Annotated in this window: 102 protein-coding genes (2 of these 102 only partly in view); 44 read left to right on the plus strand and 58 right to left on the minus strand. The window is 70.8% G+C overall.

From position 1 onward, the window contains the following. The 4 genes from AB0H88_RS17780 to AB0H88_RS17795 form a co-directional block, all read right to left on the minus strand. Positions 1-2,701, minus strand: partial view of a glycoside hydrolase family 2 TIM barrel-domain containing protein gene (locus AB0H88_RS17780; protein ID WP_357645584.1) — the 5' portion only. 209 nt of this gene lie to the left of the window's left edge; only the first 2,701 of its 2,910 coding nucleotides appear in the window; its start codon is at positions 2,699-2,701; its stop codon lies off the left edge, out of view. Positions 2,702-2,800: 99 nt separating this feature from the next. Further along, on the minus strand, positions 2,801-4,030 hold the full coding sequence (locus AB0H88_RS17785) for a M20 family metallopeptidase (protein WP_357645585.1): 1,230 nt from the start codon (positions 4,028-4,030) through the stop codon (positions 2,801-2,803). Between the two features lie 53 nt (positions 4,031-4,083). Next, positions 4,084-5,205, minus strand: coding sequence for an amidohydrolase family protein (locus tag AB0H88_RS17790; protein ID WP_357645587.1), 1,122 nt, complete (start codon positions 5,203-5,205; stop codon positions 4,084-4,086). Positions 5,206-5,301: 96 nt separating this feature from the next. Beyond that, positions 5,302-8,688, minus strand: a complete 3,387-nt coding sequence (locus AB0H88_RS17795; protein WP_357645589.1) for a phosphodiester glycosidase family protein — start codon at positions 8,686-8,688, stop codon at positions 5,302-5,304. 273 nt (positions 8,689-8,961) lie between these two features. Here AB0H88_RS17795 and AB0H88_RS17800 point away from each other — a divergent pair, with 273 nt between their 5' ends. Further along, positions 8,962-9,639 carry a hypothetical protein gene (locus tag AB0H88_RS17800; protein ID WP_357645591.1) on the plus strand — a complete coding sequence of 226 codons (678 nt, stop codon included), beginning with the start codon at positions 8,962-8,964 and terminating at the stop codon, positions 9,637-9,639. A gap of 100 nt (positions 9,640-9,739) precedes the next feature. Here AB0H88_RS17800 and AB0H88_RS17805 read toward each other — a convergent pair whose 3' ends face one another. Then, positions 9,740-9,961 carry a hypothetical protein gene (locus tag AB0H88_RS17805; RefSeq protein ID WP_357645593.1) on the minus strand — a complete coding sequence of 74 codons (222 nt, stop codon included), beginning with the start codon at positions 9,959-9,961 and terminating at the stop codon, positions 9,740-9,742. Positions 9,962-10,122: 161 nt separating this feature from the next. On the opposite strand from AB0H88_RS17805, the gene AB0H88_RS17810 reads away from it, so the two are divergent. Next, the gene (locus AB0H88_RS17810; RefSeq protein WP_357645596.1) at positions 10,123-10,845 is read left to right on the plus strand and encodes a VIT1/CCC1 transporter family protein; all 723 of its coding nucleotides are present in this window, start codon (positions 10,123-10,125) and stop codon (positions 10,843-10,845) included. A 22-nt stretch (positions 10,846-10,867) separates the two neighbouring features. On the opposite strand, the gene AB0H88_RS17815 is transcribed toward AB0H88_RS17810, so the two are convergent. The 6 genes from AB0H88_RS17815 to AB0H88_RS17840 form a co-directional block, all read right to left on the minus strand. Beyond that, positions 10,868-11,503, minus strand: coding sequence for a LysE family translocator (locus tag AB0H88_RS17815; RefSeq protein WP_357645598.1), 636 nt, complete (start codon positions 11,501-11,503; stop codon positions 10,868-10,870). Between the two features lie 30 nt (positions 11,504-11,533). Continuing rightward, positions 11,534-11,887 carry a spore germination protein GerW family protein gene (locus AB0H88_RS17820; protein ID WP_357645600.1) on the minus strand — a complete coding sequence of 118 codons (354 nt, stop codon included), beginning with the start codon at positions 11,885-11,887 and terminating at the stop codon, positions 11,534-11,536. 82 nt (positions 11,888-11,969) lie between these two features. Continuing rightward, entirely contained in the window at positions 11,970-13,343 is a 1,374-nt protein-coding gene (zwf, locus tag AB0H88_RS17825; protein WP_357645602.1) for a glucose-6-phosphate dehydrogenase, read from the minus strand. Position 13,344: 1 nt separating this feature from the next. Then, complete coding sequence (gene pgi, locus AB0H88_RS17830; protein ID WP_357645604.1) at positions 13,345-14,976, minus strand: glucose-6-phosphate isomerase; 1,632 nt, start codon at positions 14,974-14,976, stop codon at positions 13,345-13,347. A 70-nt stretch (positions 14,977-15,046) separates the two neighbouring features. After that, a complete protein-coding gene (locus AB0H88_RS17835) occupies positions 15,047-16,753 on the minus strand; it encodes an IlvD/Edd family dehydratase (protein WP_357645606.1) in 1,707 nt (568 codons plus the stop codon). Between the two features lie 162 nt (positions 16,754-16,915). Next, complete coding sequence (locus AB0H88_RS17840) at positions 16,916-18,799, minus strand: hypothetical protein (protein WP_357645608.1); 1,884 nt, start codon at positions 18,797-18,799, stop codon at positions 16,916-16,918. Positions 18,800-18,985: 186 nt separating this feature from the next. Between AB0H88_RS17840 and AB0H88_RS17845 the strand changes: the two genes are divergently transcribed. The 4 genes from AB0H88_RS17845 to AB0H88_RS17860 all read left to right on the plus strand — a co-directional run bounded on the left by AB0H88_RS17845 (position 18,986) and on the right by AB0H88_RS17860 (position 24,791). Then, on the plus strand, positions 18,986-21,286 hold the full coding sequence (locus tag AB0H88_RS17845; protein ID WP_357645609.1) for a phosphoketolase family protein: 2,301 nt from the start codon (positions 18,986-18,988) through the stop codon (positions 21,284-21,286). Continuing rightward, complete coding sequence (locus AB0H88_RS17850) at positions 21,262-22,449, plus strand: acetate kinase (protein ID WP_357645611.1); 1,188 nt, start codon at positions 21,262-21,264, stop codon at positions 22,447-22,449. Before AB0H88_RS17845 ends, AB0H88_RS17850 begins: the two co-directional genes overlap by 25 nt. 341 nt (positions 22,450-22,790) lie before the next feature. Further along, positions 22,791-23,735 carry an acyl-CoA desaturase gene (locus AB0H88_RS17855; protein ID WP_357645613.1) on the plus strand — a complete coding sequence of 315 codons (945 nt, stop codon included), beginning with the start codon at positions 22,791-22,793 and terminating at the stop codon, positions 23,733-23,735. 33 nt (positions 23,736-23,768) lie between these two features. Beyond that, on the plus strand, positions 23,769-24,791 hold the full coding sequence (locus tag AB0H88_RS17860) for a hypothetical protein (protein ID WP_357645615.1): 1,023 nt from the start codon (positions 23,769-23,771) through the stop codon (positions 24,789-24,791). A 47-nt stretch (positions 24,792-24,838) separates the two neighbouring features. Here AB0H88_RS17860 and AB0H88_RS17865 read toward each other — a convergent pair whose 3' ends face one another. From AB0H88_RS17865 to AB0H88_RS17890, 6 genes are all read right to left on the minus strand, one after another. Next, positions 24,839-26,263, minus strand: coding sequence for an NAD(P)/FAD-dependent oxidoreductase (locus AB0H88_RS17865; protein WP_357645617.1), 1,425 nt, complete (start codon positions 26,261-26,263; stop codon positions 24,839-24,841). Positions 26,264-26,458: 195 nt separating this feature from the next. Continuing rightward, positions 26,459-26,713 carry a hypothetical protein gene (locus AB0H88_RS17870; RefSeq protein ID WP_357645619.1) on the minus strand — a complete coding sequence of 85 codons (255 nt, stop codon included), beginning with the start codon at positions 26,711-26,713 and terminating at the stop codon, positions 26,459-26,461. 261 nt (positions 26,714-26,974) lie between these two features. After that, on the minus strand, positions 26,975-27,322 hold the full coding sequence (locus tag AB0H88_RS17875) for a nuclear transport factor 2 family protein (RefSeq protein ID WP_357645621.1): 348 nt from the start codon (positions 27,320-27,322) through the stop codon (positions 26,975-26,977). 90 nt (positions 27,323-27,412) lie between these two features. After that, positions 27,413-27,844 carry a MarR family winged helix-turn-helix transcriptional regulator gene (locus tag AB0H88_RS17880; protein WP_357645623.1) on the minus strand — a complete coding sequence of 144 codons (432 nt, stop codon included), beginning with the start codon at positions 27,842-27,844 and terminating at the stop codon, positions 27,413-27,415. Between the two features lie 100 nt (positions 27,845-27,944). Then, positions 27,945-28,583, minus strand: a complete 639-nt coding sequence (locus AB0H88_RS17885) for an SDR family oxidoreductase (RefSeq protein ID WP_357645625.1) — start codon at positions 28,581-28,583, stop codon at positions 27,945-27,947. 326 nt (positions 28,584-28,909) lie between these two features. Then, positions 28,910-29,794, minus strand: coding sequence for an FAD-dependent oxidoreductase (locus AB0H88_RS17890; RefSeq protein ID WP_357645627.1), 885 nt, complete (start codon positions 29,792-29,794; stop codon positions 28,910-28,912). 21 nt (positions 29,795-29,815) lie between these two features. On the opposite strand from AB0H88_RS17890, the gene AB0H88_RS17895 reads away from it, so the two are divergent. Beyond that, entirely contained in the window at positions 29,816-30,019 is a 204-nt protein-coding gene (locus AB0H88_RS17895) for a hypothetical protein (protein ID WP_357645629.1), read from the plus strand. A 165-nt stretch (positions 30,020-30,184) separates the two neighbouring features. Continuing rightward, positions 30,185-30,463: a hypothetical protein gene (locus AB0H88_RS17900; protein WP_357645631.1), complete on the plus strand. Its 279-nt coding sequence runs from the start codon at positions 30,185-30,187 to the stop codon at positions 30,461-30,463. An 83-nt stretch (positions 30,464-30,546) separates the two neighbouring features. On the opposite strand, the gene AB0H88_RS17905 is transcribed toward AB0H88_RS17900, so the two are convergent. Continuing rightward, positions 30,547-31,167 (minus strand): pentapeptide repeat-containing protein, encoded by a 621-nt coding sequence (locus tag AB0H88_RS17905; protein WP_357645633.1) that lies wholly within the window; start codon positions 31,165-31,167, stop codon positions 30,547-30,549. A 201-nt stretch (positions 31,168-31,368) separates the two neighbouring features. Next, positions 31,369-32,040: a lytic polysaccharide monooxygenase gene (locus tag AB0H88_RS17910; protein ID WP_357645635.1), complete on the minus strand. Its 672-nt coding sequence runs from the start codon at positions 32,038-32,040 to the stop codon at positions 31,369-31,371. A gap of 647 nt (positions 32,041-32,687) precedes the next feature. On the opposite strand from AB0H88_RS17910, the gene AB0H88_RS17915 reads away from it, so the two are divergent. Further along, entirely contained in the window at positions 32,688-35,162 is a 2,475-nt protein-coding gene (locus AB0H88_RS17915) for a glycoside hydrolase family 3 N-terminal domain-containing protein (protein WP_357645637.1), read from the plus strand. A 155-nt stretch (positions 35,163-35,317) separates the two neighbouring features. Continuing rightward, on the plus strand, positions 35,318-36,388 hold the full coding sequence (locus AB0H88_RS17920; RefSeq protein ID WP_357645639.1) for a PQQ-dependent sugar dehydrogenase: 1,071 nt from the start codon (positions 35,318-35,320) through the stop codon (positions 36,386-36,388). Positions 36,389-36,438: 50 nt separating this feature from the next. On the opposite strand, the gene AB0H88_RS17925 is transcribed toward AB0H88_RS17920, so the two are convergent. Further along, positions 36,439-36,657 carry a hypothetical protein gene (locus AB0H88_RS17925; protein ID WP_357645641.1) on the minus strand — a complete coding sequence of 73 codons (219 nt, stop codon included), beginning with the start codon at positions 36,655-36,657 and terminating at the stop codon, positions 36,439-36,441. 85 nt (positions 36,658-36,742) lie between these two features. On the opposite strand from AB0H88_RS17925, the gene AB0H88_RS17930 reads away from it, so the two are divergent. Next, positions 36,743-37,354, plus strand: a complete 612-nt coding sequence (locus AB0H88_RS17930; protein WP_357645643.1) for a hypothetical protein — start codon at positions 36,743-36,745, stop codon at positions 37,352-37,354. After that, on the plus strand, positions 37,351-37,953 hold the full coding sequence (locus AB0H88_RS17935; RefSeq protein WP_357645645.1) for a copper resistance protein CopC: 603 nt from the start codon (positions 37,351-37,353) through the stop codon (positions 37,951-37,953). The genes AB0H88_RS17930 and AB0H88_RS17935 overlap by 4 nt, the downstream gene beginning before the upstream one ends. A gap of 83 nt (positions 37,954-38,036) precedes the next feature. Here AB0H88_RS17935 and AB0H88_RS17940 read toward each other — a convergent pair whose 3' ends face one another. Beyond that, on the minus strand, positions 38,037-39,683 hold the full coding sequence (locus AB0H88_RS17940) for an L-lactate permease (RefSeq protein ID WP_357645647.1): 1,647 nt from the start codon (positions 39,681-39,683) through the stop codon (positions 38,037-38,039). A gap of 87 nt (positions 39,684-39,770) precedes the next feature. On the opposite strand from AB0H88_RS17940, the gene kduI reads away from it, so the two are divergent. Genes kduI through AB0H88_RS17955 form a run of 3 tightly spaced genes read left to right on the plus strand, consistent with a single transcriptional unit; the run spans position 39,771 to position 42,094 of the window. Next, positions 39,771-40,577 carry a 5-dehydro-4-deoxy-D-glucuronate isomerase gene (gene kduI / locus AB0H88_RS17945; protein WP_357645649.1) on the plus strand — a complete coding sequence of 269 codons (807 nt, stop codon included), beginning with the start codon at positions 39,771-39,773 and terminating at the stop codon, positions 40,575-40,577. 3 nt (positions 40,578-40,580) lie between these two features. Beyond that, positions 40,581-41,312, plus strand: a complete 732-nt coding sequence (locus tag AB0H88_RS17950; protein ID WP_357645651.1) for an SDR family oxidoreductase — start codon at positions 40,581-40,583, stop codon at positions 41,310-41,312. A gap of 14 nt (positions 41,313-41,326) precedes the next feature. Further along, positions 41,327-42,094 (plus strand): IclR family transcriptional regulator, encoded by a 768-nt coding sequence (locus tag AB0H88_RS17955; protein WP_357645653.1) that lies wholly within the window; start codon positions 41,327-41,329, stop codon positions 42,092-42,094. Between the two features lie 9 nt (positions 42,095-42,103). On the opposite strand, the gene AB0H88_RS17960 is transcribed toward AB0H88_RS17955, so the two are convergent. Genes AB0H88_RS17960 through fxlM form a run of 3 tightly spaced genes read right to left on the minus strand, consistent with a single transcriptional unit; the run spans position 42,104 to position 44,358 of the window. Then, complete coding sequence (locus AB0H88_RS17960) at positions 42,104-42,580, minus strand: DUF6653 family protein (protein ID WP_357645655.1); 477 nt, start codon at positions 42,578-42,580, stop codon at positions 42,104-42,106. Further along, on the minus strand, positions 42,577-43,173 hold the full coding sequence (locus AB0H88_RS17965) for a TetR/AcrR family transcriptional regulator (RefSeq protein ID WP_357645657.1): 597 nt from the start codon (positions 43,171-43,173) through the stop codon (positions 42,577-42,579). Before AB0H88_RS17965 ends, AB0H88_RS17960 begins: the two co-directional genes overlap by 4 nt. A 27-nt stretch (positions 43,174-43,200) precedes the next feature. Continuing rightward, on the minus strand, positions 43,201-44,358 hold the full coding sequence (gene fxlM, locus AB0H88_RS17970) for a methyltransferase, FxLD system (protein ID WP_357645659.1): 1,158 nt from the start codon (positions 44,356-44,358) through the stop codon (positions 43,201-43,203). Positions 44,359-44,481: 123 nt separating this feature from the next. Between fxlM and AB0H88_RS17975 the strand changes: the two genes are divergently transcribed. Next, complete coding sequence (locus AB0H88_RS17975) at positions 44,482-44,769, plus strand: iron-sulfur cluster biosynthesis family protein (protein WP_357645661.1); 288 nt, start codon at positions 44,482-44,484, stop codon at positions 44,767-44,769. Between the two features lie 187 nt (positions 44,770-44,956). On the opposite strand, the gene AB0H88_RS17980 is transcribed toward AB0H88_RS17975, so the two are convergent. Next, positions 44,957-45,949, minus strand: coding sequence for an acetylxylan esterase (locus tag AB0H88_RS17980; protein ID WP_357645663.1), 993 nt, complete (start codon positions 45,947-45,949; stop codon positions 44,957-44,959). Positions 45,950-46,096: 147 nt separating this feature from the next. On the opposite strand from AB0H88_RS17980, the gene AB0H88_RS17985 reads away from it, so the two are divergent. From AB0H88_RS17985 to AB0H88_RS17995, 3 genes are all read left to right on the plus strand, one after another. Then, positions 46,097-47,854 carry a glycoside hydrolase family 75 protein gene (locus tag AB0H88_RS17985; protein WP_357645665.1) on the plus strand — a complete coding sequence of 586 codons (1,758 nt, stop codon included), beginning with the start codon at positions 46,097-46,099 and terminating at the stop codon, positions 47,852-47,854. Positions 47,855-47,883: 29 nt separating this feature from the next. Next, the gene (locus tag AB0H88_RS17990; RefSeq protein WP_357645666.1) at positions 47,884-48,162 is read left to right on the plus strand and encodes a hypothetical protein; all 279 of its coding nucleotides are present in this window, start codon (positions 47,884-47,886) and stop codon (positions 48,160-48,162) included. Positions 48,163-48,235: 73 nt separating this feature from the next. Beyond that, positions 48,236-49,447: an alpha/beta hydrolase gene (locus tag AB0H88_RS17995; RefSeq protein ID WP_357645668.1), complete on the plus strand. Its 1,212-nt coding sequence runs from the start codon at positions 48,236-48,238 to the stop codon at positions 49,445-49,447. 4 nt (positions 49,448-49,451) lie between these two features. Here AB0H88_RS17995 and AB0H88_RS18000 read toward each other — a convergent pair whose 3' ends face one another. Then, on the minus strand, positions 49,452-53,423 hold the full coding sequence (locus tag AB0H88_RS18000) for a hypothetical protein (protein ID WP_357645670.1): 3,972 nt from the start codon (positions 53,421-53,423) through the stop codon (positions 49,452-49,454). A gap of 349 nt (positions 53,424-53,772) precedes the next feature. Between AB0H88_RS18000 and AB0H88_RS18005 the strand changes: the two genes are divergently transcribed. After that, positions 53,773-54,321, plus strand: coding sequence for a GNAT family N-acetyltransferase (locus tag AB0H88_RS18005; RefSeq protein ID WP_357645672.1), 549 nt, complete (start codon positions 53,773-53,775; stop codon positions 54,319-54,321). Positions 54,322-54,504: 183 nt separating this feature from the next. Then, a complete protein-coding gene (locus tag AB0H88_RS18010) occupies positions 54,505-55,911 on the plus strand; it encodes an APC family permease (protein WP_357645674.1) in 1,407 nt (468 codons plus the stop codon). 2 nt (positions 55,912-55,913) lie between these two features. Here the strand turns inward: AB0H88_RS18010 and AB0H88_RS18015 are convergent, their stop codons facing one another. Beyond that, complete coding sequence (locus AB0H88_RS18015; protein WP_357645676.1) at positions 55,914-56,567, minus strand: hypothetical protein; 654 nt, start codon at positions 56,565-56,567, stop codon at positions 55,914-55,916. A 129-nt stretch (positions 56,568-56,696) separates the two neighbouring features. On the opposite strand from AB0H88_RS18015, the gene AB0H88_RS18020 reads away from it, so the two are divergent. After that, entirely contained in the window at positions 56,697-57,464 is a 768-nt protein-coding gene (locus AB0H88_RS18020) for an SDR family NAD(P)-dependent oxidoreductase (RefSeq protein ID WP_357645678.1), read from the plus strand. A gap of 114 nt (positions 57,465-57,578) precedes the next feature. Here the strand turns inward: AB0H88_RS18020 and AB0H88_RS18025 are convergent, their stop codons facing one another. Beyond that, a complete protein-coding gene (locus AB0H88_RS18025; RefSeq protein WP_357645680.1) occupies positions 57,579-58,211 on the minus strand; it encodes a helix-turn-helix domain-containing protein in 633 nt (210 codons plus the stop codon). Between the two features lie 60 nt (positions 58,212-58,271). Here AB0H88_RS18025 and AB0H88_RS18030 point away from each other — a divergent pair, with 60 nt between their 5' ends. Beyond that, positions 58,272-58,562 (plus strand): antibiotic biosynthesis monooxygenase, encoded by a 291-nt coding sequence (locus tag AB0H88_RS18030; protein ID WP_357645682.1) that lies wholly within the window; start codon positions 58,272-58,274, stop codon positions 58,560-58,562. A gap of 200 nt (positions 58,563-58,762) precedes the next feature. On the opposite strand, the gene AB0H88_RS18035 is transcribed toward AB0H88_RS18030, so the two are convergent. The 8 genes from AB0H88_RS18035 to AB0H88_RS18070 are packed head-to-tail and all read right to left on the minus strand — an operon-like array spanning position 58,763 to position 67,526. Beyond that, positions 58,763-60,211 carry an aldehyde dehydrogenase family protein gene (locus tag AB0H88_RS18035; RefSeq protein ID WP_357645684.1) on the minus strand — a complete coding sequence of 483 codons (1,449 nt, stop codon included), beginning with the start codon at positions 60,209-60,211 and terminating at the stop codon, positions 58,763-58,765. 1 nt (position 60,212) lies between these two features. Next, on the minus strand, positions 60,213-61,367 hold the full coding sequence (locus tag AB0H88_RS18040; protein WP_357645686.1) for a P1 family peptidase: 1,155 nt from the start codon (positions 61,365-61,367) through the stop codon (positions 60,213-60,215). Then, positions 61,364-62,545, minus strand: coding sequence for a M20 family metallopeptidase (locus AB0H88_RS18045; protein WP_357645688.1), 1,182 nt, complete (start codon positions 62,543-62,545; stop codon positions 61,364-61,366). The genes AB0H88_RS18040 and AB0H88_RS18045 overlap by 4 nt, the downstream gene beginning before the upstream one ends. Beyond that, complete coding sequence (locus AB0H88_RS18050) at positions 62,542-63,342, minus strand: ATP-binding cassette domain-containing protein (RefSeq protein WP_357645689.1); 801 nt, start codon at positions 63,340-63,342, stop codon at positions 62,542-62,544. The genes AB0H88_RS18045 and AB0H88_RS18050 overlap by 4 nt, the downstream gene beginning before the upstream one ends. Next, entirely contained in the window at positions 63,311-64,225 is a 915-nt protein-coding gene (locus tag AB0H88_RS18055; RefSeq protein ID WP_357645691.1) for an ABC transporter ATP-binding protein, read from the minus strand. The genes AB0H88_RS18050 and AB0H88_RS18055 overlap by 32 nt, the downstream gene beginning before the upstream one ends. Beyond that, on the minus strand, positions 64,212-65,045 hold the full coding sequence (locus AB0H88_RS18060; protein ID WP_357645693.1) for an ABC transporter permease: 834 nt from the start codon (positions 65,043-65,045) through the stop codon (positions 64,212-64,214). Before AB0H88_RS18060 ends, AB0H88_RS18055 begins: the two co-directional genes overlap by 14 nt. Positions 65,046-65,097: 52 nt before the next feature. Then, positions 65,098-66,036 carry an ABC transporter permease gene (locus tag AB0H88_RS18065; RefSeq protein WP_357645695.1) on the minus strand — a complete coding sequence of 313 codons (939 nt, stop codon included), beginning with the start codon at positions 66,034-66,036 and terminating at the stop codon, positions 65,098-65,100. Then, a complete protein-coding gene (locus AB0H88_RS18070; RefSeq protein ID WP_357645697.1) occupies positions 66,033-67,526 on the minus strand; it encodes an ABC transporter substrate-binding protein in 1,494 nt (497 codons plus the stop codon). Before AB0H88_RS18070 ends, AB0H88_RS18065 begins: the two co-directional genes overlap by 4 nt. An 87-nt stretch (positions 67,527-67,613) precedes the next feature. Between AB0H88_RS18070 and AB0H88_RS18075 the strand changes: the two genes are divergently transcribed. The 7 genes from AB0H88_RS18075 to AB0H88_RS18105 all read left to right on the plus strand — a co-directional run bounded on the left by AB0H88_RS18075 (position 67,614) and on the right by AB0H88_RS18105 (position 75,850). After that, positions 67,614-68,366 carry a FadR/GntR family transcriptional regulator gene (locus AB0H88_RS18075; RefSeq protein ID WP_357645699.1) on the plus strand — a complete coding sequence of 251 codons (753 nt, stop codon included), beginning with the start codon at positions 67,614-67,616 and terminating at the stop codon, positions 68,364-68,366. A gap of 20 nt (positions 68,367-68,386) precedes the next feature. After that, positions 68,387-69,358 (plus strand): adenylate/guanylate cyclase domain-containing protein, encoded by a 972-nt coding sequence (locus AB0H88_RS18080; RefSeq protein ID WP_357645701.1) that lies wholly within the window; start codon positions 68,387-68,389, stop codon positions 69,356-69,358. A gap of 52 nt (positions 69,359-69,410) precedes the next feature. Next, positions 69,411-69,893, plus strand: a complete 483-nt coding sequence (locus AB0H88_RS18085) for a SigE family RNA polymerase sigma factor (protein ID WP_357645703.1) — start codon at positions 69,411-69,413, stop codon at positions 69,891-69,893. Continuing rightward, positions 69,890-70,915, plus strand: a complete 1,026-nt coding sequence (locus AB0H88_RS18090) for a hypothetical protein (RefSeq protein ID WP_357645704.1) — start codon at positions 69,890-69,892, stop codon at positions 70,913-70,915. The genes AB0H88_RS18085 and AB0H88_RS18090 overlap by 4 nt, the downstream gene beginning before the upstream one ends. Before the next feature lie 42 nt (positions 70,916-70,957). Further along, positions 70,958-71,947 carry an LLM class flavin-dependent oxidoreductase gene (locus tag AB0H88_RS18095; RefSeq protein WP_357645706.1) on the plus strand — a complete coding sequence of 330 codons (990 nt, stop codon included), beginning with the start codon at positions 70,958-70,960 and terminating at the stop codon, positions 71,945-71,947. Positions 71,948-72,076: 129 nt separating this feature from the next. Further along, positions 72,077-74,227 (plus strand): choice-of-anchor J domain-containing protein, encoded by a 2,151-nt coding sequence (locus AB0H88_RS18100; protein WP_357645708.1) that lies wholly within the window; start codon positions 72,077-72,079, stop codon positions 74,225-74,227. Between the two features lie 105 nt (positions 74,228-74,332). Continuing rightward, positions 74,333-75,850: an acyl-CoA synthetase gene (locus tag AB0H88_RS18105; RefSeq protein WP_357645710.1), complete on the plus strand. Its 1,518-nt coding sequence runs from the start codon at positions 74,333-74,335 to the stop codon at positions 75,848-75,850. Positions 75,851-75,920: 70 nt separating this feature from the next. On the opposite strand, the gene AB0H88_RS18110 is transcribed toward AB0H88_RS18105, so the two are convergent. Further along, positions 75,921-77,510 (minus strand): benzoate-CoA ligase family protein, encoded by a 1,590-nt coding sequence (locus tag AB0H88_RS18110; protein ID WP_357645712.1) that lies wholly within the window; start codon positions 77,508-77,510, stop codon positions 75,921-75,923. Positions 77,511-77,621: 111 nt separating this feature from the next. Here AB0H88_RS18110 and AB0H88_RS18115 point away from each other — a divergent pair, with 111 nt between their 5' ends. Further along, positions 77,622-78,440 (plus strand): PaaX family transcriptional regulator C-terminal domain-containing protein, encoded by an 819-nt coding sequence (locus AB0H88_RS18115; RefSeq protein ID WP_357645714.1) that lies wholly within the window; start codon positions 77,622-77,624, stop codon positions 78,438-78,440. A 60-nt stretch (positions 78,441-78,500) separates the two neighbouring features. Here the strand turns inward: AB0H88_RS18115 and AB0H88_RS18120 are convergent, their stop codons facing one another. Genes AB0H88_RS18120 through AB0H88_RS18130 form a run of 3 tightly spaced genes read right to left on the minus strand, consistent with a single transcriptional unit; the run spans position 78,501 to position 82,908 of the window. Continuing rightward, on the minus strand, positions 78,501-79,337 hold the full coding sequence (locus AB0H88_RS18120; RefSeq protein WP_357645716.1) for an NUDIX domain-containing protein: 837 nt from the start codon (positions 79,335-79,337) through the stop codon (positions 78,501-78,503). A 59-nt stretch (positions 79,338-79,396) separates the two neighbouring features. Continuing rightward, positions 79,397-80,656 (minus strand): ATP-binding protein, encoded by a 1,260-nt coding sequence (locus AB0H88_RS18125; RefSeq protein WP_357645718.1) that lies wholly within the window; start codon positions 80,654-80,656, stop codon positions 79,397-79,399. Beyond that, positions 80,653-82,908: a TerB N-terminal domain-containing protein gene (locus tag AB0H88_RS18130; protein ID WP_357645720.1), complete on the minus strand. Its 2,256-nt coding sequence runs from the start codon at positions 82,906-82,908 to the stop codon at positions 80,653-80,655. The genes AB0H88_RS18125 and AB0H88_RS18130 overlap by 4 nt, the downstream gene beginning before the upstream one ends. Positions 82,909-83,216: 308 nt before the next feature. Here AB0H88_RS18130 and AB0H88_RS18135 point away from each other — a divergent pair, with 308 nt between their 5' ends. Beyond that, positions 83,217-84,608 (plus strand): tetratricopeptide repeat protein, encoded by a 1,392-nt coding sequence (locus tag AB0H88_RS18135; protein ID WP_357645722.1) that lies wholly within the window; start codon positions 83,217-83,219, stop codon positions 84,606-84,608. A 117-nt stretch (positions 84,609-84,725) separates the two neighbouring features. Next, complete coding sequence (locus tag AB0H88_RS18140) at positions 84,726-85,550, plus strand: PIG-L family deacetylase (protein ID WP_357645724.1); 825 nt, start codon at positions 84,726-84,728, stop codon at positions 85,548-85,550. 50 nt (positions 85,551-85,600) lie between these two features. Here AB0H88_RS18140 and AB0H88_RS18145 read toward each other — a convergent pair whose 3' ends face one another. From AB0H88_RS18145 to AB0H88_RS18160, 4 genes are read right to left on the minus strand one after another with little or no spacing between them, the layout of a single operon-like run. After that, positions 85,601-86,611, minus strand: coding sequence for a LacI family DNA-binding transcriptional regulator (locus AB0H88_RS18145; protein ID WP_357645726.1), 1,011 nt, complete (start codon positions 86,609-86,611; stop codon positions 85,601-85,603). A gap of 10 nt (positions 86,612-86,621) precedes the next feature. Beyond that, positions 86,622-87,428 (minus strand): ATP-binding cassette domain-containing protein, encoded by an 807-nt coding sequence (locus AB0H88_RS18150; protein WP_357645728.1) that lies wholly within the window; start codon positions 87,426-87,428, stop codon positions 86,622-86,624. Next, complete coding sequence (locus tag AB0H88_RS18155; protein WP_357645731.1) at positions 87,425-88,396, minus strand: ABC transporter permease; 972 nt, start codon at positions 88,394-88,396, stop codon at positions 87,425-87,427. Before AB0H88_RS18155 ends, AB0H88_RS18150 begins: the two co-directional genes overlap by 4 nt. A 1-nt stretch (position 88,397) precedes the next feature. Then, on the minus strand, positions 88,398-89,381 hold the full coding sequence (locus AB0H88_RS18160; RefSeq protein WP_357645732.1) for a sugar ABC transporter substrate-binding protein: 984 nt from the start codon (positions 89,379-89,381) through the stop codon (positions 88,398-88,400). Positions 89,382-89,510: 129 nt separating this feature from the next. Between AB0H88_RS18160 and AB0H88_RS18165 the strand changes: the two genes are divergently transcribed. Next, the gene (locus tag AB0H88_RS18165; protein ID WP_357645734.1) at positions 89,511-90,461 is read left to right on the plus strand and encodes a carbohydrate kinase; all 951 of its coding nucleotides are present in this window, start codon (positions 89,511-89,513) and stop codon (positions 90,459-90,461) included. 101 nt (positions 90,462-90,562) lie between these two features. On the opposite strand, the gene AB0H88_RS18170 is transcribed toward AB0H88_RS18165, so the two are convergent. Beyond that, positions 90,563-92,107 (minus strand): beta-N-acetylhexosaminidase, encoded by a 1,545-nt coding sequence (locus AB0H88_RS18170; protein ID WP_357645736.1) that lies wholly within the window; start codon positions 92,105-92,107, stop codon positions 90,563-90,565. Positions 92,108-92,266: 159 nt separating this feature from the next. Here AB0H88_RS18170 and AB0H88_RS18175 point away from each other — a divergent pair, with 159 nt between their 5' ends. Continuing rightward, positions 92,267-93,751, plus strand: a complete 1,485-nt coding sequence (locus AB0H88_RS18175; RefSeq protein ID WP_357645738.1) for an alpha/beta hydrolase — start codon at positions 92,267-92,269, stop codon at positions 93,749-93,751. Positions 93,752-93,791: 40 nt separating this feature from the next. Here the strand turns inward: AB0H88_RS18175 and AB0H88_RS18180 are convergent, their stop codons facing one another. From AB0H88_RS18180 to AB0H88_RS18195, 4 genes are all read right to left on the minus strand, one after another. Next, the gene (locus tag AB0H88_RS18180; RefSeq protein WP_357645740.1) at positions 93,792-94,268 is read right to left on the minus strand and encodes a DUF6328 family protein; all 477 of its coding nucleotides are present in this window, start codon (positions 94,266-94,268) and stop codon (positions 93,792-93,794) included. A 66-nt stretch (positions 94,269-94,334) separates the two neighbouring features. Next, entirely contained in the window at positions 94,335-96,356 is a 2,022-nt protein-coding gene (locus AB0H88_RS18185; RefSeq protein ID WP_357645741.1) for a xanthine dehydrogenase family protein molybdopterin-binding subunit, read from the minus strand. Next, complete coding sequence (locus tag AB0H88_RS18190) at positions 96,353-97,324, minus strand: xanthine dehydrogenase family protein subunit M (protein ID WP_357645743.1); 972 nt, start codon at positions 97,322-97,324, stop codon at positions 96,353-96,355. The genes AB0H88_RS18185 and AB0H88_RS18190 overlap by 4 nt, the downstream gene beginning before the upstream one ends. Beyond that, positions 97,321-97,809, minus strand: a complete 489-nt coding sequence (locus AB0H88_RS18195; protein ID WP_357645745.1) for a 2Fe-2S iron-sulfur cluster-binding protein — start codon at positions 97,807-97,809, stop codon at positions 97,321-97,323. The genes AB0H88_RS18190 and AB0H88_RS18195 overlap by 4 nt, the downstream gene beginning before the upstream one ends. A 117-nt stretch (positions 97,810-97,926) precedes the next feature. On the opposite strand from AB0H88_RS18195, the gene AB0H88_RS18200 reads away from it, so the two are divergent. Beyond that, entirely contained in the window at positions 97,927-98,307 is a 381-nt protein-coding gene (locus tag AB0H88_RS18200; protein ID WP_357645747.1) for a cupin domain-containing protein, read from the plus strand. 34 nt (positions 98,308-98,341) lie between these two features. Here the strand turns inward: AB0H88_RS18200 and AB0H88_RS18205 are convergent, their stop codons facing one another. Genes AB0H88_RS18205 through AB0H88_RS18215 form a run of 3 tightly spaced genes read right to left on the minus strand, consistent with a single transcriptional unit; the run spans position 98,342 to position 100,298 of the window. Further along, positions 98,342-99,262: an NAD(P)-dependent oxidoreductase gene (locus tag AB0H88_RS18205; protein ID WP_357645749.1), complete on the minus strand. Its 921-nt coding sequence runs from the start codon at positions 99,260-99,262 to the stop codon at positions 98,342-98,344. Then, positions 99,259-99,864, minus strand: coding sequence for a dihydrofolate reductase family protein (locus AB0H88_RS18210; RefSeq protein ID WP_357645751.1), 606 nt, complete (start codon positions 99,862-99,864; stop codon positions 99,259-99,261). Before AB0H88_RS18210 ends, AB0H88_RS18205 begins: the two co-directional genes overlap by 4 nt. Then, a complete protein-coding gene (locus tag AB0H88_RS18215; protein WP_357645752.1) occupies positions 99,861-100,298 on the minus strand; it encodes an alpha/beta hydrolase fold domain-containing protein in 438 nt (145 codons plus the stop codon). The genes AB0H88_RS18210 and AB0H88_RS18215 overlap by 4 nt, the downstream gene beginning before the upstream one ends. Before the next feature lie 108 nt (positions 100,299-100,406). On the opposite strand from AB0H88_RS18215, the gene AB0H88_RS18220 reads away from it, so the two are divergent. Further along, positions 100,407-101,612, plus strand: coding sequence for an alpha/beta hydrolase fold domain-containing protein (locus AB0H88_RS18220; protein ID WP_357645754.1), 1,206 nt, complete (start codon positions 100,407-100,409; stop codon positions 101,610-101,612). Here the strand turns inward: AB0H88_RS18220 and AB0H88_RS18225 are convergent. The 3 genes from AB0H88_RS18225 to AB0H88_RS18235 all read right to left on the minus strand — a co-directional run bounded on the left by AB0H88_RS18225 (position 101,609) and on the right by AB0H88_RS18235 (position 104,415). Next, complete coding sequence (locus AB0H88_RS18225; protein WP_357645756.1) at positions 101,609-102,598, minus strand: NAD(P)-dependent alcohol dehydrogenase; 990 nt, start codon at positions 102,596-102,598, stop codon at positions 101,609-101,611. The genes AB0H88_RS18220 and AB0H88_RS18225 overlap by 4 nt on opposite strands. Positions 102,599-102,704: 106 nt before the next feature. Continuing rightward, a complete protein-coding gene (locus tag AB0H88_RS18230) occupies positions 102,705-103,406 on the minus strand; it encodes a TetR/AcrR family transcriptional regulator C-terminal domain-containing protein (RefSeq protein ID WP_357645758.1) in 702 nt (233 codons plus the stop codon). Positions 103,407-103,464: 58 nt separating this feature from the next. Beyond that, positions 103,465-104,415 (minus strand): WYL domain-containing protein, encoded by a 951-nt coding sequence (locus AB0H88_RS18235; RefSeq protein WP_357645760.1) that lies wholly within the window; start codon positions 104,413-104,415, stop codon positions 103,465-103,467. Positions 104,416-104,505: 90 nt separating this feature from the next. Here AB0H88_RS18235 and AB0H88_RS18240 point away from each other — a divergent pair, with 90 nt between their 5' ends. Then, entirely contained in the window at positions 104,506-104,928 is a 423-nt protein-coding gene (locus tag AB0H88_RS18240) for a VOC family protein (protein ID WP_357645762.1), read from the plus strand. Between the two features lie 9 nt (positions 104,929-104,937). On the opposite strand, the gene AB0H88_RS18245 is transcribed toward AB0H88_RS18240, so the two are convergent. From AB0H88_RS18245 to AB0H88_RS18255, 3 genes are all read right to left on the minus strand, one after another. Further along, entirely contained in the window at positions 104,938-106,068 is a 1,131-nt protein-coding gene (locus AB0H88_RS18245; protein WP_357645764.1) for a glycosyl hydrolase 53 family protein, read from the minus strand. 112 nt (positions 106,069-106,180) lie between these two features. Then, positions 106,181-107,482, minus strand: coding sequence for an adenylate/guanylate cyclase domain-containing protein (locus AB0H88_RS18250; protein WP_357645766.1), 1,302 nt, complete (start codon positions 107,480-107,482; stop codon positions 106,181-106,183). A gap of 111 nt (positions 107,483-107,593) precedes the next feature. After that, positions 107,594-108,952 (minus strand): GNAT family N-acetyltransferase, encoded by a 1,359-nt coding sequence (locus AB0H88_RS18255; protein WP_357645768.1) that lies wholly within the window; start codon positions 108,950-108,952, stop codon positions 107,594-107,596. A 418-nt stretch (positions 108,953-109,370) separates the two neighbouring features. Here AB0H88_RS18255 and AB0H88_RS18260 point away from each other — a divergent pair, with 418 nt between their 5' ends. From AB0H88_RS18260 to AB0H88_RS18285, 6 genes are all read left to right on the plus strand, one after another. After that, positions 109,371-109,922 (plus strand): MarR family winged helix-turn-helix transcriptional regulator, encoded by a 552-nt coding sequence (locus AB0H88_RS18260; RefSeq protein WP_357645770.1) that lies wholly within the window; start codon positions 109,371-109,373, stop codon positions 109,920-109,922. Further along, the gene (locus AB0H88_RS18265; RefSeq protein ID WP_357645772.1) at positions 109,900-110,316 is read left to right on the plus strand and encodes a hypothetical protein; all 417 of its coding nucleotides are present in this window, start codon (positions 109,900-109,902) and stop codon (positions 110,314-110,316) included. The genes AB0H88_RS18260 and AB0H88_RS18265 overlap by 23 nt, the downstream gene beginning before the upstream one ends. Next, positions 110,313-111,119, plus strand: coding sequence for an ABC transporter permease (locus tag AB0H88_RS18270; RefSeq protein WP_357645774.1), 807 nt, complete (start codon positions 110,313-110,315; stop codon positions 111,117-111,119). The genes AB0H88_RS18265 and AB0H88_RS18270 overlap by 4 nt, the downstream gene beginning before the upstream one ends. 99 nt (positions 111,120-111,218) lie before the next feature. Continuing rightward, on the plus strand, positions 111,219-111,932 hold the full coding sequence (locus tag AB0H88_RS18275; protein ID WP_357645776.1) for a hypothetical protein: 714 nt from the start codon (positions 111,219-111,221) through the stop codon (positions 111,930-111,932). 111 nt (positions 111,933-112,043) lie between these two features. Further along, complete coding sequence (locus AB0H88_RS18280) at positions 112,044-112,880, plus strand: SGNH hydrolase domain-containing protein (protein ID WP_357645778.1); 837 nt, start codon at positions 112,044-112,046, stop codon at positions 112,878-112,880. A gap of 44 nt (positions 112,881-112,924) precedes the next feature. Further along, positions 112,925-113,470, plus strand: the 5' portion of a protein-coding gene (locus AB0H88_RS18285; protein ID WP_357645780.1) for an acyltransferase. 642 nt of this gene lie beyond the right edge of the window; 546 of the gene's 1,188 nt are visible here — the first part of the coding sequence; it begins with the start codon at positions 112,925-112,927; its stop codon lies off the right edge, out of view.

Consider the following 113,470-nt stretch of genomic DNA (forward strand, 5'->3'; position numbering starts at 1 on the left):
CGGTGAGTCCGAAGACCGGATCGCCCGTCACCCGGAGGCCGCCGGACGGGCCGCCCAGTTCGGCCCACCGGACATCGGCCCGGTGTCCGTTCTCCTGCGGGTAGACGTACGGCGTCTGCAGGTCCTCGACGGTGGCCGACCATCGGCCGACCCTGGCGGCCATGCCGGTGTCGGGGTACGCCTCGCCGGGCCCCCTGCCGAACCAGGTGACGTCGCCGAACGCGGCGGGCAGCGCCATCACGAGGCCGAGCCTCGGCAGGGGCACGCTCCACTCCCCGTCCGGCTCGACGTCCACGGTCAGCTCCAGCCCGCCGTCCGTGGCGGTCCACCGGTAGACCACGTGCAGGCCCAGGTCGGTGGCCGCCGGTCCGACCCTGGCGCGGACGGTCAGCCCGTCGCCGGTCTCCACGGCGTCAACTCGGTGGGTGAGCCGGTGCAGGCCGATCTGCCGCCAGCGATCGGCCAGCCCGCCGTAGGTGTCGTTGTCGATCGGCGCCCGCCAGAGCTCCAGCCGCGGCCCCTCGACCTCGATCCCGAACAGGCGGGTCAGCCGCCCGGTAGCGGGGTCGAACTCCAAGTCCGCCCCAGAACCGACGCCCCGGCCACCGGACCCCGGACTAGCCCCGTCCTGGGCTCCGGAGGTCAGGCCGTCCTGAGCGCCGGATGACAGTCCGGCTCCGGCAGATGGGCCGGCTCCGGCAGACAGTCCGGCTCCGGTAGACAGTCCGGCTTCGGCAGACAGTCCGGCTTCGGCAGACAGGCGGGTCTGCCCCCATGCCACCTCATGTCCGGCGGCGGCCCACGGCTGGTCGGCGGCGAGCACCGCCCGTACCGTCAGCCAGCGCTCCCCCTCCCCACCGGGCAGGTCGGGCAGCTTGACCTCGCCACCCGTCGCGGGCACCTCGAGCGGGAACTCGGCGACCGGCACCCCCTCCTCCTCGACCACCGCGACGAACGTCAGGTGCGACAGGTCGCGATACCCGTGGTGGTTGGCCACCCGCACGACCTGGGCCTGGTCGTCGAAGGCGAACCGGACCGGCTCGAACACCTTCTTCAGGTCCAGCAGCCCCGGCGAGGGCGTCCGGTCGGGGAAGACCAGCCCGTCGATCACGAAGTTCCCGTCGTGTACCGGCTCGTCGTAGTCACCGCCGTAGGCGTACTCGAACTCCGGGTGTGCCAGCCCGTGATCGATCCACTCCCAGATGAACCCGCCGGCCAGCCGTGGATAGCGCTCGAACAGCTCCTGGTAGTCGGCCAGGCCGCCGGGCCCGTTGCCCATCGCGTGGGCGTACTCGCACTGCACGAACGGCATCGCCCGCCGCCGCGCGTCGAGCTCGGGGTCGGTCAGCGGGTCCTCCACCCCCTGCCCGATGGCTTCCACCTCGGCGTGCGAGGCGTACATCCGCGAGTACACGTCGGTGTCGGCGCACGAGCGGTCGCCCTCGTAGTGGATCGGCCGCGACGGGTCTCGCTGCCGGGTCCAGTCGGCCATGAGGGTCAGGTTCCGGCCGACTCCGGCCTCGTTGCCGAGAGACCACATGATCACGCTCGGGTGGTTCTTGTCCCGTTCGACCGTGCGGCTCATCCGGTCCAGGCACGCCTCGGCCCAGCGCGGGTCGTCCGTGGGATTGCCGCGCCAGCCGACGTGGCCGAAGCCGTGCGTCTCCAGGTCGCACTCGTCGATCACCCAGAGGCCGAGCTCGTCGCAGAGGTCGAGGAAGTCGGGGTGCGGCGGGTAGTGGCTGGTCCTGACGGCGTTGACGTTGTGGCGCTTCATCAGCAGCACGTCGGCGCGCATGGTCTCGTACGGTACGGCGCGGCCGTGCTCGGGGTGGAACTCGTGCCGGTTGACGCCCTTGAGCAGCAGCGGACGGCCGTTGGCCAGGAGCACGCCGTCCTCGATGGAGATCGTGCGGAACCCCACGCGCACCCGTACGGACTCGCCGGGCAGCGTGACCACGGCCTCGTACAGGCGGGGCGTCTCGGCGGTCCACGGCTCGGCGTCGAGGGTGATCTCGGTGCCGGGCGCCAGGTCGGCGACGCCGAGCTCGGCGATGGCCAGCCGGCCGGGACCATCGAAGCTCAGCGTGCCGCGGCCGTCGGCATAGGAGGCGTGGACGAAGACGTCGGCGGCCGAGCGGGTCAGTGACACGTCCCGGAAGATGCCGGGCAGCCACCACATGTCCTGGTCTTCCAGGTAGCTGGCGGCCGACCACTGGTGGACGCGGACGGCCAGCACGTTGCGGCCCGGCACCAGCCACGGTCCGGCGTCGAACTCGACGGGCAGGCGGCTGCCGGTCGAGTAGCCCAGCTCGTGGCCGTTCAGCCAGACCCGGGCGAAGGACTCGACGCCCTCGAACCGCAGCCGCCCGCCGGTCCAGCCCTCGGGCAGGTCGAACACGCGGCGGTGGTCGCCGGTCGGGTTCTCGTTCGGCACGTGCGGCGGGTCGATGGGGAAGGGGTAGAGGTCGTTGGTGTAGGCGGGCGAGCCGTGCCCGTGCAGTTGCCAGTGCGACGGCACCGGCAGGGTGGCCCAGGCGGAGTCGTCGTAGCCGGGATCGGCGAAGTCGTCCGGCAGGCCGGCGGACGGCGAGAGGCGGAAGCGCCAGTCGCCGTTCAGGTTGAGGGAAGGGGCATCAGAACGTAGTGCGGCCCTGGGTTCGAGGCGGCCCGAACCGGGTGCGAAGTTTTCGAGATCCATCGCCGCCGAGCCTAAAGGTTCTGGGCGGTTTCGTCATTGATGAGTATTGGTGAGTATTGGTGAGTTTCTTGTCCGTCCCGGTGTAATCGGACAGCGGCGTCATCTCGCGCGGGCCGGTCGGCCCCCCGCTGTGAGATATCCGGCCAGCAGCGCCTCCGCCGTGGCCGCCACGCCGTCGTCTCCCGGCAGGAACTCCGGGCTGTGCAGCCCGGCGGCCGTGTCGACGCCGACGAACATCATCAGCGACGGCATCACCGAGGCGTAGGCCGCGAAGTCGTCCGCGCCGCACGAGCGCAGCTCCTCGGTGACCGTCCATCCCTGGTGCCGCAGCAGTTCGCCGGTCTGTACGGCCAGCGCCGGGTCGTTGGCCAGCACCGGCTCGCCCGGCAGGACTCGTACCTCGCCGTGGCAGCCGTGCGCCCTGGCCACGTCCTCGGCCAGTTGCGTGAACCGGTCGTGCAGGCCGCGGCGCCACGACTCGGACATGGTCCGCAGCGTCCCTCGGGCCACGGCCTCGCCGGGGATGGCGTTCGGCGCCGTACCCGCGTTGACCATGCCGAACGTGACCACGGTGGGCACCATGGGGTCGGCGGCGCGACTGACCATCTGCTGGGCGGCCACGATGATCTGCGACATGGCCACGACGGGGTCGCGGGCCAGGTGCGGGTAGGCGGCGTGACCCTCGGCACCCCTGACGGTCAGCTCGAACTCGTCGGCCGAGGCGTTGACCGCCCCCGGCGTGCAGGACACCACCCCGGCGGCGAGCACGGGCTGGACGTGCGCGCCGATCATGGCGCGTACCTGGTGCCGGTCGAGCACGCCGGACTCGACCACGTCGAAGGCGCCGGAGGGGTAGGTCTCCTCGCGCGGCTGCAACACCACGACCAGCGGCGCGATCTCGTCCCAGCTCCAGGCGGACAGCCCCGTCGAGCCCGGGTCCCCGGCCTCCTCCACTCCGGCGTCCACGACCGCGCGGACCTTCGCCACCGCGCGGGCCAGGGCGACCACGGCGGCCAGGTGCACGTCGTGACCGCAGGCGTGCATGGCGCCGCTGGTGGCGGCCCACGGGACGCTGGTGCGCTCGGCGATCGGCAGCGCGTCGAGTTCGCCGCGCACGCCGACCGCGGGGCCGGGAGAACCGATCCTGATCACGGCGCCGGTGCCCGCCACGTACTCCACGAGGCCGCCCGACAGCGCGTCGAGCACGCGTTTGAGCGTCGGCCCCTCCTCCCCGGACACGCACGGCTGCGCGTGCAGCTCCCGCCTGAGCTTCACGGCGGCGGGCAGTTCGGCCAGCAGTGCCTCGCGCAGCAGTTCCCCCGGGCTCACTCACGTACTCCTCTCGTCACTTCTGTTTCCCGGTGCCCAATTCGCCGCCGTCCTCACCCGTCCGGGCTGAGGTCGTACACGCGGCGGGCGTTCTCGGCCCCCACCATGGTCGCCACGCGCACCGCCTGGGCGGCCGACCACTCGCCGTCGGCCACGAAGCCGCCGAGCACCCGCGCCATCGCCCGCCGCCACAGCTCGGCCCCGAGATGGTGCAGCTCAGCGGGCCCCCAGGCGTCCGACGAGAAGAGGATCTTGGCGAACGGCGCCAGCTCCAGGCTCTCCGCGACCACCTGGGCGCCGCGCGCACCCGTGTAGGTGAGGCCCAGGCCCACGTCGAAGTAGACGTTCGGATAGGCCTGGGCGAGGAACCCGGCATGACGCTGGTACGGGTAGCAGTGCAGCAACAGCAGCGGCACCCCCGTCGGCTCGGCCAGCTCGATCAGCCCGCGCAGCAGCAGCGGGTCGGAGCGGCGCAGGTCGAGGTCCGGATCGCCGAACCCGGTGTGGAACTGCAGGGGCAGCCCCCGATCGATACCGGCCCAGATGACGTGGCGCAGCAGCACCGGGTCCCGGAGCCGCCCGCCCTCCTCCTGCCAGCGGCCCACCGCCTCGGCGACCTCGGCCGGGCCGGGCCGCTCAGGGTCGAAGTCGAGGCCGTGGCGGTAGGCGGCGATGGTCTTCAGGCCGCGGGCCGTACGGGTGCGTTCGTGGAGCGCCGCGCCGAACCGGTCGGCGAACCCGGCCGCATCCCCCTCGGCGACCTGCTCGGCCACCGACTCCAGGCGGACGATCTCGTCGGCGGGCCGGCCGCTGACCTCGGCCATGCCCGCCGGGCTGAGGATCTCCTCGCCCCGGTAGCCGGTCTCGACGAGGAAGTGCCCGACTCCGGAGGCCGCCAGCAGCCGCGTGTTGACCTCGGCCGCGCCCAGCCTGGCCCGCCTGGCCAGGTATGCCTCGGGCGTGGGGTGCGGGTCGAGGCCGAGCACAGGCGCGCAGTGGCGCAGGATCGCGTGGCCGACCTGGGAGTCGAACTGGGTCATCCAGTGCGGCACCGGCCGGTCCGACTCGGTGATCAGCTCCTCGAACGCGGTACGCGTCAGGTCGTGCGCGGTGGCTCCGTGGACGTGGTGGTCGACCAGCTCGAGCCGTTCGATGGTCTCGACGAGGTCCGTCATGAAGTCCATTGTGTCCGGCGGTGGGGGCCTGAGGTGGTGACCCCCACCGCCGGACGCCGGGGCGAGGGCCACGCGCGGTGGCCCTCGCCTGCGGTCTCAGGCGGCCGCGTCGGCCGTCAGCGCGATCGTCGCCTGGCGGGTGACACCGCTGACCGTCACCGCGACGGTCACCTGACCCTTGCGCAGCGCCGTGAGCGTCCCCGTCTCGGGGTCGAGCGCGGCGACGTCCCAGGGCTTGGCGCTCTGCCGCGACCCGATGTGCAGGTTCGGCGAGCCCGACCACGCCACGGACACCGGGTAGGCGGCGGGCACCACCCGGGTGCCCTGCTTGATCGTCGCCGTCACGGCCGCCGTCTTGCCGATCCGCACGGCCGCGGGGGCCGCGATGGCGAGGTCGTCCACGTGCGGCCGTACCTGGGCGCCGAGCCAGCTGGGCGCGTCGGCGAACCAGTTGCGCTTGACGTGCTCAGCCTCCTGCGCGGTGACCGGGTCCACGCCCCACAGCGACCAGCCGGTGAAGCCGCCGTCGTCGGGCGCGGTGGCCGGATTCTTGCCGGAGTTGCCGTTGATGAAGTACGGCACCGCGTCGACGTGCGAGGCGTTGAACGTGCCGACGTGCCCCCCGATGTAGGCGGCGCCCTTGCCGGTGGTCCGCTGGAAGTCCGCCAGCCAGCCCTCGACCAGCGCGGCCTCCTTGCGGTCGCCGAGCTGGCTGCCCTTGCCGGGTGTGGGGTCGCGCGGCGGCACGTGGAACAGCACCGCCACCGAGCCGACGGACGCGTCCCGAGCCGCCGCGTCGAGCTGGGCCCGCAGCAGGGCGACCTGGTCGAAGCCGCCGCCCCGCAGGTTCAGCCGCGAGGTGTCCAGCGTGACGAACCGCGTGCCCTTGTGGTCGAAGGTCTGGTACGTGTCGCCGAAGACGGCCTTGAAGTTGTCGATCTTGCCGCCCATCACCTCGTGGTTGCCCGGGATGTAGTGGTACGGCAGCGTCCCGCCGAGCTCCTCATCGAGGATCTTCTTGGCCAGCGCGAAGTCCTCGGGCGACGCCTCGTCCACCAGGTCACCGTTGATCAGCAGGAAGTCGGGCTTGGCGGCCTTGATCTCCTGGAGCGTACGGCGGGCGTTGCGCACGATGTCGCTGTCCGGGTCGCGGGCCACGAACTGGGCGTCCGACATGACGGCGAACCGCCACGGCATCTTGGCCACCTCGGGCTTGACGACCGGGTCGGCGACCTTCTGGGCAGGCGGCGCCGTCACCGACGGCGGCACCTTGGCCACCAGGCCGTCGATGAGGATGTCGTTGGTGTACTTCGCGTCGGTCTTGGTCTCGGCCACGTAGAAGCGCCGCAGCTTGAGCGGGTAGGTGACGCCGGGCGGCACGGCGAACTCGACGTACTTCCAGCCGGTCCAGGTCATGTACGGGCCGCGCAGGATCTGCGACTGCCCCTGGCCGTCGTAGAACTCCAGGCTGGGCCACTCGCCCTTGCCGGTGGAGTTGATCCACAGGCCGAACGCCTGCGGCTGCCCCGCCACCTCGATCTGCTGCGGCGGGCTGGCATAGGCGGCGCGGGTCGCGGTGGACTGGGTGAAGTCGTACGACAGCTTGAGGCCGCCCCCGCTCTGGCCGGGCGCGGCCGACAGCGAGCCGGTGGCCCGGGCGGCGGCGAAGCTCCACTGGGCCGCGTTCTCGAAGTCGGCGACCGGCTTGTCCTCGAAGCCCACGGTGACGGGCACGGCGGTGCTGATCTTGCCCACCCTGGCGGTGATCAGGCCGGACGTGGTCGCCTTCTTGGACTTGACGGTGAAGTAGCCCTGGTCGGCCGGTGTCACCTCGAAGGCGTCGTGGTCGTAGTCGAGCGTGAGGTCGGCCGGTTCGATGGGCGCGGTGTTGCCGTTGTGGTCGTAGCCGACGACGCCGAACGTGGCCGTGGCGTCCGTGCCGGCCAGGCCGACCCGGTCCACGGTGGCGCCGAGCCGCTGCAGCGGCTGGAGCACGGTGAGCTGCAGCGTGCCCTTGGCGGCGCCGCGGGAGGCGGTGACCGTCGTCTGGCCGGGGACCAGGGCGTGGAACTTGCCGTCGCGGACGACGCCGTGCACCATCGGCTCGGCGCGCCAGGACGGGGTGCCGGCCGCCGGGCCGTAGGTCTCGTCGTATCCGGCGGCGGTCAGCCGCCGCGTGAGGCCGGGGAAGACCCGGTCGGGGCGCCCGCCGGCGATGGGAGAGGCGCCGGGCGCCTTGCCGGGGTCGCCGGCCGTCTCCAGCCAGAAGCCCTTGAGCCTGCCGCTGCCCTCGGGGGCGAACAGGGCCAGGCCGTTCGGCACGTGGCGCTCGCCGCCGTCGGACGGGCTGTTCTCGACCTGGACGTCGGCGGAGCCCGGCTCGCGGGCGAGCATCGTGGAGGAGCCGCCGCCGTCGAGGTTGAGCGCGTTCGCGGCGCCGAGGTCGACCATCATGGCGGCCAGCTCGTTGAGCGTGACGCCGCGGCTGTCGGCCTGGCGGCCGTCGACGGTCAGCAGGTACATCTTCCTGCCGTCGGCGGAGAAGCCGACCGCGGTGCGCGGGTGCGCGGCCGGGTCGGTGGAGTTCTGCACGGCGCCGTCCTTGACCAGGACGTAGTTGCCGCCGACCGCCGCCTTGACGGCGGCGCCGTCCGACGACTTCGGCTGGTACTTCACGTCGATCTTGTCGCCCTGCTTGAGCCCGGCCAGTGTGGCGGCCGCCGCGTCGCGGCCGAGCAGGATCGTGGTGCCGGCGGGGATCGGGCCGGTGCCCGGCGCCTGGCGTACCGCCGAGACCACGCCGTCGACCAACTCGACCTCGGTCACGGAGGTGGCGCCCTCGACGGCGCGGGCCCGGTTGTAGGAGCCCCACAGCGGCGTGAACAGGCCGACCCCGCCCGCCTGGACGATCTGGTTGAACTGGGTCAAGGTGATCGGCGCGCCGCCCGCGGGGGTGGCGGTGCCCTCGAAGTACATCCTCAGCACCCGCCCGAGGCCGTCACCGGTGATCGCGACGGCCTTGTCATGGCCGGAGGCGGGCGACTGGATGAGCGTGCCGTTCTGGACGCCGATGCCCAGGGCGGCACCCGAGCTGTTGATGTCGAAGAAGTCGCCGTTGACGGCCGCGACGGCGTGGGCGCGCTTGGCGGGCCCGGACAGCGGCTCGGTCTTGGACACTTCGCCGGAGTAGACGTAGTCGGCCTTCGCGGCGCCCAGGTCGGCGGTGACGGCGTCGGCCCGCAGCCAGCCGAGCTCGTCGTAGCGGTCGAAGGAGGTCAGCGAGATGCCGGGGGCCACCGGCCGGGTCTTCTTGGCCGTCTCCAGCTGCTTGCCGGTGACGGCCTGGGTCAGCAGCGTGGAGGGCGGCGGGTAGGACGACGCCTTCAGCGCGTCTTCGACGGGGGGTGGGGGATCGGCCTGCGCGGGGGCGGCGATTCCTAAGACGAGCGCGGCCACGAGGGCCGCGTAGCGGAGGGTCTGCACGACCGAACTCAATCGTTCGCGGTTATAACTTTCAAGACTTGACGATGAACTAAAGAATAATTTCAGCGGGTTCCGGTGGCGAACTGATCCACGAAGGTGGCATCCCCCTTACCCCAGGTGTGCGTCCGCGCCCACCGGGCAGTCTGCAGGGGAGGCAAAATCCCCCATCACTGGCGTTGTTGCTGTTATCAGCGCAGACTGGAAAGACGGCGATCCCGTAGAGCAGCATCCCGTGGAGCAGTGGAGCACCCCGTGGACAATCAGCTTGATCACATGCCGGTTCTGTCACGCGGCAGGCATCGCAACCCGAGGCGCGGCGCCTGTTTCATGGAGCTGGCGTCCTACCTAGCCGGAGAGCGGTGGAGCGACCACCCGGCCTGCACGCACCCGCTGCTGGCCGCACTCGCCCGCTTGGTCAACGACAACACCAGCGACGCGAACCGGGCCCGCCTCGTGGGCCTCGTTCCCTCGATCATCGGCCTGAACGGCGACGACCTCCGGGTGGACGCCCGGATCGCGCTGCGGTGCGCGACGACCGCGCTGCCGGTCTCGGCGGCCGAGCGTCAGCTGGCGCTCGCGGTGTCGGTGCTGGCGGCCGAGGAGATGCTGGCCAGGCTCGACGGCGTCCCGTCCGGCCAGCCGGCCGCGGGCCGGTTCGCCTTGGTCCCGCTGAGCGAGGAGAGCCAGCGTGCGATGGCGCTGGTCCCGCACGCGGCGGAGCAGGCCAGGCGCTTCAGCCGCGCGGCCCGGATCACGGAGAGGGGCTTTCGCCGGTACGCGGCGCCGAACGCGGTGCAGCTCTCGGTCGTGGGCATCGTCCAGGCCTGCATCCCGGACCCGGACACCCTGCTGCGCGACCTGCTGACGGGCGCCATCGACGACTGCACGGCCCTGATCCGCGGCACCGACACCCAGACCACCCCGGAACCGATCACCCCTGCCCGCATCTGACCTCTGTCCGGCCCGACCTTCTGGGGATGCGCCGCGCCTCCCCAGCGGATCGGATCAGGCGTCGAGCAGGTGCGCCGGGTCGAAGAACGCGGCGAACGGATCAGACGCCGACGGCCACGTTGACCGCCTCGACGACCACTAGATCGGCTCCGGCCGCCTTCGCCGCCGACGCCAGGACGGTCCGCAGACCACCCGCGCACAACGCGTGCAAACCCATGGCCGCAGGGCTCACGACGAAGCTCCCGTCGATCAACTCGATGCGCTCCCCGGAGTCGGGCAGCTTGAGCCAGTCATCGACGGTGTAACCGGCGGCATGGGCCATAGGAACGAGTTTCGCACGCCCGTCCGACCTCTCGGCACACCCGCACGCATGTTCGCAACCCACTGCTCCGTTGCAGGTCAGGGAAGCCTCCCCTTCGTTGCGGATCATCGTGACATCTGCCTAAATTTCGTATCAAGGCGTTATTGAAGCGGAGGATGTTCATGACCATCGAGCTCGACCGGCCGTACTCTCCCGAGAGGCACCACAGCCACCGCGACGTGACCGGTGGCTGGCTGCGGCCGGCGGTGTTCGGGGCGATGGATGGACTGGTGTCCAATTTCGCATTGATCGCCGGAGTCGTCGGGGCGGCGGGGGCAGGCCGTGGGGCGGTGCTCGCCGGGTGCGCGGGGTTGATCGCGGGCGCGTGCTCGATGGCGGCGGGCGAGTACACGTCCGTGAAGTCGCAGACGGAGCTGATGCGCGCCGAGATCGCCGTGGAGCGCCGTGAACTGGCCCGCGACCCCGAAGGGGAGCTGGCCGAGCTGACCGCGATCTACCGTGCCCGCGGCCTGGACGCCGACCTGGCGGCGCGGGTGGCGGCCGGGCTGTCAGCGGACCCCGAGCAGGCGTTGCGGGTGCATGTGCGTGAGGAGCTGGGCGTCGATCCCGACGATCTGCCGTCGCCGTACCTCGCGGCCGGGTCGTCGTTCTGCGCGTTCGCCGCCGGGGCGGTGGTGCCGCTGGCGCCGTTCCTGTTCGGGGCGTCGGGGCTGGCGGTGGCGCTGGTGCTGAGCCTGGTGGCGCTGTTCGTGTTCGGTGCGGCGGTGGCGCGGATGACGGCCCGCCCGTGGTGGCTGGGCGGCCTGCGCCAGCTCGCGCTGGGCGCCGGGGCCGCCGCCGTGACGTTCGGCCTGGGCCACCTGCTGGGCGTCACCGTCTCATAGACAAGCCACCCCGAACAAAGAGCTATGGGCGGCCGGCGGCCGCCAGGTTGACGCCGAGGGCGATGAGGGCCGCGCCCGTCAGCCCGTCGACCGCCTTCCGTACCGCCGGCCTGGCGAAGACCTTGCGCAGCGCCCCCACGATGTTGGCCACCAGGAGGAACCACAGCACCGTCCCCGCCAGCGCGATGACCGACAGCGTGAGCGTGTCGCCCAGCGACGCGCCCTCGCTGACGAACTGCGGCACGAGCGCCACGAAGAACAGCGCCGCCTTGGGGTTGAGCGCGTTCGTCAGCAGTCCCTCGACGAAGGCCGCCCACGCGCTCCGCTTCCCCGGGTCCGGCGACTTAAGCTCCAGCCCGCCGCCCTTGCGCAGGGCGGCGCGCCACGCCTTGACACCGAGGAACAGCAGGTAGGCGGCCCCGACGACCTTGACCACGGTGAACGCCATCGCCGAGGCCGCCAGCAGCGCGGCGACGCCGGTCGCCGCGGCCACCACCCAGGCGAACACGCCGATCGAGATGCCCAGGGCCGCCGCCATGCCGTACAGGCGACCGGAGATCGCCGAGCGCCGTACCACGACGGCGAAATCGGGCCCTGGGGACATGGCCCCGAGCATCACCACACCGCCGAAAGCCAGCACGTGCGTCACAGAGATCATGACCCACACACTACTGAAAGCAGGTAAAAATCAGTGCTTGCGGCTCTTCTTGAGGATTGCCCGGATGGTCAGCAGCAGCACGATGGCCACGATCTGGCCGCCGACGACGATGCGGTTGACGTCGACCGCCGGCTGCCAGCGGACCTCACCGTCCTTGACCACGAACACCCCGGCGGGGGTGGCGCTGAGGCCGAATCCACCGCCGCTGCCTTCGCCGCCGGGCGCCGCGTCCGGATCCGCGGAGGCCTCCTGCCTGCCCATTCCCCCGCCGCCGCCCTGAACGACCCGGGCGACGGGGATGACCGTGACGCCGTCCTGCTGGATCGGGTCGCCGAAGACCCGCCTGACCGTCGCGGAGTCCTTCGCGCGTTCGACTAATTCCATGATGTCCATCCCCACATGCTGGCCCTAGACCCGGCGCAACACCACCATCTCGCTGCGGTGGTCGATGCCCGCCCGCGCGGAATCAGTCGAAGGTGGTCGAGATCTCGTGCCACCCGCCGGGTGCGATCTTCTCGGCCTCCTTGGGCCCCCAGGTGCCCTTCGCGTACGGCAGCGGCCGGTCCGGCAGGTCGAGGATGGGCTGGACGATCCGCCAGGACTCCTCCACCAGGTCGAACCTGGCGAACCGCAGGGGATCGCCGCTCACCGCGTCGGCCAGGATCCGCTGGTAGGCGGCCTCCATCGGGCCGAGCACCTTGGTGAAGTCGACGCTCACCGGCACTTGACGGGTGCGTTGCTTGCCGGGCTCCTTGGCGAGCACGTCGAACGTCACCCCGGCGTCGGGCTGCAGCCGGAACCTGATCAGGTTGGGGTTCAGGTCCGGGTCGTGCGGGAACAGCGAGATCGGCGGTGTGCGCAGCTCGGCGACGATCTCCAGGTCGGTCACCGGCAGCGCCTTACCGGCGCGGATGCAGAACGGCACCCCGGCCCATCGCCAGTTCTCGATGTGGGCGCGCAGCGCGACGAACGTCTCGGTGGTCGAACCCTCCTCGACACCCTCGGTGTCGAGGTAGCCCTCGTACTGGCCGCGGACCACGTCGACGGGCTTGACGGCCTCGACGGCGCGCAGCACCCGCCACTTCTCGTCCAGCTGGGCGCGGGCGTCCTTGGACGGCGGCGGGTCCATGGCCAGGATGGCGAGGAGTTGCATCAGGTGGTTCTGGACGACGTCGCGGATGGCGCCGTTGGCGTCGTAGAAGGCGCCCCGGTCGGCCACGTCGAAGTCCTCGGCCATGGTGATCTGCACGCTGCGGACGTAGTTGCGGTTCCAGATGGGCTCGACCAGCATGTTGGCGAACCGGAACACCAGGAGGTCCTCGACCGGCTCCTTACCCAGGAAGTGGTCGACCCGGCGCAGGTGGTCCTCGTCGAAATACTTCAGCAGCTCGGCGTTGAGCGCCTGGGCCGAGTCCAGGTCGTGGCCGAACGGCTTCTCCACGACGAGCCTGGCGTCCCTGTTGAGGCCCTCAGCGGCCAGCCCCTCGGCCACGACCGCGAACAGCGCGGGCGGCACGGCCAGGTAGTGGACCAGGAAACCCTTGCCCTCCAGCTCCTCGCGGAGCCGGGTGTAGGTGGCGGGGTCACGGTAGTCGCCCGACACCAGCCGCAGGTTGCCCGCCAGCTTCTCGAACGCCGCGTCGCGCGCGTCGCCACAGGCCGCGCGGGCGTGCTCGCGCAGCCCGTCGAGGTCCAGATCGGTCTTGGCCACGCCGATGATCGGCAGATCGAGCTCGCCCTTGGCGGTGAGCTGGTAGAGGGCGGGCAGGACCATCTTGCGCGCGAGGTCGCCGGTGATGCCGAACAGGACGAGCGCGCCCGCGGCCTTGGTGGCCTCCACGTCAGACCCGCCTTCCGCGCAGCTCGCGGTAGCGCCGGACGAGCCCTTCGGTGGAGGCGTCCGGGAAGGCGTCCGGCGGCTCCTCCGAGGTGAGCGCGGGCGCCAGGTCGAGCGCCATCTTCTTGCCCAGCTCGACGCCCCACTGGTCGAAGGAGTCGATGCCCCAGATGGTGCCCTCGACGAACGTCGCGTGCTCGTACAGGGCCACGAGCTGGCCGAGCGTGGACGGGGTGAGCTTGGTGGCCAGGATGGTGGAGGTGGGCCGGTTGCCGGGCATCACCTTGTGCGGCACGATCTCGGGCGGCGTGCCCTCGCCGGCGATCTCCTCGGCCGTCTTGCCGAAGGCCAGCGCGGAGGTCTGCGCGAACAGGTTCGCGTTGAGCAGGTCGTGCATGCCCTCGCGGTCCTCGAACGGCTCGGCGAACCCGATGAAGTCGGCGGGCACCAGCCGGGTGCCCTGGTGCAGCAGCTGGTAGAAGGCGTGCTGGCCGTTGGTGCCCGGCTCGCCCCAGAAGATTTCGCCCGTGTCGGTCGTGACGGGCGTGCCGTCGGCGCGCACGGACTTGCCGTTGGACTCCATGGTGAGCTGCTGCAGGTAGGCGGGGAAGCGGTGCAGCCGCTGGCTGTAGGGCAGGACGGCCCGGGTCTGGGCGCCGAAGAAGTCGTTGTACCAGACGCCGAGCAGGCCGAGCAGCACCGGCATGTTGGCCTTGAACGGCGAGGTGCGGAAGTGCTGGTCCATGGCGCGGAACCCGGCCAGCATCTCGCGGAACCGCTCGGGCCCGATCGCGATCATCAGGGACAGGCCGATGGCGCCGTCGTAGGAGTAGCGGCCGCCGACCCAGTCCCAGAAGCCGAACATGTTCGCGGTGTCGATGCCGAACTCGGCGACCTTCTCGGCGTTGGTCGAGACGGCCACGAAGTGCTGGGACACGGCCTCCTCGCCGAGCGCGTCGACCAGCCACTGGCGGGCGACCTTGGCGTTGGTCAGCGTCTCCAGGGTGGTGAACGTCTTGGAGCTGACCACGACCAGCGTGCTTGCCGGGTCCAGGCCGGCCAGGTTGCCGGTGATGTCGGCCGGGTCGATGTTGGAGACGAACCTGGCCGCGATGCCGGCGTCGGCGTAGTCGCGCAGCGCCTCGTAGGCCATGGCCGGGCCGAGATCGGAGCCGCCGATGCCGATGTTGACCACGGTGGTGATCGGCTGCCCGGTGGCGCCTGTCCAGTCCCGCGAGCGAACCCGGTCGGCGAAGGCGCTCATCTTGTCGAGCACGGCGTGCACGTCGGCGATGACGTCCTGGCCGTCGACCGTCAGCTCGGCCTCCTGGCTCATGCGCAGCGCGACGTGCAGGACGGCCCGGTCCTCGCTGACGTTGATGTGCTCGCCCCGGAACATCGCGGCGATCCGGTCGCGCAGCCCGGCTCGCTCGGCCAGCTGGACGAGCAGGTCGATCGTCTCGTCCGTGGCGCGGTGCTTGGCGTAGTCGAGGTAGAGGTCACCGGCGGTCAGCGTCATCCGCTCGGCGCGGCCGGGATCCTCCGCGAACAGCTCGCGCAGCTGCTTGCCCGCCAGCTCCTCGTGGTGCTTGTCCAGTGCCGCCCACTCCTGGCTCTGGGTGATGTCGCCGCCCACTCGTCCTCCTCGTACCGTCAAACGATCACACTAGTCCCGTACCGGGCAAGATATCGCGCGGGACTCCAGGTCAGTGGGATTCCCTGCCCACGGCATCCCCGCTCGAACCTGTGAGGAAGTCCAGGTCCGCTCCCTTGTCGGCCTGCATGACGTGGTCGACGTACAGGCGCTCCCAGCCGCGGGACGGGGCGGCGTGCCCGTTGACGGCCGGCTCCCTGGCGGCCATCTCGGCGTCGGGGATGTCGACGTAGAGCCGCCTGGCCGCGACGTCCAGCACGATGGGGTCGCCGGTCCGCACCCGCGCGAGCGGCCCGCCGGCCGCCGCCTCGGGCGCGGTGTGCAGCACGACCGTGCCGTACGCGGTGCCGCTCATCCGGGCGTCGCTGATGCGGACCATGTCGCGCACGCCCTTGGCCAGCAGTTTCGCGGGCAGCGGCAGGTTGCCCAGCTCGGGCATGCCGGGGTAGCCCTTGGGCCCGCAGCCGCGCAGCACCAGGACCGAGGTCTCGTCGACGTCCAGGTCCGGTGAGTCGAGCCGGGCGTTGAGATCCTCCACGCTGTCGAACACGACGGCCCGGCCGCGGTGGCTCAGCAGTTCCGGCGAGGCGGCGGCGGGCTTGATCACCGCGCCGTCCGGCGCGAGGTTGCCGCGCAGCACCGCGATCCCGGCCTCGGGCAGCAGCGGATCGGCGCGCCGCCGGATGACGCTCTCGTCCCAGATCTCCGCCTCTGCGAGGTGTTCCACGAGCGGCCGGCCGCTGACGGTCAGCGTCGCCGGGTCCAGCAGGTCCGCCACCTCCTTCAGTACGGCCGTCAGCCCGCCCGCCCTGAACAGGTCGTCCATCAGGTGACGGCCCGCCGGCTGGAGGTCGACCAGCAGCGGCACTCCCCTGCCGGTCCGGTCGAAGTCGTCCAGCGCCAGCTCGACGCCGAGGCGCCCGGCGATGGCCAGCAGGTGGACGACGGCGTTGGTGGAGCCGCCGATCGCGGCCAGCGTCACGATCGCGTTGAGGAACGATCCCCTGGTCATCACCTGGCTCGGCCGCAGGTCTCGACGTACCAGCTCGACGGCGAGCCGGCCGCTCTCGTGGGAGCGTTCGAGCAGCCTGCTGTCGGGTGCGGGGGTGCCCGCCGTGCCGGGCAGGGTCATGCCGAGTGCCTCGGCCATGCAGGCCATGGTCGAGGCGGTGCCCATCGTGTTGCAGTGGCCGCGGCTGCGGATCATGGACGACTCGGAGCGGAGGAACGCCTCGCGGGAGAGAGTCCCCGCGCGTACCTCCTCGCTCAGCCGCCACACGTCGGTGCCGCAGCCGAGCGGGACGCCGCGGAAGTGGCCGGTCAGCATCGGGCCGCCGGGCACCACCAGGGCGGGCAGGTCCACCGAGGCGGCGGCCATCAGCAGCGACGGGATGGTCTTGTCGCAGCCGCCGAGCAGTACCACGCCGTCGATCGGGTTGGCGCGCAGCATCTCCTCGGTGGCCATGGCGGCGAGGTTGCGCCAGAGCATCGCGGTGGGCCGGACGTTCGTCTCCCCGAGGGAGACGACGGGCAGGTTGAGCGGGACGCCGCCGGCCGCCCACACGCCCTGCTTGACGCTGTCGGCCACCTCGTCGAGGTGGGAGTTGCACGGGGTGAGGTCGGAGGCGGTGTTGGCGATCGCGATGTGCGGCCGGTCCCCGTCGAATGCGGCCTCCGGCAGGCCACGGCGCATCCAGGCGCGATGGATGTAGGAGTTCCGGTCTTGACCTGAATACCAGCGGGAGCTGCGGAGCGGCATGCCCTCATCCTGACATCCCGCTATTTGGGGATGAAACCGGCGGCCCGTGCAGGGGCACGGGCCGCCGGTGGGGCGTGATCTCACTGGCCGCCGGAGCGTGAGATCACGGTCCAGGGTGGATACACCTTTTAGGCGTTCCATCCAGTTCCACGCCGTTCCACCTCACACCGGGTGATAGCTGCATCGCACCCCCATCTGTACGGCGGACCGCAGCCGCTCCGCGATGACCGGGTCCGCCTCGCCGATGCGTACCAGGGCCCGCCTGATGGCCTTGCCCACGGCGATCCTGGCCCGTTCCTCGCTGCCGGCGAACTGGCGCGCCCGCCCGGCCAGCCCGGTGGCGGCGGCCAGCTCGTCGATCAGCCAGTCGCGCTCGGCCCGCAGCGTGGCGGCCCGCTGCAGGTCGTGCATCGCCTCCAGCTCGTCGATCTCGGCCTGCAACCCGGACAGCCGCCGCTTGTAGGTCTGCCTGGCCTGCTCGTCCAGCACCGGCTGGGCCGACTCGGCGGCCTCGCCGGCCGCCGCCCCCGCGGCCAGGTCCACGGCCGGGATCTCGCGGCCGGGGTTGGCCAGCAGGGTCGCCAGGTGGGCCATGCCCACGATGTGGTCGACGAGCACGGTCCGGCCGTTCAGCTCGATCCGCCACTTGCGGCCCTGGCGCGCGCAGACGACCTCCGCCGGGGCCGCCGGACCGTCGTCGGGCAGCGTCATGCCCAGCGACGCGGCCTCCTGCCGGGCCAGCGCCAGCACCCTGTGTGACTCCTCGGTCCCGCGCAGGGCCTGGCCGAGCCGCAGGCGGGAGAGCGCGACGGCGGGCCAGTGCCCCAGGGCGAGGTTGTCGTGCACGGCGGCCCGCAGATAGGCGATCGCCTTGTCCGTCTGGCCGCAGGTCAGCATGGCCACACCCAGAGAATGGCGGACCGAGCCGAGGCAGGCGACGCCCAGGCTGACGACGACGGGCAGCCGCTCGAACGGGGAGAGCACGGCATGGATCTCGGCCGCCGTGTCGGCGTCGCCGAGCAGGTACGCCGCCTCGGCCGCGCCGTACATCGAGATGAGCCAGGTGCTGGAGCGGGGCAGCGCCGCCAGATCCCGGCCGCGCAGCCGGGCCAGCGCTCCCTCAGCCAGCCGCCGCTCCCCCGCGGTGGCCGCCGACACCGCGAGCACCGCCCACAACGAGCTGTCCACCGCGCTGAGATCCGGCGAGTTGACCAGGTCCGCCAGCATGGGGACGAGCTCGGCGGCGCGTCCCTGGTACCAGCGGAGAGTCGCGAGCTGGCCGGCGTACCAGCCCGCGCTGTCGATGTCGCCGGCCGCCGCTCCCCGGTCGGCGCAGGCTCCGGCCCTCGCCTCGGCCTCCGCCAGCCGGCCGCCCCTGATGCCGAGCATGACCTCCATCGCGTCCACGACGAACCCGACCGCCAGGTGGTCCTCCCTGGACAGCAGACCGCGCAGCTCCACCAGCGCCCGCTCGGCGTGGGGGTCGGCGTCCAGCACCAGGTCGACGGTCCGCCACAGCAGCCCCATCAGCAGGTCGCCGCGACGCCCGGTCCGCGGCGCCTGCTCGATCAGCTCCTCGGCCAGTGCCAGGCGCAGGGCGCCGTGCTCGGGTCCCAGAACGCAGTGGTGGGCCAGGCTCAGCGCCTCGGCCAGTGCGACGGCGTCACCGGCCCGCCTGGCCTCCTCGACCATGGCCAGGATCGCCTCGTGCCCGCCGGCGCGGTAGTCGTCCTCGCCGGCCAGGCGTACCCGCAGCCGTAACGCCAGTGAGGAGCGCGGTTCGACCAGCGCCAGAGCCTGGCGCTGGCGCGCGCGCACCGCGGCCGCCTCGGCGGCCGTGCGGTGCTCGTGCACCCACAACCCGCCCAGCCCGAGCGCCGCCCGCGCCATCCCGTCCGCGTCGCCGTGCCGTTCGGCCTCCCGGTGGGCGGTCTCGAACCAGCGCCGCGCCGCCCGCAGGCTGCCTTCCCCATACAGTGCGTGCTCTCCCGACAGCAACGACATCTCTATGCCGTCGTGTACGGCCAATCCCCGCGATCCGCCCACCGGCGTCCTCCGCACCCCGTTATGGCAGCGCGCGTTCGCGCGCACTTCCAGTGACTGCGGCCCCCCACCGATATGACGGATGTTAACCGAATGAGGTTCAGCTAGGTCGCATCAGAGTGCATCAAATTGGATCAGGATGACTGCCGCCTAAGGTTGAGCGGCGTTCCTGGAGGAATCAGCAGAGACATGGAGCGAATCGATGCGTACTGGCGCGCGGCGAACTATCTGTCGGTGGGCCAGATCTATCTACTGGACAATCCACTACTTAAGACGCCATTGACCCCAGAGCACATCAAACCCCGCCTACTCGGCCATTGGGGCACCACGCCGGGACTGAACTTCTGCTTCGCCCACCTCAACCGGGTGATCCGCGAACGCGACCAGGACATGATCTACATCGCCGGCCCCGGCCACGGCGGTCCGGCAGCGGTAGCACACGCCTGGCTGGAAGGCACCTACTCCGAACGCTATCCAGACGTCTCCCAGGACGCCGCCGGGATGCAACGGCTGTTCCGGCAGTTCTCCTTCCCGGGCGGCATCCCGAGCCATGTCGCGCCGGAGACGCCCGGCTCCATCCACGAGGGCGGCGAACTCGGCTACTCCCTCGCCCACGCCTACGGCGCCGCCTTCGACAACCCCGGCCTGGTCGTGGCCTGCGTCATCGGCGACGGCGAAGCCGAGACCGGACCCCTGGCCGGCAGCTGGCACTCCAACAAGTTCCTCGACCCGGCCCATGACGGCGTGGTGCTGCCGATCCTGCACCTGAACGGCTACAAGATCGCTAACCCGACCGTGCCGGCCCGCATCCCGGAGGCCGAACTGCTGTCGCTGATGGAGGGCTACGGCTACCGGCCGCACATCGTCGGCGCCGACCACGAGCAGATGGCCACGACCCTGGACACCGTCTTCGACCAGATCGCCGACTACAAACAGGGCCGAGACCGCCTCCCCATGATCATCCTGCGCACCCCGAAGGGCTGGACCGGGCCCCGCGTCGTGGACGGACTGCCCGTAGAGGGCACCTGGCGCGCCCACCAAGTACCCCTGGCCAAGGTACGGGAGAACCCCGAACACCTGGCGATGCTGGAGGAGTGGATGCGCTCCTACCGCCCCGAAGAACTGTTCGACGACGACGGCCGACCGGTGGCCTCGATCCGGGAGACGGTGCCGCCGGGTGACCGCAGGATGAGCGCCAACCCGCACACCAACGGCGGCGAACTCCTCCAACCGCTGCGACTACCCGACTTCCGCACCCACGCCGTCGATGTCAAGACACCCGCCACCCAATCCAGCGAACCCACCCGCATACTCGGCACCCTGCTACGCGACGTGATCGCCGCCAACCCGCGCACCTTCCGGCTGATGGGCCCCGACGAGACCGACTCCAACCGGCTCTCAGCCGTGTTCGAGGTCACCGACCGGGCCTGGAACACCCGCCTCGAACCCACCGACATGAACCTGGCCCCCGGCGGCCGGGTGATGGAGGTGCTCAGCGAACACCTGTGCCAGGGCTGGCTGGAGGGCTACCTGCTGACCGGGCGGCACGGCCTGTTCAACTGCTACGAGGCGTTCATCCACATCATCGACGCCATGTTCAACCAGCACGCCAAATGGCTGGAGTCCTCCCAGAAGATCCCCTGGCGGCGGCCCGTCGCCTCACTCACCTACCTGCTGTCCTCACACGTGTGGCGGCAGGACCACAACGGCTTCTCCCACCAGGACCCCGGCTTCCTGGACGTCGTGGTCAACAAGAAGGCCAGCGTCGTACGGGTCTACCTGCCACCCGACGCCAACACACTCCTGTCGGTCGGCGACCACTGCCTGCGCTCACGCGACTACGTCAACGTCATCGTGGCCGGCAAGCAGCCGGTGCTCGACCTGTTCACCATGGACCAGGCCATCGCCCACTGCACCCGCGGCCTGGGCATCCTGCCCTGGGCCTCCACCGACGAGGGAAGCGACCCCGACGTCGTCCTCGCCTGCGCCGGCGACATCCCCACCCTGGAAACCCTGGCCGCCACCGCCCTGCTCCGCGAACACCTGCCCGAACTACGCGTACGCGTGATCAACGTGGTCGACCTGATGCGCCTGCAACCACCCTCGGAACACCCACACGGCCTGCCCGACAACGAGTACGATGCCCTGTTCACCACCGACAAGCCGGTCATCTTCAACTTCCACGGCTATCCCTCCCTCATCCACCGCCTCACCTACCGCCGCCACGGCCACGCCCACCTGCACGTCCGCGGCTACAAGGAGGAAGGCACCACCACCACGCCCTTCGACATGGCCATGCTCAACGACATCGACCGCTACCACCTGGTCACCGACGTCATCGACCGCACACCGGGACTCGGCTCCTCCCAGGCCCACCTCCGCCAGCGAATGACCGACGCCCGCCTGCGCGCCCGCGCCCACACCCGTGAACACGGCGAGGACGCGCCCGAGATCCGGGAGTGGACATGGCCGGACAGATTCTCGTCCTGAACACCGGCTCCTCCTCCATCAAGTACGAGCTGGTGGACGTCGAGTCACGCAAGCGGCCGGCCAGGGGGCTGGTGGAGCGGATCGGCGAGAGGGAGGGGCGGTTGATCCACCACGCCGGTGACGACCCGCCGTACGAGCGGAAGGAGCGGTTCGGCGACCACGCGGCCGGACTGGCCGCCATGCTGGCCGCCTTCGATGAGTCGGGGCCCGCGCTCGAACCGGTGGCGGTGGGGCATCGGGTGGTGCACGGCGGGACCCGATTCCGGGAGGCGGTGCTGGTGGACGACGGCGTGATCAGCGCCATCGGGGATCTCTCGCCGCTCGCGCCCCTGCACAACCCGGTGAATCTGACCGGCATCCGGGTGGCCCGCGAGGCCTTTCCCGGCGTGCCACAGGTGGCCGTGTTCGACACCGCCTTCCATCGGACGCTGCCGCCCGAGGCGTACACCTACGCCGTGCCCCGCGACTGGCATGACCGGCTGGGCGTGCGGCGCTACGGCTTCCACGGCACGTCCTGCGCGTACGTGTCGGCGCGGGCGGCCGAGTTGCTGGATCGCGATCCGGCGCGGACGAACCTGATCGTGCTGCACCTCGGCAACGGCGCGAGCGCGACCGCGATCGAGGGTGGCCGCAGCGTCGACACCTCCATGGGGCTCACCCCGCTGGAGGGGCTGGTCATGGGCACCCGTTCCGGGGACGTGGACCCGGCGCTGACCGGCTACCTGGCCCGGGCGGGCGGCATGGACATCGTACGGACGGAGAAGGAGCTGTCGTACCGCAGCGGCATGCTCGCGCTCGCCGGCACCGGCGACATGCGCGAGGTGCGGCGCCGGGCCCGCGAAGGCGACGAGCGGGCGCGGCTCGCGCTGGACATCTACGGCCGCCGGATCAGGAAGTACGTCGGGGCCTATTACGCGCTGCTCGGCCGGGTGGACGCGATCGTCTTCACGGGCGGCGTCGGCGAGCACGACCCGGCCACCCGGGCCGCCGCGCTGACCGGGCTGCATCGCCTCGGCATCGCCCTCGACCCGGCGCGCAACGAGGCCGACGAGACGGGCGAGCGGCGGGTGTCCACGCCGGATTCGGAGGTGGCCGTGCTGGTGGTGCCCACTGACGAGGAATGGGAGATCGCCCGGCAGACACTCGCGCTGATCCACGTGTGACCGGCGGCGCCGGGCCGGCCGCGATTGCGGCCTGTGCGCCTCGACACGCTCGCCGAACTCCCGCAGAGCCGAACCTGTCAGGGCCGCGGAGCGTATCCTCTGACCTCGACCGGTCGCGGAGGTAGGGCCAGCCCTACCCCGAAAACGGGTGACAGCAGGACTTCGCGATCACGGTTATCCCGAAATGCTGATGGTGAACGATCGGGAATCGAGTCTGGAGCATCGGAGAATCTGTGACTGACGTGAGCACTACTCGCGCCGCCACGGCATCGGCATCGGCGTCGGAAGAGAGGGGAAGCGACTTCGCCCGCCTGTCACGCCGCGTGGCCCAGGCAGGCCTCATGGAACGGCGACCCGTCTACTACGCCACTCGGATCAGCGTGGTGACGGGCCTCTTCGCGGCGGGCTGGGTGGCGTTCGCCCTGGTCGGCGACTCGTGGTGGCAGATTCTGGTCGCGGTGTTCCAGGCGGCGACGTTCGGCCAGGTGGCCCTGCTCGCCCACGACCTGGCCCACGGGCAGGTGTTCCCGTCCCGGCGCAACAGCGCGATCGCGGGCCTGCTCGTCGGCAACCTCGGCATCGGGCTCAGCTACGGGTGGTGGCAGGACAAGCACACGCGCCACCACGCCAACCCCAACCACGAGGACCACGACCCCGACGTCGCGCCCGACGTCCTGCTCTGGTCGATCAAGCAGGCCGAGGCCAGCCGGGGACTGCCCCGATTCATCGGCCGCTGGCAGGCGTTCCTGTTCTTCCCGCTGCTGACGCTGGAGGGGCTCAACCTGCACATCTCCAGCGTCCGGGCGCTGCGCCGCGACTCCCTCAAGAACCGGCTGGCCGAAGGGCTGCTGCTGCTCGCGCACTTCGTCATCTACCTGGGTGGCGTCTTCGCGGTCCTGCCGGTGGGCAAGGCCGTGGTCTTCCTGCTGGTGCACCAGGCGTGCTTCGGTGTCTACCTGGGGTGCACGTTCGCCCCCAACCACAAGGGCATGCCGGTCCTCACCGCCGAGGACGAGCTGGACTTCCTGCGCCGCCAGGTGCTCACCTCCCGGAACGTGCGCGGCGGTCGGGTGATCAACACGGCTCTGGGCGGCCTCAACTACCAGATCGAGCATCACCTGTTCCCCGGCATGCCGACCCCCAACCTGCGCAAGGTGCAACCGCTGGTGCGTGAGCACTGTGAGTCGCTGGGGGTGGCGTACGTGGAGTGCGGGCTGCTGGCCTCCTGGGGCCAGGCGATGAAGTACCTCCACGAGGTGGGCGCGCCCCTGCGCGCTCGCCGGTAGGACCGGCGCGGGCGGTGTGCTGGGACGGGTGACGTGGTGACGCGGGTCCGGGTGGCCAGGGAGATCGCGCGGCGGTGGGTGGCCGAGGTGGGCTCCGGGCTGCCCGGGTTCGGCGGGGCGTTCCTGACCGGCTCGGTGTTGTGGTCGCCGGCGGACGCGGTCCTGGCCACCAGCTCCGATGTGGACGTGATGGTGGTGCTGGACGTCGCGGAGCCGCCCATCAAGCCCGGCAAGCTGCGGTACGGCGGCGTTTTGCTGGAAATTTCGTATATGTCGGGTGAGCGGTTGGCGTCGGCGGAGGACGTCCTGGGCGATTACCACCTGGCCGGCAGCTTCCACCTGCCCGGGGTGCTGGCGGATCCGAGCGGGCGGCTGACCGCGCTGCACGAGGTGGTGGCCCGCGAGTTCGCCGACCGGCGGCGGGTGCTGCGGCGGTGCGGCGCGGCGATGGACGTGGTGCGCCGCGGGATCGCCGGTATGGACGAGGCGACGCCGCCGGTCGACCAGGTGATGTCGTGGCTGTTCGGCACCGGGGTCACGACCCATGTACTGCTGGTCGCCGGGCTGCGGAACCCCACCGTCCGCCGCCGTTATGAGGCCGTGCGGGAGCTGCTGGACGTACACGGGATGCTGGACCGGCACGAGAGGCTGCTGGAACTGCTCGGATGCGGCGCTCTGGGGGCGGCGCGCGTGGCGGGGCACCTGGATGTGCTGGAGCGGGTGTTCGACGCGGCCAAGGACGTCCGGGCCGCGTCGTACCCGTTCTCCTCGGACATCAGCCAGGCGGCCCGGCCGCTGTCGATCGACGGCAGCCGGGAGCTCATCGCGCGCGGCCTGCACCGGGAGGCGGTGTTCTGGCTGGTGGCGACGTACGCGCGGTGCCTGAAGAAGCTGTCGCTGGCGGGGGCGCCCACGGGGCCCTACGAGGAGGGGTTTCGCGCGTTGCTGGCCGACCTCGGCGCCGAGACGTTCGCGGACCGGCGGCAGCGCGGGCAGCGCGTACTGGACGCGCTACCCGACCTGTGGCACACCGCCGAAACCCTCGCCCCCGCCTGACGCGTGTGTCCGGGTGAGCCGCGTCTGATCGCCCGGCAGCACGCGCGTCAGAGGCCGTAACCCTCCTCCAAGAGGCGCAGCCAGATCTCGCTCACCGTGGGGAACGACGGGACGGCGTGCCAGAGCCGGTCGAGCGGCACCTCGGCGGTCACCGCGATGGTCGCCGCGTGCAGCAGCTCGGCCACCCCGGGACCGGCGAACGTGACGCCCAGCAGCACCCGCCGCTCCTCGTCCACGACCGCCTTGGCCCGGCCGCGATAGCCGTCGCCGAGGAGGTAGGCCCCCGTGACATTGCCCAGGTCGTATTCGACCACCCGCACCGAGAATCCGGCCTTGCGGGCGGCGGCCTCGGTGCGGCCCACCGCACAGATCTGCGGGTCGGTGAACACCACCTGCGGCGCCCCGTACCCGTCCGCGATGTCGCGCATCGCGAGGAGCGTCTCGTCACTGCCCTTGGCGCGGGCCGCGATGACATCGCCGCAGACCCGCGCCTGGTACTTGCCCATGTGCGTGAGCAGGGCGCGGCCGTTGACGTCGCCGATCGCGTACAGCCAGCCGCCCTCGACGTCCGTCGCCCGCATGCTGTCGTCCACCTCGACCGAACGGCCACCTGCCAGGCCGACCGTCTCCAGCCCCAGACCGGCGGTGGCGGGCACCCGGCCGGTGGCCACCAGCAGCTCGTCGGCCTCCAGCGGCGGGCCGTCGGACAGGTGCACGGTCACCTTGCCACCGGGCTCCGGCCGCTCGACGCGAATGACGTCCGTGTGGGTCCGCACGTCGATCCCGGCTTCGGCGAACGACTCGGCCAGCAGCTCACCGGTGAACGGCTCCATCCTGGCCAGCAGCGAACCGCCGCGTACGAGGACCGTGGTCTGCCGCGCGCCCAGCCCGTGCATGGCCTGCGCCATCTCACAGGCGACCACTCCGCCACCGATCACGGCCAGCCGCTCCGGCACCGCCTGAGCGGCCGTGACCTCGTGACTCGTCCAGGGCTTCGCCTCGGCCAGTCCCGGCACCGGGGGGACCAGCGCGGTGCTCCCGGTGGCCAGCACAATGGCGTGCCTCGCGGTCAGCACCCGTTCGGTGGTCTCCTGCCCGTCTCGCGTGGTCACTCGCACCCGCTTGACCCCGTCGAGCCGCCCCCGGCCCCGGACGAACTCGACGGGCACGTTCTTGATCCACTCGACCTGCCCCGAGTCGTTGTAGTGCGCCACGGCCTCGTCGCGCCGGGCGAGCACCTTGCTCACCTCGAGCGGGCCGAGCGACATGCCGGGCACCCGGCCCACCTCGCCCGCCAGGTCCACCGGGCGCAGCAACGCCTTGCTCGGGATACAGGCCCAATAGGAGCATTCGCCACCAGCCAGGCGGTCCTCCACGATGGCGGCGGTCAGACCGCCGCGCACGGCTCTGGCCGCGGCGTTCTCGCCGGCGGGGCCGGCGCCGATCACTATGACGTCGAACTCGTCGGTCATGCCAACCTCTCCCTTAACGCTCGCCCCGCTACCGCGGCTCTCACCAGCAGTCTCCCACCGGTTCCCCTTACCCCCTCGCCAAGGGGCGGCACTGACGGACAGGTTCCGCCCGACTGCCCGAGGCCGGCCCCCTTGGGAACGGCTGGTATTTGGGAGGGCCGATCTTTTGGGCGGCCGGTCGCCGGGCGCGCTGAGTCAGTTCTGTTCCGAAGCCGGCTCTCTTGTCCGGTTCCGCTCGGGTACCGGGCCGGGCGGCCAGTGGTCATCGGGCGTCGTACCGAGGGGGTCGGTGATGACGAGCATCTCGTTGCCGCCGAAGTCGCCGACCACCTGGAATCCGGCCTGCGCGAGGATCGTGCGCAGGGCGAGCTGTACGGCGGTGCGGATGGTCTCGTACTTCACCATGTCGGCCTTGGCGAGATCGGGAGATGCCTCCCACGAGACGACCACCCCGCGACCGGGCTCGCGCCGGAGGCTGAGACCGCCTTCACCCGGGTGCCCCGACGACCCGGATGGCCCGTTTGGCTTGGGCGGCTTCGGGGATTCAACGGTGAACCCCGCGTTGGTTAACTCTTGACGGATGAGATGTTCCAGGTTCGCGGGGTCGTACCGTGCGGGGTTCACGTCATCCTGCTGCCCCGAGACCGCCCTCTCATGCGAGTTCCCCTCATGCGGCCGATCGGCTCGCGCGACCGGTCAGGGACTCTGGAATCATCTCAGCGCGGACAGGCCCCACAGTTCGGCGATGCGTCCGTCTCGCACCCGGAAGATCTCCAGCATCGTCGGTGGAGACTGCTCGACGACATCGGCCGGGAGCCCGTGCAGGGACGTGCGGACGGCGACCTTGTCCCCGTCGATGAGCATGTCCTCGACGATCACCTGGACCTCGGGGAACCTCTCGTGGAAGCGCGTCCACGCTCGGACAACGCTCTCGGCTCCAGTCGTGCCCAACGGGTGGCTGACGAAATCCGGAGCGAAGATCGTCTCGGCGGCCGCGAAGTCATGGGCGTTGAACGCCTCGTACATGCGCTGCCCGACAGCTCGCGCGTCGTCGATCATCTGCCTGCTCTTTTCTGGAGGTTTCACGGGTTCTTGTGGGTTGCACGGGTTCTTGTGGGTTGCACGGGTTCTTGTGGGTATCAGGGGCCATCAGCCGACCGGGTCGATGCGGGCCATGTTGGCGCGCAGGCGCTCCAGGGCGCGCAGCACGGTCTCCCGCTCGGGCGGGCTGATCCCGTCGAGCAGCCGCACCTGGTATGCCTGGTGAGACCGCTCGAGGTCGGCGGCCGCTCGCTCGCCGGTGGATGTCAGGCTGGCCAGGGTGTAACGGTTGTCCGCCGGATCGATGCGACGGCTGACCAGTCCCTCGGCCTCGAACTCCTTGATCAGCCGGGTGACGCTCGCCCCATCGAGGGACAGGCCCTGACGCAGGTCGCTGTGGCTGGTCTCCCCGTTCCTCCACAGCCGCATCAGCAGCTGCAGTCTGGGCGAACTCATCCCCACATGCCGCGCGAACGCCTGGCGCGTCTCACCGCAGGCACCGCCCAACTCGCGGAAGAACCTGTCTTCGGAAGTCTCCACACGTGCTCTCTCTACCGTCGGCACCCCCGTCCCCACTGGAAGAGCGATCACCTCTACTCTTTCTATCAACAACTCTTGACTTCATCAAGAGTATGAGCCGTCAAGAGGCCACCGAAACGGCGTGGTGCACGGACGTGGGATCCGCGGCCAGGGCGAGCAGGCAGTGGGCCGTGTCGGCGCGGGTCGTACTGAGGCCGCCCCTGAGGTTGGTGTCCCACGCCGTGCGGTAGCGGCCCGTCAGCCCGCGGTCGGTCAGGCGGCTCGGCCGTACGATGGTCCAGTCGAGGTTCGTCGCGCGCAGCCGCCGCTCGGCCTCCCGGAGGTCGGCGTAGGAGTTCTTGAAGAGCCGCTGCACGATGAGCGGCTTGACCACGTACCGGACGAACACCCCGTCGCCCGCGTCGGCCACCAAGCCGCTGGCGCTGGTCATGAGCAGGCGTCGCGTGCGGCCTCGCGCCATCGCCGTGGCGATGGCGCTGATGCTGTCGGAGTACACCGTGGTGGGCCCCCGACCGCCGGAACCCATCGCGGACAGTACGGCGTCGCGATCCCTGACGGCGGGCGCGATGGCGTCCGGGTCCATCAGGTCGGCCTGGACGATGTCGAGGCCGGACGGCAGGTCGGCGGGCAGCCGCCGGGGATCGCGGACCACCGCGGTCACCTCATGCCCGGCGGCGAGGGCCTGGCGAAGCAGCTCGATGCCAGTACCTCCGGTAGCTCCGAAGATCGTCAGCTTCATGGGGCCTCCTCAGCTCCCGCCCATAGTGAGTGAATGCCCACTCACCGGTCAAATCAGAGAGACGGCGCTCGCGCACTCGTGTCAGTCGATGATGCTCTTGGGCGAAGCCCGGCCGCGAACGGCCGTGCGGGCCCACCTACGGCTCATGGCCGAACTGGATCGAGTCCTAGTTCGCCGCACTGCGCTACTACGCCCGGCCACCGCACCCATGACGAGCAGAACACGATGCGGGTGGCCGGCCTCTACCGGGTCCTGTCCTTGGCAATGCCGTTGCGGAGGCGGGTGAAGATCCATTCGATGAGATGGACCAGCACGCGCCCGGACAGTCAGCGGCCGTACGCCTCCAGCAGCCGCAGCCACACCTCGCTGACCGTGGGGTACGCCGGAACCGCGTGCCACAGCCGGTCCAGCGCAACCTCGCCGACGACCGCGATCGTCGCGGCGTGCAGCAGTTCCGCGACGTCCGGACCCACGAGCGTGCAGCCGACGATCACTTTCGGTCCTCGTCGACGACCATGCGGGCGTGGCCCCCGGTATCCGTCGGCGTGCAGGGCGGATCCGGCGACGGCGCCCAGGTCGTAGTCGACGACGCGGATCCGTGTCCCGGCGGCCTCGGCCGCCGCCACGGTCAGCCCCACCGACGCGATCTCCGGTTCGGTGAAGACCACCTGGGGCACCGCGCGCTCGTCGGCCGTGGCCAGGTGCCGGCCCCAGCGGCCGTCCTCGACCGCTTCGCCCTTCGCCCGCGCCACGATGACGTCGCCGACCGCGCGGGGCTGGTATTTGCCCTGGTGGGTCAGCAGCACTCGCCGGTTGACGTCACCGGCGGCGTACAGCCACCCGCCACCGATCGGCGTCCCGTCCTCCCCGACCACGCGCAGCGTGTCGTCCACCGTGAGCCAGGCACCCGGCGTCAGGCCAACCGCGCCGAGACCGATGTCCTGGGTGTTCGGTGTCCGGCCGATCGCCACCAGAACATCGTCGGCCTCGACCTGCTCGCCGTCGGTCATCGTGATGTGCACCGTTCCGGCCTCGTCGCTGTGCACCGATGCGGCCTCCGCGCCGAGGCGTACCGACACACCGGCCTCCCATAACGACTCGGTGATCCGCTCGCCGGCGAACGGCTCGGCCAGCGGCAGCACACCGTCATGAACCAGCATCGTCACCGAGGACCCCAGGGCGGCGAAGGCGGTGGCCATCTCCGACGCCACCACGCCACCACGCCACCACCGATGACGGCGAACCGGCCGGGGACCGCGCTCGCGGCGGCCGCCTCCCGGCTGGTCCACGGCGCGGCCTCGCGCAAACCGCGGAGGTCCGGCAGCAGCGCGCCGCTTCAGGTCGCGATGACCACCGCATGCCGGGCCGTCAACGTGACCGGGACGCCGTCGTCGCCGGTCAGCTCGACCACGCCCGCGGACAAGATCCGGCCCTGAAGGTTTATGCCACCACCGACTACAGCGGACCGGAGGGAGCCTGAAACCGCAAGCCCGATCTGACGAGCAGTGGTGCGACCGCACGGCTCACGCTGTGAAGAATCCACGCCTCACGATGGCAAACCGCATCTGGGCCACCCCGCAGGTCGCTTCTACGGTCAGGGCATGCCCCTCAAACGCCTCGCCGCCACGGTCGGCGCCGCCCTGCTGGCCGTGGCCATGATCGCCGCCCCCGCCCGCGCGGACGGATCACACGAATGCTTTTCCGGCGCCCGCACTCCGAACGGCGACTCGTACAAGCTGAACGGCTGGACGTGCAGCGGCTCGGGCTACTACCAGGTCATCGTCGTCATCAGGTTCGGTGCAGCCCAGGGCACCTACTACTGCCCCAGCGTCTTCTCGTGGAACGGGGACCTGACCGGGGACTATTGCCGCTTGACCTAGGCGACATTCCACGCCATGGCGGTATTAGGTTGCTCGGCCACCCATGAGGGTGACCGCCACAGGGGCACTATCCCAGGAGCGCGTCAAGCGCGGACGTCGAAGCCCAGTGCGGTGGCCACGACGGTCGCCTGGAAGGAGTCGATGATCGCCTTCTTCAGCGTGACCGTCGCCGGGTCCAGGTCGGACAGATCACTGCCCCGCAGATCGCAGCCCGTAAGGTCCGCGCCGTGAAGCAGAGCCCCGGAAAGATCGCTCCGTAACACCTCGGCCTTCTCCAGCCGGGCACCCGTCAGGTCGGCCTCGCGCAGCCGTACCCCGTGAAAGGCGCTCCCCCGCAGGTCGGCGCCGGACAGACCGGCGAACGACCAGTCGCCGCCCTCGACCTTCAGCAGCCCGTAAGAACAGCCGTCGAACATGCTGCCCGTCAGCTTGCAAGCCTTGAACGTCGCGTCGAAGAACGAGCACCGCGAGAACGTGCAGTTGAGGAACATCGCGTCCTCGTGCACGGACACGTTGAAACGGACGTTGCTGAACGTGCACTCCTCGAAGACGGATCCGGTGTTGGTCAGCTCCGTCATGTCCACGTCGACGAACCGGACCTGGTGATAGGTCTCCTGGGCCAGCTCGCGACCGTCCCAGTCGGCCGAGCGGACCGTCGTGGCGGCCTGGGGCGCTGAATGGCCGCGCTTGCGGTCGGCCGTCATCTGGCGGCCCCCATCGGCTCGACGACGACCACCGGCAACTCCCCTGCCTCGGCCTGCTCTGCCATCCAGCCCATCGGACCGTCTGTGCGGGCTTCCACGCAAGCCCTCCTTCCGCGTCCCCGCGAGCCTCCCACGCGCCACCGACAGAATCCGCCGCGCCAGCCGCGTAACAGGACCGGGGGAACCGGCGGAAGTGGGGGCTCAGGTGAAGTTGACGTCGCTGCAGAAGTAGTACGTCTGGTCCATGTGCGAGGCTTTCCAGATGGTGTAGATGACGTGGCGGCCGGTGCGTCCGCCCGCGGTCAGGTTATTGATCATGTACGTCTGACTGGGCGCGTACTTGGCGGTCTCGCGGACCAGTTCCAGGTGGTTCCAGCCCAGGGCGGTGGTCGTGGGGTTGTAACCCTGGCGGGTGATGTAGACCCTGATGTAGTCGGCGCCATGGCTGGCCTGGTCGTTCAGGCGGATGTTGAAGGTAGCGCCGAGGTTCGTCATGGTCCACGCGCCTGGCGTGTCCATGGACCGGTAGCGGCCGCCTTGGGTCTGGCCCGCGCTGCACAGTTGGCCGTTGGGGATGACCGCCTGATGGTTGCCGCCGACGTTGTCGCGGTAGAGCCCGTTCCAGTTCCACATGGCGTTCGCGTTGTCCTGCCATGCCTGCCAGCACATGGGGTCTTGCTGCTGCATGGCGGGGTTCTGGAAGTCGCTGCCCCAGCGCAGCCAGCAACCGTAGTTGCGGGATGCCGGGTCGACGACGGATCCATGCGCTGAAGCGGTGCCGGCCAGCGGGATGGCGTAGAGCGTCGCCGCGAACAGCAGTAGGGCCAGGGCGCGGAGCGCCCAGCGCGGTGTACGGACTCGGGCGTGGGGCATGGTGCGGTCTCCATGTTCCGGTGGGGGTCTCGGTTATTGGGAGCGCTCCTGCATGGCGGCGACAGTAGATGACTGCAAAAGTGAAGACAATGACAGATGAGAGTCAACATGTTCGCCGCCCGTAGGCGTGCCGCAGTCGATTCGGGGGGCGAGCAGCGAAAAGGCATGAGCGCGTGATGTGACGAGTTGGTTGAAAGTTTCAGCCGCCGACGACACCCCCTCTTCGCGGCCCGGGAAGAAGAGTCATAAAAAGCTTCATGACTGTCTTCGGCAAGTTTTCCTTTTCCCAGAATTGGCCACCTAGACAATGGCGCGTCCGCAAGCAGCGTGACAGGAGGGACCAGAACATCGCGGCCTGAAACTGGTCGCTGGTGGTCGACGTGGGGCAGATGAAAGCGACGGGGCGTCTTGTCCGTGCCGTGGCAAACGGCCTGCGCCGCGTATCGGGCCGCCGGAAGTGCCACGTGAAAGTTTCACCCGATCTCGCCTGTTTCCGCTGGTGTCGCAGGCGGGCCGGGGTGGCGTGGTGGGCGGCCACGGAAATGGCGGAACGGTGGCTTAGAGTCGATATTGGGAGCGCTCCCAAGCGCTTCCCCTATCGATCTCGAAGCATTGACCAAGAATGGCGGGCCATGAGAAACGCGAGCATGAGATGGACGGCGCGGGCGGCCGTGACGCTGCTGGTCGTCGCCGTGCTGGGCGTTACCGGGGGGCCGGGTACGGGCGCCGGGCCGGCCGTTTTCGCGTCGGCCGCCTACCCGTACCAGGACCCGAGCCTGCCCGTGCCGACCCGGGTGGCCGACCTGATGGGCCGGATGTCGCTGGAGGAGAAGCTCGGCCAGATGACGCAGGCCGAGCGCGGCTCGGTCAGCGCCGCCGACGTCACGACGTACCGGCTCGGCTCGGTGCTGTCGGGCGGCGGGTCCGGGCCGTCCCCGAACACGGCCGCGTCCTGGGCGGACATGTACGACAATTTCCAGAACGGAGCCCTGGCCACGCCGCTGGGCATCCCCATCCTGTACGGCGTCGACGCCGTGCACGGCCACAACAACGTCGTCGGTGCCACGATCTTCCCGCACAACATCGGGCTCGGCGCGACCCGGGACCCCGCGCTGGCACAGCGGGTCGGCCGGGCCGTGGCCGAGGAGGTCTCCGGCACCGGCGTGGACTGGGATTTCGCGCCCTGCCTGTGCGTGGCACGCAACGACCGATGGGGGCGCACGTACGAGTCCTTCGGCGAGACGCCCGAGCTGGCCTCGTCCATGGCCACGATCGTGACCGGCCTGCAGGGCGCCGTGCTGAACGGCCCCGCCTCCGTGCTGGCCACGGCCAAGCACTACCTCGGCGACGGCGGCACCACGGGCGGCGTGGACCAGGGCGACACCCAGCTGTCCGAGGCCGACCTGCGGGCGATCCACCTGCCGCCGTTCAAGGCCGCGGTGGAGCGCGGGGTGGGCTCGGTGATGATCTCGTTCAGCAGCTGGAACGGCGCCAAGCTGCACGGGAACCAGTACCTGATCACCACTGTACTCAAGGGGGAGCTGGGCTTCTCCGGCTTCGTGGTCTCCGACTGGGACGGCATCGACCAGATCGACGGCGCCGCCGGTACCTCCGCGCTCGACGTACGCACGGCCGTGAACGCCGGCATCGACATGGTGATGGTTCCCACGGCCTGGCGGCGGTTCATCGACCTGCTGCGGGGCGAGGTGCAGGCGGGCCGGGTGACCACGGCCCGGGTCGACGACGCGGTGCGGCGCGTCCTGACGAAGAAGTTCGAGCTCGGCCTGTTCGAGAAACCGCTGACCGACCGGTCCTACACCGCGACCGTCGGCAACTCGGCGCACCGCGCCCTGGCTCGCGAGGCGGTGGCCAAGTCGCAGGTCGTGCTGAAGAACGGCGGGAACATCCTGCCGCTCGCCCGGAGTGGCAAGATCTTCGTGGCGGGCAAGAGCGCGGACGACATCGGCAACCAGAGCGGCGGCTGGACGATCTCCTGGCAGGGCTCCTCCGGCGCCATCACCCCCGGCACCACCATCCTGCAGGGCATCAGGAACAGCGCGGGCTCGGCCACGACCGTCACCTACAGCCGCGACGGCAGCGGCATCGACGGCTCCTATCGCGTGGCGATCGCCGTGGTCGGCGAAACGCCGTACGCCGAGGGCCAAGGCGACCGTCCAGGCGGCCTGGGCCTGGACACCACCGACCTGAACACCATCGCGACCCTGCGCGCGGCCGGGGTGCCCGTGGTGGTCGTGCTGGTCTCGGGGCGCCCCCTCGACATCGCGGCCCAGCTGCCCGGCTGGAACGCCCTGGTGGCCGCCTGGCTGCCGGGCACCGAGGGCCAGGGCGTGGCCGACGTCCTGTTCGGCACGGTGCAGCCCACCGGCAAGCTGCCCGTGACCTGGATGAGCAGCGCCTCCCAGCAGCCGATCAACGCGGGCGACGGCAAGACCCCGCTGTTCCCGTACGGCTTCGGCCTGACGTACGGACAGGCGCAGGACGACACCAGCCCGCCCACCGCGCCCGGCACGCCGGTCGCCTCCGAGATCACCTCCTCGTCCACGAGCCTGTCGTGGTCCGCCTCGTCCGACAACGTGGGCGTGACCGGCTACGACGTGGTCCGCGTGCAGCCGACGGGTGAGACCACGGTGGCCACGGCCGCGACCACCACGGCCACCGTCACCGGCCTGGCCGCGAGCACGTCCCACACCTTCGCCGTCTACGCCAAGGACGCCGCCGGCAACCGCTCGCCGCGCTCGGGGACGGTCGCCGTGACCACGCGCGCCGACGGCGGGACGGGCGGCTGCACGGTCACCGCGACGGTGCAGAGCCAGTGGAGCACCGGGTACGTCATCCAGGTGGCGGTGACCAACACCGGCACGAGCGCCACGAACGGCTGGGGCGTCACCTTCACATCGCCGTCCGGCCATCAGATCACCGGGTCGTGGAACGCCTCTCTGACGGTGAGCGGCCAGGCCGCCACGGCGGGCAACGCCGCGCACAACGGGACACTCGCGCCCGGCGCGAGCGCCTCCTTCGGCTTCCAGGCCAGTCGGCCGGCCGGGGACACCCACCTGCCATCCGGCTACACCTGCGCGTTGAAGACCGCCCTCGGACCTTGAAAATTACATCGCCGGGGGCGGCCGAACGCGCAGCTCGCGGGGCCGGGGCCGCGATAGGTGACGGATCAGATCATTGTTGACGCGTCGAAAACTGCATAGGGTACGAGTCTCCCGTCATTGACAATGATCTCGACAGATCGGTCAAGGAGCCCGCCATGCGCGTGCGAACGACCCCGTCCCTGATCATGATTCTCTTAGCCGTCGTGGGGCTCGTAGTCACGACCCCCACCGCCGCGCAGGCGATCGGCGGCTTCGACTACTCCCGGGCGCAGGTGTCCGCCACCGGCCTCCAGGTGCCGTGGGGGCTGGCCTTCCTGCCCGACGGCAGCGCGCTGGTCTCCGAGCGCGGCACCGCCAGGATTCTCCAGGTACGCCCGGGACAGGCCCCGGTCCGGGTGGCCACCGTCAACGGGGTCGCCGCCTCCGGCGAAGGCGGGCTGCTCGGTATCGCCGTGTCGCCGACGTACGCCCAGGATCAATGGGTCTACGCCTACTTCAGCACGAGCAACGACAACCGGCTGGTACGGTTCCGGCTGAACGCGCCGCAGACCCAGAATGTCCTCTTCTCGGGCGTGCCGCGGGCCGCCAACCACAACGGTGGCCGCATCGCCTTCGGCCCCGACGGCCAGCTGTACGTGAGCACCGGCGACGCCGGCAACACCGCCAACGCACAGAACCTGAACACCCCGGCGGGCAAGATCCTGCGCATGACGCCGAGCGGCGGCGTCCCGCCGGACAATCCCTTCGGCGGCTCCCGGGTTTACAGCTACGGCCACCGCAACGTGCAGGGCCTGGCCTGGGACGCGCAGGGCAGGATGTACGCCACCGAGTTCGGCCAGAACACCCGGGACGAGGTCAACCGGATCGTCGCGGGCGGCAACTACGGCTGGCCCACCTGCGAGGGCGTCTGCGGCAACCCCTCCTTCCGCGACCCGATCGTCACGTGGTCGACGGCCGAGGCGTCGCCGAGCGGGCTCGCCTACGCCAACGACACGCTGTTCGCGGCCGCCTTGGGCGGGACCCGGTTGTGGACCGTCCCTCTGACGGGCGGCGGCGGGGCCGGGACCCCGGTCGCCGAGCTCCGGGGCGCCTACGGGCGGCTGCGCGCGGCCGCGGTGGGGCCGGACGGATGGCTGTGGGTGACGACGAGCAACCGCGACGGGCGCGGCGCCCCGGTGGCCCAGGACGACCGCATCATCCGCATTCCGCCCACCGGCACGCCCTGAGGCACACCCTGAGGCCACACCCTGAGGCACGCCGGTCGGCTCGGCTCACGTCAGTGTCCGGCGTGCTCCTGGGGCTTGGCCACCACCCAGGCCCGGGCGGAGCCCACCTGGCGCTCCAGGTCGGAGAGGAGGGCGGCCAGGTTCTCGTGGTCCATGTACGCGGTCTGCTCGATGCTCGATCGGTGTGTCTCCACCTGCCCCGCCAGGCTGTTGATCTTGCTCAGGGTGTCGCTGAGGTTCCGGCTTTCCTGCTGACTCAGATCGCACATGCTTCAACAGTAGATACAGCCCCTCCGGCCGTACATATGTCTGGCAAGTAGGTTGTGCGTGCCCGAAGGCTGGAAGGATGGGCGCATGCGCCTCGCCCGAGCCATTGTCTTCGCGGTGGCGTGTGCCGCCGTGACGGCGGCCGGGCATGCCTTCGCGGGCGGCGCGGCGGTCGCGCCCGGCGTCATGGTCCTGGGCGGGCTGGGCGCACTCGGCCTGGCGTACGTCCTGGGCGGGCGCGAGCGCGGACCCGAGGTGGTGTTCGGCGCCACGGTCGGCACGCAGGCATTGTTGCATCAGCTGTTCGGGGTGACCGCGCCCAGCAGCGGGCACGCGCATCTGACCGTGGGCATGCCGCTGGTGCACCTGACGATCGCCGTGCTGACGGGCTGGTGGCTGTATCGGGGCGAGAGCGCGTTCTGGCTCATGCTGCGCCTGTCGGGCCGTCCCCGGCTCGCCCTGCCGCGCCCGCTTCGCCCGGTTCCCGCCCCCGCTCCGCTGTGCCGGGCTCCGGCGCGGGCGCCGCTGAGCACGTCGATCACGGTCCAGATCGTGACCGCGGAGCCACGCAGAGGACCTCCCACGAGGGGAGTCACCGAATCGCCAACACTTCCCTCGTCATGGAGTTCACCTTGCCTATCCTTCTTCGCCCAACGCTTGTTCGCCCAACCTTTCTTCGCAGAACCCTCCTGGCGGTGATCGGGTGCGGGCTGTTCCTGTCCGCCACCGCGCCCGCCGCCCTCGCCCACGACAGCCTCAAGAGCAGCTCACCGGCCAGGAACGCCACCGTCTCCGGTGTCCAGACGATCGAGCTGGAGTACTCCTCACGCGTCCGCTTCCCGCTGGTGGTGCTGCGCACCGCCGCCGGCAAGACGATCCAGCTCGGCGAGCCGCAGGCCGACGGCCCCAAGGTGCGGACCGCCGTGCCCACCCAGCTGGCGGGCGGCCCGTACGTCATCGCCTGGCGGGTGGTCTCGTCCGACGGCCACCCGATCGAGGGCGAGATCCCCTTCACCGTGAAGGGCGCCGCCACCGGCGCGACGGCGTCCGCCACCGAAGCCGCCCCGGCCGCACCCGCCACCTCGGCGGAGAGCACCCGACCTGCCGCTGCGGCGCAGGGCGGGGGCGGCATCCCTGGCTGGCTCTGGGGCGGACTCGCCGCGCTGGTGGTGGCCGGCCTGGCGGTCTGGCTGCTGGCCAGACGAACCAGCGGCCCCAGCGGCCCGGACAGCCCCGACGGCCCGGCCGGTCAGCCGACCACACCGGCGGAGCAGCCGGACGTACCGGCGGGACCCTAGACGTACCGGCCGGGCTGCCGGACCGTAGACGTACCGGCCGGGCTGCCGGACGTATCGGCTGGGCGTAGCCGACCCACCCGGTGTCAGGGAACCATCCACCCCAGCACCGGCGTCGACTGCAGGAACACCAGCACGCAGAGGATGAGCAGCAGCACGGCGCTCCAGCCGATCACCCGGCGGAACAGGTTGCCCTCCTCCCCCACCAGGCCGACCGCGGCCGTGCCGATGGCCAGGTTCTGGGGCGAGATCATCTTGCCCATGACCCCGCCGGCGCTGTTGGCCGCGCCGAACAGCTCCGGCGGGATGTTCAGCTGGCCCGCCGCGGTGGTCTGGAGCTTGGCGAACAGGGCGTTGGCGCCCGCGTCCGTACCGGTGATCGCGACGCCGAACCAGCCGACGAGCGGTGACAGGAACGCGAAGAACGCGCCCGCGCCCGCCAGGAACAGCCCGAGCGTCTGGATCTGCCCCGAGAACTGCATGACGAAGGCCAGGGCGAAGACCGACAGGATGGTGACGATGGCCCAGCCGAACTGCCGGATCGTGGCCCCGTAGGTGGCCAGTGCCGAGGCCGGGTTGATCCGCAGCACGAGGAGTGTGAGCAGCCCGGAGACGAACAGCAGCGTCCCCGGGTGCGAGGCCCACGGCAGTTCGTAGACCACGGGCACGGCCTTGCCCGCCGGATTCGCCAGGTCGAACCCGGGCCAGGCGGGCTTGACGGTGAAGCCGGCGAGGTAGGTCTTGATCGCGGGGATCTGCGCGATGGAGAACAGCGCGATGATGATCGCGTACGGGGCGAAGGCCGCGATCTTGTCGCCGGTGGTGTCACCGCCGGGGCGGCCGTGGGTGCGGACGAACGCCGGGTCGTCCACGGACCCGCCCGCGATCGGCGTGGGACTCGGGGTGAACCTGACCGTCTCGGCCGGCTTCCAGATCTTGCCGAACGCGACCAGCACGATCGCCGAGACCAGAGCCGCCGCGATGTCGGTGAGCAGGTAGTTGACCTGGGACATCAGGATCTGCGTGGCACCGAAGCTGAGCCCGGCGACGAGCGCGGCGGGCCACGCCTGGCGCAGGCCGCGCCGCCCGTCGGCGACGAAGACCAGGATGAACGGCACGAGCAGCGCGATGAACGCGGTCTGCCGGCCCGCCATCGCGCCGAACGGCTCGGGCGGCAGCTCGGTGACGCTGCCCAGGATGGTGATCGGGTTGCCCATGCCGCCGAAGGCGACGGGCGCGGTGTTGGCGATGAGCGCGATGACCGCGGCGCGCATCGGCTCGAAGCCGAGCGCGATGAGCATGACCGCGCAGATGGCGATCGGTGAGCCGCCGCCGGCCAGGGCCTCGATGAGCGCGCCGAACGAGAACGCGATGACAATGGCGGTGATCCGCTTGTCGTCGCTGATGCCCTGGAAGGCCCGGCGCAGCACCGCGAAGTGGCCGCTGCGCTCGGTCATCTTGTAGATCCAGATGGCGTTGAACGTGATCCACAGGATCAGCAGCACCGCCCTGGCCGCGCCGTACAGGGCGGAGTCGAGCGCCTGTGTGAGCGGCATGCCGTACGCGAAGGGCAGGATCGCGATCAGGAAGCCGACGACCAGGCCGGAGATGCCCGCCCAGTGCGCCTTCCACTTGAAGACGCCCAACAGCACCAGCACCGCGAGCAGGGGCAGGGCGGCCAGGAGGGCGGACAGCCATAAGGAGCCGGTGGGATTGAAGTTCTGCTGGTACACCGCGGGCCTCCACGGTTAGGCGTTCCATTGGATAGAACAGTGTTCCGTGTCTAGGATCGTAGGACGCCGAACAACCGGAGGGAAGAGATGGAAATACGGCATGCCACCGCCCCCGACCAGATCCGTCATTTCGGCACCGCGGAACTCCGCGCCCGTTACCTCGTCGAGGGCCTGTTCGGGCCGGAGGTGGACGGTGTCTACACCCACCAGGACCGGATGGTCGTCGCCGGGGTCAGGCCGAGCGGGAAGGCCCGGCTGGGGGCGTTCGATCCGCTGCGGTCGGCGCACTTCCTGGAGCGCCGCGAGCTGGGCGTGATCAACATCGGCGAGACGGGCACCGTGGAGGTCGACGGCGTGCCGTACGAACTGGACCCCAAGGACTGCCTGTACATCGGCAGGGGCGCGCGCGAGGTGACGTTCGAGCGCGGCACGTTCTACCTGGTCTCCGCGCCGGCGCACGAGAGGTTCCCGACCACGCACGCGCGGCTGAAGGACGTGGATCCGGTACGGCTCGGCAGCGCCGACGGCTCCAACGACCGGACCATCTACAAGTACATCCACCTCGACGGCATCCGCAGCTGCCAGCTCGTCATGGGCGTGACCGTGCTGGAGCCCGGCAGCATGTGGAACACCATGCCGTGTCACACCCACGACCGCCGTACCGAGGTCTACCTGTACTTCGACCTGCCGCGCGACGAGCGGATCGTGCACCTGATGGGCCGCCCCGACGAGACCCGCAACCTCGTCGTGGCCAACGAGCAGGCGGTGATCTCGCCGAGCTGGTCGGTGCACTGCGGGTTCGGCACGCGCAGCTACGCGTTCGTGTGGGCGATGGCCGGGGAGAACCAGGCGTTCGACGACATGGACCAGGTCGCGATCACGGAGATGCGGTGACGGATGGAGCTGTTCTCGCTCACCGGCCGGACGGCGCTGGTCACCGGGGCGCGGTCGGGGATCGGCCGGGCGATCGCGGTCGGCCTCGCGCGGGCCGGGGCCGACCTCATCCTGCACGGCCATCGCGACGACCTCGACGAGACCGAGCGCCAGGTGAAGCCGCTCGGCGCGGAGGTACGCAAGCTCGTGCTCGACCTGGGCGACCCGGCCGCGATCAGGCCCGCGCTGGAGCCGGTCCTGGGCCAGGGCGAGGTGGACATCCTGGTCAACAACGCGGGCACGATCAGCCGGGGCTCGACCAGCCTGGACGACTGGCGGCGGGTGATGGCCGTCGACGTGGACGCCGTGTACGTGCTCAGCCAGGCGCTGCTGGAGCACGGCGCCACGAAGGTCATCTCGATCGCGTCGCTGCTGTCGTTCCAGGGCGGGATCAACGTGGCGTCCTACGCGGCGGCCAAGCACGCGGTGGCCGGGCTGACCAAGGCGCTGTCCAACGAGTGGGCGCCACGGGGCGCCCAGGTCAACGCCATCGCCCCCGGCTACATCGCCACCGACGTCACCACGGCCCTGCGGGAGGATTCGGGGCGCGAGCGGGAGATCCGGTCGCGGATCCCGGCCGGGCGCTGGGGTGACCCCGCGGACCTGGAGGGGGCGGCGGTGTTCCTCGCCTCGCGCGCCTCCGACTACGTCACCGGCCACGTGCTCGTCGTGGACGGCGGCTGGCTGGCGCGCTGAGTATGCTTGATCGGGTGGACCCCAGGCCGAGCACCGCCATCGACAAGGCGCTCTGGGTGCTGGAGGCCCTCGCCGAGCACGAGAGCGTCACGAAAATCGCGACGGAGACGGGCCTGCCCAAGTCGACGACCCACCGCATCCTGCAGTCGCTGGCCGAACACGGCTTCGCCCGGCCCGACGGCGCCGGCGGCTACCTGCCGGGTCCCAAGATCCTCACACTGGCCGGCCGGATGCTGGCCCGCTTCGACCCCGTACGCCAGGCCTCGCCGGTGCTGCAGCGCCTGCACGACCAGACCGGCTACACCGTGCACCTGGCCGTGCTCAACGGCGACGAGGCCGTCTACGCCGCCAAGCTGGAGGGCCGCAAGCCCTACCAGATGCCCTCGCGCGTCGGCATGTCGCTGTGGCTGCACACCAGCGCGATCGGCAAGGCGATGCTCGCGGCCATGTCCGACGACGAGGTGGCGGGCATCGCCACCCGCACCGGGCTGACCAGGCGCACGCCCGCCACGATCACCACGCAGGCCGCGCTCCGCCGCCACCTGGCCCAGGTGCGGGAGTGCGGCTTCGCGATCGACGACGAGGAGAACGAGGCGGGCATCCGCTGCGTCGCCGCGGCCGTCTTCGACCACACGGGGCACGTGGTGGCCGGGGTGAGCATCTCGACGCTGACCCACGAGCTGTCGGTGGCGGACGCCCAGGAGCTCGGCCCGCTGGTCGCGGCCACCGCCCACGAGGTCTCCCGCACCCTGGGCGCGCCGATGGAGCTGCCGACCCGTTAGGCCGACCGGTCAGGCGGCCCTGTGGCTCTCGTACAGCTGGCCGAGGCGGTCGATGCGCCAGAGCTGGCCGAGCACGATCAGTGTCGCGCCGAAGACGGCGGGCCACACCTCCAGCGCGGCCAGGCCCCAGGCCAGCAGCGCGAACCCGGCCAACCCCACCGCGATGAGCAGGCGCTGCACCTTACGATGATCGCCGGACACGAGCGACCGGTTCTGGAACCACATCTTCTCGCCGTAGATGCCCTTGGCCGTCCAGCTCGTCGGCTGCTCGATCGCCGGGAAGGCGTGCGGATTGACGATCAGCCAGATCACCACCAGGGCCACGGGCACCAGGGACCACCAGCCGATCCACGTCCTGCTCCAGATGGCCAGCATCATCAGCGGGATCGCGGCGAACCTGGTCCAGACGCTCCACGGGTTGGCGTGCCGCTTCCACGCCTCGTCGGTCATGCCTATGGCCCGCGCGTATCTCTTCAGCACACTCATGTGATGAGCCCCCTTGCCAGCGCGTTGATGGTGGCCTCGAGCACTTGCTCGAAGTCGGGTCCGTACCTGTCGCGGTTGACCACCAGCAGGCCCGCGGTGCGCAGCACGCCCATCAGCACCTCCGGCGGGACGTCCGCGACGATGACGCCGGCGCTCTGCCCCTGGGCGAGGTAGTCGATCAGCGGCGTCACCAGGTGCGGGGTTACTCGGGCGAGCTCCTCGGGGCCGACCCGGCGGGCCACCGCCTCGAGCTCGTCGGGGCGGGTGAGCAGCCGCCGGTAGAACGGGTCGGTGGTGAGCGCCTCGACCATGCCCCGCATGAGGCCGGCCAGCGCCGCCACACTGGGCGGCCGGTCGAGCGCGGCGGCCAGCAGCTTGCCCATCAGCGGCGCCCGGCGGACCATGACCTCCTTGTAGAGCTCCTCCTTCGACTCGAAGAACGCGTAGAAGCTGCCTTTCGCGATGCCCGAGGGGGCGACCAGCTCATCGAGCGAGGTCTTCTTCAGCCCCTGGGCGGCGAAGAGCTCTTCGGCGGTGTCGAGCAGCCGCGCGGTGATGCGCGCCCGGTCGTCCGCCGTGAACGCCACGGCCATCTATGCTCCTATGACTGTTTCGGATATTCAGTCATAGCTTAGCACCAGGCTGGTGTGCCGCTTGGCGATGACGGCCGCGCCCTCCGGCGCCGGGCCGAGGTAGGCGTCGATCCGCAGGTCGCAGGCTTCCGGGCGGCCCGCCGCGTCCCACGCCTGGACGTGCGCGATCAGCTGCGCCGCCAGTGCCGCCCCGCCGGGCCCGTACCCGCGGGCGCGCAGCTCCTCCTCGGCCGCCAGTACGGCCAGACCGTCCCGGCCGACGATGCCCACCGTCATGCCGTAGCCCCGGGTGGTCACCGGAGCCCACCGCAGCCGCCCGGACAAGGCCCCCCAGCGGGGCTCGTGCAGCGCCAGCCACAGGCCCACCCCGCCGCCCATCAGCGACAGGCGGGGCAGCGGCGCCACACCGTCGGCGGCCACCTCGGCGACGGGCTCGTCCAGCATCGCCAGGACGTCGCCCACCTCGCGCGGCTCGGGCAGCGTGAGCACGAGGTCGGCGTCGCCGTCCAGCATCAGCGTGACCTCGGGCCCGGCGGAGGGGCCGCGCATGCGCATGAAGCCGCAGGGCTCCACCGACCGGCTGGACCAGTGGTCACCGGCGTCCTCCATGGCCACGGACACCTGCACGCCGCGAAGGTCGAGCGGCACCACGAGCCGGCCGCCGGGCGCCAGTTGCTCCAGCCAGGCCGGGGCCAGGTCCCACACGCCGACGGTGGCGATCACCCGGTCGTACGGCGCCTCCCCCGGGAAGCCGGCCGCGCCGTCGGCGCACTCGACGGCCACCTCGGGATAGGCGGCGGCGTCGAGATGCCGCCGCGCCGCCGCGACCACGTCGGCGTCGATGTCGACGCTGACCACCCGGCCCTCCGGCCCGGCCAGGTGCGCGAGCAGGGCGGCGTTGTAGCCGGTGCCCGCGCCGATCTCCAGCACCCGGTGGCCGGGCCGGACGTCGAGCTGGTCGAGCATGATGCCCATGATCGCGGGCTGTGAGGAGGAGCTGATGGGCCGGCCCTCCTCGTCGCGTTTGGTGACGATGGGCTCGTCCCGGTAGGCCGCCTCCGGGTCGAAGTCCGGCAGGAACCGATGCCTCGGGACCAGCCGGAACGCCTCCGCGACCCGCCCGCTCACCTCCCCGCGCTCGAGCAGCTGGGCGACCATGGCCTCGCGGTACTCGTCGAACTCCATACCCGACATGATTCCCGCGAGCGGGCAAGAATGCCTGGCAAAGAATTCGAGTCAGGAGGTTTGACCGGCTCAATGGGGGAAGGGCAGGCAGTTCATGTACGTCGATCGTGAGGAGGAGCCGTAGTGCTCACCCTGACAAACAACGCAGCCCAGGCGATTCGCGACTTGACCGCGGCCGCGCCCGAGCCTGCGCAGAGCGGTATCCGCATCTCGTCCCAGGGCGAGGGCTCGAGCTCGCTGACCCTGTCCCTGGCCACCGCGCCGGAGCCGGCCGACGAAGTCGTCGAGGCCGAGGGCGCGCGGGTGTACCTCGACCCGGTGGCCGCGACCGTCCTGGAGGACAAGTCTCTGGACGCGGGAGCGGACGACCAGGGCTCCGTGTCCTTCCTGGTGACCGACCAGCCCATCTAGACGGGCCTCATCGGCCTGGTGAGCGGCCAGGCCGACTGAAACACGGACCACCACCGGTCCGGTACGACCGGACTCACCTTTCGTCAGGTTGTACCGGACCAGTGGTTCGTCAGGTTGTACCGGACCAGTGGTTCGTCAGGTTGTACCGGACCAGTGGTTCGTCAGGTTGTACCGGACCAGTGGTTCGTCAGGCGCCGGCGAGCAGCTTGTGCAGGTAGCGGATCTGCTCCTCGTTCTGGAAGCCGCCGCCGCCCTCGTGGCCGTTCCAGGGCCAGACGCTGATCTCCTTCGGCCCACGCCAGTGGTTGTAGGCGGCGAAGACCGTGGACGGCGGGCAGACCTGGTCCATGAGCGCCACCGAGTAGAGCGCGGGCACCTGCCCGCGGGCGGCGAAGTTCACGCCGTCGAAGTACGACAGCGTGCGGAACACCTGGTCGGCGCTCTCCCGCCGGGTGGACAGGAAGCGGACGATCTCCTGGTACGGGTCCCGGTCGGTGATCTCCACGGCCCGGCGGAAGTGCGTCAGGAACGGCACGTCGATCAGCGCCGCTTTGATCGCCGGGTGCAGCGCGGCGGCCGCCTGCGCGATGCCGCCACCCTGACTACCGCCCGAGGCGACGATTTGCGAGGCGTCTACGGCCGGGTGCGCGGCGGCCACGTCGACCGCGCGGACCGCGTCGGTGAAGACCCGCCGGTAGTAGTACTGGTCGGGGTCGAGGATGCCACGGGTCATCATGCCGGGGGCCTGGGCGTTGTCGCCGCCGTACGGGTCGCCGGTCACGCCGGGGCTGCCCGGGTTGGCACCGCCATGACCCCGGGTCTCCATCACGAACACCGCGTAACCCGCGGCCGGCCACGTCAGGTGGTGGTGCGGGAAGCCGCGGCCGCCGCTGTAGCCGATGTAGTGCATCACACACGGCACCGGCCCCTCCACACCGCGCGGCACGAGGAACCAGCCGTTGATGCGATGGCCGCCCCATCCCGCGAACGAGACGTCGTACACCTCGACCGAGGCGAGCGGCAGGTCGTAGGGAGTGAACTCGGCCGCCGAGTCGAACTCGCGCGCCTCCGCGAGCGTGCGTGTCCAGAAGTCGTCGAAGTCGGCGGGCTCGTCACGGTCGGGGAGGTAGGAACGGAGCTGCTCAAGCGGCAGGTCGAACAGGGCCACGTAGGTCTCCAACCTTCGTAGAGGGTGGAGCCATTTCATCGCATCTGGTGTCGTACGCGCTATTTGGGCCCCTCTACGGGGTTGACTGTGCTTTGACGGAGTGGTGCCATCTGCAGTTGTTAGGAAGCCTTCCTAACGAATTCGGCAGAAGGGCCAGCCGTGCACTCTCCAGCTCGGGCTCGCTTACGCCCGCTGATCCTGCTCCCCCTCCTCACCCTCCTGGCCGCCACCCTGACCGCTCTGCCCGCGCGGGCGGCCACGGTCCGCTACGAGGCCGAGAACGCCACCGTCGCCCAGGGCGTCGTCGAGGCCAACCACACCGGCTTCTCCGGCACCGGTTTCGTCAACGGCGACAACGTCGTGGGCCCCTACACCGAGTGGACGGTCAACGCCCCCACGGCCGGCACCGCGACGCTGGCCATCCGCTACGCCAACGGCACCACGTCGGCGCGCACCGCGGACGTCTCGGTGAACGGCACCGTCGTCTCGGCCGGCCGCTCCTTCGGCACCACCGCCAACTGGAACACCTGGGCCACCTCCACGCTCACCGCGACGCTGAACGCGGGTGACAACACGATCCGCGTCACCTCGACGAACACGGGCGGCAACCCGAACCTCGACTACCTGGAGGCCACGGTCGCCGACGCCCCCGCCAACGAGTACCAGGCGGAGGCGGCCACCCTGTCGGAGGCCAGCGTGGCGACCAACCACACCGGCTACACCGGCACCGGCTTCGTCGACTACGTCAACGCCGTCGGCGGGTACATCGAGTGGAGCGTCAGCGTCGCCGACGCGGGCACCCACACCCTGACCTTCCGGTACGCCAACGGCACCACGGCGACCCGGCCGATGGACATCTCGGTCAACGGCTCCGTGGCCGCCGCCGGGGTGGCCTTCCCCGGCACCGGCAACTGGGACACCTGGACCGACGGCAGTGTCACGGTCACCCTGAACGCCGGCGTCAACACCATCCGCGCGACCGGCACCTCCGCCAACGGCGGCCCGAACGTGGACCGGCTGTCCGTCAGCGGCTCCGGCGGCCCGGACGGCCAGGCGCCGAGCGTGCCCGCCAGTCCCCGCGTGACCGGCACCTCGGCCGGCAGCATCTCGCTGGCCTGGAACGACTCCACGGACAACGTCGGCGTGAGCGGCTACAAGGTCTACGAGGGCACCACCGTGGTGGCCACCTCGCCGACGGCCAGCGCCACGATCAGCGGCCTGACCTCCGGCTCCACCCACAGCTACACGGTCACCGCCGTCGACTCGGCGGGCAACGAGTCGGGCCACAGCGCCACGGTCACCGGCACCGCCACCGGCGGCACCACCGGGCCTACGGCCGACCAGCTGCTGGCCAAGGTCACGGCGTGCAGCCAGATCTCCAACGGCAAGTACAAGACCGACTCCGACGTCAGCACGGCGACGGTGGCGGTGTGCGAGAAGACCGGCGCGGTGTTCTGGAAGGGAGACATGGACATCGACTGCGACGGCGTACGCACGACGCAGTGCAACGAGGACACCGACTGCTGCTTCCAGAACGAGACGTTCTGCCAGACCAGCTCCGGCGGGCCGCTCAACGCCGCGCAGCTCGCCTACATGGTCGTGCCCAGCGCCAGCAGCATCTGGGACTACCGGACCAAGGGCATCGGCTGCGGGACGGTGGTGGCGATCGTCTACAACGGCCAAGTGGAGTACGCCGTCATGGGTGATACCGGCCCGACGGGCATCATCGGGGAGGCGTCCTACCGTACGGCCGCCGACCTGGGCATCAACCCCGACCCGAGCAACGGCGGCACCGACACCGGCGTGACGTACATCGTGTTCACCGGCTCGGGCACCAAGGTCTCGACCATCGAGAACCACACCCAGGCCACCACCCTGGGCAGGACGCTCGCCCAGCAGTTCCTCAACAACAACTGAAACCGCGCGGCCGGGGTAGAGGCGTCCGGGTGAACTATCACGTGATCAGGATCCCGGAATCCCACCTCTCCCCCGGCCTCATCCTCGACGCCCCGGCCGATCCGGTCGACTTCCTGCTGGTGTTCGGCGACGACGACGCGGAGTCGCGGGCGCGGCTCCTGAGCGACGACATCGGGCGTCCGGTGCTCCGGGTGGGCGGATACGTGACCGGCCGGGGCACCGTCGTACAGGAACGGCTGTGGGCGGTGCGGGAGATGGCGCCACGCGACGGCCACCTCCGGCTCCGGCTGGGCCACTCGCTCTCCTGATCTGGGGCATCAATATGGGGCGCCGTTGGCGGTTTCGGCCGTCCGTACGGGTGGTTTGGGATAGTTTCGCCCTGTGCGTGCTCTCGCCAGACGGGCCGGTCGGCTGCTGACAGGGCTCGCGATCCTGGCGCTCTCGCCGATCGCGGGCCTGGCGGCGCTGGCCGGCATGGCGACGATCGGCGCCCCGCCGGACGTCTTCGCCGTCACGGGGCTCGCGGTGTTCGCGTCGGTGTTCTTCCTCGGCCTGCTGCTGTGTGTGCCGAGACCGCGCCCGGCCTGGGGGCGCTGGCTGCGGGCCCTGGTCATCCTGTCGGTGGAGGCCGCCGTGGTCTGGCAGGTCACGGCCGCCACCCTGCACGCCCCACCGGACGCCTCCGCCCCGCTGCCCGCCGTGGCCGGGCAGCGGGAGTGGCGGCTGGCGACGGGCTCCGAGCTGGCCTACGTACGGCTGGCGCCCAAGCGGGCCACGCGACCGGATCCGGTGGTGTTCCTGCACGGCGGGCCGGGTACGGCCGACCTGGCGGGCGACTCGGCGTTCCTGGCCGGGCTGACCGCCGACGGCTACACCGTGTACGCCTACGACCAGCTGGGCGCGGGCCGGTCCGCGCGGCTGACGGACCCGCGAGGGTATGGCCTGCCCCGGGACGTGGCCGACCTGGAGGCGGTACGGCAGGAGATCGGCGCCCGGCGGCTGATCCTGATCGGCCACGACTACGGCGCCCGGCTGGCCGCCGCCTACCTGGCGGAGCACCCGGACCAGGTGGCCAAGGCCGTCCTCACTTCCCCGGCCCCGCTCGACCCCTCAGAGACACCCCTCAGCCCTCCGGAGACGTCCTCCCCCTCAACGTCCTCCCCCTTGATCTCGGAGGCGGCCTCCCTCCTCGCCCGCACGCGCCCGCTGTCGCCGCGGCTCCTCGCGGTCTACACGCTCCTGCGGGCCGACCCCCGGGCCGCGCACGCCTTCGCCGGAGACCGCGAGGTGGAGGCCGCCTACGGCAGCGGCTACGCCAGCCTGGCCCAGCGCGCCGCCCCGGACGGCCTGCGCCGGAGCCTGGCGGCATCGACCGTGCCCGCCCTGATCGTCAAGGGCGTCCACGACCGGCGGACCTGGTCGGCCGCCGCCGACTACCGCGCCGCCCTCCCCCGGGCCGAGCTCGCCTACCTGGCGGCCGGCTCATACCGGGGCAAGCCTTATCTGAACGTGCTGCGCGCCTTCCTGGCGGGCCGCCCGGTGCGGACCTACGACGGCGGGGGCCCGCCACCCGGCTACCTGGGCCCCCGCTGACGGCTCAGGCTTTGGGGCTGCCCGTGGCGCAGTGTCCGACCTTGGTCCCCGCCACCTTCCACTCGGCGCCGGGGAACGGCGACATGAAGTGCGTCAGCAGGTCCACCGCGTAGTCGGGCACCTGGCCGCCGGGGTCGAGCAGCGACACCATCTGCGGACCGTCCGCGCCGCGCAGCGTGATCGAGTTCGTGCCGTTCGCGGCGAAGCCCGGTTTGGCGTCGACGGTCAGGCAGGCCAGCTGCACGCCCACCGCGCTGATCGCCTGCTTGGCGCCGATGCGGCGCAGCCGCTGGTCGTAGCGGCGCAGGGCGAGCGAGGTCACCGGGCCGATGCGGACCGTGTCGTGGAAGATGTCGTTGCCGAGCTTGCGGCTCAGCTTGACGTTCACGTTGACATCGGGGCGCAGGTTAACCCCGCTCGCGGCGAGGGCGAGGCGCCCGTAGTTCCCCTCGAAGCCGGGGGCGATATAGCCCAGCGCGGGCGGCGCCTTCATCCCGAACGGGATCTTGCCCGGCCGGATCCGCAGCCACGCCATGCGGCGGATGTCCAGCGACAGGTCCTTGATCGTGCTCTTGCCGAGCCCGAATTCGCCGCCGACCTGGTAGGAGAGGAAGCCGGTGGTGTACGGGATCTCCTTGCTGACCGCGATGCGCTGCCGGGCGACCGGGTCGACGGTCAGCCCGCCACGCACCTGGACCCGTCCCGTCGCAACCGGCCGGGACACCAGGTCGAGCGACTGGTCCGGGTTCAGCCGCACGGTGGTGTCCGCGGCCAGGTCGGTGACGTCGAGCGACACGTCGCCGAGCCGCCCCGTCCGGTCGATCAGCCCGCCCTCCACACCGAGGTGGCCGTCGAGGGTGTTGACGCCGCCCAGCGCCTTGTAGGTGAGCGTGGGCACCCGCAGGTTGGCGCCGGACGCGTCCGCGTCCACGCCGAATCGGGCCGGCACGTCGCCGAAGCGCAGCTCGCCGGTGCCCGCCCCGTCCACGGTGACCTTCGCGCTGAGGCGCTTGACGGCCGCGGAGTTCGTCACGCGGATGCGGGTCTGCGCGCCATAGCTGCCCTGTACGGCGACGGCGGCCGGGACCGGGTCGATGGCCACGTGACCGCGCAGATTCCCCGCCTCGGCCAGCAGGTCGAGCGAGCCCAGTGTCGCGGCGGGCTCGATCCGGTAGTTCGCCTGTACGGCGTTGCCCTGCGTCACGTCGAACGGGCCGACGGACATGCTGGTGATCTTGGAGGGCAGTCCGGTGAGCGTGGCCCGCGCCTTGATCGGCACCGGCGCCAGGATCGTACTGGCCAGGTAGACGCCCAGCGAGCGGCGCTTGGGTGCGAATCCGGCGAACGTGAACGCCTTCTTGGCCAGGTCCACCGTGACCTGATCCGGCAGGCCCGACACGTCGAGGTAGCCCTGGACACCGAAGCAGCCGCGCTCCGTACAGAAGGCGCCCTGCCCGCAACCGGCGGACCCGGCGACGCAGCCGCCGTCCACCAGCGAGATGCCGCCGGGCACGGCCGGTGCGGCCGCCATGTTCTTGAGCGCGCCCGCCTTGCCGAGCCAGGCTCGGGCGGTCACATCGAGCCGGGACCCCGCGTACGTCAGCGCGCCCCCGGCCGCCGTGACCGCCAGGCGGCCGGGCAGCGGGCCGAGCCTGCCGAGCAGGCCGAAGCGCAGGTCACCCCGGGTGACGTCGGTGTCCAGAGCGAGAGTCTGCCGGGCCGCCTTGAAGTCGGCGGTGAAGCCCTGGTCCCCGGGGCTGAACTCGACCGTGCGCAGGCCCTTGACCCGCACACTCGCGTCGAGGTCGCCGGTGGCCTCGTCGTAGTGGGCCGACAGGTGCGGCCCGGCGGGCGCCTTGGCGCCGTCGTGGTTGGCGAACGCCACGGCCGCCGAGCCGACCGGGCCCGACAGTCCGCGGAAGCGGTAGCCCGCACCGCTCCAGGCCGCGTCGAAGCGGGCGGGCACACCGGTCACCTCGGCGGCGGCGGTGATGTAGCGGCCCTCCACGTTCGCGCGGGCCAGCGCGGAGACCGAGCGCACCGGGCCGTCCGAGGTCCAGGTCAGAGTCTTGGCGGCGGTGTCGGCCACCAGCTGGACGTGCTTGCGCACCCCCGACACCTCGGCCTGGATGTCCTCGCCCTGGGGCTTGGTGACGTAGGCCTTGTTGGCGTAGATCCGCACCTTGCCCAGCGTGGAGGAGGAGGCGATGTCGACCGTCGAGCGCTCCCCCAGCTCCCAGCCGGCCTTGACGTCGTCGTGCACGCCCTGGATGGTGCCGTCGATCGTGGGTCCCGACCGGGTGTCGGTGTAGGCGGCCCTGATCTTGTCGATCACGCCGCTGGCCTGGTAGACGGCCTTGCGCGCGGCCGGGTCGAGGGTCACGTCGACCTTGGCGGGCGTGTTGGAGATCTCCAGCCTGGCCAGGCGGGTGCCGTCGATGCTGGCCGCGCCGAGGAAGGACCGGCCGCTGGAGCCGACCTCCAGCTGGGCGTGGGGCGCGGCGCCGTACGTGACGTCGAATCCGGACAGGCCGGTCAGCAGCCCGGACACGCCGACGGCGTCACCATTCTTGATCATCGTGACGTGGCTGCCGCGCGGGCTGGAGACGGCGCCTCCGTCGCGCTGCAGTACGACCGCGAACCTGCCGATCTTCGAGCTGGTGGTGTGCGTCACGCGGTGCTCGGCCAGGTCGTTCACCAGACGTACCTTGGCGGGCAGGCCGCTGAGCTCGGCCCGCAGGACGGTCTTGGCGGCGGCCCGGTCGAAGTAGAGCAGTTTGGCCGACCCGGCCCGCGGGTGGCCCGTGTCGACGGTCAGGATCTGCTTGCCATTGGTGGCGGTGTAGGCGGCGCTCATGGACGGCGGGGCGCCGCGCACCTCGACGCTCGCCGCCCTGGCGAGAGCGCCGTCGGCGTAGACGTAGTTGTGCAACTCGGCGTGGCGGATCGAGGTCGTGCTGCTGAAGCGGAGCCGGGCGCCGTCCTTGCCCCGGGTCAGCCCGATCTTGGCCTTGGCCGGCATCTTGTCCAGCGTCGCCTGGGTGTAGCGGCTGCCGCTGACGGCCAGCGCCTCCAGCTTGGCGGCAGCCGAACTGGTGACGTCCAGGGTGGTCGCGTCGAGGTCCACGTCGACCGCGAGCTTCTCGGTGGCGGGCGTCTGACGCAGGCTCACCACGCTGCGGCCGGTCAGCCCGGCCACGATCGCGGCCGACGCGCCGGGATCGGTACGATCGACGCTCGCCTTCACCCGCTTGCCCGTGAGGTCGACGGTGAAGGTGCCCCAGTCGGAGCCGGACAGCGACGCGCCCCGATGCAGCCCGTCGAAACCGACCGACACCCGGCCGTCGTACTCCGCCCAGACCTGCGCCTTGAGGTTCGTCTCCGCGCCGGGAAGCCGCCTGACCGCGAAGCCGAGCCCGACGGAGGAGTCCTTGGGGCTGGCCGTGGGCACCAGGTCGGCGGCCAGGTCGGGCATGCTGTCCCCGGTCACGTCGGCGGCGGCGGGCACACCCACCGGGCGGGTGACCGAGCAGGAGACCGGTACGGCCTCACTCTCCACACAGAGCCGGTAGGTCAGCGCGGAGACGACCTTCTGGGCAGCGAGCCGGTCGAACAGCCCGGCCACCGGATTCTTCACCGCCAGCGGGGCCGCCTGACCGGTGTCGGGCAGCAGCTGCTTGGGATCGGGCCGCCGCCCGCCGACGCGCTTGGCCGCCTCGGCGGTGATCTCATTGACCAGCGTGGGCCCGGCGGGCGTCGTCACCTCCGGCGCCTGCGGGCCGACGGCCTCCGAGCCGGCGTCCCTGCGGGCCAGCGACGCCTCCATCGGCACGTTCACGGCCGCGGGCGCCGGCTGCCGTACGGCGGGCACCGGACGGATCTTGGGCTCGGCCACCTGTTTGCCGTGCGGCCGTTCGTACGACGGCGTCGCCGCCCGCGCGGCAACGGGCACGGCCACCAGGGCCGTGCTGATCATGGAAGCGGAAACGAGCACGCGCCCCAGGACGTGCCATGGATACCGCACGGAACAGTTACCCCCGAAGCGGTCTCAATCAACCCATCAGAAACATAAGTCACGAGACGACCACACTTCATCACTCACCGTCAAATCGGATCCGACATGGGACCCCAACCTCGGTAAATGTCCGGACGGATGTTCTGGCACAACCGGAAAACGGGCGCCGTCGGCTTTCGGGCATGCTGACGAACAACGCGAGCAGCGGCCAGGGCTAGGACGGCAGCTCACGCTGTATTCGGGACGGCACGCTCAGTCCCGCTCCGAAAACGCGTCGCGGAGCGGCGGGGCCGCTGGCTAGCGTGTGCGCGTGCACATCTACCTGGAGACCGGCCGCCTGACCCTGCGCCGCTTCACCGAGGCCGACGCCGACGACCTCGTCGAGCTGCACAACGACCCCGACGTGATGCGCTACCTCAACGGCGGCAAGGCCACCCCGCGCGAGGTGATCGTCGGCGAGACGCTGCCCGTCTTCATCAACAGCGGCCACTTCTTCGCCGCCGTCGAACGGGAGACGGGCGACTTCCTGGGTTGGTTCCTCCTGCGGCCGCCCAAGGACGGCCCCGAGGACGAGCTCGAACTGGGCTACCGGCTGCGCAAGTCGTGCTGGGGCAAGGGCTACGCCACGGAGGGCTCACTGGCCCTCATCGACAGGGCGTTCGCCGAGCTGGGCGTCCGCCGGGTCTTCGCCCTGGCGATGTCGGTGCACCGCGGCTCCCGGCGGGTGATGGAGAAGTGCGGGCTGCGCTTCGTACGAACGTTCTTCCAGGACTGGCCGGACGTCATCGACGGCTCCGACGAGGGCGAGGTGGAGTACGAACTGCTCAGATCAGACTGGGCGGCCCGCCCGAAGCGCTAGGCCGGCGTAGGACTCCAGGAAGGCGGACGGTGAGGGTCTCAGCGGGCATGGCGACTACCCCTGCGGGATAGGGGGTTCCCGCGGTCCTTGCCTCACGAAGCCGCCGCGCGGGCCGGAGTATCCGCGGGCCGGGTGGGGTACGTGATCACCTACTACAGCGGCCGCACGATAAGGAATCCCCCTGTGGCACATACCAGTCCACCCGGCCATATCGCGACGAACAGCGGCGAGCAGCCCAGCCTGAAGCAGGTGATGGGCCCGGGGCTGTTGCTGCTGTTCATCATCGGCGACATTCTCGGAACCGGCATCTACGCGCTGACCGGCCAGGTCGCGGGCGAGGTGGGCGGCGCCGCCTGGCTGCCCTTCGCCATCGCCTTCTTCGTCGCGCTGATCACGGCGTGCTCGTATCTGGAGCTGGTCACCAAATATCCGCAGGCCGCCGGAGCCGCGCTCTACGTTCATAAAGCGTTCGGCACGCACATTCTGACCTTCATGGTGTGCTTCGCCGTGATGTGCTCCGGCATCACCTCCGCCTCCGCCGCCTCGCGGGCCTTCGCCGCGAACCTCAGCACCGGATTCGGGCTCGACGCCGGCAACGGCGTCATCCTGATGATCGCTCTGGGTTTCATGCTCCTGGTCCTGGCGGTCAACCTGCGCGGCGTCGGCGAGAGCGTCAAGATCAACGTTGTGCTCACCGCGATCGAGCTCTCGGGACTGCTGCTCGTCATCGTGATCAGCCTGTACTTCATCTCCGGCGGGAACGCGGACTTCTCCCGCGTCGTCGCCTTCGAGACCCCCGAGGACAAGAGCGTGTTCCTGGCGGTCAGCGCCGCCACGTCGCTGGCGTTCTTCGCGATGGTCGGGTTCGAGGACTCGGTCAACATGGCGGAGGAGACGAAGAACCCGGCCCGGATCTTCCCCCGCATGATGCTCACCGGTCTCGGGGTCACGGGTCTGATCTACGTGCTCGTCTCCATCTGCGCCGTCGCCGTGGTCCCCGTCGGAAAGCTCGCCGACAGCGAGACCCCGCTGTCGCTGGTGGTGCAGACCGCGGCCCCCGGCTTCCCGATCGCCGACCTGCTGCCGTTCATCTCGATGTTCGCCGTCGCCAACTCGGCGCTGATCAACATGCTGATGGCCAGCCGGCTGCTCTACGGGATGGGCAGGCAGGGCGTGCTGCCGGCCTTCCTGTCGAACGTGCACCCCACGCGCCGCACGCCGCAGGCGGCGATCCTGTTCACCACCGCCATCGCGGGCGGCCTCATCACCTTCGTCTCACTGGACCCGGAGAGCCCGGTCGTGGCCCTGCTGGGCGGGACGACGTCGCTGCTCCTGCTCGCGGTGTTCGCGCTCGTCAACCTGTCCGTGCTCGTCCTGCGCAAGGACCGGGTGCCCGACAAGCACTTCAAGGCAGGCCGAATCCTGCCCGTGGTGGGCACGTTCACGTGCCTCTACCTGGTGCTGCCGTGGTCCTCCGGACGTCCGGCCGGCCAGTACCAGATCGCGGGCGTGCTGCTGGCGATCGGCCTGGTCCTGTGGTTCGTCACCTGGTACGTCCGGCAAAAGGAAGGCGTGAACCGTTCCGCGTGAGGCTAGGCGCTGAGCGCGGGTGTGCCGGGTCCACGGCCGAGCAGCAGCGCCCCCAGCCACAGCACGGCCATCCCCACCGCGACCAGCGCCGAGTCACGGCCGACACCGAGCATCGCCACGGCCAGCACCACAACCCCGGCCGCGACGACCACGGCGCTGAGCGAGGTGACCCGCCGCAGCACCGCCATGATCCCGGCCAGCACCAGCAGAGCCACGAAGAACAGCTGAGCACCCACCGAGTACACGACCAGCTCCACCCCGGGATACCCCTGCACCTGGTCGAACACCGCCCGCATCGCCGCCCCGTCCGCCGAGGTGAACCCGGCCACCAGATCGATGACGAGCTGCGCCACATTGGCCAGGACGCTGAACAGCGCCACCCCGGTCACCGCCCACACGGCCGCCTTCTGCCCACCCGTCGTGGGCGCCGCCATCCGCCGCAGCTCCAGCACCATGACGCCGAACAGCAGGAACCCGAGCAGCCACACGGCGTGCGCGGCCGTCCACCATGGACCGGGCACGAGATCGCCGCCGATGGGACGCATGAGGAGCCAGCCACCGAGGAAAGCGGCGGGGCCGGCGGTGAAGGAGGCCCTGGCGACGCTGCTCGTGAGGCTGTGCGTGGGGCTGTTCGCAGGGGTGTCGGTGGAGATCATGCCACCACGATGCCGCGCCGGCCCGGCCCGCATCATCGGTGATCGCCCCTGACCTGTCCCTGGGAATCGCCGACACCGTCTCAGGGCAGACCTGGTGTACTGGTCAGACCAGTCGCTAGGCTGGCCGCCATGACGGCATACGACGCGTTGTTCCGCCTGGATGGGCGGCGCGCTGTGGTGATCGGGTCGGGAAGCGGGATCGGGCGGGAGTCGGCGCTGGCGCTGGCCGCGCACGGTGCCGAGGTGGTCTGCGCGGACCTGGACCCCGCTGCCGCCGAGGAGACCGCGCAACGGTGCGGCGGGGCGGCCTCGCGCGGGGTCGATGTCCTCGACGCGGCGGCCGTGCGGGCCCTCGCCGCCGAAGCGCCCACCGACGTGCTGGTGTTCACCGCCGCCACGAACGTGCGCAAGCGGCTGCTCGACTACTCCGGCGAGGAGTTCGAGCGGGTCGTGCGCCTCAACCTGCGAGCCTCCTTCGACGTGGTCCGCGCGTTCGGCGCGGGGATGGTGGAGCGCGGGCGCGGGTCGATCATCGGGTTCGCGTCGATCCGGGCGTCGGTGACCGAGCCCGGCCAGGGCGTCTACTCCGCCACCAAGGCGGGGCTGGTGCAGTTGCTGCGCACCGCCGCCGCCGAGTTCGGCCCGTCCGGCGTGCGGGTCAACGCGGTCGCGCCGGGCGTGGTCGAGACGCCGCTGACCAGGCAGATCAAGGACGATCCCGCCTGGTACGACGCCTACGCCGCCAAGAGCGCGCTCGGCCGGTGGGCTCAGGCGGAGGAGATGGCGGGCGCCGTGGTCTACCTGGCGAGCGACGCGGCGAGCTTCGTCACCGGCTCCGTCCTGTACGTGGACGGCGGCTGGACCGCCGTGGACGGACGCTTCGACCCGCCCAACTGAGCGACCGGCACGCTGGGCCGGCATCACCAGGCCAGGACCCCGTATCACCAGGCCAGGACCCCGTATCACCAGGCCAGGACCCCGTATCACCGGGGCAAGACCGGCACCGTCAGGTCAGGGCCGGCAGAGCCGGCCGCACAAGGTCTCGCCGACCCAGCTCTCCCAGCGCTCGCGTGACCAGCCGCGCTCCCGGACGAACAGCAGATACAGCTCCGGGCTGAGCAGCCCGTACAGCACATCGGCGATCTCCTGCACCGGCAGGTCCGCTCGTGCGCCCGGCTTGCCGGCCAGCGCCTTGGCCGCCCCTTGCTGGACGACATAACGCGGGTCGACGTCGTGCGGCCACAGGGCCGCGACCTCGGGATCGCTCGCGGCCGCCGCCTCCAGCACCTTGCCGATCGGCGCGATCCGCTCCAGGACCGCGCTCGCGCCCGCGACGTAGGCGCGCAGCATGTCCTGGGCCGTGTCGGCGGCCAACGCCGTGGTGTACCAGGGCCGGTCCATCGTGGCCACCGGCTCGTCATCACCCGCGATCGTCACGTCGACCAGTTCCTTCAGCAGGGCGCGCTTGTTGCCGAAGACGAAGTAGATCGTCTGCACCGCGACCCCGGCCTTGTCGGCGACGTCCTGCAGATTCGTCGCACCGTATCCGTCCTGCACGAACAGCTCCAATGCCGCCGTGCGGATGCGCCGGCGCGTCTCCTTCGCCTTCTCCGCCCGTTTGTTCGGCCGCTTGACATCGCTCATGGCTAGAGTCTATCTCTAGATTTAGTCACTAGAAGCCAACTCTAGAGAAAAGGTCCAGCCATGTCAGTCATCAGCGTCACCCGTTTCCAGGCCGATCCCGCCGAGGCCGAACAGGTTCGGGCTCGGCACGCGACCCTGGTCTCCGCGGTCAGGGACACCCTCCCCGGCCTCACCGAGGCGCGCCTCGGCAGGCTCGACGACGAGACGTGGGTCGGCGTCTGGCGTTGGGACTCGGCCGCCAGCCTGCGAGCGGCCCGTCAGGCGCTACCCGGCACCGCCGCGGCCACAGAGGCGTTCGGAGTGGCCCGCCAGGTCACCGCGGAGGACATCGAGATCCTCGACGAACTCTGACCCCTGTCCCGGCCCCGAGACCAGGACCCCACGCCGAGACTCCAGACCGGAGCCCGGGGTCGGGGCTGGGCCCCGGGGCCGAGACCCGGGCCGAGAGCTGGGCCCAGACCCGGGCCGAGACCCGGGCCGAGACCCGGCACGTTCGCCAGGCGGCCGAACCGGCCTGTCCGATCTCGCGACGCCGAGGATCCCTACGTCCCTCAAGGGCGAATGATCGCCATCCGGGTGACCGTGAGCTCCTCGATGGCGAACCGGGGCCCCTCCCTCCCGGCGCCCGAGTCCTTGACGCCGCCATAGGGCATGTTGTCCGCCCGAAACCCCGGCACCTCGTTGACCACGACGCCACCCGCCTCGATCCGGTCGATCGCGGCGAAGGCCGTGGCCAGCGAGCGGGTGAACACCGCGGCGTGCAGGCCGTACCTGGAGGCGTTGACGGCGGTGAAGGCGGCGTCCAGGCCGGGCACCGAGCGTACGCACACCACCGGGCCGAAGATCTCCTCGTTCCAGGCGGCGGCCCCGTCGGGCACGTCGGCGAGCACGGTGGGTGCGATGGCCCGCCCGTCGAGCCCACCGCCGGTGACGAGCGTCGCGCCCGAGTCGCGTACCCAGCCGAGCACCCGCTCGGTCGCCGCCGGGTCGATCAGCGGCGCCACCCGCGTCCGCGGGTCACGGGGGTCGCCCACGACCACGTCCTTCATCCGCCCGGCCAGCAGCGACAGGAACTCCTCGCGCGCCGGCTCCTCAACCAGCACCCGCTGCACCGAGATGCACGCCTGCCCGGAGGCGTAGTAGCCGCCCCGCACCACCGCCGCGGCGGCGGCCTCGAGGTCGGCGTCGGCCGCCACCACGAGGGCGGCGTTCGAGCCCAGCTCCAGAAGTACCTTGGTGGGCGCCGCGCTCTTGGCGATGGCGTGCCCGGCCGCCGCCGAGCCGGTGAACGACACGGCCCCGATCCGCCGGTCCTCGACCAGCGTCCGGCCCACCTCGACGTCGCCGGTGACGAGCTGCACCCCGGCGGAAGGCAGCGCGCCCGACTCGCGAAGGAGGTGGACCAGCCAGAGCGTCGCCAACGGCGTCGCGGGCGCGGGCTTGACGATCACCGGGCAGCCCGCGGCCACCGCCGGGGCGATCTTGTGCGCGGCCAGCAGCAGCGGGTAGTTGAAGCCGGTGATCCCGACCACCACCCCGATCGGCCGTCGCGTCCAGAACCCGATCAGCCCCTCCCCCGACGGCAGCAGGTCCAGCGGCACGGTCTCGCCGTGCAGCCGGGCCACCTCCTCGGCGGCGGTGAGGAGCGTGACGAGCGTCCGCGCCACCTCGACCTGGCAGTCGACCAGCGGTTTCCCGGTCTCGAGTACGAGCAGGCGCTCGAAGTCCGTACGCCGTGCGGCGAGGGCGTCATGGGCGGCCATGAGCGCGGCCCGGCGGGCGTGCGACGGGAGCGCGGCCATGGCGGGGGCGGCCGCCAGCGCGGCCTCGACGGCCTGCCGGGCCAGCGCGGCGGTGCCGACGGGGGCGGCGCTCACCACCGAGCCGTCGTAGGGGAAGACCACGTCGGCGGTGCCCTCGACCTCGACCCACCCGTCACCCACGGGCAGCCCACCGGGCCAGTCTCTGGACCAGTTCCCGGGCCAGTCCTGATATGTCACGCTACTTCCCCCAAGCGCTTGGAAACACGTCTCGATACGCGGGCGCGCCGTCGCGGCCGGTGGCGGCGAGCATGGCGTGCGCCACGGCCCGGCTGAAGACATCGGCCCCGGCGGCCAGCACGTCATGCAGCCCGGCGGCACCGGGCGCGTTCCTCCCGGCGCCCTCGGGAGCGGCCTCATGAGGGGGTGCGGGGGCCTCGAGGAAGGGGAGGACGCAGGTGGAGAGGCCGAAGATGGTGTCGCCGTCGACCATGGTGTGGGCGGGCCTGATCGCCCGGGCCAGCCCGTCGTGCGCCACGCCGGCCAGTTTGCCGCACTGCGCCTTGGTGAGCGTCAGATCGGTGGCCACCACGCCGATCGTCGTGTTGAACGACGTCACCGTGGCGCCCGGCCAGGCCGCCACCTCGTCCTCGCCGGGCTCGCGGAGGTGATCGAACTCGCCGGGCAGCCCGTAGCGGGTGCCGGACAGCCGTCCGCCGGTGGGGTCCAGGACAGACCCGACGGCGTTGACGACCGCCATCGCGGCCACGGTGATCCCGGAGGGCAGGACGACGCTGGCCGTGCCGATGCCCCCGGCCAGCCCACCCGCCACGGCGCCGGTGCCCGCCCCGACCGACCCGCACGTCCATGGGTCCGGGCCGTGGGAGTGGGCGGCGGCGTCGTACGCCTCGGCGCCCAGCGAGCCGTCCGGGACGGCTCGGAACGCGCCGCCACGGCCCAGGTCGTAGATGACGGCGGCGGGCACGATCGGCACCACGCCGCCCTCCACCGGGAAGCCGATCCCCGCGTCCGCCAGCCGGTCCATGACCCCGCAGGCCGCGCTGAGCCCGTACGCGCTGCCGCCCGTCAGGACGATGGCGTGCACCCGCTCCACCAGGTTGCGCGGGTCGAGGAGCTCGGTCTCCCGGGTGCCCGGCGCGGCTCCCCGCACGTCGACGCCGGCCACCATGCCGCCGGGCGGCGCGAGCACGACGGTGGTCCCCGTTCGGTAGCCATCGCCCACCCGCTGCGCGTGCCCGACCCGTAGCCCGGCGACGTCCACCAGCGAATTCGTCGCCCCCGCCGCCACGACAACGATCGGCTGAGCCCCGGCGGCCACGCGGACCGGACCCGATGCGGCCGGCACGTCACGGGCCGGGTCTGACCCGGCCGTCACGACGAGGACCGGGACAGGAAGCGCCGGGCCGCCTCGGCGAACACGCGAGTGCACCGCACGATCTCCGCCACCTCGACGTACTCGTCCGCCTGGTGCGCGATCCACTTGCCGCCCGGCCCGTACACGACCGACGGGATCCCGCCCCAGTGCGTCAGCACGGTGCCGTCCGTGGACCCGGGCACGCCGCCGTACACGGGCGCGGCGCCCGTCACGTGCTGGTGCGCGGCGGCGAGCGCGACCACCACGGGGTCGGAGACGGGTACGTCCACCGGCGGCCGGTCCACCAGGATGGACACCTCCGCCGAGATCCCCTCGAAGGCCGCCAGCGCGGCCACCCGCTCGGCCACCGGCTTGTGCTCCACGCCGGGGATCGTCCGTACGTCGATGAAGACCGACGCGGTCGCCGGGATGACGTTCACCTGCTCCTCGGTTCCGGCGCGTACCACGGTCGGCGTCACGTACACCTCCCCGAGGTGCTCGTGCGCGGGGTACAACCCTTGCAGCTCCGTCTCCAGCGCGCGCAGCGCCACCAGCAGCGCCCCGACCGCCTGGACGGGGTTGCGGCCGTGCTGCGGCATCGCGCCGTGCGCCATCTTGCCGGTGAAGTCGACCCGCAGGCGCAGCGCGCCCTTGGCCACCGCGCAGATCTCCCCGGCCTCGGGCTCGGCCACGATGGCGCCGTCCACGTCGGCGGCCAGACCGGAGGCGACGAAGTGGTGGGCGCCGAGCATCAGACCTTCCTCGTCGGCCAGCGCGCACACCTTGATCCGCCCGGGGAACGGCCCGGCCAGCTGCAGGGCGCGGGTGGCGTAGAGGGTGGCGGCCAGGCCCGACTTCATGTCCGCGCTGCCGCGCCCCCACAGCCGCCCGTCACGGATCTCCCCGCCGAACGGGTCCACGGTCCACGTCGACAGGTCGCCCTCGGTGACCACGTCGGTGTGTCCCTCGAACATCAGCGTCGGCCCGTCACCCCCGCCGCCCTCGACCACGGCCACGACGTTGGGCCGGCCGGGCGCGGCCTCGTCCACGACCGGCTCCCACCCCCACTCGCGCATCTTGGCGGCGACCAGCTCGGCGGCGGGCCGCTCGTCGCGGCCGCGCGCCGGGTCGTTGGTGCTCGGGATGCGGACCAGCGCCTGCGTGAACTCCACGACCCCGACCTCATCCACCTCAATCACAGCAATCCCTCCAATGTCGGTACGGCCTGCAGCAAGGTCCGCGTGTAAGCGTGCTGCGGCGCGGCCCAGACCTCGTCGACGGGCCCGGTCTCCACGATCGAGCCGTCGTTCATGACCGCGACGCTCTCGCAGACGTGCCGTACCACGGACAGGTCGTGCGAGACGAAGACCAGGGTGAGGCCGAGCTCGTCGACCAGGTCGGCCAGCAGGTTGAGGATCTGGCCGCGTACCGAGACGTCCAGGGCGCTGACCGGCTCGTCGGCGACCAGCACCTGGGGCCGGGGCGCGAGCGCGCGGGCGATGGCGATGCGCTGCCGCTGCCCGCCGGAGAACTGGTGCGGGTAGCGGTCGGCGGCCGAGTCGGGCAGGCCGACCGCGTCGAGCAGCTCGCCCACCCGGCCGCCGACCGGCTCGCCGAGCGCGACCAGGGGCTCGGCGACGAGGTCGCGTACCCGCATCCGGGGGTCGAGCGAGCTCATCGGGTCCTGGAAGACGATCTGGAGGCTGTGCCGCAGGAACTTCAGCGCCCGCTCCGGCCGCCCGGTGATCTCCTGGCCGTCAAAATGAATCGACCCGCTGGTGGGCTGGTCGAGCGCGCACAGCAGGCGCAGCAGCGTCGACTTGCCGGAGCCCGACTCGCCGACGATGCCGAACCGCTCGCCCCGCCGTACGGTGAGCGACACCTGGCGCAGCGCGTGCACGGCCTCGCCCTGCCTGGTGAGCGAGCTGCGGGGACGGCGGTAGACGCGCGTGAGGTCGCGGGCCTCAATCAGCGGGGTGCCAGCATGCGTGGGCATGGCCCTCTCCTGTCAGCTCCGGTTCGGTCTGGCACCGCTGGGTGGCGTGCGGGCAGCGGTTGCTGAACACGCAGCCCTCCGGGAAGCGGCCGGCGGCGGGCACGCTGCCCTTGATGGTGGGCAGCCGGGTGCCGCGCGGCGTCAGCTTGGAGGCGGCCAGCAGGCCCTCGGTGTAGCGGTGGCGGGGGTGGGTGAAGACCTCGCGGATCGGGCCGCTCTCGACCACCCGCCCGCCGTACATGACCAGGACCCGCTCGCACACCGAGGCGACCACCGCGAGGTCGTGGGTGATGAACAGCAGCGCGGGGGCGACCTCGGCGATGAGCTCCAGCATCTGCTTCTGCACGGTGACGTCGAGCGCGGTGGTGGGCTCGTCGCAGATGAGCAGGCCGGGCTCGTTGGCCAGGGCGATGGCGAGCATGACACGCTGCCGCTGGCCGCCGGAGAGCTGGTGGGGATAGGAGCGGGCGAGCTGGTCGGGGCGCGGGAGGCGGACCCGGTCGAGGAGTTCGACCGCGCGGGTGCGGGCCTCGGCGCGGGGGCGGCCGTGCAGGGTCATGACCTCGGCGACCTGCGCGCCGACGCGCATGAGCGGGTTGAGCGCGGTCATCGGTTCCTGGAAGACCATCGAGACCTCGCGCCCGCGCAGGTCCTTGATCCGCCCTTCCGGTACGCCGACCAGGTCGCGCCCGCCCAGCCGGGCCGTGCCGCAGGCGCGTACGCCTTCGGGCAGCAGGCCCATCAGCGACAGCGCGGTCAGCGACTTGCCCGAGCCGGACTCGCCGATCAGGCCGACCCGCTCGCCGGGCGCGATGTCGAAGGACACCTCGCGAACCAGCTCCACCGCGTCGGCACGGACAGTGAGCCCGTCAACGCTCAGCACGGATCCTCCTGAGCTTGGGGTCCAGATAGTCGCGCAACCCGTCACCGAGGAGGTTGAACCCGAGTACGGCCAGCGCGATCGCCAGGCCCGGCCACAGGGCCAGGCGCGGGGTGGAGAAGAGCAGTTCCTGCGACTCCTGCAGCATGCGGCCCCATGACGGGATCGGCGGCCGGGTGCCGAAGCCGAGGAACGACAGCGCCGCCTCGGCCAGGATCGCGATGGCGAACGACACCGACGCCTGCACGATGAGCATCGAGCCGATGTTGGGCAGCACGTGCCGTACGGCGATCGCGGCACGGCGGCGCCCGGCCGCCCTGGCTGCCAGGATGTAGTCCGTCACCATGACCTGCATCGTGGCAGCCCTGGCCACGCGGGCGAAGGCGGGCACGGTCGCCACGCCGATGGCGATCATCGCGGTGAGCGTCCCGGCCCCGTAGACGGCGCCGAGCATGACGGCGAGCAGCAGGGCGGGGAAGGCGAACACGAGGTCGTTGACCCGCATGATCAGCTCCGACAGCCAGCCGCGCGGCGTCATCCCCGCGATCATGCCGAGGGGCGTGCCGATCAGCGCCGCGATGCCGACGGCGACGATGCCCACGTAGAGCGTGGTGCGGGCGCCGACCATGAGCTGGCTGAAGGTGTCGCGGCCGAACTTGTCGGCGCCGAGGAGGTAGCCGCCGCCGGGTTCGCGCAGCTTGTTGGCGGCATCGACGAGCGTGGGGTCGTGCGGGGTCCACACGAACGACACCAGCGCCGCCAGGACGACGATCCCGACCAGCACGGCCCCGGTGATCAGCCCGGCGTTCACGCGGCCCCTCATCGCGGCCCTCTCATCGCAGCCCCCTCATCGCAGCCCCCTCATCGCAGCCCCCTCATCGCAGCCTCGGATCGAGTACGGCGTAGGCCACGTCGACCACGAAGTTGATCAGCAGCACGGCCACCACCAGCACCATCACCACACCCTGGACGAGCAGCAGGTCGCGCCCGGCGACGCCGTTCAGCAGCAGGTCGCCCAGTCCCGGGATGACGAACACCCGCTCGACCACGACCGCCCCGATGAGCAGCGTGGCCAGTTGCAGGCCGAGCACGGTGACCACGGGGATGGAGGCGTTGCGCAGGCCGTGCCGCCACAGGGCGCCCATCCGGCCCCGGCCCTTGGCGCGGGCGGTGCGCAGGTAGTCCTCGCGCATCACGTCGAGCACCGCGCTGCGGACGTACCTGGTCAGGACGGCGCCCTGCACCAGGCCGAGCGAGAGCCAGGGCAGCAGCAGGCCGAGCAGCCACGCCTGGGGGTCCTCCGCGATGGGCACGTAGCCGCCCGACGGCAGCGCCTGCGCCTTCACCGCGAAGACGAACACCAGCAGGATGCCCGCCAGGAACGCCGGGATCGCGATGCCGACCTGGCTGGCCGCGCTGATGGCCACGCCGAGGGGGTTGCGGTGGTGGACGGCGGCGAACGTGCCCGCGGGCACCGCGATGAGCAACGCGATGACCATGCCGCCGAGCACCAGCACCGCCGTCACGCCGAGGCGGTCACCGATCTGCGGCCCGATGGGCGAGCTGGTCACGTAGGAGGTGCCGAAGTCGCCGTGGACCAGCCCGCCGAACCAGTCGGCGAACTGGACCAGCGGCGGCCGGTCGGTGCCGAACCGCTCGCGCAGCGCGGCCACGGCGTCGGGCGTCGCGTTGACGCCCAGCGCGATCTCGGCCGGGTCGCCGGGCAGCAGCGCCATGAAGGCGAAGACGGCCACCCCGGCGACGGCGGTGCTCGCCATGAGCACCGCCAGCCGCTTCAGCAGGTACAGGATCACTGCTTGGCGAGGGCCGTGAAGTCGAAGGCCTCCGCGATACCGTTCTTCGGCAGCCCGGTGACGCCCTTCTTCGCCACGATCAGGTTGGGGAAGAGGAAGAGCCAGTCGGCCGCCGCGTCGTCGGACAGCAGCTTGGCGGCCTTCTTGAGATCGTCGATCTGCTCCTGCTCGGTGCCCTGGTCGGCGGCGGCCAGCAGCTTGCCGTACTCCGGATTGTCATACCGGAAGTAGTACGACTTATCCGCAAAAATCCCCATATCGCGGGGCTCTACGTGGTTGATGATGGACATGTCGTAGTCGCCCTGCTTGAACACCACGTCCAGCCACCTGGCCGGGAACTCCAGCGGCTCGATGTCGGCCGTGATGCCCACCTGGGCCAGCTGCGACTTGACCACCTGCGCGCCGGCGACCGCGTAGGGCAGGTTGGGGATGCGCATCTTGACGTTGTACGTCTTGCCGCCGAGCAGTTCCTTGGCCTTGGCCACGTTGAAGGGGTAGTCGCCGGTGCGGTCCTCGTACCAGGGGTCGGTGGGCGGCACCATCGAGCCGATCAGCTGGCCGCGCCCAGCCCAGGCGGTGTCGAGCAGCGCCTTGTGGTCGATGGCGTAGCGGACGGCCTGGCGTACCTTCTTGTCGTTGAACGGCGGGCGGCCGTTGTTCAGCGACAGCACCACCTCGCCGTTCGTGGTGCCCTCGACCGTCTCGAAGCGGTTGGGGTCGGCGAACTGCTGGAGCGACTCGGGCGCCTGGACGCTGGAGATGACGTCGATGCCGCTGGTCAGCAGCGCGTTGTTCATCGCCGTGGCGTCCTTGAAGTACTTCAGCGTGACGGCCGGCAGCTTCGGCTTGGCGCCCCAGTACTTGGGGTTGGCCGCGAGGAGGATGGAGTCGCCGCGCTTCCACGAGCCGAGCTGGTAGGGGCCGGTGCCGACGGGCTTGTTTGCCAGGTCGGCGACGCCGCTGCGGCTGAACATCGCGCCGAGCCTGGTCGCCATCGAGTAGAGGAAGCCGTTGCTCGGGTGCTTGAGCGTGACGATGACGGTCGACTCGTCCTCCTTCTCGACCCTGTCGACCACGTCGAGCTGCGCCTTGATCTTGAGCTGCCAGTCCTTCTTCACCCGGTCCAGCGAGAAGATCACGTCGTCGGCGGTGAAGGGGGCGCCGTTGGTGAACGTGACGCCCTTGCGCAGGGTGAAGGTGTAGGTCTTGCGGTCGGCCGAGACGTCCCACTTCTCGGCGAGCAGCGGCTGGATCTTTCCGTCCTGGTCGAGCTTGACCAGGCCCTCGTACACATTGACCAGCAGGGCCTGCGGGATCGCGGCGCCCTCGGTGGAGGTGAAGTCCAGGTTGGCCGGCTCGGCCACGAACCCGACCGCCAGTGAAGCGGCCTGCCCGCCGTTGGATCCGCCCTTCGAGCCACCACCGCCGCCGCAGGCGGCCGTGGCCAGCAGGAGACCGCCCACGGCGATCCAGGTGCCGATTCGCCTCATGTCTTACAGCCTCCTGGCTAGTGCACTGGTCGGACCAGTAGGCTACGCAGATTGCCAGTCCGCGACGGCTCGGGTCAAGGGGGCTTCATGAGTGGTCCACGGTTCGAGCCGGTGCGTACCGTACGCGCCTACGAGCGCATCGTGGAGCAGGTCGAGGAGGCCATCGAGAGCGGCGCGCTGTGTCCCGGCGAACGGCTGCCGAGCGAGCGCGACCTCATGGGCCAGTTCTCGGTGAGCCGCTCGACGGTACGCGAGGCGCTGCGGGTGCTGCAGGCGCGCGGCCTGGTCAGGTCGCGGCCAGGCGACCCGAACGGCGCCGAGGTGCAGCCCTTCTCCCCCGCCGCATTACACAAGTCGATGACCACGCTGGCCCGGGTGGAGGAGCTGTCGCTCGGGGAGCTGGTGCAGTTCCGCATGGTGCTCGACGCGTCGGCCAACCTGCTGGCGGCCCGGCTGCGCACCGACGAGCAGCTCGCGGAGATGGACGCGGCCATCGCGGGCATGCGAGCGGCGGTGGAGGTGGGCTACGACGCGTTCAGCGCCGCCGACATCGCCTTCCACGACGCGGTGGCGCGGGCCAGCCGCAACAAGCTCATCCAGATCTGCACGGACGTGGTCCGCTCGATCGTCCTCGGCCTGGTCTCCGGCAAGATCGCCGCCGCCCCCGACCGGGAGGCGCTGATGCGGCAGAGCATCGGGCATCACGAGGAGGTGCTGGCCGCCGTCCGGGCCGGTGACGGCCCGCTGGCCGCCCGGCTCTCCCGGCAGACGATGTACGACTACTACGTGGGATATGTCCCGCAGGACGAGCGGCCCGCTCTGCGTGCGCTGCTGGAGTAGCCAGGTGTTATGTTGCGGTCGTGGCGCGCGAGGATCCCGACGGACTGACGGAGGCGTTCCTTCGCGAGCCCCGCCGCTACACCAGCCACCAGGTCGCCGACATGGCCGGCGTGCCCGTCTACCGCGCCCGCAGGTTCTGGCGCGCCCTGGGTTTCGCGAACGTCGCCGACGACGCCGTCGAGTTCACCGACTCCGATGTGGAGGCGCTGCGGACGCTGCTCGGCATGGTGAGCGACGGGGTCTACGACGAGGAGCACGTGCTCCTGATGGCCAGGTCCCTGGGCCGGGCGACGGCGCGGCTGGCCGAGTCGCAGGCCGAGCTGGGCGCCGACGCGCTCGACCAGGCGGGTGTGCCGCTGAGCGAGCGGCCGCGGGCGTGGCGCAGGCGGGCGGATCGGGTGATGCCCGACCTGGCCCGGCTGCTGGTCTACGCGTGGCGGCGCCAGCTGGCCGCCTCCGCCCACCGGCTGGCCGAGCAGGAGACGAGCGCGGTCCGGCTGACGGTGGGGTTCGCCGACCTGGTCGGGTTCACCAGGCTGAGCAGGCAGATCACCGAGACGGAGCTGGCCGGGCTGGTCGACAGGTTCGAGGGCCGATCGGCCGACGTGGTGACCTCGGGCGGCGGGCGCATCGTCAAGACGCTGGGCGACTCGGTGCTGTTCGTGTCCGGAAAGGCGCACGAGGCGGCGGAGATCGGCCTGCGCCTGATCGAGACCCACGCCAAGGACAAGGGCATGCCGCAGCTGCGCGTGGGCCTGGCCGTGGGGCCGGTGCTCGGCCGGATGGGCGACGTGTTCGGCACCCCCGTCAACCTGGCCAGCAGGCTGACCGCGCTGGCCTATCCGGACACGATCCTGGCGGGCCCGGAGATGGCCGAGGAGCTGGAGGGCGACCGGGCCTTCGAGCTGCGCCCCGTCAGCCGCCTGTCCGTACGGGGGCTGGGCGAGCTGGTCCCCTTCACCCTCAGCCGCCAGATGGACGGGGCAACCTAAGTCCGCACTCGATGCGTCCCTACCGTCGACAGGCGACGGCAGGAGGCGGTACGTGGCGGACCGGGGGATATATCAGGACTTCGTGGTCACTCGATCGGATCGGTTGTTACGCACGGCGTACCTGCTGACCCACGACTGGGCGAGCGCGGAAGACCTGCTCCAGGAGTCGCTGGCCAAGGCATGGTTCGCCTGGGCCCGTGTGGAGGAGCCAGAGGCGTACGTGCGCAAGGTCCTGGTGACCACCTACACCTCGTGGTGGCGCAGGAGATGGCGACGTGAGCTGCCGAGCGACGACCTGCCGGACACCCCGGCCGGCGACCCGGTCTCCGACGACCGCGACGCGCTGTGGCGGGCCGTCGGCCGGCTCCCGGCCAGGCAGCGGGCGGTGGTCGTGCTGCGCTTCTACGAGGACCTGCCGGTGACGGAGGTGGCCCGGCTGCTGGGCTGCGAGCCCGGCACGGTCAAGAGCCAGAGCGCCAAGGCGCTGGCCAAGCTGCGAGTGGACGAAACGATCGTGAAGGAGCTGCACCGATGACCGTTCACGACCTGCGCGACGTCCTGCGCGAGCACGGTGACGGCCCCTCCCCCGCCAACCCGGCCCGGCACGAAGAGATAGCGGCCCGCATCCGGCGGATCCGCCTGCGCAGGCGCGCGTGGGTCGGCGGCGGGGTGGTCACGGTGGCGGCGGCCGTCGCGCTGGGTGTCTCCCTCCTTCCCGGGCTTCTCCCCGGGTCGGCGGAGACGCGGCGCGCTCCCGCCGCCGAGTCCACCGCCACCCCCACGGGGCTGACGGGCTTGCTGCCGGAGCAGTTCACCGCCTCGGACGGCACGAAGTACCGGCGGATCGCCATCACGTCGATCAAGAGGACCGGGCCGACCAAGGTCTCAGTGACGATCCCGGTCTCCGGCAAGCCGCTCGACGTCGGAGCGGTCTGCGCGGGGCCGGACAGCAGCCCGCCGAGGATATCCGCCGGCAACAGGCCCATGATGGCCCACTTCACCGGGTGCTCAACGCGCATGCGGCTGCAGCCGCTCCAAGTGCCGGCCGCCACGGGTGGCAAGCTCACGCTCACCTTCGACACGACGACCAACGCCAATGTTTGCCTCGTCCGAAACGGCAAGTGCGTGCCGCAGAAATTCACCCGCGGCGCCTGGTCGCTGGCCGTGTACGAGTGGACGCCGCCCGCGCGACCGGCTGAGCCGACGACGCTCGCGGCCCTGCCGGACCACGCGGGGAAGGCACGGCTCGCGGAGACGAAGACCGGCGTCTGGCCGCGGGACGGCTCCGCCACGTTCAAGGCGCGGGGCAAGGTCGGCTTCGACACGTCGTGCACCGGCGATCTGGCCGATCGCCTGTGGTTCAGCTTCGTGGTGAACGGCCGCCCGCAGGGTGGCAGCGGCGCCTGCGGCGTATGGGAGGGCGGCGCCTTTCCCTCGGCGGTGAGCGAGTTCAGCTTTCCCACGAGTAAGACGACCACCGTCAAGGTCACCTGGAAGCTGCTGGGCAGCGACACCAACCGCCCGGTCCGCTGGTCGGTCGGCCTCTACCAGAAGTAGCCAGGAAGGAGCCGCGCCCCGGCGCTGTTGCCGACATATGTGATGAAGCTTTCGATCCTCGACCGTTCCCTCGTCCGCGAGGGGCACGACCCGGCGACGGCGCTGCGCGACACCGTCAGGTTCGCCCGGCAGGCGGAGGAGCTCGGCTACCACCGGTTCTGGGTGTCGGAGCACCACAGCGTGCCGGGGGTGGCCGGCTCGGCGCCGACCGTGCTGGCCGCCGCCGTCGCCGCGGCCACCGACCGGATCCGGGTGGGCACGGGTGGCGTGATGCTGCCCAACCACCGGCCGCTGGTGGTGGCCGAGCAGTTCGGTGTGCTGGAGGCGCTGAACCCGGGCCGCGTCGACATGGGGCTCGGCCGCTCGGTGGGCTTCACCGGCGGCATTCGCCGGGCACTCGGCCATGGCAAGGAGGACGCCGACGAGTTCGGCGGGCAGCTGGCAGAGCTGCTCGGCTATTTCACCGGGGACCAGCGGGGGCATCCCGGTGTGCACGCGCTGCCCGCCGAGGGGCTACGACCGCAGGTGTTCGTGCTGGCCATGGGCTCGGGGGCGGACATCGCCGCCGAGCACGGGCTGCCGATGGTGATCGGCGGGGGCGGGGCCCGGCTGCGGGAGGCGATCTCACGGTATCGCGCCGGGTTCCGCCCCTCGGTGTGGGCGGCGGAGCCGTACGTCATCGTGGCCGCGAATATCGCGGTCGGTGAGACGGCCCGCGAGGCGGAGCTGCTGCAGGTGCCGGAGGCGTGGGCGACCGCGCGCTCGCGCACGAGCGGTGCCTTCCCGCCGCTGTCCGCCGCCGAGCGGGTGCTGGCGACGGAGATGACCGAGCGGGAGCGGGCGCTGTTCGAGGAATCCCGCAAGGGGCAGATCCACGGCACCGCGCACGAGGTCGAGATCGAACTCGGCGCGCTGGTGGAGCTCACCGGCGCGGACGAGATCCTGGTCACCATGAACAGCTTTGACCTGGACCGGAGGCTCGATTCCTACCGGCGGCTGGCTCGGATGGCCGAGCGAGTACGAATTCGATAAAGCTTTTTGGCAATTGACTTACTTGCGCGCCCATCGCTCAGTCAGATAGTCACATTTTGTCACCCTCGCTGACCACTCCAAGGGGGCTTCATGGGGCGCACCCGATTCATCGGAATCGCGGTCTTAATCATGGCATTACCGTTTTTGTCCGCCGTACCGGCGCAGGCCGACCCGAAGGCTCCGCCGGCCAGCGACATCCGAGAGCTCTCCCGTAAGGACTTCAAGCTCGACGGCAAGCCCGTGGACGTGCCCGCCAAGTACGAGGCCAAGGCGCGGGCCAAGACGAAGGCCGCCGCCGACACGCCGCCGGTCGGCACGGTCCGGCAGTGGCTCGGGCTGGACGACTTCAACGGCAGGCTCTACCGCAAGGACTACACGCTGCGCGGGGTCGGCAACAACATCGAGGTCTGGGTCGCCAACGACCTGGCCTTCCCCGCCGGGGACTGCCGGGCGCAGATCCCCAACTCCACGCAGATCACCGACGCGCAGGTGGCGGACCTGGTCACCCAGTTCGACACCAACATGTACCCGAAGGAGACCGCCGCCTTCAGCACGCCGCCGGACCGCGACGGCACCAACGCCACCCTCGGCCCCGACGCCAACGGCAACGGCGGCGTCTACACCGGCGGCGGCAACAAGACCGTCACCCTGATCGACAACGTCAGGGACGACAACTTCTACAGCTTCCCCGCCGCTCCGACGTACATCGCGGGCTTCTTCTCCAGCCAGTTCAACGAACTGCTGGACCGCAACGTCATGACGATCGACGCCTTCGACTGGGCGCACCGCACCGGCGCGAACCCGCCCGACGAGCCGACCGCCGACCTGTGCACCTCGCGCCCGGCCCGGCCGAACCTGTACGCGGGCACGTTCGCGCACGAGTGGCAGCACCTGGCCCACTACTACACCGACCCGCTCGAGACCACCTGGATGAACGAGGGCCTGTCGGACTTCGCGCAGACGCTGACCGGCTATGTCAACGCCAAGGCGACCATCAACGAGCGCGGCGCCGACGGCCACATCTACTGCTTCCAGGGTTTCGGCATCGTCCAGACGCCGTACAACACCAACCCGCGCGACTGCGGCGGCCCGGAGAACTCACTCACCATCTGGGGTGAGGGCGCCAACGCCAACGGTGTGCTGGCCGACTACGGCAACGCGTACTCGTTCATGCTGTTCCTGTATGACAGGTACGGCACGGCGTTCATGTCGGCGCTGCACCGTGACGGCACGCTGCAGGGCCTGGCCAGCCTGAAGGCGAACCTCGCGGCGGTGGGCGCCAAGAACATGTACCAGGTGATCCACGACTTCCAGACCTCCACCCTGGTGGACCGGATCGTCGGCGGCACCAAGGGCGTCATGCTCGGCGTGCCCAAGAAGCGTGTGACGACCCCCAGCCTCAACTCGACCGTCAACCTGGCCAACCCGGCCACCTACAAGACCGCCGGCGCCGCCCCCAACGGCGCCGACTACGTGCCGCTGCAGAAGGCGGACGGCAAGTTCCTGCGCGGGGCAGACCTGCGCTCGCTGTCGTTCGAGGGCGCCAAGACCCTGCCCGCCCAACCGCTGGCCTGGACCGTCGCCTCCGACGACCCGGACCGCGCGGGCAACCCGGTGCTGTTCTCCGGCAACGCCAGCAACACCAACGCCGCCGCCGTCACCAAGGTGACCGTCCCGGCCGCCGACCCGACGCTGCGCTTCCTCGCCAAGTACGGGGCGGAGCAGGGATTCGACTACGGTTACGTGATCGTCTCCACCGACGGCGGCAAGACCTACACCGCGATCCCCGGTGACAAGACGGTCACGGGCCCGCTCGGCCCCGGCGTCAACGGCACCACGACCGGTTTCGAGCCGCACAGCTACAGCCTGTCGGCCTACTCCGGCAAGGAGATCCTCCTCGGCTTCCGCTACGTCAGCGACGGCGGGGTCAACGAGGGCGGCTGGAAGATCGACGACATCACGGTCGGCGCGACGGCGGTCAGCGACGGCTCGTCGCTCGACCCATTCGACTCGCCGACCGAGATCTACCCGACTCCGGTCGAGAACTGGAACGTCCGGCTGATCGGCCTCGACGAGAAGCACTCGGTGGCGCTGCAACTGGAGTCCAACGGCAAGAACAGCGTCAGCCTCAACCGGCTGCAGCTGGCCACGATGCTGCCGTTCCCGACGGTGGTCGCGGTCGTGGCCTACGACGACTCGACGGAGCAGGTCGGCCAGTACGCGCCGTACACGCTCAAGGTCAACGGCGTCGTCCAGCCGGGCGGAAGCCCGCAGAGCTGACGGTGTGACCTGAGGGCGCCCGCCGCGTCTCGCGGCGGGCGCTTTCGCGTCTCCGCCGAGGGTTAGGATCACCGAACATGGTTCGGTGGAGATGAGGATTCGCCCATGACGACCCGCCAGCATGCCCTCGGCGACCTGCTGCGGCGCTCGGCCGCGCGGTTCCCCGCCAAGACCGCGATCGTGTACGGCCAGACACGGTGGAGCTACGCGGAGCTGGACCGGGCGGTGAACCGCACGGCCAACGCGCTGGCCGCCCGGGGCGTAGGAAAGGGCGACAGGTTCGCCCTGTTCAGCCATAACAACGACGTCTTCGTGGTGGCCTACTTCGCGCTGGCCCGGCTGGGCGCGATCTCCGTGCCGATCAACTTCATGCTGGGGGCCGAGGAGGTCTCCTACATCCTGCGGCACGCGGGGGCGACGGGCCTGCTGGTGGAGGAGGCGCTGCTGCCCGTGGCCGAGCGGGCCGTCTCCGACGGGGTCGCGGTGCGCGGGGTGATCGGGCACGCCGAAGGGTGGGAGCCGGCCACGGACTGGTTGGCGCACGACGACGACGCCGAGCCGCTGGTGGAGATCGCCGACGACGACCCGATCCAGCTCATGTACACCAGCGGCACCGAGTCCAGGCCCAAGGGCGCCACTCTGTCCAGCCGCGGCCTGATCGCCCAGTACACCTCGTGCGTGATCGACGGCGAGATGAGCGTCGCCGACGTGGAGGTGCACGCGCTGCCGCTCTACCACTGCGCGCAGCTGCACTGCTTCCTCACGCCCGGCCTCTATCTCGGCGCCACCAACGTGGTCCTGCCCGGTGCCGATCCGGCGGCGATCCTGGCGGCGATCGAGGCGGAGGGCGCCACCAAGCTGTTCTGCCCGCCGACCGTCTGGATCGGCCTGCTGCGCCACCCCGACTTCGACCGCCGTGACCTGTCGTCGCTGCGCAAGGGCTACTACGGCGCGTCGATCATGCCGGTCGAGGTGCTGAAGGAGATCGCCGCCCGGCTGCCCGGGGTGCGGCTGTTCAACTTCTACGGCCAGACCGAGATGGCGCCCGTGGCCACCATCCTGGGCCCGGACGAGCAGCTGACCAGGCTCGGCTCGGCGGGCCGGCCCGCGCTGAACGTCGAGACCAGGATCGTCGACGACCAGGACGAGCCGGTGCCGCCCGGCGTGGTCGGCGAGATCGTGCACCGCGGCCCGCACGCCATGCTCGGCTACTGGAACGACCCGGACAAGACCGCCGAGGCGTTCCGCGGCGGCTGGTTCCACAGCGGCGACCTGGGCGTGCTGGACGCCGACGGCTATCTGTCGGTCGTGGACCGCAAGAAGGACATGATCAAGTCCGGCGGCGAGAACGTGGCCAGCCGGGAGGTCGAGGAGGCGATCTACCAGCACCCGGCCGTCGCGGAGGCGGCGGTGTTCGGGGTGCCCGACCCCCGGTGGATCGAGGCGGTGACGGCCGCCGTCGTCCTGCGCGAGGGCGCCGGCCTGACCGCCGACGAGCTGATCTCCTTCCTGCGGGTACGGCTGGCGGTCTTCAAGACGCCGAAGACGGTGGTGTTCGTGGAGTCGCTGCCCAAGAACGCCAGCGGCAAGGTGCTGAAGAGGGAGCTGCGTGACGCGTTCTGACATCCGGGGCCGGGTACGGCTGGCAGCCGAGCGAGAGGGGCCGCCGGCGGGTTCGGTGGTGGTGTTCGGCCTATTCGCCGAGCAGGTCGGCGGCGATCTGGCGGATGACCACGCGCTGGATCTTGCCGGTGGCGGTCTTGGGGAGTTCCTCCAGCACCAGCACCTCGCGCGGCCGTTTGAAGGCGGCCAGCCCGTCACGGCAGAAGGCGATGAGCTCCGCCGCGTCCACCGTCTTCCCCTCGGCCGGCACCACGCAGGCGACCGGCTTCTCCAGCCCGTTCGCGTCGGTGTAGGCGACGACCGCGGCCTCGCCGACCGACTCGTGCCGCAGCAGCCGGGACTCGACCTCCATCGGCGACACCCAGATGCCACTCGCCTTGATCATGTCGTTCGAGCGGCCGAGGCACTGGTAGACGCCGTCGGCGTCGCGTACGTAGGTGTCGCCGGTGCGTAACCACTCCCCCTGGAACACCTGCCGGGTGGTGTCGGTCCGGCACCAGTAGCCGGTGGCGATGGAGGAGCCGCGAACGTACAGGTGGCCCGGCTGGCCGTCGGCCACCGGCCTGTCCGAGTCGTCGAGCAGCTTGCACTCGTATCCGGGTACGACGGTGCCCGAGGTGCCTGGCCTGACGTGGCCTGGACGGTTGGAGATGAAGATGTGCAGGGCCTCGGTCGAGCCGATGCCGTCGATGATGTCGACGCCGAACCTCTCGGTGAAGCGCCGGTAGATCTCCGCCGGCAACGCCTCTCCCGCCGAGGCCGCCAGCCGTACCGAGGAGAAGGTGTCGTCGGGCGCGTCGGAGGCGAGCAGGCCCGCGTAGAACGACGGCCCGGCGAAGAACAGCGTCGGCCGCTCGGCCACCACCCGCGCGACCACTCCCGGCGGAGTGGGCCTGAAGGGGTCGAGGACCGTCGTCGCGCCCACCGACAGCGGGAAGAACAGCGAGTTGCCGATGCCGTAGGCGAAGAACAGCCGGGCGACCGAGAAGCACCGGTCCTCCGGCGTGATGCCGAGGATCTGGCGGCCGTAGGTCTCGCAGACGTCCCTGATGGCGCCGTGCCGGTGCATGGCCGCCTTCGGCGCGCCGGTCGTGCCCGAGGTGTAGAGCCACAGCGCGGGCGAGTCCGTCCAGGTCTGGTACGGCTCGCCCACCGTACGGCCGGCGTCCACCACGTCCGCCAGCGAGCACACCGGGACCCCGGTGCCCGCGTCGGACGCAGGGGCGACGTCGGCCGCCCGCTGGCCCACATTGCCGGTCAGGACGAGCAGGGCGACCTCGGGCGCGTTGGCCAGCGCCACCCTGACCGTCGGCTCGTACTCGGGCGTCGCCACCACCACGCGGGCCCGCGAGTCGCGGATCAGGGCGCCGAGCTCCACGCCGTTGTACATGGTGGACAGCGGCACGGCGACGCCGCCCATGCGCATGACGGCCAGGATGGTGACGAGCGTCTCGGGACGGTCGGACATGACCAGCGCGACCCGTTCCTCGGGCCGGACGCCGAGCACCCGCAGCCCGGAGGAGAGCTCACCGACACGGGCCGCGAGCTGGGAGTATGTGAGGGTGCCTGCCGGGCCCGCGACCGCGGTGCGCGCACCGCGACCCGCTTCGACCTGACGATCCACGAGATAGAGACTGGCGTTGAACGACTCCGATGACATGGTCGTCCTTACAGGGAGGGAGACGCCGTACGAGAATCTTCTATACAGAATTGATGCATCGTCAACTACTTGTAGCATTGAATCAGACTTCCCGCCTCGAAAGGAGCATAAATGGCCAGGCTGCCCCGCCACCATCAGTCGAGCGCGAGGTCGATGCTGCTGACGGTGCTGGGCGAGCACGTGCTGCCCTCCGATGAGCCGGCGTGGACGTCGGCGCTGCTGCACGTGATGGGCGGCCTCGGGGTGGAGGAGAAGTCGGCCAGACAGGCGCTGGCGCGGATGGCCGCCGACGGGTGGATCGTGTCGGCGCGATCCGGGCGGCGGGTGCGGTGGTCGCTGACGCGGCGCGGCCGCGAACTGCTGACGGAGGGGGCCGAGCGGATCTACGCGTTCGGCCGCGACCGCGAGCCGTGGGACGGCCGCTGGGTGGTGCTGATCGCGACCGTGCCCGAGTCCAGGCGCGAGCTACGCCACCGGCTGCGCACCGGCCTGACGTGGGCGGGCTTCGGCAGTCCCGTGCCCGGGGTGTGGGTCAGCCCGCACGCCACCCGCGAGGCCGAGGCCAAGCAGGTGGTCGAGGGGCTGGGGCTGGACGTGGCGGTGTTCTCCTTCAACGGCCCCTACGCGGGGATCGGCTCCGAGCGGACGCTGGTGGAGCAGGCCTGGCATCTGGGGGAGCTGGCGGCGCACTACCAGGAGTTCATCCAGGAGTTCGCCGGCATGCGGCCCGAGCCGGGCGATCCGGTGCTGCTGGCGCAGGTCCGGCTCGTGCACGAGTGGCGGCGCTTCCCGATGCTCGACCCGCGCCTGCCTCTGGAGCTGTCGCCGCCGAACTGGATCGGGGTGCGCGCGGCCAACGTCTTCAACGACCTGCACGGCACCTGGCTGGCGGGCGCGCGGCGGCAGTGGGACGCACTACGGGACATGTGACACTTCCCTTGTGGGACGTCACGATGATGTCGAACGCTGCTCTGCGGACCATCCGTGATGTCAGCGCTCCGCAGGCCATCCGTACAGCGCGAACGGCTCCTCCTCCAGCACCCTGGCGATGGCCTCGGCCGGGTAGCCGATCGTGTCGTCGGGCAGCCGGCCGAGCGGCCGCCAGGCGAGCGCGGCGCACTTGTGCGGCTCGGCGTTGTAGGGCTCGCCGGCCCACTTCCTGGCGACGAAGAACAGGCCGACGCGGTCGGGGGCGCGGTGCATGACGTGGGCGAACTCCAGGTCCTCCGGCCGGATGGTGACGCCGACCTCCTCGCGGGCCTCCCTGATGGCCGCGCCGACCACCGACTCGCCGGGCTCCAGGTGCCCCGAGGGCAGGTGCCACTGGCCGTCGCCGTAGCCGGTGCCGGCCCGTTTGCCGAGAAGCACCATGCCGTCACGGACGAGCATCACGTGCACGTCGACGATGGCCCGGAACCGCTCGGGACGCGCCTCCCCGACCGCCTCTGGCGCCCTCTCGCGTGGCTTCGCGGTGTCCTCGGGGCGGCGGTCGAGTGCCTGGGCCCATTTGACGGCGACCGCGGCCACCTGGATCAGCTCGGTGCGCAGTGCCTCGGGGTCCGACTCGGCGAACGCCTCCAGAACCTCCTCGCGCAGGATGTGCCGCCAGGTCAGCTCCCCGCGCCGGGCCGCCTCCTCCGTCTCCCGCCGCGCCCCGTCGGCCTCGGCCACCGCGCCCTCGGCACCGGTGCCGTCGGGCACGGCCTGCATGCCCCACTGGGCGTCCTGCGCCGCCCGCTCGGCGGCCACGTCGCCGAGCACCCCGGCCAGCGACCCCGGCACACCCGCGTCGCCGTCGTGTGCCACTCCGTCGTCATCCCTCGTCATGGACGACGAGTCTGCCCGATCCCCCCGGCAGAACCCACCCCCGAACACATCGGGGGCCGTCACACCGGGCGGTCGTCCTCCTCCTCCGCCGACAGGTCCACCCCCGGCAGGAGCCGCCGCCAGCTCGCGCCGGAATCCCGCTCCAGTACGGCCAGCAGATCGCAGAACGCCTTGAACGTCGCCCGGGGCATCCGGAAGTACCACTCCCCCACCCGTCCGAAGCAGTGGTGCAGGAAGGCCACCAGCGCGTCGTCGTCCACGAGGTAGCGCCCGTCCTCGCCGGAGGCGTAGACGAACCGGATCTTGGCCAGCGCCACGTACAGCTCCTCGGCCGTCAGCGCCGCCAGCCGGAGCACCGGCCCACCGTTGTCCACCGGCCCGGCGTGATCCATCAGCCCGGGCTCGGTGAAGGCGCGCGCGCCCAGCCGCCGGCGCAGCGGCACATGGCTGAAAAGCCCGCTGTGCCCGTCCATGAGGAACTCGGGAGTGCCCCCGAACATGAACCCCAGATGCGGCACTCCCCCGATGATGATGCTCAGGATCTGCTCGTAGTTGGCGTCGCGGGCCTCGGGAGAGGCGAGCCTGAACAGGTTGACCAGCTCGTCCAGGAACACGAGCACCCCGCCGTACCCGGCCAGCCGGACGAACCGGCTCATCAGCGCGAGATGATCGAGCACGGTCGAGTCGCCGATGATCGACCGCACGCCGAGCGCCGACCTGGCCTCGGCCGCGGTCGGGTACTCCGCGCGCAGCCAGCGCAGCGCGGCCGACTTGAGGTGCTCGTCGCCCGTGTCGTGGCCGCGCCAGTACGCCCCGACGACCTCGGCGAAGTCGTGGCCGCCCGGACGCGCCTCCAGATGGGCCAGGCGTTCCCTGATCGCCTCGCCGGGGTCGGTGCCCGCCTGGCGGGCCTCGTCGAGCGCGGTGGACAGGAAGCGCTCGACGACGGCGGCGAGCGCGCCGCCGGTGGGTCGGGCGCGAGTGGCCATGCTGCGGGCCAGCTCGGTGTAGAGGGCGCGGGCCTGGCCCTCCTCCGAGTGCAGCCGATGGTCGGCGGTGATGTCGGCGTGCAGGGTGACCAGCCGCTTGTCCAGCGCCACCGAGCGAGCCAGGTGCAGCAGGAACGTCTTGCCCGCCCCGTGCTCGCCGATGACGATCCGGACGGCCGAGCCGCCCACCACGACCCGTTCGATGTCGCCGGTCAAAGCCGCCAGCTCGGCGGTGCGACCGGCCTGGATGTGGCGCTGCCCGATCAGCGGGACCACCCCTGCCCGCAGCGCCTTGAGGACGGCGTCGCGTTCGCGGGCGCGAACGGTCACTTCAGCATCTCCCCCAGCAGTAGCCGGTCGACCAGGATCGGGTCGTCGCCGTCGAGCAGCGGATCGCCCGCGCTGTCGTAGGCGGCCTCGTTGACGCGGTCCATCGCGCCCTCCGGCAGCAGGTTCCAGGCGTCCGCGAGCATCTCGAACTGACCCCGGGTGAGCTGCGGCTGATCGACGGCGGCCAGGGCGCGGACCAGGCCGGAGTGGCGGCTGTCCAGCGCCCCGACCGGGGGAACCGGAGGAGGCGGGGCGGCCGGAGGGAGCGGCTCACCGCCGCCGAGCAGCGAATCGAGCAGTGAATCGAGCAGCGTCCCCACCCGGGCCGTCTCGACCAGCCTGGCGACGGCGCGCCCGTTGAGCACCGTCGGGGCGCTGAGAACGGGCACACCGAAGACGGGCGCTCCGGGAACGACCTGCCGCACAGGCATGTGGAACCCGGACGGGTAGGGCATGTCGGGGGCGGACGAGTAGGGCATGTGGGCGCGTGGCGGAGGCACCGGCTGGGCGGGCGCGTGCGGGAAGTACGCCAGCTGGATCGGCGCATGCCGCACGGCGGGGTACGGGGAGCCCCCGATACGCCCGGCGGGCTCGGGATCTCGATCCAGCCCCAGCAGCCAGTGGATCCGGGTGAGCAGCTCGGCCTCGTCCGGCGTGAGGTGCCCGTTGGCGGCGGCCACATCCCTCAGGAACTCCGCCACGTGGCCGCGCTCGGACCGGTCGATCTCCTGGACGCGACCGGCCAGGCCGGCCAGCGGCACCTCCGCCGCGAGCAGCCACTCCTGATGCGCCCGCAACCGGACCCGCTCACCGGGCGTGAGGCTCAGCGCCCGCTCGAGATGCTCCCTCAGCCGACGGTAGGCCGCCTGACGAGCCTGGTCCCCCGCGTGATCGGGCGGATCCAGCGCGTCCTCGCCCGGGGCGCTCGCGACGGCGGCCAGGTGCAACAGTGCGGTCGCCGCCCGGTAGGCCTCGGACGCCGCCGCCGTAGGCCCGTCCGGCGCCGCGAACAAGGCCATCACCCCCGCCCCCGGCCCTCCCCTGCCCGCGCCCGGCACCGGCCCTCCCAGACGCGGGTCCGGCTCGATCCCCACCCCGGCCCGCCCGAGGATCTGGGCGAGCGCGATGACGTCTTTCCTGGCGGGAGCGGGCGTGGACAACAGGGCGACGAACTCCTCGGCGGACACGAGCGCGCTCTCCTGCCCCCCGAGCCTGCCCACCGCCCACCGCACCGCTCGCCCGGCACCGCCGGAGCCCAGGTCGAGCAGCTCCGCGGGCAACAGCGCCTGGGCCCGTACGCTCTGCCTCGCGCCGGGCAGCCGGCCCAGGAAGCGGCTGTAGGCCTCCAGCTCGGAGCCGCACTCCTCGGCCAGCGCGAACAGCTGCCGGGTGGGCGCGGCGAGCGTCAGCACATCGGGTACGCCCGGCAGCACCGGCGGGGCCCCGGCGAACCCGGAGCTCGCGGGCCGATACTCGAAGGCCAGCTCTTTGGACCCGGGCCGGACGACGAGCCCTTCACCGTGACGTGCCGCGTACCTCCGCTGGAACAGCGCCCCGAACTCCGCCGCGCATCGCGTCGCCGGCGCGCCCGGCCGGTAGGCCGGGTGGCCGCGCAGCCAGGCCAGCGCCCAGTCGGCGGGCACCGGTTCGCCCCGCGCGGCCAGCTCCCCCAGCCGGGCCCGCAACGCGAACGACGCGCCGGTCGCCTCGGGCTCGCAAAGCGCGGCCAGCAGTTCCGCGAACGGCTTGGCGTACCGGTGGAAGGCGTCGTGCCGTGAATAGATGCCGAGAAGGCGACGCACCTCCTCGTGGATGACCGGCAGCTCCTCCTGGGCCGTGGAGCGGTCCAGGTGCAGGTCGTGTAGCACGCGACGTTCGAGGCCGTAGAAATAGAGGAAAACGTAGCCGAGAGGGGTTCGCGAATAGCATCGCCCGTCGGCGAGCCAGCTCAGATAGGCGGCCCGCGACGCCGGCGGGAGGGCGGCGTAGCTGGGCCAGCGGTCGAGCCCCTGACCGTCCCAGTCCGGCTGCGTCATGTCCACCGGCAGTTCCGGGTCGATCAGCGACGGCTCCACCGACATTCCGGAGGCGGATGGCAGCTCGGAGCCCATGTAGAGCAGGCCGCCGATGATGTTCAGGCCGGCGAGATGGATGGCGCTGCCGGCGGGCAGCCACGGCCCCTGCGGCGACGCGGGTGAGTCGGTCTTGGCCTGGCCGGATGACGCATGGCGGCCACGCGCGCGGTACACCACCGGCCCTCCTCCGCCTCACCACGAAATAGACAGGGATTGCACCCTAACGCCCCCGCCATTGCCCGACATATCGCTCCAGCCCCTCGTTACAATCTTGAATCCCGGCCCCGCCGGCCATTTAGTGGACCGGCCGAAAAACCTTTTCTAACCGCCCTGATGACCGGGGTCCGCGGCCATTGGTAATGGAGCTTCCACGACCAGGCGCTTCCCCCGCCGAAACGGCTTACACGCCCGTCGCCGGAGAGGCCGCCGACGGTCCCGAGGCGCGCCCCCACCCCTGCCGACCGGCGGCCTTTTATAGTGGCCGGGTGACCGACGACCAGCACGGGCTGGCGATGAGCGGCGCGGGCGGTGCCGCCGCCCGCCACTATGACCGGGCGATCGACGAGCTGCTGCACTTCCGCGTGGCGGTCGACGTCGAGACCGCCGCCGCCCTGGCCGAGGCGCCCGGCTTCCCGATGGGCCAGGTCCTGGCCGCCTACCTCGGGCTCCTGACCACGCAGGTGGAGGACGCCCGCGCCGCCAGGCAGCGGTTCGCCGCCTGGCGCGGCCATAGCGACGCCGCCGGGCTGCTGCCCCGCGAACGCGCGCACGTCGATGCCGTCCAGGCGCTGCTCGACGGCGACTTCCTGACCTGCGGCAGGCTCCTCGGCGCGATCACCGAGCAGTACCCCCGCGACGCCCTGGCGCTGGCGGCGGGGCACCAGGTCGACTTCTTCACCGGCGACGCCCGTTCGCTGCGCGACAGGATCGGCGGCGCGCTCAACGCCTGGCACGAGGACGACCGGCACTACGGTCACATGCTCGGGATGTACGCCTTCGGGCTGGAGGAGTCCGGCCACTACGACCGGTCGGAAGACGTGGGGCTGCGGGCGGTCGAGCTGAACGCGCGCGACGTCTGGGGCATCCACGCGGTCGTGCACACCTACGAGATGCAGGGCCGGTTCGGCGACGGCATCCGCTACCTCGACGCCCGGCTCGGCGACTGGTCGACCGGCACGTTCTTCAACGTGCACACCTGGTGGCACTACGCTCTCTACGCGCTGGAGGCCGGCGACACCGGCCGCGCCCTGGCCATCTACGACGCCGCGCTGGCCGGCGGCCAGGGCTCGATGGAGCTGCTCGACGCCGCCGCGCTGCTGTGGCGGCTGCTCCTGGAGGGCTCCGGCCAGCACGAACGCTGGCGGGCGCTGGCCGACGCGTGGCCCGCCAAGGTGGCCGAGCCGTTCTACGCCTTCAACGACATGCACGCCGTCATGTCGTACGTGGGCGCGGGCCGCGTCGCGGAGGCCGAGAGGCTCATCGCGAGCCGGGAGACCTACCTCTGCGAACCCCACCCGAACATCACCAACCACGCCATGACCGCCCGCGTCGGCCTGCCGGTCTGCCGGTCGCTGGTCGCCTTCGGCCGGGGCGACCACGACGCGGTCGTGGATCTGCTCTATCCGATCAGGCATCGGGTCAACGAGTTCGGCGGCAGCCACGCGCAGCGGGACGCCGTACAGAAGACCCTCCTGGAGGCGGCGCTGCGTGGCGGGCGCGGAGATCTGGCGCGGGTACTCGTCAGCGAGCGGATCAGCGTGCGGCCGTGCAGCCCGTTCAACTGGCTCAAGCAGAGCGCCCTCGCCGAGGCACTCGGCGACCGCGCGGCGGCCGCGACGGCCCGCCTCCGAGCCGACGAACTGACCCGCCGCGCCTGAGCCCTCGGGACATCCCGCCCCCGAGCCGACCAGCCGACCAGCCGACCGGCCGGCCCTCGGGAGCACCGCTGTCCACCCCGTGCGGAACTGTCGGCCCCGCGCAGTAGGGTCTCCTCCATGGATCGGCAACTCACCCTGATGGCCGTGCACGCCCACCCCGACGACGAATGCCTGAGCACCGGCGGCGTCTTCGCTCGTTATGCCGACGAGGGCATCCGCACGGTCCTGGTCACCTGCACCAACGGCGAGCAGGGCGACGGCCCCGGCGGCGTCAAGCCCGGCGACCCCGGCCACGACGCCGCGGAGGTGGCCGAGCGGCGGCTGGCCGAGCTGCGCGAGTCAGTGGAGCACCTGGGCATCGACCACCTGGAGCTGCTCGGCTACCGCGACTCCGGCATGGACGGCTGGGAGACCAACGCGCACCCCGACGCCTTCGCCAACGTGCCCGTCGACCTGGCCGCCGGCCGGCTCGGCGAGCTGATCAGGCAGTATCGCCCGCAGGTCGTGGTCACCTACGACGAGACCGGCGGCAGTGGCTACAACCACCCCGACCACGTCCAGGCCCATCGCATCACGGTCGCGGCCGTCGAGGCGACCGGCGTCGCCGACAAGCTCTATTACACGGCCATCCCCCGCTCCGCGATGAAGCGCATGTTCGAGCTCGTCCGCAGCAGCGGCATCGACCTGGGCGACTTCGAGCCCTCCGACGACTTCGGCACCCCCGACGAGCTGGTGACCGCCGTCGTCGATGTCGCCCCCCACGTCGAACGCAAGCTCAAGGCACTGCGGTCGCACGCGAGCCAGGGCGACAACATCTTCCTGTTCCAGATGCCCGAAGAGGCCCAGCAGCAGGCGTTCTCCGCCGAGGCGTTCACCCGGATCGTCAATCGCGTGACGGCGGCACCGGACTTCGAAGACGACTTGTTCGCGGGCCTGCGCTGACCTGAAAGGCCCCGCCGATGGGCGGATTCCAGGCGTCGTCGCGGGGAAGCTCAGGAGAGCGCCGGCAGTTCCCCCGACCCCCGGACGATCAGCCGGGTGGGCACCAGTGGTCGCCGGGCGCGGGAGCGGTCGCCGTCCAGGCGGGACAGCACCAGCTCGGCCGCCACCTCCCCGATGGCCGCCGGATCCTGGGCCACGACGGTGAGCGGCGGGTCCAGGACCTCCGCCAGCGGCAGGTCGTCGAACCCCACCAGCGCCACATCCCGCCGCCCCGCCCGGGCCAGTGCGACCACCGCCCCCATGGAGGCCAGGTTGTTGGCCGCGAACAGGGCCGTCGGCGGGCGTTCGAGGGCGAGCAGCCGCAGGGTGGCCGCGCGGGCCGCCTCCTGGTCGTGGCCCGTCTCCACCAGGGCGCGGTCGAACGGCAGGCCCGCCGCCTCCAGGGCGTCGCGGTAGCCCTGGAAGCGTTCGCGGCGGGTGTAGAGGGTGGCGGGCAGGTCACCGATGAAGCCGATGCGGCGGTGGCCGTACCCGATCAGGTGCTCGATGCCGGCCTGCGCGCCGGCCCGGTTGCCGCTGACCACGCTGTCGGCCGTCAGGCCGACGGCCGGGCGGTCGAGGAAGACGATGGGCAGGCCGGCGATCCGCTCCGTACGCAGATAGCGATGATCGCTGCCGGCCGAGGGGACCACGATGAGGGCGCTGACCCGCCGGGCCAGGAAGGTGGCGATCAGGGACTGCTCCAGCTCGGCGGTCTCGCTGGAGGAGCCGACGATGAGGGTCAGGCCGCGGGCCCGGACGGCGTTCTCGATGCCGCCCGCCACCGTGCCGAAGAACGGGTTGCCCATCTCGGGGATGACCAGCCCGATCGCGGCGTCCCTGGCGCCCACCCGCATGTTGCGCGCCATGAGGTTGGGTTGGTAGCCGAGCCTGCGGACCGCGGCCATGACGCGTTCGCGCGTCTCGACGGCCACGGGTCCGTCGTCGTTGAGCACCCGTGAGACGGTCTTGGCGGTGACGCCCACCTCACGGGCCACGTCGGTCATGGTGGGACGCCGCATTTCGACCATGTTAGAGGCCGATCGCCTCCGCCGCGTCCTTGTCCGTCACGACCGACTTGCCGTCCGACACCTGGAGTGCCCCGGTCATGATGGCGACGACCTCGGCCATGCTGTGGTCGCCCGGCTTGATCTGGGCGACGCGGCGGCCGAGCCGCTGGACGTGGATGCGGTCGGCGATCTCGAAGACGTGCGGCATGTTGTGGCTGATCAGCACGACGGGCATGCCGCGGTCGCGGACCCGCTTGATCATGTCCAGCACCTGCCCCGACTCCTTGACGCCGAGTGCGGCGGTCGGCTCGTCCATGACCACGACGTGGGAGGCCCACGCCACGGCCCTGGCCACGGCCACGCCCTGCCGCTGGCCGCCGGACAGCGACTCGACGGACTGGGTGAGCGAGCGCAGGCCGATCTTCAGGTCGGCCATGTGCTTGGCCGACTCCTCGCGCATCCGCTTCTTGTCGAGCATCCGGAAGATCGCGCCGAGCGGTCCGGGCTTGCGCAGCTCGCGGCCGAGGAACATGTTCGTCGCGATGTCGAGCGAGGCGGCGACGGCGAGCTCCTGGTAGACGGTCTCGATGCCGAGCCGGCGCGCTTCCAGGGGGTCGCGGATGCGGACGGGCTTGCCGTCGAGCAGGATCTGGCCCTCGTCCGGCTGCAGCGCGCCGGTCAGCGCCTTGATCAGGCTGGTCTTGCCGGCGCCGTTGTCGCCGATGACGGCGAGCACCTCGCCGGGCATCAGGTCGAAGTCGGCGCCGTCGAGCGCGACCACGTGGCCGTATCGCTTGACCAGGCCGCGGGCCTGGAGCACGGGGGTCATCGGGTCCTCCTGCGGGAGAGCTGGTCGACGGCGACGGCGAGGATCACCAGGATGCCGGTGATGAGCGTCTGGTAAATCGACGGTACGCCCATGAGCTGCAGGCCGTTACGGAAGACCCCCACGATGAGCGCGCCGATCAGTGTGCCGAGCACCAGGCCCCGGCCGCCGAACAGGCTGGTCCCGCCGAGTACGACCGCGGTGATGCTGTCGAGGTTGTCCGTCTGACCGGCCTGCGGGTCGCCCACGCCGGTCCTGGAGACGAGCAGCAGGGCGGCGACGCCGTACACGAGGCCCGCCACGGTGTAGACGCCGATCGTCAGCCGCTGCGTGCGGATGCCGGTCAGCCGCGCGACCTCCTGGCTGTTGCCGAGGGCGTACACGTGACGTCCCCACGCGGTGTACCCGAGCAGGTAGGCGAAGAGCAGGAACAGCAGGATCGTGAGCAGTGATCCGTAGGTGACGTTCGTGCCGCCGACCTTGAACGTCTGCCCCAGGAAGGTCAGCGCGTTGGGGAGGTCGGTGACCGTCTGGTCCCCGGAGTAGATGTGGGTCAGCGCGAACACCACGTTGAGCATGCCCAGCGTGACGATGAACGGCGGCAGCGAGATCCGGGTCACCAGCAGCCCGTTCGCCAGCCCGAACGCGGCGCAGACGGCGAGTCCGGCGGCGACCGCGAGCAGCGGGGGCAGGCCGCTGCCGACGGCCAGCTTGGTCATCACGATGCCGCCGAACGCCATGATCGCGCCGTTGGACAGGTCGATGCCGGCGGTCAGGATGATGAGCGTCTGGCCGATGGCGAGGGTGCCGACGACCATCACCTGCTGGATGATCAGCGAGAAGTTGCCGCCGGTGAGGAACTGGTCGCTGTTGACCGCGAAGAACACGCAGGCCAGCACGAGCGCGGCCAGCGGTCCGGCCGTCGGTGTGGTGACGAGGCGGCGCGGCAGCGACGCTTCCATGACGGCCATGTCAGCCCCAGCAGTTGGCCAGGCCGAAGGTGGTGTCCTTGGACTCCACTCCCGGAACGGCCTTGTCGGTGATCAGGGTGACGCCGGTGTCGATGTAGCCCTTGGGCTTGGCCCCGCCCTTGGCGAAATCGGCGACGGCCTTGACGCCGTCCTCGGCCATCTTCAGCGGGTACTGCTGCGAGGTCGCGGCGATCTGCCCGCTCTTGACGGCCTTGACGCCGGTACAGCCGCCGTCCACCGAGACGATCAGCACCTCCTTCTCGCGGCCCTTGGCCTTGAGCGCGGTGTAGGCGCCGAGCGCGGCGGGCTCGTTGATGGTGTAGACGAGGTTGATGTCGGGCGCCTTCTGCAGGCAGTTCTCCATCGCCTCCTGGCCCTTGGACTGGTCGCCGCGGGTGTCCTGGGAGCAGGCGATGGACGGGTCGCCGTTGGCGATGCCGAAGCCCTTCAGGAAACCGTCGTGGCGCAGCTGGCCGACCGTGATGCCGGGTGCCAGGTCCAGCGTGGCGATCTTGGCGGTCTTGCCGGCCATGGCGCCCTTGGCGTACTGGCCGATCAGCTCGCCCGCCTTGAGGTTGTCGGTGGCGAACAGCGCGTCGGTGGCGTCCTGCGGATCCGTCGGCGTGTCCAGCGCGATCACCACGACACCGGCGTCCCTGGCCTTCTTGATCGCGGGCACGATCGCCTTGGTGTCGTTGGGCGTGATGAGGATGCCCTTCACCCCGGCCGCGACCATGTTCTCGATGGCGGTGAGCTGGGAGGCGTTGTCTCCGTCGAACTTGCCCGCCGCGGTCATCAGCTCCAGACCCGACGTCTTGGCGGCCTGCTGCGCGCCTTCCTTCATCTTGACGAAGAACGGGTTGGTCTCCGTCTTCGTGATCAGCCCGACCTTGTTGGTGCCGGTGGAGGCCTTCTGCTCGTTGCCGCCACAGCCGGTGACGAGGAGCGCGGCGGCCAGAAGTCCGGCCGAGAGCCTAGCAATCATGGTGGCTTCCTATCAGGGATGATTCAATGTCATCGTTGACATATGTCAACGTTGACATTCGCCGTGCTGCGATGATGGACTCCGTTTCTAGAAACGTCAATGCCCCCGCGGTGTAACAAATCTGCAAACATGGCTGAAAGGTTGGCCCTGATGATCGCTGTCCTGGGCGAATGCGTCGCGGACGCCTTCGCCGACCGGCGCCCCGGCGAGCTGGAGCTCCGGGTCCTGCCGGGCGGCAGCCCTGCCAACACGGCGGTGGCTCTGGCCCGGCTCGGCACCGCGACGCGGTTCCTGGGGCGCGTGTCGGGCGACGTGTTCGGCGAGCTGTTCCGCGAGCACCTCGCCTCCTCCGGGGTGGACCTGTCGGCCTGCGTGCCGGCCGCCGAGCCGAGCACGCTGGCGGTGGCCTCGCTCGACGAGCGGGGCCAGGCGGCCTACAGCTTCCACGCCGAGGGCACCGCGGACTGGCAGTGGACGGCCGAGGAACTCTCCGCCGTCGACCCAAGCGGGTGGTCCTGCCTGCACACCGGGTCTCTGGCGCTGGTCAGGCAACCGGGCAGCGCCGCGGTGGAGTCGTTCGCGGCGGACGCCCGCACGCACGCGACGGTCTCGATCGATCCGAACGTACGGCCCAGCCTGGCCGGCCGGGATGCCTACCCGGTGGAGCGGTGGTGCGCGGTCGCCGACATCCTCAAGCTCAGCGACGACGACCTGTCCTTCCTGATGCCGGACCAGCCGTTGGAACGTGCCTGCGACACCTGGCACGCGGCCGGGGCCAAGCTCATCGTGATCACCCGGGGCGCGGAGGGCGCGCTGGTGTCACTGGACGGGGAGCGCACGATGGTACGGGCGCCCCAGATCAAGGTCGTCGACACCGTGGGGGCCGGTGACTCCTTCACCGCCGGGCTGCTGCACCGGCTGGGCGTGCGGGGGCTGCTCGGCGGCCGCCTGGACGGGCTGGACCTGGAGACGGCCGCCGACGCCGCCGCCTTCGCGGCCCGCGTGGCGGCGCTGACGTGCTCGGTCGCGGGGGCCAACCCGCCGTGGGCCCACCAGCTCAACGACACCGCCGGGCCGTGACGCCGTACAGGATCCAGCTGTACAGACGAACCGGCTGTACAGACGAACCGGCCGTACAGACGCCGGCCGTACAGGCGATCCGGCCCGGCAGCGCGGTCGGCTCAGGAGCCGGCGGGCCAGGTGATCTGGCCGGAGTGGTAGTAGTTCACGCCCAGGACGCGCCAGCGCGGCCCCTGCGCGCCGAGGCGCTGCTTGAAGGCGGTCCAGTCGTGCTTGGCGTACGGGGACCAGCCCAGCTCGGCGACGGCGGGCAGGCGCGGGAAGGCCATGTACTCGATGTCGGCCGACGTCCTGATCGTCTCGGTCCACAGCGGCGCCTCCACACCCAGGACCTGCTGGGCCGGCAGGCCGGTCAGGTAGGCGCCCGGGTTCCAGCCGTAGGCGTCCTTGACCTCGATCAGCCCGGCCCAGTCCTGGCCGAGCGGGGTGCGCCGGTTGTACTTCATGTCGAGGTAGGCGCGGCTGGCCGGGGACATGATGACCTTACGCCCGGCACCCGCGACGGCGCTGTCGTCCGGCGTGGTGCCCCAGTACTGGGCGAGCGTGGAGGGCAGCGGCGTCGCCTTGACGATGTCGTGCCAGCCGATGACGGTCTTGCCGTGCGCGGCGGCGATGGCCTGCGCCCGGTTCATGAACGCGGCGTAGTCGGCCGGCTTGGTGGAGCTGGCCTCGTCGCCGCCGAGGTGCAGGTAGGGGCCGGGGGTGAGCGCGGCCAGCTCGCCGAGCACCTGGTCGATGAAGGTGTAGGTGAGCTCCTTCGACGTGCACAGCGAGCTGAAGCCGACGTCGGTGCCGGTGTAGAGGGGCGGCGCGACGCCGTCGCAGTTCAGCTCGGCATAGGAGGCCAGGGCGGCGTTCGTGTGCCCGGGCAGGTCGATCTCGGGCACGACCGTGATGTTGCGGGCCGCGGCGTAGGCCACGAGCTCCTGGTACTGGGCCTTGGTGTAGTAGCCGCCCGGATCGCCGCCGACGGCGGTGCTGCCGCCGTAGGTGGTCAGCCTGGGCCAGGAGTCGACGACGATCCGCCAGCCCTGGTCGTCGGAGAGGTGCAGGTGCAGGTAGTTGATCTTGTAGAGGGCGATCTGGTCGATGTAGCGCTGGACGGCGGCCAGGGGGAAGAAGTGGCGGGCGACGTCGAGCATGGCGCCGCGGTAGGCGTAGCGCGGCGCGTCGGTGATCCGCCCGCCCTGCACGGGCCACGGTCCCGGCTGGACGCTCGCGCTGTCGGCCGCGTACGGCAGCAGCTGCCGCAGCGTCTGCACCCCGTTGAACAGCCCGGCGGCCGCGTTGGCCAGCACGGTGATCCCGGTGGCGGTCACGTCGAGGCGGTAGGCCTCCTCGCCGCCGCTCACGCTGCCCAGCCGTAGCGAGATGCCGCCGGCGGGCGGCGCGGCGACGATCGGCACGGGGTAGCCGGTCGAGCGCCGCAGCTGCCGGGCGAGCTGCTCGCCGACGGCGGGGACGTCGCTGTAGAGGCTGGTGGCCGAGGTGATCCGGTAGGTGACTCCAGTGGCGGGCGTCGCGCTGACCGGCGCGGGGACCACGCCGCCGAAGCTCAGGGGCGCGGCGGCGCGCGCGCTCGGGGAGGCGGAGACCGACGTGGCGACGAGCGCCGCCACCAGGACCAGCACTGTACGCAGGCTCATGGCCTCACCATACGGACGTGATCCGCGCTAGTAAAGAAACTTTCCAAATACGCTTGCACGCGCTCGGCCAGCGGTCTTAAAGAGCCTCGCAACCATCGCGCCCAACCATCGGAGAGTCACTGAGCGATATCCACTCGGCCGCCAGACGAGGACAGAGATATGCGACGCCTTCTCGGGGTCATCACCCCGTTAGTCATCGGCCTGCTCTCCGCGGGTCTGGTCACCGCCGAGCCCGCGACGGCACAGCCCGCGCGGACGGCCGGCACGCCGCCCGGCCTGAGCGCCTACTACGGCCAGCGGCTCACCTGGACCCCCTGCAAGGGGGGTTTCCAGTGCGCGAAGCTCAAGGTGCCGCTCGACTACACCAAGCCGTCGGGCAAGCGGATCGAGATCGCCGTGATCAAACTGCCGGCGAAGGGCGCCAGGCGCCTCGGCTCCGTGGTGATCAACTTCGGCGGCCCCGGCGGGTCGGGCGTCGATCTGCTGAGAGGTGCCGCGAAGGTGAAGTTCACCGCCGCCCTCCGCTCGCGCTTCGACCTGGTCAGCTTCGATCCGCGCGGCGTGGGCGCCTCCACCCCCGTGCGCTGCATGTCCACCCAGGTGGCCGACTGGTACCACTCCGTCGACGATTCCCCGGACTCGAAGGCCGAGGTGAAGATGTACAACTACGCGCAGTTGCGGCTCGCGCAGGCGTGCCAGGCCAACTCCGGCGCGCTCCTGCCCTTCGTGGGCACGCCGAGCGCCGCGCGGGACATGGACGTGCTGCGCGCCGGTCTCGGCGAGTCGCGCATGACCTATCTCGGCTTCTCCTACGGCACCCTGCTCGGCGCCACATACGCGAACCTGTTCCCGGCCAGGGTGCGGGCGATGGTGCTCGACGGCGCCGAGGACCCCACGACGACGGCGACGGAGTTCGGCGCGGGCCAGTCGGACGGCTTCGGCGTGGCCTTCGAGTCCTTCGCGCGTGACTGCTTCAGGCACAAGGACTGCCCCTTCAAGAAGCACACGGCCGCCGCGGTCACCAGGCAGATGCGCGCCCTGCACGACCGGACCGAGAAGTCGCCGCTGGTCAACACCTACGACGGCAGGCAGGCCACGCAGGCGATCGTGTACACCGGCCTCTACAGCCTCCTGTACGACCAGCGGTCGTGGCCGGCCCTGCGGCAGGCGCTCGGCACCGCCTTCAAGGGCGACGGCACGCTCCTGCTGCAGTACGCCGACCAGTACAACGAGCGCGGCCCCGACGCCACCTACGCCAACATGATGGAGGCGCACTCGGCCATCGACTGCCTCGACCACCCGACCTGGCGGCAGGCGGTGCGCCAGGCCAAGGGGATCAGCTCCGGCAAGGTCGTGGCCAGTGCGTGCGACTTCTGGCCGGTCAGGAGCAAGACGGTCAACCGGGCCATCCATGCCAAGGGCGCGCCGCCCATCCTGGTGGTCGGCACCCTGCGCGACCCCGCCACGCCGTACAAGTGGGCCAAGGCGCTGGCCGCCCAGCTGTCCTCGGGCGTGCTGCTGAGCTTCGACGGCGACGGCCACACCGCCTACGGCACCGGCTCGGCCTGCGTGAACACCTCCGTCGACCGCTACCTGATCACCCGGGTGCCGCCGCGTGACGGGAAGATGTGCCCGAAGATCTGACCCCGCCTCCAGCCGGCCCCGGTCGCCCGCGCGGCCGGGGTCAGCTGGTGTCGTCGTCGCCCTTGGCCGAGCGGTCCATCGCCGGTTGGACGAACCAGGTCCACACGGCCAGCGCCGCGATGACGGCGGCCGTGATCAACGCCATCGTGCTGTGGAACAGGTAGTCGACCACCAGCATGGTGGCCGCGGTCATCGAGACTGCCAGGGCCAGCGCCCCCGCGATGCCGTACATGTTGGAGCGGCGGACCAGCATCTCCTTCAGCCCCTGGCGGAAGAGCACCCGGTGCTGGGCGGCCGGGGCGATGTAGCAGATCGACGCGACCGCGGCACTGACCAGCGCCACATAGAACAGCCGGCGGTCGGCCAGGCTCAGCTTGTCGAACCCCTGCGAGAACGGGACCGTCAGCAGGAACGCGAACAGCACCTGGACTCCCGTCACCGCCACTCGCGCGCTCTGCAGCAGCTCCACGAAGTTGCGGTCGGCTCGCTCCTTCTGAGTTTCCCTGTCCGGTTCCATGTGGCTACATCTACCTAGATCAGCGAATTTCATGCGAAAGTGCGATCTATTCGCGCAGGCCCAGTTTCAGGTGAGCAGGCGGGCGGGGGTGATCGGCAGGTCGCGGACCCGGATGCCGGTCGCGTGATAGACCGCGTTGCCGATGGCGGCCGCCGTGCCGACGATGCCGATCTCACCGATGCCCTTGGTGCCCATCGGGTTGAGGTGCCGGTCGTCCTCCTCGATCCAGGCCGCGTCGATCCGCTCGATGTCCGCGCACACCGGAACGTGGTACTGGGCCAGGTCGTGGTTGCTGAACCCGCCGAACTCGTCGTCGATGACGCTCTCCTCCATCAACGCCATGCCCACGCCCATCGTCATGCCGCCGACGAACTGCGACCTGGCCAGCTGCTCGTCGATGATCCGCCCGGCGGCGAAGATGCCCAGCAGGTGCGACACGCGGATCTCGCCGGTGTCCATGTCCACCCGTACCCGGGCGAACTGGGCGCCGAACGCGTGCCTGGCCAGGTCCTGCTGCGCCTTGATGGCGTCGGTGGTGTCGGCGGCCCCGTGCTTGCCGTCGCGCAGCGCCTCCTCGCAGGCGGCCACCACGGCCGAGCCCCAGGAGGCGGTGCCCATGGAGCCGCCGGCCACCGGGGCGGGGGGCAGATCGCTGTCGCCCAGCTCGATCCGCACCCGGTCGGGCGGGACGCCGAGCGTGGTCGCGGCGATCTTGGTCAGCGCGGTACGGGCGCCGGTGCCGAGGTCGACGGCGGCCACGCGGACGACATAGCCGCCGTTCTCGACGGTGGCGGTGGCCTGGGACGGGCGCCGGTAGGCCGGGAAGGTGGAGGAGGCGACGCCGGTGCCGATGAGCCAGCGCCCCTGGCGGCGGACGCCCGGTGTCGGGTCGCGCCCCTCCCAGCCGAACCGGCGGGCGCCCTCCAGCAGGCAGGCCACCAGATTGCGGGAGCTGAACGGCAGGCCGCTGTCCGGCTCGATCTCCGGGTCGTTGAGCACCCGCAGCTCGACGGGGTCCAGGCCGGCGGCGATGGCCAGCTCGTCCATGGCCGACTCCAGCGCGTACATGCCGGGGCATTCACCCGGGGCGCGCATCCACGACGGGGTGGCGACGTCCAGGCGGACCAGCCGGTGTGCCGTGCGCAGCGCGGGCGTCTCGTACATGGTCCGGGCCGGGGTGGCGGTCTGCTCGGCGAACTCGACCAGCGTCGAGCTCTGCTCGGCGACCTCGTGCTCGACGGCGGTGAGGCGGCCGTCGGCGTCGGCGCCGAGCCGGACCCGCTGGATCGTCGGCGTCCGATAGCCGGTCACATCAAAAAGTTGCTGCCGGGTCAGCGCCACCTTCACCGGCCGCCCGACGGCCCGCGCCGCCAGGACGGCGAGCATGGTGCCGGGGCGGATGGTGCCCTTGGACCCGAAGCCGCCGCCGATGTGACGGCACACCACGCGCACCCGCTCGGCGGGCAGGCCGAGCGTCTTGGCGATCATGGCGCGGGCCGTGGACACGCCCTGGGTCGAGTCGTAGACGGTCAGGTCGCCGTCACCGCTCCAGACGGCGAGCGTGGCGTGCGGCTCCATCGGGTTGTTGTGCACGGCCGGGGTCGTGTACGTCACGTCCACGGTGACGGCCGCCGCGGCCAGCCCGGCCGCCAGGTCGCCCTTCTCGGTGTCGGCCGGGTAGAACGGGTTCACCTTCTCCGGCCGGTAGAGCCCGGGATGATCGCCGCGCAGCCGTACGTCGTGCGGGTCCTCCTCGTAGGTGACCCGCACCTCCCGCGCGGCCGCGCGGGCGTTCTCGTAGGTGTCTGCGACGACGACGGCGACGAACTGCCCCCGGTAGGCGACCTCGCGGCGCTGGAACAGCGCGAGCTCCGGGTCCGCCTCGGGGGCCAGCTCGGGCGGATCCTCACTGGACAGTACGGCCAGCACGCCCGGCAGGGCGAGCGCCCCTGTCGCGTCGATCGAGGTGATGCGGCCCCTGACGATCCCGGCCTGGACCGGGTAGGCGTAGGTGACGCCCTCGATCGGGTATTCGGCCGAGTAGGTCGCGCGGCCGGTGACCTTGTCGTGCCCCTCGATCCGGGTCATGGTGCCAGCTCCAGCAGGGTGCGGACGATGAGGTTACGGGCCAGTGGCACCTTGTGCGCGTTGCGCGGCAGCGGGCGGGCCTGCTCCAGCTCGGCCTCGGCGGCCCGGGTGAAGCTCTCCTCACTCGCCGGGGCCCCACGCAGCGCCCGCTCGGCGCGCTCGCACCGCCACGGCATGTGCGCCACCGCGCCGAGCGCGATCCGGCAGTCGCGTACGGTCCCGTCCCCCGCGACATCGAGGGCGGCGGCGATCGAGACCAGCGCGAACGCGAACGAGGCACGCTCGCGGACCTTGCGGTAGCGGGAGGCGCCGGCCGGCGGGGCGGGCAGGTGTACGGCGGTGACCAGCTCGCCGGGCGCCAGCACGGTGTCCCGCCCGGCCTCGTCCCCGGGCAGCCGGTGCAGCCCCGGCATCGGGATCACCCGGTCGCCGCCGGGCCCGGTGACGTGCACGCGAGCGTCGAGCGCGGCCAGCGCCACCGCCATGTCGGACGGGTGGGTGGCCACGCATGCGGGGGAATGTCCGAGGATGGCGAGGTTGCTGTGGTCGCCGCCGATCGCCGGGCAGCCGGATCCGGGCTCACGCTTGTTGCACGGTTTGGAGACGTCCTGGAAGTACGGGCAGCGCGTGCGTTGCAGCAGGTTGCCGCCCACGGTCGCCATGTTGCGGATCTGCCCGGACGCCCCGGCCAGCACCGCCCGCGCCAGCATCGGGTAGCGCTCGCGGACCAGCGGGTGGGCGCCGAGGTCGCTGTTGCGCACCGCGGCGCCGACCCGCAGCCCGTCGCCGTCGGGCTCGATCCGGTCGAGCGGCAGCCGGCTCACGTCCACCAGGAACTCGGGCTCGGCCACGCCGAGACGCATGAGGTCGACGAGGTTGGTGCCGCCGCCCAGGTACATCGCGCCGGGCCGGAACCTGGCCACGGCGTCGGCCGGGTCGCCGGCCCGCGCGTACTCGAAGGGCCTCATCGGGCCACCTCCGCGATCGCGGTGACGATGTTCGGGTAGGCGCCGCACCGGCACAGGTTGCCGCTCATCCGCTCGCGGATCTCCTCGGCCGTCAGCGCCGGGTCGGCGGCCACATCCTCGGTGACGGCGCTCGGACCGCCCTCGGCCAGCATCCCGACGGCCGAGCAGAGCTGGCCGGGAGTGCAGTAGCCGCATTGGAAGGCGTCGTGCTCGATGAAGGCGGCCTGGAGCGGATGCGGCCGATCGCCGTCCGCCAGGCCCTCGACGGTGGTGATGTCCGATCCGTCCTGCGCCACGGCCAGCGCCAGGCAGGCGTTGGCCCGCCGGCCGTCGATCAGCACGGTGCACGCGCCGCACTGGCCGTGATCGCAGCCCTTCTTCGAGCCGGTAAGTCCGAGCCGCTCGCGCAGCAGATCCAGCAGCGAGACGCGCGGGTCCACCTCCACGGTCCGCCGCGAACCGTTGACCCGCAGGGTGATCTCCATGGCGCTCGCCTACCCGGTGCGCGGACGGCTCAACCCGAGGCCGCCCGCGTAATGCGTCCTCGACCTCCTTCCCTTGGTCGGCGTTGTTCGGAGAAATGCCCGGTGGGAGACTGAAAGGTGACGAAGGGGGACGTCATGATCGAGGTCAAGAGCATCGACAAGCCCGACGAGCGCCGGGACTTCCCGATGGGCCACTTCGAGGTATGCAACCTGACGGGCCTGAGCTTCGGTGTGGCCACGTTCGAACCCGGATGGCGCTGGTCGGCGTCCATCAAGCCGATCGTCGGCACCGATTCGTGCGAGGTCCACCACAACGGGTTCGTGGTCCGCGGCCGGCTCCGCATCCGGATGGACGACGGCACCGAGGCCGAGATCGGCCCGGGAGAGGTCTTCGTCGCCCCGCCCGGACACGACGCCTGGGTGGTCGGGAACGAGCAGGTGGAGGTGTACGACTTCGCGGGCGGCGCCGCGGAGTACGCCAAGGCCCGAAGCGCTTGAGGGCTGCTTCTTCAGCGGGGGTTGTCGGCCTTCTTCAGCGGGGGTTGCCGGCGCGCCACGCGACGTAGTCGGCGACCGCCTTGGCGATGTCGAAGGCCGGGGCGAAGCCGGTGTCGTGGGTGAGCCGGGTGATGTCGAGGTAGGGGTCGTCGCCGGGGCCGTTCTGCCGTCCGGGCAGGAGGCCGAGCCGCGGTCCTGGGGTGATCGCCCGCACGGCGGCCGCGAGCTCGTGGTTGGCGAACGGCCGGCCGCTGGAGACGTTGTAGGTGGTGTGCCGCAGGGTTTCCGCGGTCATCAGCAGGGCGATCGCGCGTCCGGCGTCGGGTGCGTAGCAGCTGTCGCCGCCGTCGCCGGCGTACAGCGGCCGCGGCTCCGCACCACGGAGTGCGGCGTTGATGTACGGCGGGATGTGGTTGAACGGCGATTCCGGGTCCATCAGCGGTCCCCAGACGCTACCTATCCGGAGCACGACCGGCTGGACCCCGCTGCCCTGGAGGCCGTGGGTGGTGAGCGGCTCCACGGCCTTCTTGAAGGCGATGATCAGGTGCGGCAGGTCGGCGGCGGGCAGCGCGAGTTCCTCGTGCCAGCGGGTCTCGGTCCGGCCGATGTAGACGCCGAGACTACTGGCGACGGCGAACCGGCGCACCCCCCAGGCGCGGGCGGCCTCCAATGCGTTGAGCAGGCCGATCGTGTCCGTACGGAAGAAGCCCACCGGGTCCTTGCCGGGAATGCTCCCGGCGAGATGGACGATGTCGCTGATGTCGTGACGACCGGCCAGGGCCAGGAAGGCGTCCCGGTCGGTGACGTCCAGGGACTCCACGGTGACCCGGCCGGCCAGGAACGACGGGACCTCGGTGCGGCGGTGCGCGGTCACGACGACCTCGTGTCCGAGATCGACGAGCGCGCGGGCGGTGTGGGCGCCGATCATGCCCAGCCCTCCGGTGATGAGGATCATCGGGCCACCTCGTAGCGCAGGTGGGTCACGCCGGGTGCCGGGATGGCCTCCAGCGGACGGAGGCGCACGTGCTTCGGGAGCTCCTGGAAGAAGCCGCGACCGGCGCCCAGCAGGATGGGCACCTGGTGGAGGATCACCTCGTCGACGAGGTCCGCTTCCAGCGCGGAGGTCAGCGCGCCGCCGCCCATGACGGCCACGTCCTTGTCGCCGGCGACCGCGCGGGCCGCCGCGATGGCGTCCTCGATGCCGGTGGTGACGAGCGTCTGCCTCTCGCTGATCTCGGGCGCGGGACGGTGGCTGAGGACGAACAGCGGCGCCGTCGGGTGCGGGCCACCGCCTCCCCAATGGCCGGAATGCTCGTAGGTGGTACGTCCCGCGACAGTCGCCCCCACTCGTGCCGCGATGGCGTCGAAGAACCGGGCGCTGGGCTCACTGAGCTTGAATCCGTCGAACAGCCGGCTCGGGGTGTCCCCGTCGAAGTACCAGTCGAAGAGCATGGTCGCGTCACCGAGACCGCGGCCGAACTCCTCCTCGCCGTCGGGCGTGCGACCACTGATGTAGCCGTCGACCGAGACGGCATGGGCGCTGAAAACCTTGCTCATGTCTTTCCTTCACTGTTGGTCAGATGACTGAGATTCGCGAGGTGGACCAGCGGCGGCCAGCCCCGCTCTCGTGCGTGCGCGGCGACGGCCGTGGCCAGCTCGGCGCCGGCGCCTTCGCCGGCCAGCAGCAGGCGATCGGGGTCGGCGCCCAGCTCGCGGGCGTGGTCGGCGGCCCACTCGGTGGCCAGGATCGCGTCGCACCGCCCGTCGGCCCAGGCCGGTTTCCGGTACGACACGCACAAGACCACTACTCCGGACCCCGAGCACACGGCTCGGCAGAGCGGTTCGGCGCCTTCGATACCGTCGGCCGGCAGGAACACCAGCAACGGCGCGGTCCGGGGCCCCACCGGCCAGTACGTGCGCACCGGCAGCGGCCCGGCGACACCCCGCAGCCGGGTGTCGGCGACCAGCCGTACGAGTGAACGATCGTGCATGGGTAGAGACTCGCATCGGCACGGTCGTCAGGGGAAAGGCCGATGGCGCATGACAGTCTTGCCGACCATGCATCACGGGCCACGGCCACAGCGGTGGATAATTCCGGCATGGCCGCCGACAAGCAGAGACAAGATGAGCGGGTGCTGCCGCTGCCGGCCGCGCCCGACGCGATCGAGCTGCGGCACCTGCGGGCCTTCGTGGCGGTCGCCGACGAGCTCAACTTCGGCCGGGCCGCCGCCCGCCTCTACCTGTCCCAGCCGGCGCTGAGCAGGCAGATCCGCGCGCTCGAACGGCTGGTCGGCAGCGACCTGCTGCGCCGCTCGACGCACCGGGTGGAGCTGACGCTGGCCGGCGACGCCTTACTGGACCGCGCGCGGCGCCTGCTGAGCGATCTCGACGACGCGATCTCGACGACCCGGTCGGTGGGCGGTGAGCTGGCCGACCGGGCCGCCAAGGCCTGGCAGCCGCTGGACGACCTGTTCCGCGCCGGCGCCGGGATCCAGCAGTTCCGAGCCGCGGTGGAGGACTTCCACGCCGGGCTCACGCTGCCGGAAGGGGTCGGCGTACGGCCGGTCAACGCCGGCGGGGTGCCCGCCCTGGCGGTGTCGGAGGTGGCGGACCGCCCGCCGACCCTGCTGCACCTGCACGGCGGCGCGTACGTGGCCGGATCGGCCTTCGGGTTCCGTCCGATGGCCGGTGCGCTCACGCTCGCGACCGGTGCCGGCGTTCTGGTGCCCGACTACCGGCTGGCACCCGAACATCCCTTCCCGGCGGCCGTCGACGACGCGTTGCACGCGTACAGGTGGATGCTGGACAGCGGGACTCCCGCGGCCCGGATCACCGTCGGCGGCGACTCCGCCGGCGCCGGGCTGGTCCTGTCCATGCTGATGACTCTCAAAGAGCGGCAGTTGCCGCAGCCCGGCCGGGTCCTGCTGCTCTGCCCGTGGGTGGATCTGACGGGCGATGTGCGGGTGTCCGGTGCGCAGGAGCCGCAGCCGGCCATCGACCTCCGGCAGTTCCACCGGTTCGTGGCCGCGTACCTGGCCGGTCACGATCCCGGCGACCCGCGGGTCAGCCCGCTCACCGCGGATCTGTCCGGGTTGCCGCCGATGCTCCTGCAGGCCGCCACCGGTGACCCGCTGGCCGGTGACGCCCGCCGGCTCGCCGAACAGGCCCGGTCGTGCGGCGTCGACGCGCGGCTTGAGCTTTATCCGGTGTCCGCGCATGTTTTCCACTATTTCTGGTCGTTCCTGCCGGAAGCCGCCGACGCGCTGGAACGCGCGGGCGCTTTCATCCGGCGCGTGACCGACTAGCAGACCGTGATCACGACTTTCCCCACGACGTGACCCTCTTCCTGATAGCGGACGGCCGCCGGGATCTCCTCGAAGGGGTAAGTGCGGTCGATGACCGGGGTGATCTCGCCGTCCTCGATGAGCCGGGTCAGCGTCAGCAGATTCTGCCGCTTCTGCCCGCAGGTGACCACGTCCGTCATGACCATTCTTTGGGACACGAACGGCGAGGACGCCGCCGCCGCGAACACGTGACCGGCGGGTTGGAGCCATCGGCCGGGCGGTCCGCCGATGGCGACATAGGTGCCCTTGCGGGTCAGCGCCCGGCGGCAGGCCGATCCTGAACGGCTTCCCGCGATGTCCAGCAGGAGATCGTAACGCCGTCCGGTCCGGGTGAAGTCCTCTGTGGTGTAGTCGATGACCTCGGTGGCGCCGAGCGACTTGACCAGGTCCACGTTCCGCGCGCCACAGACGCCGGTGACCTCCGCGCCGAGCGCTCGGGCGATCTGCACGGCGAACGTCCCCACCCCGCCCGACGCCCCGTTGACGAGGACCTTCTGCCCGGACTGGAGGCGCCCCTGGTCGCACAGGCCCATCAGGGCGGTGTTGGCCGCCATCGGCACCGCCGCCGCCTGCTCGAACGACAGGTTCCTCGGCTTCGGCGCCAGGTCGCCCTCCCTGACACAGGCGTATTCGGCGAAGCCGCCCTGGTTGGACTGCGCGAAGACCTCGTCGCCGGGGCTGAACCCCGTCACGTCCTTGCCGACCGCCTCGACCTGCCCCGCCAGGTCGGCGCCCAGAATGCCGATCTTCGGCCCGCGTAGCCCGAGGCTGCCGGGCATCAGGCGCGCGATGTACGGCTCGCCTCTCATGTGGTGCCAGTCGTAGGGCTGTACGGAGGTGGCGCGCACTCGGACGAGCACCTCGTCGTCGCCGGGGACGGGCTTGTCGATCTCGGTGATGGCCAGGTCGTCGGGTGAGCCGTACGTGCGTAAGACGATCGCCTTCATTGCGGGTGCCTCCGATTCGTACAACGTAAGTCGTACGTCGTAAGGTACTCTTACGGCGTAAGGCAGTCAAGGGCATGCCGAAGAGCCTTCCCGGCGAACGCGGAGGTCAGGCGGTCTCGCGCATCCTGTCGAGACCGTCGAGAATCAGGTCCAGCCCGAACTCGAACTCGGTCTGGTCGTCGCACCACCCCAGCGTGGAGTCGGGGTCGTCGTGGGCGATCTCGCGCAGCATGCCGACGAGGTGGGGCAGCTGCTCGGCCATGGCGTCGAGCATGGCCGCGGATTCGTCGTCACCGGCCCCGTCGCCCGGATCGAACATCTCCTGGGTGAACCCCAGAGCCCGGCTCCCCAGGGCGTGCAGCGCGTGGTGGGCCAGGTCGTAGGAGAAGCCACCGTCGCGCATGAGCCCGATCAGGGCATCGAAATACTGGACGACGGCCGGACGCACGTCGGCACGGGTCTCGAAGACGCGCGGCGCCCAGGGGTGGCGCAGGAAGATCTGGCGGGCGGTCAGGATCCGCTGCCGCACGGCCGTTTTCCAGGCGGCTCCCTGGGAGGGGACGTCGATCCGGCCGACCGCCTCGTTGATCTCACCGGCGATGACGTCGACGATGCCGTCGAGGACGTCTTCCTTCTTGGCCACGTGGTAGTAGAGCGACATCGCCTCGGCGCCGAGCTCTTCCGCGAGACGACGCATCGTGAGCGACTCGATGCCGCTTTCGTCGGCGACCTTGACCGCGGCCCGGAGCACCCGGTCTCTGCTCAGCGGGGTGCGGGGCTCGGTCCTTGGTCCGTTCCGGGTGGCCACCTAGATCAACCTCCGCGCCATATCGTACAAGGTAAGTTCAGGCCTCATCGCTGCCAGGTCAGCGTTCGCCGGCGTACCGGCCGGCCAGCTCGGCGCCGATCCGCGCCAGCTCCGCCTGGACCGACCGCGGCTCGACCACCTCGATCATCGCGCCCCAGCCGGCCAGGTTGCGGGCGATGTCCAGCGGGGTCGGCGCGGCGAGGCGGACCCGGACCCGGCCGTGGTCGAGCTCGCCGTCGGTGTGGCAGTGCCGCCCGAAGTGGGTACGCAGCACCGGCACGAACCTGGCCTCGATGATCACAGTCGCCCACGTTCGCGAACGCCGCCGCTCCACCTCCCCCACGACCTGCTCCCACGCGTCGGCGAGCGTGAAGTCGTCCGGCCGTTCGGCGGGCTGGTCGGTCGGCTCGGCCGCGATGATCCGGTCCACCCGGAAGGTTCGCCGCCCGCGTTCGGTCCCGGCGATCAGGTACCAGATGTCGTCCTTGTCGACCAGGCCCCACGGGTCGATCAGCCGTTCGGTCCGTTCCCGGGCGCTGCCGGCGTAGGTCAGGCGGACCTTCCGCCGGCGGACCACGGCGGCCTGCAGCAGGTCGACCAGCTCGGGGCGGCGGCGATCACGCTCGCCCCACCGGGTGGGGTCGATCATCGTCGCGTCGGCGGCGGCCTCGGCGTCGGCCCGGAAGGTCTGCGGCAGCGCCCGTACGAGCTTGCGCAGCGCCGCCTTGGCCTCACCCGAGACGGCCGCGGCCGGTCCGACGAGCAGGAACAGCGCCTGCGCCTCGGTCGCCGACAGGCCGCTGAGATCGGTACGGGCGCCGCCGACGAGCGACCAGCCGCCGCCGCGTCCGGCCTGCGGATAGACCGGGATGCCCGCCGCGGACAGCGCCTCCAGATCGCGCCGGGCAGTGGCGACGGACACCTCAAGTTCGGCGGCCAGCTCGGCGGCGGTCACCCGGCCACGGCTCTGCATGAGCAGGAGGGTGGCAACCAGGCGGTCAGCGCGCATGTCACCATCTTCGCCAATAAAGTGCTCAATTGGTGAGCACTTTAGCCGGGAGGATAGTCACAGACACCGACCGAAAGTAGGGAAAAACCCATGTTGCGTGGACTCACCACCGTCAGCTTCTTCGCCGACGACATCCCGGCCGCACGGGACTGGTACACCGAACTGCTCGGCATCGAGCCGTACTTCACGCGCCCGGTCGAGGGGCCGCCCGCGTACGTCGAGTTCCGCCTCGGCGACTACCAGCACGAGCTCGGCATCGTCGACAGCCGATTCGCCCCGCACGGCCGGTCCGGCCAGGCCGGCCAGGCCGGCCAGGCCGGCGGCGCGGTGGTCTACTGGCACGTGGACGATGTCCACGCCGCCTTCGAGCGGCTGCTGTCCCTGGGCGCCACCGTGCATGCCAAGCCGGTCGAGCGGGGGCCGGGATTCGTCACCGCGTCCGTGGTCGACCCCTTCGGGAACATCCTCGGCGTGATGTACAACAAGCACTACCTGGAGATCTTCGGGGTGTGACTCTGCGGCCTACGGGGTCCACCTGATGCTGGGATTGATGCCGCCGGTCCAGTTGAAGGTGGCCATGTTGTCCCACTGGTCGCCGGTGCCGTTGATGTTGGCCGGGTCCCAGCCGTTGCCGGAGATGGCGTACCAGGTCGGTTCCCAGTAGAAGACGCCGATCGCGCCCGCGCCGCGCGCTGTGTTCTGGACCGCGGCGAACTCGCTCGCCTGCCCCGCCCAGGTGGCCGGGTAGCCCGAACACGGCGCCGAGCCGTTCACCGCGTTCCCCTCGCTGTCGGCGTTGGCCGCGGTGAAGGGGTAGGCGGTCTCCGCCACGATGACCGGCTTGCCGTACCGGGTCCTCGTGTCGCTGAGCACCGTGGACAGGGTGGACAGCGAGCCGTGCCACATGCAGTAGTACGACAGGGCGGTGATGTCCCACGGCACGCCCTTGGCCTTGATCCCGTCGTAGAACCAGCGGGCGTTGGCGAGGCTGTCGGCGTCCGCGGTGTGGATGATCACCTGGGTGCCGCCGTTGCACGCCTTGGTCGCGTTGTAACCGGCTTTGAGCAGCAGACTCAGGTTGGTGAAGTCGTTGTTGATGACCTTGCCGTCGTTCCAGAGCATCCCGACGTTGATCTCGTTGCCGATCTGCACGCTGTCGGGCGTGGTGCCCTGCGCCTTCAGGCTGTTGCAGACGTCGTAGGTGTAGTTGTAGACGTCCGTCTGGAGCTGGCCGATGCCGTGACTCGCCCACGCCGCCGGCTTGAACTGCTTGCCCGGGTCGGCCCAGGTGTCCGAATAGTGGAAGTCGATCATCAGGCCGAGTCCCTTGGCCTTGACCGTCCTGGCGTAGGCCAGCACCTTCGCCTTGTTGTTGTAGCCGCTCGCCGGGTTGTTCCAGACGCGCAGCCGGACGTAGTTGACGCCGACGCCGGCGAGGATGTCCAGCGGGTCGGCGGCCGTCCCGGCGGCGTTGTAGTACTTGGCCCCGAGGTCCAGGCTCCGCTGGAGCGACGAGACGTCGGCGCCGCGCATGGTCAGCGTGGCGGCCGAGGCGGGGGCGGGATTCACGAGGGCGACGGCGAACAGCGTCGCCAGTGCGAGGAAGAGCGTGCCCCCGATCCTCCAGGGTCGGTCCAGGTGGGTGACGGCCATCCCGATCTCCTTGCTCAAGAAATGGGTGGGCTTCTCTGTGAACGTTCACAGACACTCTTGAGCATGAGGATAAAGAAGGACCGCCCGCTGGGGAAGAGCGGTCGCCGGGAATTCAACCTTCGAAGAAAGTCATCTCAACTCCGGAGACCGTACGCCGGACAGAGGCGAACCCGTCCAGCTGGGCGCTCTCGCACTCGGCCTCGCCCAGCCGCTCATGGACGGCCTCGCCCAGCCGCTCATGCACGGCCTCGCTCAGGTAGACGCGACCGGGCCTGCCGAGATCCTGCGCCATCTTGGAGGCGAGATTCACCGGCGCACCCGCGACATCCCACCCACCGCCCGGCGTCTCACCCGCCAGCACCAGCCCGGCGGCCACCCCGATCCGGCAGACGATCTCGTGCTCGGCCAGGCCCGCGCGCAGGCGCCGCGCGAAGCGCACGGCCGGCGCGGCCTCCTCGAACAGGTAGAGGGCCAGCGGTCCGGCGATCTTGATCTCCACGGCACCTCGCGCGGGCATGAACACCAGACCCGTCTCCCTCAGCACCGCCGACAGGGCCAGCCCTCTCAGCAGCCCGAGCTCAGGCGTCTCGGCCGCGGCGACGCTCCGCTCGACCAGGACCACCGTCCGGTCCCGGAGATGCTCGGCGGCGAGCCGCCCGGCCAGCTCGACATCCTCGGGACAGCGCTCCAACCTCAGCAGGTCGGCGTAGAAGGCCGCGGAGTAGGGAATCGGGTAACGCAGGTCCTCGACCGGTCGCGCATCGTCCGGGCGGGGGCCGTCGAGCACGTGGTACACGGCGCCGACCAGGCTCTCGGGACCGTCCTTGCGTCGCAGGACGAAGGAGTGGCCAGGCGGCAACCGGTCGACGACCGCCCCCGTCACCGCGAGCTCCCCACCTTCGGTGTGGTTCTCCGCGATGTCCTCGATCGCGTCAGCCTCCGGGCCGTACAGCCCACCGGCCAGGCCGTAGAAACTCCCGAAGTGGGCACCGATGCCGATCCGTACGCGGCAAGAGCGTTCGATCTCGTCCTGGACCTTCAGCAGGGCCGACAGCAGCACCCCCGCGTCCGCCGATTCCGGATGGAACATCTGGGCGTTGTCCGCCGCCCACACACCCACCGCCTCGCCGCCGATGGCTCGGGCGCGGGCGTGCAGGATCCGCTTGGGCCGGTCGATGAGCGCCAGCACCTCCAGCAGGCCCAGCCGCTGACTGAGCTTCGTCAGCCCGGCCGAGTCGGACACCACGCTGTAACCGCGGGTCGCGTATCGGCCCAGCAGGCGCCGCGCGTCCTCGTGGCTTTGACCGGTGTCACGCCACTGCTCGATCAGTGCCAGCGGCAGACCGGCCGCGGAGCGCCGCTCGGTGTCGAAGGTGCCGGGGATGTACGCGCCCGTGGGGGGTTCGGAAGCCACCCGACCACCGTATATCACTCAGCGCGATGATCTATATGCGTTCTGTAATATCCGCTGCGCCGATCGCTGGTACCGATCATCCTCCCTCCGGCAGATCCGCCGGTCATGACCTCAACGGCTCGCTGACGCGGCCACCTCCTGGAGCGCCGTGACCAAGCGACGGCCAGGGTAGTCAGCCAGCCGGGGGAACTTCTTCCGGTGGTGACAGGCCCAATAGCTGGCGGTGCGCTGTTCGATGAGCGTCAGGAGATCGGGGTTGTCGGCCACGAAGCGACCGTAGGGCTGCCGGAGGGCCGAACCGGGCGCAGTGAGGTCCGCGAGCGCCGCGTGCACCTCTGTCACGATCTCAATGACGTGGTCTCCGGCCAGTTCCAGGATGTACGGCAGCACCCACGGCTCGGTGCGGGTAACGATCTGCCGGAGGTGGCGCTGCCGGACGAACCCGTCGTGATGACGTGTGAAAAGGCAGTGCAGGATCGTCTGCTGGCGAGGCGACAACCCTTCCGGGGCGATCTCCGGATGGTAGACGCGTTGCGGGATGGCGACCCGGTCCTCACCCACGACCGCCCGGAAAGAGGCCGGACTCTGCGACATCCGCGGCATGAGGTCGATGACGGTCCGCACGTCACCGTCAAGGTCGTCGGGGAAGGCGTACGTGAGCGATGGGTCGTGGACTGATCGCGGCGGCTGCCGGCTGTCCTGCCAGCGCATATGGGCGTCGGGGAGGCTCTCCTCGTTGTCGCTGCCGTCTCCGGCACCGACCAGGGTGAAGCCGTGACGTTCATACAGGCGCCGGGCACCCTCGTTCTGCTGGAACAGGTGCAGATCCAGGCTGGACCGTACCTTCTTGGCCCGGTCGAGCAGCGCGGTGCCAACGCCGTTGCGCTGGAACTCCGGATGAACATACAGGTGACCCAACCACGAGCCGTGGAGGGCCGCGAAGCCGGCCACTTGCCCGCGGTGTTCGGCCACCCACAGCTGGGACTGGGGGATCATGATTTTAGTGATCCAATGCCTGGTCTCCTCGTCGGCGTGCAGGCGCGGTAAGTAGGCCATCTCGTTCCGGGCTGCGAGGAACACCCGGTAGATCCCGTCGGCGTCGCCCGCCCCGCCGAGGCGGATCAGCGGTAGCGCATCGTGGGCGATGAGTTCGGCGATCTTCCATAGGCGCACGAAATACCAATGCGTCTCGAACGAACCGCCTATATAGCCGAAACGTAGCCCGGAGAGGCAATCAGCAAGCAGTGAGCGGTGCCTAGGGTTCAGGTGCCCGCCTCGTTGCAGGTAGGTCGAGCCGATCCCGCCAACGGTGCTGTCCAGATAGACCAGATCGGCTTTGTCTCGTATGGGTACGTGTGGGAAGGGCAGGTCCGCGTGCTCGTTCCACAGCTTCGTCACGGTCTGCAGGGTCGCCTCGTGCGCGTCTGGCCCCGGCCAGCGCCAGCCGTACAGGTAGCGCTGCTCCTCCACCGACACCGTACGGTGACGGGGCTTGTCGGCCGTACGACGTCGCGCGAACTCTGCCAGTTCCGTGTGCCATGCCGTACGGCTGGTCTCGAGAAGGTCCAGTGCGGCCAGGAGCGCCGTTTCGTCCCGGCGGACGTTTCCGGCGCGGCCTGTGATGAAGTCCCAGGTCGCGTGGAAGCCCACTGGCTTGTACCGGCTCACCGCGCAGCGCAGAGAGCAGTAGCGCAGGCCGTACGGGAGATCGCGATCGCGGACGCGGCGGGCATAGGTGCCGAAGCTCATCGACTCGCCCGCTCGGCGGCGATCGCCCCGTCCACGGCGTCAGGGAGTTGCTTGACCACATCGACACCGTGCCACAACACCCGACCTCGGCCAACCGGCCGCCACCCAAATCTATGGGGCAAAAATATACGAGCTCGTAATGTATGGCTACAAACAAATTCGATGTCATGACGACATGACGTCTGACCATTCAGCGGAGTCCGATCTCCAGCAGGCGCCGCTTCCCTATCTGGTGTCGATCGCGGGAAACGTGCTGAACAGCCGCTGGAACGCTCTGCTGAGCCAGGAGCACGGCGTGTCCGTCGCGGGGATGAACGTGCTGATGGCCCTGAGCCGCGGGTCGGGCACCCACACCGAGATCGCCCGGCGCTGCTGGGTGCACGTCTCCACGCTGACGGGGATCGTGGACACGCTCGCCCGCGATCACCTCGTGGACCGTCTGCGCGACACCGTGGACCGCCGAAAGGTCCTGTTGGTGCTCACACCGCGCGGCAAGAAGATCACCGAGCGTGTGGGAAGCGTCCTGAGCGAGGCGCTCCCACTCGCCCCCAGCCTGCCGGATCCCGAGCACGAGGCGATCATCCGCAAGTTCCTCATCGACACCATCCTCTTCGACGAATTCGACGAACGGGAGGCCACTCGTGCCCGGATCGCAGACACGGAAAACGGTGACGGCCAGCAAGCTCGATGACTCCGCCGTCGCCATCGACACCCTGGTCAAGAGATATCCCGGGGCTCCGGCGAACGCCGTCGACGAGCTCTTCCTCAAGGTCCGCCCGGGAGAGATCTTCGGCCTGTTAGTGGCCGGTGTCGACGGCGTCGAACGCGTCGAACGCGTGGAGTCCGCATCCGCTGTACGCGGTGGACCGGGCGGCGCGTCGCGTTTCGGGCCGCCATCCCCTGCGGTGGCCCCGGCCATGGGCGAGACGCGTTTCCGGCTCTACCTGAGCCACGATCCCGCCGCCGTGCTCGGACCGGTGGCGCAGCTGCTGGCCAAGCGCGACTGTCCCATCACCAACGTCCAGATCGGCGAGCCGAGCCTGGAGGACGTCTTCATCACCCTGACGGAGAGGAGCCTGCGATGAGCGTATCCGCCCAGACGGCCGTCCGCGGGGGCGTCAGCCCGATGCGCGTGGTCCTCGCGATCCTGTGGCGCGATGCCGTCGTGACGTGGCGCGACATCATCTCGGTGCTCGCCCAGGTCGTGCTCCAGCCACTCGTCATGCTCTTCATCTTCGTCGGCGTGCTCGGCCGCCTGGCCTACGTCGACCCCTCCTACAACGACGTCCTGCTTCCCGGCGTGGTCGCGATGAGCGGCTTCGTGGCGGCGCTCCAGGCCGTCGCCCTGCCGCTGATGATGGAGTTCGGCTACACGAAGGAGATCGAGGACCGCCTGCTGGCGCCGGTCTCGATCTCCCTGGTCGGGCTGGAGAAGGTGCTGGCGGCGGCGCTGCGGGCGCTGTTCGCCGCCGCGGTCACGCTGCCCGCCGGCATGCTGATCATCCAGGACATAACGTTCCGGATGGACGGCCTCCCGCTGCTCGTGCTGTCGATCCTGCTCGGCGGCTGGGCGGCCGGGGCGATCGGGCTGATCATCGGCACGCTGCTGCCGCCCAGCAAGGTCGGCATCATGTTCGCCCTCATCATCGCGCCGATGCTGTTCACCGGCGGCACCCAATACCCGTGGCCCTCGCTCGGCGAGCTGCCCTGGTTCCAGGTCCTGACGGCGCTGAATCCGATGACGTACTCGAGCGAGGGAGTGCGGGCGGCGCTGGAGCCGCAGGTGCCGCACATCGAGCCGTGGATCTCGATCGTCGTGCTCACCGGTTCCTGCGTCGTGCTGACCGCCATCGGCATGGTGAGCTTCCGCCGCCGGTCGCTGACCTGAGAACGCTGCCATGACCTCCACACGCCTCGGGAGACCGCGGCTCGACGGGATGACGTTTACGTCGTGAGCGGCGCGGGCACCGATGGCGAGGGTGATCAGATGCCTCGAAGGTACACACGCTCCACGGACAGGTGGGGCACTCTGCTGCGCGTGTGGCCGGCCGTGCTGGCGATCGCGCTGGCCTTCGGAAGGGGCTATCTCGATGCCTACGGTCCGCGAGGCTGGGTCGGGGTCCTGCTGGCGATCATCGGTCTCTTCGTGGCGGCGGCGTCGATCGGCCTGGCGTTCTTCAGGTGCACCCGGGTGTTACTGAGCCTCGCGATGGGCATGGCGCTGATCTACTGCCTTAACCAGGCCCACGAGGCCGTGGCGCGGCAGGCGCTGGCCCAGCGCGGCCAGGTGAGCGACTGCCTGGTGCGCCAGGAGACCCCGCAACAGCGCACCGTCACCGACACCCACTTCCAGCCCGGCACCTCACCCGGCGACCCCGGCACCACGTGGACGTCCACGCGCACCGAGATCTCCTACGACTACCGCCTGGCCTGCCACCAGGCCGGTCCCGACTCGATGACGACCCGCACCTCCGTGGCGAAGCCGGGCACCACCATCGCGGTCCTCTGGGATCCCACCGGACGAATCACCCCACGCCCGGCCAGGCCCGGCGACACCCCGGCCGAGGACTTCCGCGCCGCCGGGCTGGCGGGCGGAGCGGGCGTCCTGCTGGCCCTCCTCGATGCGGTGCTCGACGCCACCGGCTTCCGTGTCAGATTTTCCGGCTGGCTGACCGCGCGGCGCTTCCGGCGGCGCCGCTGATCGTCGGTAACCGCTGCGGGGGTCCTGCCTTCGTGACAGCCGATCTCCCATTGTGTGATGAAACGATGACAACGCGGTCGACCTCCGGAATCGCCTGCTTGCCTGATGGTCATGCAAGCGACGAACCTCTCTCCCTCTATCTCCACTGGCCGCCGTCGTGCCGGAGCGTTCCTGGCCGTGGCCGTCGCGGTCGGGGCCACGCTCGCGGGGTGCGGCACCTCCCCCGCCTCCACCGCCTCCACCGCCTCCACCGGCGATGGACCGGCCGCGGCCCAGCAGACCAGGCAGGCCGCGACCGGCGTCAGGGTGTTGTGGATGGGTGACTCCATCGCGGGCGCGCAGGCCCCGGCCCTGGAGGCGGCGCTGAAGGCCGACGGTGTGGCGTTCGAGAACGCCACTTCCGCCGGCGGCGGCAACGTCGTCGCCGGTGACCATCCGGTGACGGCCATGGGAGCCCGGGACACGTGGAAGACGCTGAAGGCGAACCTCGCCTCCTTCCGGCCGACGGTGATCGCCTACCAGATCACCAGCTATGACTGGGGCGCGGCCCGCCAGCAGTTGTCGGCCTACCAGAAGCTCGCCCAGACGGCCAAGGACGCCGGCGCCCGGCTCGTACTGGTGTCCGCCCCGCCGTTCAAGATCGACGAATTCTTCAAGCCGCACGAGAACGCGATCAAGAGCGCGCCCGCGATGGCCGCCAAGGCCGCCGAGGCCGCTCACGTTCGCTACCTGGACGCCTCCGAGCTGTGGGGCAGCGACTACGCCGCCGGCAAGGCCCAGCGCGCCAAGGACGGCATCCACTCCTGCCAGCAGGGGTCGGCGGCCTTCGCCACCTGGTTCGCCAAGCGGCTCGGCAAGCTGGCCGGCTTCACCCCGGCCGCCCCCAGTGTCTGGGCGACCGGGCCGTGGACCGGCGATGAGCGCTTCGCCAAACTCGGCTGCGGCTGATGGTTTCGGCCCCTCGCGGCGAGGGACTGGGCGAGGGATTGGTGGTGTCAGCCCCTCGCCGTGCGCACATCGGCGCGCTCGACGGGCTGCGCGGGCTCGCTGTCGCCGCGGTCCTGCTGTTTCACGCCGGGCGGATGCGCGGCGGGTTCCTGGGCGTCGACCTGTTCTTCGTCCTGTCCGGCTTTCTGATCACCGGCCTGCTGCTGGAGGATCTCGGCAGCCGCGGCCGTCTCGGCCTGATGGCCTTCTGGGAGCGCAGGGCCCGCCGTCTCCTGCCCGCCCTGACCGTCATGGTCACCTCGACGCTGCCGCTGGCCTGGGCGTTCGCCAGACCGGACATGCTGAGGTTCGCCCTCCAGGACGCGCCATGGGTGGCTGCCCAGAGCGTGAACTGGCACTATGTCCACGAGCAGCTCGGATACTGGGATGCCGCCGGCACCCGCCTGTTCGCCCACCTGTGGAGCATCGGCGTCGAATGGCAGTTCTACCTGGTCTGGCCCCTGATGGTGGCACTGGCCGGGAAGGGGCCCGGCGGGCAGCGGCGAGTCGCGTTCGTCGCGATCGCCGGTGCGCTCATCTCGCTCCTGCTC

The organism is Nonomuraea sp. NPDC050680 (assembly GCF_040654555.1).
Classification (GTDB): Bacteria; Actinomycetota; Actinomycetes; order Streptosporangiales; family Streptosporangiaceae; genus Nonomuraea.

Excerpts from the sequence above, each read along its gene's own strand:
- AB0H88_RS17885 (WP_357645625.1), bottom strand. The coding sequence starts at position 28,583 with ATGAAGCTGACGATCTTCGGAGCTACCGGAGGTACTGGCATCGAGCTG.
- AB0H88_RS17900 (WP_357645631.1), top strand. The coding sequence starts at position 30,185 with ATGCCCCTCAAACGCCTCGCCGCCACGGTCGGCGCCGCCCTGCTGGCC.
- AB0H88_RS17910 (WP_357645635.1), bottom strand. The coding sequence starts at position 32,040 with ATGCCCCACGCCCGAGTCCGTACACCGCGCTGGGCGCTCCGCGCCCTG.
- AB0H88_RS18000 (WP_357645670.1), bottom strand. The coding sequence starts at position 53,423 with ATGATCAGCACGGCCCTGGTGGCCGTGCCCGTTGCCGCGCGGGCGGCG.
- AB0H88_RS18220 (WP_357645754.1), top strand. The coding sequence starts at position 100,407 with ATGGCCGCCGACAAGCAGAGACAAGATGAGCGGGTGCTGCCGCTGCCG.
- AB0H88_RS18185 (WP_357645741.1), bottom strand. The coding sequence starts at position 96,356 with ATGACCCGGATCGAGGGGCACGACAAGGTCACCGGCCGCGCGACCTAC.
- AB0H88_RS18275 (WP_357645776.1), top strand. The coding sequence starts at position 111,219 with ATGCCTCGAAGGTACACACGCTCCACGGACAGGTGGGGCACTCTGCTG.
- AB0H88_RS18175 (WP_357645738.1), top strand. The coding sequence starts at position 92,267 with ATGCGACGCCTTCTCGGGGTCATCACCCCGTTAGTCATCGGCCTGCTC.
- AB0H88_RS18180 (WP_357645740.1), bottom strand. The coding sequence starts at position 94,268 with ATGGAACCGGACAGGGAAACTCAGAAGGAGCGAGCCGACCGCAACTTC.
- AB0H88_RS17810 (WP_357645596.1), top strand. The coding sequence starts at position 10,123 with ATGACCATCGAGCTCGACCGGCCGTACTCTCCCGAGAGGCACCACAGC.
- AB0H88_RS18205 (WP_357645749.1), bottom strand. The coding sequence starts at position 99,262 with ATGATCCTCATCACCGGAGGGCTGGGCATGATCGGCGCCCACACCGCC.
- AB0H88_RS17905 (WP_357645633.1), bottom strand. The coding sequence starts at position 31,167 with ATGACGGCCGACCGCAAGCGCGGCCATTCAGCGCCCCAGGCCGCCACG.
- AB0H88_RS18280 (WP_357645778.1), top strand. The coding sequence starts at position 112,044 with ATGCAAGCGACGAACCTCTCTCCCTCTATCTCCACTGGCCGCCGTCGT.
- AB0H88_RS18070 (WP_357645697.1), bottom strand. The coding sequence starts at position 67,526 with ATGAGGCGAATCGGCACCTGGATCGCCGTGGGCGGTCTCCTGCTGGCC.
- AB0H88_RS18270 (WP_357645774.1), top strand. The coding sequence starts at position 110,313 with ATGAGCGTATCCGCCCAGACGGCCGTCCGCGGGGGCGTCAGCCCGATG.
- AB0H88_RS18115 (WP_357645714.1), top strand. The coding sequence starts at position 77,622 with ATGGCCAGGCTGCCCCGCCACCATCAGTCGAGCGCGAGGTCGATGCTG.
- AB0H88_RS17925 (WP_357645641.1), bottom strand. The coding sequence starts at position 36,657 with ATGTGCGATCTGAGTCAGCAGGAAAGCCGGAACCTCAGCGACACCCTG.
- AB0H88_RS18245 (WP_357645764.1), bottom strand. The coding sequence starts at position 106,068 with ATGGCCGTCACCCACCTGGACCGACCCTGGAGGATCGGGGGCACGCTC.
- kduI (WP_357645649.1), top strand. The coding sequence starts at position 39,771 with ATGGAAATACGGCATGCCACCGCCCCCGACCAGATCCGTCATTTCGGC.
- AB0H88_RS18120 (WP_357645716.1), bottom strand. The coding sequence starts at position 79,337 with ATGACGAGGGATGACGACGGAGTGGCACACGACGGCGACGCGGGTGTG.
- AB0H88_RS18145 (WP_357645726.1), bottom strand. The coding sequence starts at position 86,611 with ATGCGGCGTCCCACCATGACCGACGTGGCCCGTGAGGTGGGCGTCACC.
- AB0H88_RS18170 (WP_357645736.1), bottom strand. The coding sequence starts at position 92,107 with ATGAGCCTGCGTACAGTGCTGGTCCTGGTGGCGGCGCTCGTCGCCACG.
- AB0H88_RS18105 (WP_357645710.1), top strand. The coding sequence starts at position 74,333 with ATGACGACCCGCCAGCATGCCCTCGGCGACCTGCTGCGGCGCTCGGCC.
- AB0H88_RS17845 (WP_357645609.1), top strand. The coding sequence starts at position 18,986 with ATGGAGCGAATCGATGCGTACTGGCGCGCGGCGAACTATCTGTCGGTG.
- AB0H88_RS17850 (WP_357645611.1), top strand. The coding sequence starts at position 21,262 with ATGGCCGGACAGATTCTCGTCCTGAACACCGGCTCCTCCTCCATCAAG.
- AB0H88_RS17835 (WP_357645606.1), bottom strand. The coding sequence starts at position 16,753 with ATGCCGCTCCGCAGCTCCCGCTGGTATTCAGGTCAAGACCGGAACTCC.
- AB0H88_RS18015 (WP_357645676.1), bottom strand. The coding sequence starts at position 56,567 with ATGATCTCCACCGACACCCCTGCGAACAGCCCCACGCACAGCCTCACG.
- AB0H88_RS18150 (WP_357645728.1), bottom strand. The coding sequence starts at position 87,428 with ATGACCCCCGTGCTCCAGGCCCGCGGCCTGGTCAAGCGATACGGCCAC.
- AB0H88_RS17930 (WP_357645643.1), top strand. The coding sequence starts at position 36,743 with ATGCGCCTCGCCCGAGCCATTGTCTTCGCGGTGGCGTGTGCCGCCGTG.
- AB0H88_RS17820 (WP_357645600.1), bottom strand. The coding sequence starts at position 11,887 with ATGGAATTAGTCGAACGCGCGAAGGACTCCGCGACGGTCAGGCGGGTC.
- AB0H88_RS18030 (WP_357645682.1), top strand. The coding sequence starts at position 58,272 with ATGTCAGTCATCAGCGTCACCCGTTTCCAGGCCGATCCCGCCGAGGCC.
- AB0H88_RS17865 (WP_357645617.1), bottom strand. The coding sequence starts at position 26,263 with ATGACCGACGAGTTCGACGTCATAGTGATCGGCGCCGGCCCCGCCGGC.
- AB0H88_RS18110 (WP_357645712.1), bottom strand. The coding sequence starts at position 77,510 with ATGTCATCGGAGTCGTTCAACGCCAGTCTCTATCTCGTGGATCGTCAG.
- AB0H88_RS18160 (WP_357645732.1), bottom strand. The coding sequence starts at position 89,381 with ATGATTGCTAGGCTCTCGGCCGGACTTCTGGCCGCCGCGCTCCTCGTC.
- AB0H88_RS18195 (WP_357645745.1), bottom strand. The coding sequence starts at position 97,809 with ATGGAGATCACCCTGCGGGTCAACGGTTCGCGGCGGACCGTGGAGGTG.
- AB0H88_RS17855 (WP_357645613.1), top strand. The coding sequence starts at position 22,791 with ATGGAACGGCGACCCGTCTACTACGCCACTCGGATCAGCGTGGTGACG.
- AB0H88_RS18155 (WP_357645731.1), bottom strand. The coding sequence starts at position 88,396 with ATGGCCGTCATGGAAGCGTCGCTGCCGCGCCGCCTCGTCACCACACCG.
- AB0H88_RS18210 (WP_357645751.1), bottom strand. The coding sequence starts at position 99,864 with ATGAGCAAGGTTTTCAGCGCCCATGCCGTCTCGGTCGACGGCTACATC.
- AB0H88_RS18235 (WP_357645760.1), bottom strand. The coding sequence starts at position 104,415 with ATGCGCGCTGACCGCCTGGTTGCCACCCTCCTGCTCATGCAGAGCCGT.
- AB0H88_RS17950 (WP_357645651.1), top strand. The coding sequence starts at position 40,581 with ATGGAGCTGTTCTCGCTCACCGGCCGGACGGCGCTGGTCACCGGGGCG.
- AB0H88_RS17920 (WP_357645639.1), top strand. The coding sequence starts at position 35,318 with ATGCGCGTGCGAACGACCCCGTCCCTGATCATGATTCTCTTAGCCGTC.
- AB0H88_RS18050 (WP_357645689.1), bottom strand. The coding sequence starts at position 63,342 with ATGCCCACGCATGCTGGCACCCCGCTGATTGAGGCCCGCGACCTCACG.
- AB0H88_RS18190 (WP_357645743.1), bottom strand. The coding sequence starts at position 97,324 with ATGAGGCCCTTCGAGTACGCGCGGGCCGGCGACCCGGCCGACGCCGTG.
- AB0H88_RS17895 (WP_357645629.1), top strand. The coding sequence starts at position 29,816 with ATGACGGCGAACCGGCCGGGGACCGCGCTCGCGGCGGCCGCCTCCCGG.
- AB0H88_RS18165 (WP_357645734.1), top strand. The coding sequence starts at position 89,511 with ATGGCTGAAAGGTTGGCCCTGATGATCGCTGTCCTGGGCGAATGCGTC.
- AB0H88_RS18095 (WP_357645706.1), top strand. The coding sequence starts at position 70,958 with ATGAAGCTTTCGATCCTCGACCGTTCCCTCGTCCGCGAGGGGCACGAC.
- AB0H88_RS18075 (WP_357645699.1), top strand. The coding sequence starts at position 67,614 with ATGAGTGGTCCACGGTTCGAGCCGGTGCGTACCGTACGCGCCTACGAG.
- AB0H88_RS17800 (WP_357645591.1), top strand. The coding sequence starts at position 8,962 with ATGCCGGTTCTGTCACGCGGCAGGCATCGCAACCCGAGGCGCGGCGCC.
- AB0H88_RS17815 (WP_357645598.1), bottom strand. The coding sequence starts at position 11,503 with ATGATCTCTGTGACGCACGTGCTGGCTTTCGGCGGTGTGGTGATGCTC.
- AB0H88_RS17805 (WP_357645593.1), bottom strand. The coding sequence starts at position 9,961 with ATGGCCCATGCCGCCGGTTACACCGTCGATGACTGGCTCAAGCTGCCC.
- AB0H88_RS18215 (WP_357645752.1), bottom strand. The coding sequence starts at position 100,298 with ATGCACGATCGTTCACTCGTACGGCTGGTCGCCGACACCCGGCTGCGG.
- AB0H88_RS18100 (WP_357645708.1), top strand. The coding sequence starts at position 72,077 with ATGGCATTACCGTTTTTGTCCGCCGTACCGGCGCAGGCCGACCCGAAG.
- AB0H88_RS17790 (WP_357645587.1), bottom strand. The coding sequence starts at position 5,205 with ATGACGGACCTCGTCGAGACCATCGAACGGCTCGAGCTGGTCGACCAC.
- fxlM (WP_357645659.1), bottom strand. The coding sequence starts at position 44,358 with ATGGAGTTCGACGAGTACCGCGAGGCCATGGTCGCCCAGCTGCTCGAG.
- AB0H88_RS18225 (WP_357645756.1), bottom strand. The coding sequence starts at position 102,598 with ATGAAGGCGATCGTCTTACGCACGTACGGCTCACCCGACGACCTGGCC.
- AB0H88_RS18020 (WP_357645678.1), top strand. The coding sequence starts at position 56,697 with ATGACGGCATACGACGCGTTGTTCCGCCTGGATGGGCGGCGCGCTGTG.
- AB0H88_RS17965 (WP_357645657.1), bottom strand. The coding sequence starts at position 43,173 with ATGGCCGTGGCGTTCACGGCGGACGACCGGGCGCGCATCACCGCGCGG.
- AB0H88_RS18260 (WP_357645770.1), top strand. The coding sequence starts at position 109,371 with ATGTATGGCTACAAACAAATTCGATGTCATGACGACATGACGTCTGAC.
- AB0H88_RS18025 (WP_357645680.1), bottom strand. The coding sequence starts at position 58,211 with ATGAGCGATGTCAAGCGGCCGAACAAACGGGCGGAGAAGGCGAAGGAG.
- AB0H88_RS18240 (WP_357645762.1), top strand. The coding sequence starts at position 104,506 with ATGTTGCGTGGACTCACCACCGTCAGCTTCTTCGCCGACGACATCCCG.
- AB0H88_RS18140 (WP_357645724.1), top strand. The coding sequence starts at position 84,726 with ATGGATCGGCAACTCACCCTGATGGCCGTGCACGCCCACCCCGACGAC.
- AB0H88_RS17915 (WP_357645637.1), top strand. The coding sequence starts at position 32,688 with ATGAGATGGACGGCGCGGGCGGCCGTGACGCTGCTGGTCGTCGCCGTG.
- AB0H88_RS18090 (WP_357645704.1), top strand. The coding sequence starts at position 69,890 with ATGACCGTTCACGACCTGCGCGACGTCCTGCGCGAGCACGGTGACGGC.
- AB0H88_RS18060 (WP_357645693.1), bottom strand. The coding sequence starts at position 65,045 with ATGAGGGGCCGCGTGAACGCCGGGCTGATCACCGGGGCCGTGCTGGTC.
- AB0H88_RS17875 (WP_357645621.1), bottom strand. The coding sequence starts at position 27,322 with ATGATCGACGACGCGCGAGCTGTCGGGCAGCGCATGTACGAGGCGTTC.
- AB0H88_RS17960 (WP_357645655.1), bottom strand. The coding sequence starts at position 42,580 with ATGAGTGTGCTGAAGAGATACGCGCGGGCCATAGGCATGACCGACGAG.